The 99,730-nt window shown below is 30.0% G+C and carries 94 protein-coding genes and 2 tRNA genes (1 of these 96 running past the window's edge); 79 read left to right on the top strand and 17 right to left on the bottom strand.

Annotation, left to right across the window (positions count from 1 at the left end):
• Nucleotides 1–206 (top strand): transposase (locus tag T369_RS09590; protein WP_031551115.1); only part of this gene is annotated, 206 nt, incomplete at its 5' end.
• A gap of 164 nt (nt 207–370) precedes the next feature.
• Here the strand turns inward: T369_RS09590 and T369_RS0102130 are convergent.
• A complete protein-coding gene (locus T369_RS0102130; RefSeq protein ID WP_031551112.1) occupies nt 371–2,809 on the bottom strand; it encodes a transglycosylase domain-containing protein in 2,439 nt (812 codons plus the stop codon).
• A 203-nt stretch (nt 2,810–3,012) separates the two neighbouring features.
• On the opposite strand from T369_RS0102130, the gene tyrS reads away from it, so the two are divergent.
• The 17 genes from tyrS to T369_RS0102045 all read left to right on the top strand — a co-directional run bounded on the left by tyrS (nt 3,013) and on the right by T369_RS0102045 (nt 19,016).
• Nucleotides 3,013–4,266 (top strand): tyrosine--tRNA ligase, encoded by a 1,254-nt coding sequence (tyrS, locus tag T369_RS0102125; RefSeq protein WP_031551109.1) that lies wholly within the window; start codon nt 3,013–3,015, stop codon nt 4,264–4,266.
• A gap of 72 nt (nt 4,267–4,338) precedes the next feature.
• Nucleotides 4,339–5,013 (top strand): ribose-5-phosphate isomerase RpiA, encoded by a 675-nt coding sequence (rpiA, locus tag T369_RS0102120; RefSeq protein ID WP_031551106.1) that lies wholly within the window; start codon nt 4,339–4,341, stop codon nt 5,011–5,013.
• A gap of 11 nt (nt 5,014–5,024) precedes the next feature.
• Complete coding sequence (locus T369_RS0102115; protein WP_031551102.1) at nt 5,025–6,041, top strand: hypothetical protein; 1,017 nt, start codon at nt 5,025–5,027, stop codon at nt 6,039–6,041.
• A 44-nt stretch (nt 6,042–6,085) separates the two neighbouring features.
• Nucleotides 6,086–7,120, top strand: coding sequence for a hypothetical protein (locus tag T369_RS0102110; protein ID WP_031551101.1), 1,035 nt, complete (start codon nt 6,086–6,088; stop codon nt 7,118–7,120).
• A gap of 61 nt (nt 7,121–7,181) precedes the next feature.
• On the top strand, nt 7,182–8,222 hold the full coding sequence (locus T369_RS0102105) for a hypothetical protein (RefSeq protein ID WP_031551098.1): 1,041 nt from the start codon (nt 7,182–7,184) through the stop codon (nt 8,220–8,222).
• A gap of 142 nt (nt 8,223–8,364) precedes the next feature.
• Nucleotides 8,365–9,423, top strand: coding sequence for a hypothetical protein (locus T369_RS0102100; RefSeq protein WP_031551095.1), 1,059 nt, complete (start codon nt 8,365–8,367; stop codon nt 9,421–9,423).
• 6 nt (nt 9,424–9,429) lie between these two features.
• Nucleotides 9,430–9,747 carry a metal-sulfur cluster assembly factor gene (locus T369_RS0102095; RefSeq protein WP_031551092.1) on the top strand — a complete coding sequence of 106 codons (318 nt, stop codon included), beginning with the start codon at nt 9,430–9,432 and terminating at the stop codon, nt 9,745–9,747.
• A gap of 465 nt (nt 9,748–10,212) precedes the next feature.
• Nucleotides 10,213–10,758 carry a DUF402 domain-containing protein gene (locus T369_RS0102090; RefSeq protein WP_006363787.1) on the top strand — a complete coding sequence of 182 codons (546 nt, stop codon included), beginning with the start codon at nt 10,213–10,215 and terminating at the stop codon, nt 10,756–10,758.
• Between the two features lies 1 nt (nt 10,759).
• Entirely contained in the window at nt 10,760–11,572 is an 813-nt protein-coding gene (locus tag T369_RS0102085) for an NAD kinase (RefSeq protein ID WP_031551089.1), read from the top strand.
• Nucleotides 11,565–12,449 carry an RluA family pseudouridine synthase gene (locus T369_RS0102080; RefSeq protein WP_031551086.1) on the top strand — a complete coding sequence of 295 codons (885 nt, stop codon included), beginning with the start codon at nt 11,565–11,567 and terminating at the stop codon, nt 12,447–12,449. Before T369_RS0102085 ends, T369_RS0102080 begins: the two co-directional genes overlap by 8 nt.
• Before the next feature lie 171 nt (nt 12,450–12,620).
• Complete coding sequence (gene cysK / locus T369_RS0102075; RefSeq protein ID WP_031551083.1) at nt 12,621–13,529, top strand: cysteine synthase A; 909 nt, start codon at nt 12,621–12,623, stop codon at nt 13,527–13,529.
• Nucleotides 13,529–14,056, top strand: a complete 528-nt coding sequence (gene cysE / locus T369_RS0102070) for a serine O-acetyltransferase (RefSeq protein ID WP_031551079.1) — start codon at nt 13,529–13,531, stop codon at nt 14,054–14,056. The genes cysK and cysE overlap by 1 nt, the downstream gene beginning before the upstream one ends.
• Before the next feature lie 116 nt (nt 14,057–14,172).
• Nucleotides 14,173–14,886, top strand: a complete 714-nt coding sequence (locus T369_RS0102065; protein ID WP_152667991.1) for an HAD family hydrolase — start codon at nt 14,173–14,175, stop codon at nt 14,884–14,886.
• Nucleotides 14,887–15,113: 227 nt separating this feature from the next.
• Nucleotides 15,114–15,848 (top strand): rhodanese-like domain-containing protein, encoded by a 735-nt coding sequence (locus T369_RS0102060; RefSeq protein WP_031551074.1) that lies wholly within the window; start codon nt 15,114–15,116, stop codon nt 15,846–15,848.
• 139 nt (nt 15,849–15,987) lie between these two features.
• Nucleotides 15,988–16,734, top strand: a complete 747-nt coding sequence (locus T369_RS0102055) for a rhodanese-like domain-containing protein (protein ID WP_031551071.1) — start codon at nt 15,988–15,990, stop codon at nt 16,732–16,734.
• 191 nt (nt 16,735–16,925) lie between these two features.
• On the top strand, nt 16,926–18,419 hold the full coding sequence (locus T369_RS0102050) for a TIGR04282 family arsenosugar biosynthesis glycosyltransferase (RefSeq protein ID WP_031551068.1): 1,494 nt from the start codon (nt 16,926–16,928) through the stop codon (nt 18,417–18,419).
• Between the two features lie 18 nt (nt 18,420–18,437).
• A complete protein-coding gene (locus T369_RS0102045; RefSeq protein ID WP_031551065.1) occupies nt 18,438–19,016 on the top strand; it encodes a TVP38/TMEM64 family protein in 579 nt (192 codons plus the stop codon).
• Between the two features lie 20 nt (nt 19,017–19,036).
• Here the strand turns inward: T369_RS0102045 and T369_RS0102040 are convergent, their stop codons facing one another.
• Complete coding sequence (locus tag T369_RS0102040) at nt 19,037–19,723, bottom strand: LiaF transmembrane domain-containing protein (RefSeq protein WP_031551063.1); 687 nt, start codon at nt 19,721–19,723, stop codon at nt 19,037–19,039.
• A 5-nt stretch (nt 19,724–19,728) separates the two neighbouring features.
• On the bottom strand, nt 19,729–20,181 hold the full coding sequence (locus T369_RS0102035) for a LytTR family DNA-binding domain-containing protein (protein WP_006363777.1): 453 nt from the start codon (nt 20,179–20,181) through the stop codon (nt 19,729–19,731).
• Nucleotides 20,182–20,350: 169 nt separating this feature from the next.
• Here T369_RS0102035 and T369_RS0102030 point away from each other — a divergent pair.
• Nucleotides 20,351–20,447: transfer RNA gene (locus T369_RS0102030), tRNA-Sec, on the top strand.
• 106 nt (nt 20,448–20,553) lie between these two features.
• Here the strand turns inward: T369_RS0102030 and tehB are convergent.
• The gene (tehB, locus tag T369_RS0102025) at nt 20,554–21,417 is read right to left on the bottom strand and encodes an SAM-dependent methyltransferase TehB (RefSeq protein WP_031551060.1); all 864 of its coding nucleotides are present in this window, start codon (nt 21,415–21,417) and stop codon (nt 20,554–20,556) included.
• Nucleotides 21,418–21,522: 105 nt separating this feature from the next.
• Complete coding sequence (locus T369_RS0102020) at nt 21,523–22,371, bottom strand: TehB-like domain-containing protein (RefSeq protein WP_031551057.1); 849 nt, start codon at nt 22,369–22,371, stop codon at nt 21,523–21,525.
• A gap of 190 nt (nt 22,372–22,561) precedes the next feature.
• Here T369_RS0102020 and T369_RS09255 point away from each other — a divergent pair, with 190 nt between their 5' ends.
• The 19 genes from T369_RS09255 to T369_RS0101925 all read left to right on the top strand — a co-directional run bounded on the left by T369_RS09255 (nt 22,562) and on the right by T369_RS0101925 (nt 40,911).
• Nucleotides 22,562–23,020, top strand: coding sequence for a low molecular weight protein-tyrosine-phosphatase (locus T369_RS09255; RefSeq protein ID WP_031551054.1), 459 nt, complete (start codon nt 22,562–22,564; stop codon nt 23,018–23,020).
• A 27-nt stretch (nt 23,021–23,047) separates the two neighbouring features.
• Entirely contained in the window at nt 23,048–23,554 is a 507-nt protein-coding gene (locus T369_RS09250; RefSeq protein WP_031551051.1) for a GNAT family N-acetyltransferase, read from the top strand.
• 64 nt (nt 23,555–23,618) lie between these two features.
• Nucleotides 23,619–24,347 carry a metallophosphoesterase family protein gene (locus tag T369_RS0102005; RefSeq protein ID WP_031551047.1) on the top strand — a complete coding sequence of 243 codons (729 nt, stop codon included), beginning with the start codon at nt 23,619–23,621 and terminating at the stop codon, nt 24,345–24,347.
• 12 nt (nt 24,348–24,359) lie between these two features.
• Nucleotides 24,360–24,704 (top strand): DUF6176 family protein, encoded by a 345-nt coding sequence (locus T369_RS0102000; RefSeq protein WP_031551045.1) that lies wholly within the window; start codon nt 24,360–24,362, stop codon nt 24,702–24,704.
• A 650-nt stretch (nt 24,705–25,354) separates the two neighbouring features.
• Nucleotides 25,355–27,250 (top strand): CAP domain-containing protein, encoded by a 1,896-nt coding sequence (locus tag T369_RS08955; protein ID WP_051618955.1) that lies wholly within the window; start codon nt 25,355–25,357, stop codon nt 27,248–27,250.
• A gap of 195 nt (nt 27,251–27,445) precedes the next feature.
• Nucleotides 27,446–28,420, top strand: coding sequence for a selenide, water dikinase SelD (gene selD / locus T369_RS0101990; RefSeq protein ID WP_411431473.1), 975 nt, complete (start codon nt 27,446–27,448; stop codon nt 28,418–28,420).
• Between the two features lie 41 nt (nt 28,421–28,461).
• Nucleotides 28,462–29,262 carry a sulfurtransferase-like selenium metabolism protein YedF gene (gene yedF / locus T369_RS0101985; RefSeq protein WP_031551039.1) on the top strand — a complete coding sequence of 267 codons (801 nt, stop codon included), beginning with the start codon at nt 28,462–28,464 and terminating at the stop codon, nt 29,260–29,262.
• A gap of 8 nt (nt 29,263–29,270) precedes the next feature.
• Nucleotides 29,271–29,546 (top strand): putative Se/S carrier protein, encoded by a 276-nt coding sequence (locus T369_RS0101980; protein WP_006363767.1) that lies wholly within the window; start codon nt 29,271–29,273, stop codon nt 29,544–29,546.
• An 85-nt stretch (nt 29,547–29,631) separates the two neighbouring features.
• On the top strand, nt 29,632–31,518 hold the full coding sequence (gene selB / locus T369_RS0101975; protein WP_031551034.1) for a selenocysteine-specific translation elongation factor: 1,887 nt from the start codon (nt 29,632–29,634) through the stop codon (nt 31,516–31,518).
• Nucleotides 31,519–31,564: 46 nt separating this feature from the next.
• Entirely contained in the window at nt 31,565–32,716 is a 1,152-nt protein-coding gene (locus T369_RS0101970; protein WP_031551031.1) for an aminotransferase class V-fold PLP-dependent enzyme, read from the top strand.
• A 10-nt stretch (nt 32,717–32,726) separates the two neighbouring features.
• Nucleotides 32,727–34,109 carry an L-seryl-tRNA(Sec) selenium transferase gene (gene selA, locus T369_RS0101965; RefSeq protein ID WP_031551028.1) on the top strand — a complete coding sequence of 461 codons (1,383 nt, stop codon included), beginning with the start codon at nt 32,727–32,729 and terminating at the stop codon, nt 34,107–34,109.
• Between the two features lie 18 nt (nt 34,110–34,127).
• The gene (locus T369_RS0101960) at nt 34,128–34,562 is read left to right on the top strand and encodes a GNAT family N-acetyltransferase (RefSeq protein ID WP_031551026.1); all 435 of its coding nucleotides are present in this window, start codon (nt 34,128–34,130) and stop codon (nt 34,560–34,562) included.
• 182 nt (nt 34,563–34,744) lie between these two features.
• Nucleotides 34,745–35,584, top strand: a complete 840-nt coding sequence (locus T369_RS0101955) for a DNA adenine methylase (protein WP_031551023.1) — start codon at nt 34,745–34,747, stop codon at nt 35,582–35,584.
• Between the two features lie 9 nt (nt 35,585–35,593).
• Nucleotides 35,594–36,349 (top strand): DNA-methyltransferase, encoded by a 756-nt coding sequence (locus T369_RS0101950; RefSeq protein ID WP_031551020.1) that lies wholly within the window; start codon nt 35,594–35,596, stop codon nt 36,347–36,349.
• A gap of 26 nt (nt 36,350–36,375) precedes the next feature.
• Nucleotides 36,376–38,310, top strand: coding sequence for a hypothetical protein (locus T369_RS0101945; protein WP_031551018.1), 1,935 nt, complete (start codon nt 36,376–36,378; stop codon nt 38,308–38,310).
• 13 nt (nt 38,311–38,323) lie between these two features.
• Nucleotides 38,324–39,229 (top strand): type II restriction endonuclease, encoded by a 906-nt coding sequence (locus T369_RS0101940; protein WP_031551015.1) that lies wholly within the window; start codon nt 38,324–38,326, stop codon nt 39,227–39,229.
• An 8-nt stretch (nt 39,230–39,237) separates the two neighbouring features.
• Complete coding sequence (locus T369_RS0101935) at nt 39,238–40,140, top strand: class I SAM-dependent methyltransferase (protein WP_031551012.1); 903 nt, start codon at nt 39,238–39,240, stop codon at nt 40,138–40,140.
• Nucleotides 40,141–40,418: 278 nt separating this feature from the next.
• Entirely contained in the window at nt 40,419–40,592 is a 174-nt protein-coding gene (gene rpsU, locus T369_RS0101930; protein ID WP_031551009.1) for a 30S ribosomal protein S21, read from the top strand.
• Nucleotides 40,593–40,758: 166 nt separating this feature from the next.
• On the top strand, nt 40,759–40,911 hold the full coding sequence (locus T369_RS0101925) for a hypothetical protein (protein ID WP_031551006.1): 153 nt from the start codon (nt 40,759–40,761) through the stop codon (nt 40,909–40,911).
• A gap of 47 nt (nt 40,912–40,958) precedes the next feature.
• Here the strand turns inward: T369_RS0101925 and fni are convergent, their stop codons facing one another.
• The 6 genes from fni to T369_RS0101895 all read right to left on the bottom strand — a co-directional run bounded on the left by fni (nt 40,959) and on the right by T369_RS0101895 (nt 45,950).
• On the bottom strand, nt 40,959–41,912 hold the full coding sequence (gene fni / locus T369_RS0101920) for a type 2 isopentenyl-diphosphate Delta-isomerase (RefSeq protein WP_031551003.1): 954 nt from the start codon (nt 41,910–41,912) through the stop codon (nt 40,959–40,961).
• A gap of 24 nt (nt 41,913–41,936) precedes the next feature.
• The gene (locus T369_RS0101915) at nt 41,937–42,926 is read right to left on the bottom strand and encodes a mevalonate kinase family protein (protein ID WP_031551000.1); all 990 of its coding nucleotides are present in this window, start codon (nt 42,924–42,926) and stop codon (nt 41,937–41,939) included.
• On the bottom strand, nt 42,893–43,804 hold the full coding sequence (gene mvaD / locus T369_RS0101910) for a diphosphomevalonate decarboxylase (RefSeq protein ID WP_031550998.1): 912 nt from the start codon (nt 43,802–43,804) through the stop codon (nt 42,893–42,895). Before mvaD ends, T369_RS0101915 begins: the two co-directional genes overlap by 34 nt.
• On the bottom strand, nt 43,786–44,598 hold the full coding sequence (mvk, locus tag T369_RS0101905) for a mevalonate kinase (RefSeq protein ID WP_031550996.1): 813 nt from the start codon (nt 44,596–44,598) through the stop codon (nt 43,786–43,788). The genes mvaD and mvk overlap by 19 nt, the downstream gene beginning before the upstream one ends.
• Before the next feature lie 224 nt (nt 44,599–44,822).
• Complete coding sequence (locus T369_RS0101900; RefSeq protein ID WP_031550992.1) at nt 44,823–45,716, bottom strand: cation diffusion facilitator family transporter; 894 nt, start codon at nt 45,714–45,716, stop codon at nt 44,823–44,825.
• A gap of 150 nt (nt 45,717–45,866) precedes the next feature.
• Nucleotides 45,867–45,950, bottom strand: a tRNA-Leu gene (locus tag T369_RS0101895).
• A 338-nt stretch (nt 45,951–46,288) separates the two neighbouring features.
• On the opposite strand from T369_RS0101895, the gene spxA reads away from it, so the two are divergent.
• From spxA to tig, 11 genes are all read left to right on the top strand, one after another.
• Nucleotides 46,289–46,687 (top strand): transcriptional regulator SpxA, encoded by a 399-nt coding sequence (gene spxA / locus T369_RS0101890; protein WP_031550989.1) that lies wholly within the window; start codon nt 46,289–46,291, stop codon nt 46,685–46,687.
• Between the two features lie 113 nt (nt 46,688–46,800).
• The gene (locus T369_RS0101885; RefSeq protein WP_006363748.1) at nt 46,801–47,676 is read left to right on the top strand and encodes a CvfB family protein; all 876 of its coding nucleotides are present in this window, start codon (nt 46,801–46,803) and stop codon (nt 47,674–47,676) included.
• 4 nt (nt 47,677–47,680) lie between these two features.
• Entirely contained in the window at nt 47,681–47,962 is a 282-nt protein-coding gene (locus T369_RS0101880) for a hypothetical protein (RefSeq protein WP_031550987.1), read from the top strand.
• Nucleotides 47,963–47,992: 30 nt separating this feature from the next.
• On the top strand, nt 47,993–48,913 hold the full coding sequence (rnz, locus tag T369_RS0101875) for a ribonuclease Z (protein ID WP_031550986.1): 921 nt from the start codon (nt 47,993–47,995) through the stop codon (nt 48,911–48,913).
• Nucleotides 48,914–48,928: 15 nt separating this feature from the next.
• Complete coding sequence (locus tag T369_RS0101870; RefSeq protein WP_031550984.1) at nt 48,929–49,486, top strand: NUDIX hydrolase; 558 nt, start codon at nt 48,929–48,931, stop codon at nt 49,484–49,486.
• Between the two features lie 3 nt (nt 49,487–49,489).
• Nucleotides 49,490–49,936, top strand: a complete 447-nt coding sequence (locus T369_RS0101865; protein ID WP_031550982.1) for a Fur family transcriptional regulator — start codon at nt 49,490–49,492, stop codon at nt 49,934–49,936.
• Between the two features lie 3 nt (nt 49,937–49,939).
• Nucleotides 49,940–50,386 (top strand): hypothetical protein, encoded by a 447-nt coding sequence (locus T369_RS0101860; RefSeq protein WP_006363742.1) that lies wholly within the window; start codon nt 49,940–49,942, stop codon nt 50,384–50,386.
• Nucleotides 50,387–50,706: 320 nt separating this feature from the next.
• Nucleotides 50,707–53,061 (top strand): penicillin acylase family protein, encoded by a 2,355-nt coding sequence (locus T369_RS0101855; RefSeq protein ID WP_031550980.1) that lies wholly within the window; start codon nt 50,707–50,709, stop codon nt 53,059–53,061.
• Nucleotides 53,062–53,250: 189 nt separating this feature from the next.
• Complete coding sequence (locus tag T369_RS0101850; protein WP_031550979.1) at nt 53,251–53,928, top strand: YggS family pyridoxal phosphate-dependent enzyme; 678 nt, start codon at nt 53,251–53,253, stop codon at nt 53,926–53,928.
• Nucleotides 53,929–53,948: 20 nt separating this feature from the next.
• Complete coding sequence (locus T369_RS0101845) at nt 53,949–54,647, top strand: M48 family metallopeptidase (protein WP_031550977.1); 699 nt, start codon at nt 53,949–53,951, stop codon at nt 54,645–54,647.
• Nucleotides 54,648–54,857: 210 nt separating this feature from the next.
• A complete protein-coding gene (tig, locus tag T369_RS0101840) occupies nt 54,858–56,126 on the top strand; it encodes a trigger factor (protein WP_031550974.1) in 1,269 nt (422 codons plus the stop codon).
• 192 nt (nt 56,127–56,318) lie between these two features.
• Here the strand turns inward: tig and T369_RS0101835 are convergent, their stop codons facing one another.
• Together T369_RS0101835 and recU are read right to left on the bottom strand one after the other, a co-directional pair.
• Nucleotides 56,319–58,466: a transglycosylase domain-containing protein gene (locus T369_RS0101835; RefSeq protein WP_031550972.1), complete on the bottom strand. Its 2,148-nt coding sequence runs from the start codon at nt 58,464–58,466 to the stop codon at nt 56,319–56,321.
• A gap of 2 nt (nt 58,467–58,468) precedes the next feature.
• Nucleotides 58,469–59,047, bottom strand: coding sequence for a Holliday junction resolvase RecU (gene recU / locus T369_RS0101830; RefSeq protein ID WP_006363735.1), 579 nt, complete (start codon nt 59,045–59,047; stop codon nt 58,469–58,471).
• Nucleotides 59,048–59,287: 240 nt separating this feature from the next.
• Between recU and T369_RS0101825 the strand changes: the two genes are divergently transcribed.
• The 14 genes from T369_RS0101825 to T369_RS0101760 all read left to right on the top strand — a co-directional run bounded on the left by T369_RS0101825 (nt 59,288) and on the right by T369_RS0101760 (nt 75,379).
• The gene (locus T369_RS0101825) at nt 59,288–60,988 is read left to right on the top strand and encodes a proline--tRNA ligase (RefSeq protein WP_031550969.1); all 1,701 of its coding nucleotides are present in this window, start codon (nt 59,288–59,290) and stop codon (nt 60,986–60,988) included.
• 186 nt (nt 60,989–61,174) lie between these two features.
• The gene (locus T369_RS0101820; RefSeq protein ID WP_031550966.1) at nt 61,175–65,524 is read left to right on the top strand and encodes a PolC-type DNA polymerase III; all 4,350 of its coding nucleotides are present in this window, start codon (nt 61,175–61,177) and stop codon (nt 65,522–65,524) included.
• 178 nt (nt 65,525–65,702) lie between these two features.
• Nucleotides 65,703–66,971, top strand: a complete 1,269-nt coding sequence (gene murA / locus T369_RS0101815) for a UDP-N-acetylglucosamine 1-carboxyvinyltransferase (RefSeq protein ID WP_006363732.1) — start codon at nt 65,703–65,705, stop codon at nt 66,969–66,971.
• A gap of 9 nt (nt 66,972–66,980) precedes the next feature.
• Nucleotides 66,981–67,151, top strand: a complete 171-nt coding sequence (locus T369_RS09065; protein WP_006363731.1) for a DNA-directed RNA polymerase subunit beta — start codon at nt 66,981–66,983, stop codon at nt 67,149–67,151.
• Nucleotides 67,152–67,163: 12 nt separating this feature from the next.
• Nucleotides 67,164–68,144, top strand: a complete 981-nt coding sequence (pta, locus tag T369_RS0101805) for a phosphate acetyltransferase (RefSeq protein ID WP_031550963.1) — start codon at nt 67,164–67,166, stop codon at nt 68,142–68,144.
• A 116-nt stretch (nt 68,145–68,260) separates the two neighbouring features.
• Nucleotides 68,261–68,908: an O-methyltransferase gene (locus tag T369_RS0101800; RefSeq protein ID WP_031550960.1), complete on the top strand. Its 648-nt coding sequence runs from the start codon at nt 68,261–68,263 to the stop codon at nt 68,906–68,908.
• A gap of 14 nt (nt 68,909–68,922) precedes the next feature.
• On the top strand, nt 68,923–69,399 hold the full coding sequence (locus tag T369_RS0101795) for a hypothetical protein (protein WP_031550958.1): 477 nt from the start codon (nt 68,923–68,925) through the stop codon (nt 69,397–69,399).
• An 18-nt stretch (nt 69,400–69,417) separates the two neighbouring features.
• Nucleotides 69,418–70,344, top strand: a complete 927-nt coding sequence (locus T369_RS0101790) for a peptidase U32 family protein (RefSeq protein ID WP_031550955.1) — start codon at nt 69,418–69,420, stop codon at nt 70,342–70,344.
• 76 nt (nt 70,345–70,420) lie between these two features.
• On the top strand, nt 70,421–71,692 hold the full coding sequence (locus T369_RS0101785) for a peptidase U32 family protein (RefSeq protein ID WP_031550953.1): 1,272 nt from the start codon (nt 70,421–70,423) through the stop codon (nt 71,690–71,692).
• Entirely contained in the window at nt 71,692–72,318 is a 627-nt protein-coding gene (gene udk, locus T369_RS0101780; RefSeq protein WP_031550950.1) for a uridine kinase, read from the top strand. The genes T369_RS0101785 and udk overlap by 1 nt, the downstream gene beginning before the upstream one ends.
• Nucleotides 72,319–72,366: 48 nt before the next feature.
• On the top strand, nt 72,367–72,855 hold the full coding sequence (gene greA, locus T369_RS0101775; protein WP_006363723.1) for a transcription elongation factor GreA: 489 nt from the start codon (nt 72,367–72,369) through the stop codon (nt 72,853–72,855).
• 4 nt (nt 72,856–72,859) lie between these two features.
• Nucleotides 72,860–73,543 carry a 5'-methylthioadenosine/S-adenosylhomocysteine nucleosidase gene (gene mtnN, locus T369_RS0101770; RefSeq protein ID WP_031550947.1) on the top strand — a complete coding sequence of 228 codons (684 nt, stop codon included), beginning with the start codon at nt 72,860–72,862 and terminating at the stop codon, nt 73,541–73,543.
• A 251-nt stretch (nt 73,544–73,794) separates the two neighbouring features.
• A complete protein-coding gene (locus T369_RS0101765) occupies nt 73,795–74,772 on the top strand; it encodes a lysylphosphatidylglycerol synthase domain-containing protein (protein ID WP_031550944.1) in 978 nt (325 codons plus the stop codon).
• Nucleotides 74,762–75,379, top strand: coding sequence for a glycerol-3-phosphate acyltransferase (locus T369_RS0101760; RefSeq protein WP_031550941.1), 618 nt, complete (start codon nt 74,762–74,764; stop codon nt 75,377–75,379). The genes T369_RS0101765 and T369_RS0101760 overlap by 11 nt, the downstream gene beginning before the upstream one ends.
• Nucleotides 75,380–75,395: 16 nt before the next feature.
• Here T369_RS0101760 and T369_RS0101755 read toward each other — a convergent pair whose 3' ends face one another.
• Nucleotides 75,396–75,788, bottom strand: a complete 393-nt coding sequence (locus T369_RS0101755; RefSeq protein WP_031550938.1) for a hypothetical protein — start codon at nt 75,786–75,788, stop codon at nt 75,396–75,398.
• A 210-nt stretch (nt 75,789–75,998) separates the two neighbouring features.
• Here T369_RS0101755 and T369_RS0101750 point away from each other — a divergent pair, with 210 nt between their 5' ends.
• The 6 genes from T369_RS0101750 to T369_RS0101725 all read left to right on the top strand — a co-directional run bounded on the left by T369_RS0101750 (nt 75,999) and on the right by T369_RS0101725 (nt 83,285).
• Nucleotides 75,999–77,432 (top strand): PTS mannitol transporter subunit IIBC, encoded by a 1,434-nt coding sequence (locus T369_RS0101750; protein ID WP_031550934.1) that lies wholly within the window; start codon nt 75,999–76,001, stop codon nt 77,430–77,432.
• Between the two features lie 125 nt (nt 77,433–77,557).
• Nucleotides 77,558–79,537: a BglG family transcription antiterminator gene (locus T369_RS0101745; protein WP_031550930.1), complete on the top strand. Its 1,980-nt coding sequence runs from the start codon at nt 77,558–77,560 to the stop codon at nt 79,535–79,537.
• Nucleotides 79,538–79,723: 186 nt separating this feature from the next.
• A complete protein-coding gene (locus T369_RS0101740; RefSeq protein ID WP_006363714.1) occupies nt 79,724–80,167 on the top strand; it encodes a PTS mannitol transporter subunit IIA in 444 nt (147 codons plus the stop codon).
• A gap of 27 nt (nt 80,168–80,194) precedes the next feature.
• The gene (locus tag T369_RS0101735; protein WP_031550927.1) at nt 80,195–81,343 is read left to right on the top strand and encodes a mannitol-1-phosphate 5-dehydrogenase; all 1,149 of its coding nucleotides are present in this window, start codon (nt 80,195–80,197) and stop codon (nt 81,341–81,343) included.
• A 463-nt stretch (nt 81,344–81,806) separates the two neighbouring features.
• Nucleotides 81,807–82,379: a C40 family peptidase gene (locus T369_RS0101730; protein ID WP_031550924.1), complete on the top strand. Its 573-nt coding sequence runs from the start codon at nt 81,807–81,809 to the stop codon at nt 82,377–82,379.
• A gap of 333 nt (nt 82,380–82,712) precedes the next feature.
• Complete coding sequence (locus T369_RS0101725; protein ID WP_051618954.1) at nt 82,713–83,285, top strand: hypothetical protein; 573 nt, start codon at nt 82,713–82,715, stop codon at nt 83,283–83,285.
• 421 nt (nt 83,286–83,706) lie between these two features.
• Here the strand turns inward: T369_RS0101725 and T369_RS0101715 are convergent, their stop codons facing one another.
• Nucleotides 83,707–85,353, bottom strand: coding sequence for an L-lactate permease (locus T369_RS0101715; protein WP_031550918.1), 1,647 nt, complete (start codon nt 85,351–85,353; stop codon nt 83,707–83,709).
• A gap of 878 nt (nt 85,354–86,231) precedes the next feature.
• Between T369_RS0101715 and T369_RS0101710 the strand changes: the two genes are divergently transcribed.
• From T369_RS0101710 to lpdA, 4 genes are read left to right on the top strand one after another with little or no spacing between them, the layout of a single operon-like run.
• A complete protein-coding gene (locus T369_RS0101710; protein WP_006363709.1) occupies nt 86,232–87,212 on the top strand; it encodes a thiamine pyrophosphate-dependent dehydrogenase E1 component subunit alpha in 981 nt (326 codons plus the stop codon).
• A gap of 47 nt (nt 87,213–87,259) precedes the next feature.
• On the top strand, nt 87,260–88,252 hold the full coding sequence (locus T369_RS0101705) for an alpha-ketoacid dehydrogenase subunit beta (RefSeq protein ID WP_031550915.1): 993 nt from the start codon (nt 87,260–87,262) through the stop codon (nt 88,250–88,252).
• Between the two features lie 29 nt (nt 88,253–88,281).
• A complete protein-coding gene (locus T369_RS0101700; protein ID WP_031550912.1) occupies nt 88,282–89,670 on the top strand; it encodes a dihydrolipoamide acetyltransferase in 1,389 nt (462 codons plus the stop codon).
• Between the two features lie 59 nt (nt 89,671–89,729).
• Nucleotides 89,730–91,478: a dihydrolipoyl dehydrogenase gene (lpdA, locus tag T369_RS0101695; protein ID WP_031550909.1), complete on the top strand. Its 1,749-nt coding sequence runs from the start codon at nt 89,730–89,732 to the stop codon at nt 91,476–91,478.
• Between the two features lie 50 nt (nt 91,479–91,528).
• Here the strand turns inward: lpdA and budA are convergent, their stop codons facing one another.
• A complete protein-coding gene (gene budA, locus T369_RS0101690) occupies nt 91,529–92,227 on the bottom strand; it encodes an acetolactate decarboxylase (protein WP_031550906.1) in 699 nt (232 codons plus the stop codon).
• Between the two features lie 16 nt (nt 92,228–92,243).
• On the bottom strand, nt 92,244–92,774 hold the full coding sequence (locus T369_RS0101685) for a GNAT family N-acetyltransferase (protein WP_006363704.1): 531 nt from the start codon (nt 92,772–92,774) through the stop codon (nt 92,244–92,246).
• Nucleotides 92,775–92,905: 131 nt separating this feature from the next.
• On the opposite strand from T369_RS0101685, the gene psiE reads away from it, so the two are divergent.
• The 6 genes from psiE to T369_RS0101655 all read left to right on the top strand — a co-directional run.
• Nucleotides 92,906–93,307: a phosphate-starvation-inducible protein PsiE gene (gene psiE / locus T369_RS0101680; RefSeq protein ID WP_031550902.1), complete on the top strand. Its 402-nt coding sequence runs from the start codon at nt 92,906–92,908 to the stop codon at nt 93,305–93,307.
• A gap of 206 nt (nt 93,308–93,513) precedes the next feature.
• The gene (locus tag T369_RS0101675; RefSeq protein ID WP_031550899.1) at nt 93,514–94,680 is read left to right on the top strand and encodes a MalY/PatB family protein; all 1,167 of its coding nucleotides are present in this window, start codon (nt 93,514–93,516) and stop codon (nt 94,678–94,680) included.
• A gap of 224 nt (nt 94,681–94,904) precedes the next feature.
• On the top strand, nt 94,905–97,448 hold the full coding sequence (locus T369_RS0101670; protein ID WP_031550896.1) for a transglycosylase domain-containing protein: 2,544 nt from the start codon (nt 94,905–94,907) through the stop codon (nt 97,446–97,448).
• A gap of 166 nt (nt 97,449–97,614) precedes the next feature.
• Nucleotides 97,615–98,475: an RNase adapter RapZ gene (gene rapZ / locus T369_RS0101665; RefSeq protein WP_031550893.1), complete on the top strand. Its 861-nt coding sequence runs from the start codon at nt 97,615–97,617 to the stop codon at nt 98,473–98,475.
• A 6-nt stretch (nt 98,476–98,481) separates the two neighbouring features.
• Nucleotides 98,482–99,465 carry a gluconeogenesis factor YvcK family protein gene (locus tag T369_RS0101660; protein ID WP_006363698.1) on the top strand — a complete coding sequence of 328 codons (984 nt, stop codon included), beginning with the start codon at nt 98,482–98,484 and terminating at the stop codon, nt 99,463–99,465.
• Between the two features lie 25 nt (nt 99,466–99,490).
• Nucleotides 99,491–99,730 carry the start of a glucose-6-phosphate isomerase gene (locus T369_RS0101655; protein WP_006363697.1) on the top strand. It continues 1,110 nt past the right edge of the window, so 240 of the gene's 1,350 nt are visible here — the first part of the coding sequence; its start codon is at nt 99,491–99,493; its stop codon lies off the right edge, out of view.

Here is a 99,730-nt window from a genome sequence, read left to right as displayed (position 1 = left end):
ATGAAGCTAGGTTAAGACGTATATCAAAAGAAGGAAAACTATTGTATAAGAGAAGAAAAGAAACAATAGAACGTAGCTTTGCGGATTCTAAACAAAATCACGGATACAGGTATGCACAATATAGAGGAAAAGCCAAAGTACAGTCGTACGCTTGGCTGTCTTGTTGCGTTCAAAATATGAAAACAATAGCATTAAGAGAGGTATAAAACCTCTTAATACTACTGGATTTTTGCCTTAAGGCTTATTTTTTTTGAAAAAAAATACCATAACATCAATACTAGCTTGATATTTCGGTATTTTTGTCAACAATCTGAAAAAAGTGTCTACATTTATTGTAGACACTTTTTTGTTGACTTACTAATTAGAATTTCTAATTCCGTCTATTGGAATTGGCGTTTTGCTTACGTTGTCTTTCTAATTCTTTCTGTCTTTCTATTTCTCTTTGTCTTTCTTTTTCTAAACGCTCTTTTTCTTTCTTCTGCCTATCTAACTCTTGTTGTTTTGCAGCTTCTTGTTTAGCGGCGGCGTCTTGTTTTTCTTTCTCTTGCCTCTCTTTTTCTTGCTTTTCTTTTTCCTGTTTTTCTTTATCAGTAGTAGTTGTTGTTGAAGTTGTTGGTTTTTTAACTACTGCTTTTGTAACTTCACCATAGATAACAGTTTTATCGATATTTGATCCAAATTTAAGATTAACTTTATCTTTTGATAATTCTTGGAAATCGCTTGGTACTATATCAGGTGTACCACCTTTACCGTTATTTTGTGGGTTTATATAAGCATCTACTACCGAACTTGGTCTTTCAAAGGCAGTATCAGGAGAGATTAAACTACTATCATAGGCATAAATTGCATTCATTAAATGTGACCACATCTTGTGTCCGTAAGAATAGTCCGGAACTGTAGCAGGTTTATCATAACCTGTCCAAGTACCAAGTGTAATCTTAGTAGAACCACCTACAACCCATAAGTCTTTATAGTACTCTGAAGTACCAGTTTTTACAAATAGGTTCTTAGTATTAAAGCTTAGTGCAGCAGCGATATCTGGTGCTGTACCGTAACCTGTGTTAATAACATCATTAAGCATATTTAACATTAAATAACTAGTTGAGTCTTTGTACACTTGAGTAGGTTTTACCTCAGCAGAGAAGACAACTTTGTTATTGTGATCACGAATTTCTTGGATTATGTATGCTTTATTATATTTACCATTATTAGCAAAAGTAGAAAATGCAGCTGTATTTTCCGCTACAGACACCCCATAGTTCATACCACCTAGGGCAGTAGCTAAGTTTTTCTGGTCAGCTTCAGTAAGACGTTTGAAGTCCATTTTTTCTAAATATTCTTTTGCAGGATTTTCATTTACAAATGCAGAATATAGACGTACTGTTGCAAGGTTAAGAGATCTTGCTAATGCTTGTCTAGCTGGTAAGTATTTATATTCTGTTTGTGAGAAGTTTTCAGGTTTCCAACCTTCAAAGTTAAATCTCTTATCTAGTAATGTTGAGTTAGGAGTAATATATCCTTTATCCATTGCTGGTCCATATACTAGAAGTGGTTTAATAGTAGAACCTGGAGAACGGTGAGTTCTTGTAGCGTGGTTAAGTTGTTGTTTATTATAATCCATACCACCTACGAACGCTAGAATCTTACCTGTTCCATTTTCTACAACAGTTGCCCCGATATCAAGAGGGTAAGTAACTCCATCTTGAGTTGAAGTAGGGTAAGAAGCGAATTGTTTTTTAGCTTCTTGAAGTTTATCATATAAGTTTTTAATTAATGTTGTTTTAACTGTGTAACCACCAGTTATAAATTTAGTTTTATGTTTTTCAACAAGATCATCTCTATATGAGCTATCTTCTTTAAATTGTTGTTCTTTGTTATTCTTTTTAGCAGTTTGTTCAGCTAAAATTTCTGCAGCAGCAGTTACAACTTCATCACGAATATATGGGTAATCAGTATATTCAGTAGCTTTTTCTTTTATAAAAGCACCTTTAATATTAAATTTTAGAGCTTCATTATATTGATCTCTTGTAATAAATCCATTATCTTTCATTTGCTCTAGTACGTATTTTTGACGATCAAAACCAACTTGTAGTTCCTCATCGCTTTTCACGTTACCTGAACCATCGAAAGGTGTATATTTATATGGGGATTGAACAAATCCAGCTAAGTAAGCAGCTTGTGCAATATTTAAATCTTTTGAGTGAACTCCAAAGATACTTTGTGCAGCTGTTTCAATACCACTAATATTTTGACCTAAACTATTTTTCCCGAAAGGAGCAACGTTTAAGTATGTTTCCAGAATTTCTTCTTTAGAAAAGTTATTATCAACTCTTAGTGCTAATAAAATTTCTTTTGCTTTTCTTTCATAAGATCTAGAGTTATCTAATAATTGGTTTTTTACTAATTGCTGAGTTATTGTACTACCTCCAGTATTACCAGATTTAGTTACTTCACTAAAACTAGCGCGAACGATAGCTAAAGGCTCAACTCCACTGTTAGAATAGAAGTTAGAGTCCTCACTCGCAATTATTGCATTTTTTGCATTTTCACCAATGTCGTTATAACTTACTACTTTTCTAATTAATTCTGAGTTAATAGTTCCTAATTTTTCTCCACTTCCAAAGTAAACATCACTACTTTTTGAAATGTTGTTAACTTGTTCTAGCATTTCTTCATGATTCATAAGTGGCTGATCTTTAACAAGTCCACCTACAAAACCTAAAGCTACTCCTGAACCAAGACTTAAGCATACGGCCGTAGGAAGTAGTAATTTCTTTAGAATAGAAGAACGATTCTTTTTCTTTTCCATTAAAATCTCCTTGTTTTAACTTCTGTTTATTACTTCTTTAAATTTTAATAATTATATTATAACATAAAACTTTAAAAAATTATAAAATAAAGTGAGAAAAAAGAGAACTTTTGTAATTAAAATAATGAAAAAGATGAAAGTTATATAAAAAATGTGATATAATTGTGTTAAATGTATGAAAATTTGACTACGGAGGAGTATTGATGAGTAAATTATTAGACGATTTAAAATTTAGAGACTTAGTTTACCAACAAACAGATGAAGAAGGAATAGCAAAATTATTAGAAAGTGAAAGTGTATCTATTTACTGTGGAACAGACCCTACTGGGGACTCTCTACACGTAGGTCACTTACTACCATTTTTAACATTACGCAGATTTGCTCAACATGGACACAAACCAGTTGTCTTAGTAGGTGGTGGAACAGGAATAATAGGTGACCCATCAGGAAGAAGTGAAGAAAGACAACTTCAAAGTTTAGAGACAGTTGCAGAAAATGCTAAAAAATTAGAAAATCAACTTAGAAATATTTTCCGTGGACATGATAATATTGAATTTGTTAACAATGGAGATTGGTTAGGAAAACTTTCTATGATTGAGTTTTTACGTGATTATGGTAAATTAATCAATGTAAACTACTTATTAGCAAAAGATTCAGTATCAAGTCGTTTGGAAAATGGATTATCTTTTACAGAGTTTAGTTATGCCTTGCTACAAGGAATTGACTATGCTCATTTAAATGAACACCACAATGTTAAGATACAACTAGGTGGTTCTGACCAATGGGGTAATATTACTACTGGATTAGAAATTATGAGAAAACTTCGTGGAGATGTTGAAGCATACGGATTTACTATTCCATTAATGTTAAAATCTGATGGAACTAAATTTGGAAAATCAACTGGAGGAGCTGTTTGGCTAGATCCAGAAAAAACAACTCCATATGAATTTTACCAATTCTGGTTCAACACAGCAGATAGCGATGTAATCTCTGCAATTAAGAAATTTACATTCTTAGAAAGAGAAGAAATCGAAAAATTAGAAGAAAGTGTAGAAAAAGAACCACACCTACGATTAGCACAAAAAGCATTAGCTGAAGAATTAGTTAAAATTGTACATGGTGAAAAAGCATTAGAGAGTGCACTAAATATTACAAAAGCATTATTCTCAGGAAATGTTAAAGAATTAACTCACGATGAGCTTCAAGAGGCAGTTAAGGGAATGCCAAAATCAGAAGCTGAGAAAAAAGAATATAATATTGTTGATTTCTTAGTGGAAACAAAACTAGTACAATCTAAACGCCAAGCTAGAGAAGATGTTAATAATGGAGCTATTTATGTAAATGGTGATAGAATCACAGATTTAGATTATATAGTAGGAGCTGAATCACGTTTAGAAGATGCATTTACTGTGTTAAGACGTGGTAAGAAAAAATATCAATTAGTAGAGTACAAATAATAAAAAATAAAGGAGCAGTTTGCTCCTTTATTAAAATAGAAATATCTATATAAATAAAAGAGGAGAATAAAAATGAATTTAAAAGAAGTTGTTGGGAAAGAAGCTGTAAAATATGTAGAGGATGGAATGATTGTTGGTCTTGGAACTGGTTCAACTGTATTTTATTTTGTTCATGCTTTAGCTGATAAAGTAAAAGAAGGTTTGAATATCCAAATGGTATCTACATCAATCCAAACTGTAGAACTAGCAAAAAGTCTAGGTCTTAACATAAAAGAATTAGAAGAAATTGATCATATTGATTTAGCGGTTGATGGTGTAGATGAAATCGATAAAAACTTCAATGCTATAAAAGGTGGGGGAGCAGCGCTGTTTAGAGAAAAAATAGTTGCAGATATAGCAAAAGAAGTTATTTGGATTTATGACGAAAGTAAGGATGTTGAAAAACTAGGTAAGTTTAATTTGCCGGTTGAGATTCTTCCTTTCGGATACAGCCACACTGTTAGAAAATTGATAGAAGCGGGATTAAATCCTGTAATAAGAAAAAAAGATGGAGAAATTTTAATTACAGATAACCACAATTATATTGTAGATTTACACCTTGGATATGGATTTGACATAGAAGAGGTAAAAGAAAAATTAGCTAATATAGTAGGTGTAGTTGAACATGGATTATTCTTAAATATGTGTAAACTATGTATTAAAGGAACACCTGAAGGAGCCGTAATTATAAATAATCCTAATAAATAAAAGGATAATATATGAGAAAAAGTTATTTAAAAGGAACACGTATTTTACTCTTATTTACACTAGTTGCATGGCTGTTTACTATTTCCGTAGCAGCAATCACAATTAAACCATACTTTGGAAATTTTGGAGATAAAACACAAAATACTGAAAAGTACACTACAGGTCTTGACGGTAATACATATATAAAATTATTAGCCATAGAAGAAACTAATATTACTGATGATAAAGTATTATCTGAAGGGGAAAAATTTTACCTTGTTCAGTATGAAGATGGTTATATAATGATGAAATCAACTCCAGAGAAAATTCGAGAGATATTAGGAAAGTATGGCTTAGATGACTTGCCAGATGGGAAGCTAGTTTTTGCTGATTCTTATGATATATATGTAGATATTGATGGGGTTAGAGAAATGAGTAGTGGTGGAAAACGTAGAACTTCGAAACCGAATGTCCCAAATGAATTGAGAGAGAAATTCAAAAAGGCCTATAAAGAAAGTGATTTACCAATAGTGAAATCTCCACTTAATAATAGTGCTTGGAAAAATGAATTTAATGAAAAGATATATATCCGAACACTGACTACAGCAGATACAGTTTATTCATTTATAGGATTAGGTTTCTTTATTATGATAACGCTTGTTATGACATCTAACGTTATTAAAAGAATTAGAATTAATATTAGCAGCTATAATACCCTATTTTATAAATATCCAGAAACAAGATATGATATGGATTTAATAGTTAGAGATGCAAATTTTATAAATAAAGAATTAAAGATAATAGTTTATAAAGATTTGTTAATTATCTATAAAACTACATTTATTGTGGAAGAAATCAATGATATAGAAAAAATGTTGTTTAGAAAGAATAGCGCTAAAGGAAAAAATGAGCATACTATAATTTACAGTACACACTTCGATAACAAAAATCGTGAGATTAAGTTAAAAAGAATTAGTACAGAAGATTTTATTGCTACAGCTAAAAGATTAAGAGAAAACTATAAAATAAAAATAAAAATAAATGTTTAAGTAGATATTAAAAGCATATTAAAGGTAAATAAGAAGGAGTCTGCGTGAGAAAAAATTATTTCAAAGGTCAGTTGAATTTTATAATTTTGACTTTAGCCGTATGGTTTGCAGCAATTTATATTGCAAAAGATAATATCTTACAATTATCAAGAGGAATAGAAACACAGTATTCAAACGAAGGAGCCTATGAACCGGGGGAGGCTGGTTATGCTATTGTAAAAATTATAAACATTGAAGAAACTAATATAGAAGATGAGGATTTATCAGGAGATGAGAAATTCTATTTAGTAGAATTCGAAAAAGGTTTTACGATGCTAAAAGCAACACCCGAAAAAGTTAAAGAAATGTTGGGAGACTCTGTTACTAAGGATAAAAAACTATATAATATAGGAGATAAACCTATATATGTAAAAATTGATGGGGTTCCAGAAAGAACTGGGAGAAGAAATAGAACTATAACAGTACCGGAAGAATTACAGAAAAAATTTGAAGCTGCATATCGAAGCAGTGAGATTTTTTCTAAGAGATTAAAGAAAGTTACGGATGACTATAAAAAAGGTGTAGATATAACAACTATTAAAAATAGAGAAAAAGAAAGACCTTTTTATGCTGATACCTATATAAAACCTTTAGGCAGTTCTTTTCATTTATTTCAAATAGTAGGAAATGCTATGATACTCTGGGTTGCGGTATGGATGACAAAAATTGTATATAGAAGAATGTTAGTAAGCAAAGCAAGGTATGAAAAATTATTTGTAGTTTATTCTGAGACAGAACGCGATCTAGATGTTATTCGAAGAGAAGCAACGTTTTTTAATGAAGAATTCAAGGTACTGATATATAAGGACATGTTTATTAGCTATTATTCCGAATTTATAGCGTTGTATATAACTGATATTCAAAGTATTGAAGTTATTAGAATACGTGGTGATAAGACTTTCTATCATATGGAAATAAAATCAACTAATGCTAATGTAGAGGAAGCATACTTTCCAAATGATACAGAAGAAGAAAAATTAAAAACATTTGTTGATATGCTTAGGGATAGGTTCGGAATAAATGCAAAATTAACATTTTAGATATGTTATAAAAATTTATAGTTATTTGATAAGTATAAAAAGTAAATAAGAAGGAGTCTACATGAGAAAAAATTATTTAAAGGGTGCTTTGGTACCCTTAATTATGACTATAGTTATATGTTCTTTGACGATTTTATTTACTAAAGATAGTATACAAAAACTTTCAGAGGGATTGGAAACACAGTATGCTAAAGGAAGATCATACGAACCGAAGAGAGCTGGGTATGCTATTGTAAAAATTATAAATATTGAAGAAACTGATATAAAAGATGAGAAATTATCAGATGGCGAGAAATTCTACTTGGTAGAGCATGATAAGGGTACTACAATGTTGAAAGCTACGCCTGATGATGCAAAAAGAATGTTGGGTGAATCTTTTACTAAAGATAAAAAGTTATATAATATTGGAGATAATCCTATATATGCAAAGATTGATGGAGTTCCATCAAAGACAGGGAAGGGGAATAAGAAAATATCAGTACCTGATGAATTGCAGAAAAAATTCGAAGAGGCGTATAGTACTAGTGATATAAATTCAAAGAGACTAAAAAGAATCGCAGTTGATTATGAAAAAGGTGTGGATACGACAACTATAAAAAATAGAGAAAAAGAAAGGCCGCTTTTTCTTGATGTTTATATAGAGCCTTTGAGTAGATATTATCATTTATCCCAATTAATAGGAAGTACTATAGCAATTTTAATTTCTCTTTGGATGATAAAAGTAGTCTATAGAAGAATACGAATAAACAAAGAAAGCTATAAAAGATTATTTGTAAGTTATCCAGAAACTAAACGTGATTTAGATATTATTTTAAGAGAAGCGAAGTTTTTTAATAAAGAATTTAAGGTATTGATATATAAAGATATGTTTATAAGCTATGGAGCTGAATTTATAGCGTTGTATATAAGTGATATTAAAAGCATTAAAGTAAATAGCGCTTATGGTAGAGGGCGTAGAAAATTCTACCATATGATAATAAAATCAACTAAAGATGGGGTACATAAAGTCCCATTCCCAGAAAATGCAACAAAAGAACAATTAAAAATATTTATTAATACACTTAGAGATAGTTTTGGAATAAATGTAAAATTAACATTTTAGGTAGATGAAGAAGTAATATAATGGTATAATTTAAAGTATACAATTCAATAACAAGATTAAAAGTTTAAATTAATAGTAAAATTAAACGTTAAGGATATTGTTATTTGATAAGCATATAAAAAGTAAATAAGAAGGAGTCTACGTGAGAAAAAATTATTTAAAAGGCGTTTTGTTATTTATAATTATGACGATAGGTGTATGCTTGGCTACAACTATGTTTACTAAAGATAATATAGAGAAACTTTCAGAAGGATTAGAAGCTCAGTATTCTAATGGTAGGGCTTATGAACCAGGAGAGGCTGGATATGCTATTGTAAAGATTATAAATATCGAAGAAACAAATATAGAGGATGATAAATTATCAGATGGTGAAAAATTCTATTTGGTAGAGCATGATAAAGGTACTACAATGTTAAAAGCAACCCCTGATGAAGTAAAAAAAATGCTGGGGGACTCTGTTACTAAGGATGCAAAGTTATTCAACATAGAAAATCCTATCTATGCAAAAATTGAAGGTTATGGACCAAAGAGAGGAAGAAAAAATAGAACGACAACAGTACCTGTTGAATTAAGAGAAAAATTCGAAGATGCGTATAAGTCTAGTTATATTAGATCAAAGAAATTAGGAAGAATATTAGCTGATTATAAAAAAGGTGACGATCAAACTACTATAGAAAATAAAGCAAAAGAAAGACCGTTTTATGTTGATATTTATATGGAGACTTTAGGAAGTACATATAATTTATTAACTATAGGCGGAAATTTGATAGCGATCCTAGTTTCTTTATGGATGCTAAAAACAATTTATAGAAGAGTGCGTGGGAACAAAGAAAGTTATGAAAGATTATTTGTAGCTTATCCCGAAACTGAACATGATTTAGATATTATTTTAAGAGAAGCGACGTTTGCAGATGAAAAGTTGGATATATTAATATATAAAGACATGTTTATTAGCTATCGAACCGTATTTATAGTAGAATATATAGCAGATATACAAAGTATTGAAATTAATAAAACAACGGGTAAAAATAATAGGAAATTTTATCATATGAGAATAAACACGTATCATAGTAAACCGCAAGTAGTTAATTTTAATAAAAGAGTAGTAGAAAAACATTTGAAAAAGCTGGTAGATACATTAAGGTTTGATTATGAAATACCAGCAAGATTAACATTTTATATGGATGAAGGAGAAAGGTAGAAGAAAATGGAAGATTTAAAAGATAGAGTAATAGAAGCATTAGAGAACGTAATTGACCCTGAGTTAGGTATTGATATTATGAACTTAGGTTTAGTTTATGATGTTAAAATGAGTGACGACAATAAACATGCTATTGTTGACATGACTCTTACATCAATGGGATGTCCTTTAGCACCAGTAATTATTGAGCAAGTGGAGACTGCAATGCTAGGTGTTGATGAAATAGAAAAAGTTGATGTAAATATTGTTTGGGAACCAGCATGGACAAAAGACAAGATGTCACGCTATGCAAAAATTGCATTAGGTGTTATTGATTACGAATAAAATAAAAAATAGGTGATTATTAATTTAAAATAATCACCTATTTTTTCTATTCCAAAAGGAACACCTACTAAAAATCTGTAGTAGGTGTCTATGCAGATTATATCAGTTTTGTTATACTTCAATTGTGTATTTCCAGGAGAAGATTTTTATATCCCTAAAATCCTTTGCCGGAAATTCTTCTCATAATTACTCCTAAATAAAACTGAATATAAAGAGCCCTAGTATATACACTTATATAATAACAGTAAATGTTGTATTTGTCAATAGAAATTCTGTAAAAAGATAATAAAAATACATAAAAATAGTAAAAACGAAGTAAGTAAAATTACTAAAAAATAGTAAACTAAAGATTTATTCTATTTATTAATAAAATTAAAAAAAGTAATAATCTAGAGTAGTCTATAATAGGTAAATTATGTTATAATAAAAAAGATAAAAATTAGAAAAATTATGAAAGGAGGATATATGTACAGAGGAGAAAAACCTAAAAAAGGTGATGTGGTTAAGATAATAGCCTATAAACATGATGGTTCAATACATAGAATTTGGCATAAAAATATTGTTCTAGAAGCGGATGAACAAGTTTTGATTCTGGCAAATAATAGGACTCTAGTTACTGAAAGCGATGGCCGAACATGGGTTACTAAAGAAGTGGCATTAGTGTATTTCCATAATGAATGTTGGTTTAATATAATTTGTATGTTTAGAGAAGATGGTGTGCATTATTACTCTAATTTGAGTAGTCCTTTTGCATGTGATGTTGATGGTGTTAAATATATTGATTATGACTTAGATATAAAAAAATATCCTGATGGGAAGTACTTTTTATTAGACGAAGATGAATATAATCAAAATAAAGAACGTTATCACTATGGGGAAAAAATTGATAAAATATTAAAATATAATGTAAGTAAATTACAGGAGTGGATAGATAACAAACAGGGAGCACTTGCTCCAGACTTTGCTCATGTTTGGTTAGAGAATTATGAAAAAATAAAAGATGAGGGATAGGATGTTAAAAGGTAAATTTAGTATAGAAGTAAGAGATGATGAAACTTCTTGTAAAATAGGTTTGAAATTACGAGATTTTTTATTAGCTAATGAAATGGTTGAGGATAAAAAAACTCCAGACTATGTATTTGCGATAGGCGGAGATGGTACGGTGCTACGAACATTTAGTAAGTATATTGGTATTATTGATAGTGTGAAGTTTTTATCAATTCACACAGGACATTTAGGTTTTTATACAGATTATTCTGCAAAAGATTTTGAAAAGATATTTTTTGACATGTTAGCCTTAGAACCAAAGGTAGAACAATACCCACTATTGAGATTAAAAGCGTACTGTAAAGATGGAAAATTAATTGCGGATTGTTATTCTTTGAATGAAATAACTGTAAACAGTCATAGTGGATCTACCTATGCAGCAAAAGTTTTTATAAATGGGGAACACTTTGAGAACTTTAGAGGAGATGGACTTTGCATTAGTACTCCAACAGGTTCAACTGCCTATAATAAAAGTTTAGGTGGTGCTGTAATCCATCCTCAAATGGACCTATATCAAATTACAGAGATAGCTGCATTAAATAACCTTGTCTATAGAACACTAGGCAATTCTATTATATTATCGAAGGAAGATGAGCTAATTATTAAACCATTAAAATTAGATAACCACCGTATAAGTGTTGACTTTAGGACATTTAATTATGATACGGTATCAAAACTGTATATAACATTAGCAAAAGATAAAAAAATATCATTTATTAGATATAATGATGTAAGTTTCTGGAAAAGAGTGAAGAGATCGTTTATAGAAAATGAATAAATTAAAATTGAAGTATTTAATAGAAAACGAACAGTTATTACGAGAGTTTCTATTAGAAAATAATATATCTAGAAAGACATTGACTCGTATAAAGTTTGATAATGATGGTAGTATTAAAGTTAATGGAAAAGAGGAAAATGTTCGATATGTATTAAAGAAAAATGATGTTGTGGAAATAACTTTACCTAGTGAAGAATTTAGTGAACATGTTAGATTTTTTGAAGATAAGTTGGATATTATTTATGAAGATGAGTACTTGCTTATAGTAAATAAACCTGCCAATTTACCTTCAATTCCATCGCGAAATAATGAAGATTCATCATTATTAGAAATTGTTAATGGTTATTTCAAAAAAAATCACTATAATACAATTCCTCATATAGTAACTAGACTTGATAAGAATACAACAGGACTAGTTTTAATAGCGAAGCATAGACATATTCACGCATTGTTTAGTAAAGAAGAAATCGATAAGTTCTATTTAGCTTTAGTTATAGGGGAAGTTAAAGATAGAATAATAGAAGCTAATATTAAAAGAACAGCTGACAGTATTATCACTAGATGTGTTGCAGATGATGGAGATTATGCTAAAACACAAGTTTGGAGTGAAAAGTATAATTCTAAAAATAATATAAGCTTGATTAAGTTAAAACTCTTTACCGGTAGAACGCATCAAATACGTGTACACATGAGTTTTAGTGGGAATCCTCTTTTAGGGGATGAACTTTATGGTGGTAATAAAAAAGTTATTGATAGACAGGCGCTTCATTGTTACAATCTGAAATTTAAACACCCAATAACGAGAAAGAATATTGATATAGTTACACAATTACCAGAAGATATGAATAATATAGTTAGAAATTTAGTAGAATCATAATACTGCTAAATTTCCTTTTTTTATACAAATACTATATTTTAAGAGAATTATACATATAAGTTTGGATAAAAATGATTGTTTTCTGAAAATTCAGTACTAAATCTTTTTCAATTTTAAAAATAGTGTGATATAATTACTGTAAATTAAACTTAATTAACAAGGAGCGATATTATGTTAGCATCATCATTAAAATTTGTAGGAGATACTCCTATTTACCAATTAGACGACACAAATATTTTTGTGAAATTAGAAAAATATAATCTAGGTGGAAGTGTTAAGGACCGTGCTGTTCTTGGAATGTTAGAAGAAGCTAAACGCCAAGGTAAAGTAAACGAAGACACAATAATTGTAGAGCCAACTAGTGGAAACACAGGTATTGCTGTAGCAATCCTAGCCTCTATATTAGGGTTAAAAGCAGTTATTATAATGCCAGAGAGCATGAGCTTAGAACGTCGTACTCTAATTAAAGCATATGGAGCTCAATTAATATTAACTCCGAAAGAATTAGGTATAAAAGGTTCAATCGAATTAGCTGAAAAATTAAGAGGAAAATATCCTAACGCTATTTCTTTAAGTCAATTTGATAACCCAGCAAACCCAGCATATCACCACAAAACTACTGGTAAAGAAATATTAGAACAAGTACCAGATATCGATATTTTTGTTGCTGGAGTAGGTACAGGTGGAACTTTCTCAGGAGTAGCAAAATACTTAAAAGAAAATAAACCAGGAGTACTTGCAGTTGCTTTAGAACCAGAAGAATCACCAGCTATTAGTAAAGGTCATGGTGGGGTTCACAAAATCCAAGGTATTGGAACAGGATTTGTTCCAGAAAACTTCGATAAAGAACTAATGGACGAAGTATACACAGTATCTAGTGAAGAAGCAATAGAAGCAACTAAAGAATTCGTTAGAACAACAGGTATAGGAGTTGGAATTTCATCAGGAGCAGCAATAGCTGGAGCTAAAAAGGTTGCTGCGAAGTATCCAGATAAAAAAATTGTAACTATTCTTCCAGATGGAGTGGATAAATATTTATCAATGCTTGATTTTGAAGAAGTTACATATGTAGAAGTATAATGAAATTCTTTGAGAATTTACGTTATAATCTAGATAGAGTATTAAGAGAAGATCCTGCTGCAGAATCAAAGTTAATGATTTATTTAACATATCCTCATATTAAAGCGCTGAATTATCATTATGTGGCACATAAGCTGTATAAAAGAAAAAAACATACACTAGCAAGAATGTTAGCAAAGCGTGCTAGGAGGATAACAGGAATAGAAATACACCCTGGAGCTCAAATAGGCAAAGGATTATTTATTGATCATGGTATGGGTGTTGTTATAGGAGAAACATCTATAGTAGGCGATAATGTGACAATGTATCACGGCACTACACTTGGAGGAACAACTCTAGATCCAGTAAAAAGACATCCAACAATAGGAAATAATGTCGTAATAGGTGCAGGAGCTAAAGTCTTAGGAAATATAGAAATAGGGAATAATGTGAAAATAGGAGCAAATGCAGTGGTAAAGCATAGTGTACCTGATGACGCTATTGTCTACGAACCGCGCCCTTCAGTAAAGTATTTCGATAAAAAGTAGCTATCTATATTTAAAAATGTAAAATAAAAGGAAAATCTGAGAGGTAATTCTTGGATTTTTCTTTTTTTAATTGTAAAATAAGAATATTAAAGTAGAGGACCTTAGGAGGTGAAATAGTGGAAAATATAAAAAATCTGATTTTTGATTTAGATAATACTTTATATGACTTTAGTAGTGTCTGGAAACTATCGAATAAACTGGTGTTTGAATATTTAGGATATGATAAATTAACTACATATGAGGAGTTCTTTAAAAGATATAAAAGAATTAACAATGAACTAGTAGAAAAAATACATAATGGAGAGCTTAAAATAATTGATTTAAGAAATGAGAGATTAATAGCAACGTTAGCAGATTATAATGTAAAACTAACGAAAGAAGATTGTGATTATTATTATAAAAAGCAATTCGAGTTTATTTTGGACGCTATTTCTCCTAATGAAAAATTAAATAGTATTTTAGAAGAATTGTCACGTAATTACAAGTTAATAATCTTAACAAATGGAAAATCACATGAACAAAGAAAAAAATTAAAAAAACTTCAGTTAGAAGATTTATTTAAGGTTTATATTTCTGAAGAAGTGCACATTAGTAAACCAAAACCTCAGGCGTTTTTAAATGTATTAGAAAAAGAGGGAATAAAGGCGGAAGAAACTGTTATGATAGGAGACTCTCTATTCCACGATATAGAACCGGCGAAAAAATTAGGAATGGCTACATGTTTAGTAAATAGAAAGTGGCATTTTGATGATAAAAGAAAAGAATATAACGGTTATAAGGTGAATAATGTTGAAATATTTTTAGAAAAACTATTGGAAAACCAAAAATAATAAAAATATTATTATTTTTCTAAACATAATGAAAAAATAAATATATTTATATGAGTATTACATTGAACAACCTCATTGTAGAGGTGTTCAATGTATTTTTTATTTAATTTAATAATAGAAAATATAAAAATAATTATTGAACGCAGTTGCATCAAGGGTTGAAAGGGTTTTTTATATTTGTTATAATGTTCGAGAAAATACAATACAAAATGGGAGAGAAAAAAATTATGAAACATAACAAATTATTGGCAGTAAGTATGGCTGCAATTTTATCATTAACATTAGCAGGATGTTCTTCAACATCAACTTCTACAACTTCATCAGATAGTAATGGAAATGCAGTTGTAAAAGCTATGTCAGGAGAAGATTTAAACAAAATTGAAAAAGATGATAAAGAAAAAGAGAAATACCTTGTTATTGATGTTCGTGATGAAAAAGAGTATAAAGAAGGTCATGTAAAACACGCTATTAATATTCCTCATACAGATATCGAAAAAGCAGTAGAGAGAATTAGTGCATGGAAAGAAAAACCAGTAGTAGTTTATTGCAATACTGGTAAGAAGAGCAAAGAAGCTGCTGAGAAATTAACAAAAGCTGGATTTAAAGACGTGAGTGATGCTAAAGGAGTTAAAGAATATAAAGACTATGAACTAGTTAAATTCACTACTTTATTAGCTGATCAATTCCAAGCGGCTATCGATAAAAAAGAAGGAACATTTATCGATGTCCGAGAGGCAAAAGACTATGATAAAGGGCATGTAGAAGGTGCTAAAAATATTGATGTTAAAAATATAGATAGTGAGCTTGCGGCACTATTACCAGCTGATAAAAATGCACCTGTGTACACATATTGTTACAGTGGAAATCGTTCTGCTAAAGCGGCACAAAAAGCTGTGGAACTTGGCTATATAAATGTTTATAATGCGTGGGATGGAGCGAAGGAACACGAATACAAATTTTAATATTATACAATAAAAAAAAACCATTTATTTGCTAAAAAGTATTTTTTAGATTACAATATAGATATTATGTAGACTAATTCATAAAAAAACAATATATTATCTATTTTTATTAAAATAAGTGTTGAAAGGAACAAACTATATGAAAAAAAATAAATTTTTAGCTGTAAGCATGGCAGCAGTGTTATCATTAACTTTAGCAGGATGCTCAGGAGCGACTGGGGCATCAGATAATTCTAAAATATTAAAAGGTGAAGAATTAGTTAAAATAGAAAAAGATGATAAGGAAAAAGAGAATTATCTTGTTATAGATGTAAGAGATGAGGCTGCATATAAAGAAGGTCATTTAAAACATGCTATTAACATACCTACATCAGAAATAGACAAAAGTATAGAGCAAATAAGAACATGGCGTGATAAAAAGGTTGTTGTGTACAGTGATGATGCTAATAAAACAAAAGAAGCTGTTGAAAAACTAACAAAACAAGGATTTAAAGATGTTACTTCAGCTCAAAGTACTAAAGAATATAGCTATGAATTTGTAAAATCTACAACTTTAAATAGTTCTAAATTCCAGGATGCATTACTAGATACAAATTCTAATAAAGTATTTTTAGATGCTAGAGATAAAAAAGATTACGATGAGAAGCATGCAGCAGGAGCTAAAAATGTAGATTCAAAAAATCTAGACAATTTACAGTCAATATTACCTGAAGATAAAGAGACTCCTATCTACGTATATTGTTATAATGGGAATCGCTCTTCAGTTGTATCTCAAAAATTAATAGATTTAGGGTATAAGAATGTTTATAACGCATTAGATGGAACAAAAGAGTGCAATTATAAATTTGAGATTGCAGATTGCTGTACAGAACCTGGTACAAAATAAGATTCAAACCATGACCACTCAAGTCATAATCATGAATCAAATTCAAATAGTACTGAAAAGAAAGACGATCACTCAAGTCATAATCATGGATCGACTTCAAATAGCAGTGACAAGAAAGATGACCATTCAGGGCATAATCACTAATCAAAAAGATGAAAGGAAGGGGAGGAATACTCCCCTTTTTATATAAAATGAAAGAAAAAATAATATTATTTACAAGAGTTCCCAAAGAAGGAACTACAAAAACAAGATTATATAATTTTATTCAACCTAAACAAGCTGTGGAAATACAAACAAAATTATTAAAGAAAAACTATAAATTATTATCTGGTTTAAATAAAGAACTATTTGTATTTCATGATGGAAATGAACGAGATAATGAGTTTATGAATAGTATAATTCCAGCAGATAAGTTTTTTTATCAACGTGGTGAAAATCTAGGAGATAAGATGTATAACGCTATTAAAGATGTAATAGAAGATGGTGACAAAGTTATACTTCTGGGTTCTGACATAGCAAATTTATCTCAAAATATAATAGATATGGCTTTTAAGAATTTAAATACTGTTGATATAGTGATAAATCCTAGTGAAGATGGGGGCTATTTCTTAATAGGGATGAAAAAGCCTATTAAAGAAGTATTTGATTTACCTAGCTATGGAGATAATACGGTACTAGAGAATTTAATAACAGTAATTAAAAATAAGAACTTAAGTTATTATATTGGTGAAGTAGGATTAGATATTGATACTAGAGAAGATTTGTTACAAGCCGAAACAGGATATCGTGATATTGAACTTCTTGGAGCGGGAGAATATAATATTAATTTTACTTTTTCAGATGATGAAGGCATAAAAAAAGTTTTAAGAATTAATGTTAAAAGTCAAATGGACTTAGAAAATCAAATAGAGTATGAGTATGAAACTTTGCAACTTCTAAAAAATAGTAGTGTAACGCCTAAACCATATGATTTAGTTACAAATACTACATTACTTCCATACAAATATTTAACTATGGAGTTTTTAAACGGTAGAGCGTTAGACTATCGTGCTGATATGGATATTGCCGCTTATTTACTAAGTAAAGTTCATAATACTAAATTTGGAGAGAATAATTTAATTCATGCATCTAATCCATTTGCTCTTATGTATGAAGAGTGCGAGAATATGTCGGATAAATACCTATCTTGGGATAAAGCAGACAAGAAGGTAAGTGAATATATTCGTAAGTTCTTTTCAAAATGTAAAGAGTTAATACCAAATGAATATGAAATAGCTAGCCCATGTATAATAAATACAGAGCTTAACTCAGGAAATTTCTTAATAGGAAAAAGTAAGGAAGATAGTTTTGTTATTGATTGGGAAAAAGCTTTGATTGGGGAGTGTGAGCAAGACTTAGCACACTTCTTAGCTCCAACAACGACATTTTGGAAAACAGATATTATTTTAACTAAAGAAGAAATAGAAGATTTCTTGAAGAAATACAGCCAGTACAGAGATTATGATAAAGAGCGTTTTGAAAGATATCTAATTTTCAATTGTTTAAGAGGGGTAACATGGTGCTCAATGGCTTATCGTGAATATAGCGAAAGCACTAAGTTATTAATGGATGAATTTACATTTAATAAGATTTCATCATATGTTAGTTATGAGTTTTTAGAAAATATATCAAAATATTTTGAGTAGTAGATTAAGGAGAATATTATGACGGAGTTTATTCAGAGTTTTGGTGTTTTTGCGCCAATTATATATGTACTAATGTTTGCTTTACTACCTGTATTTTTCTTTCCAGTACCTATTTTGGCGGTTGCAGGAGGAGTTGCATTTGGGTTTGTTGAGGGGAGCTTATTAACATTTTTAGGAGCTTCAATAAATTGTTATATTATGTTTATTATTTCACGACGCTTTGGACGTGAATGGGTAAGAAATTATCTAGCAAGAAAAATGAAACCAGAGCAACACGAGCGTATATTTGGAGTTAGTGATGAAAAGCTTATGATGAGTTTGGTTATACTGAGACTTATCCCATTAGTTCCTTATAATATGATTAACTATGCATATGGTCTAACTAATATTAGTTTAACTAAGTATATGATTGCCAGTGTATTAGGTATTGTTCCTGGAACAATTGTATTTTTAAACTTTGGAGCAACAGCTACAAACATATATAGTAAAGAATTTTTAATTGCATCAGCACTAGTAATATTACTAACAGTAGGATCAATTTATCTATCAAAACTAGTAGAAAAAAGAGAACAACAAAAAAAATCTGAAAACAATTAGTTTTCAGATTTTTTTATAAATTATATACTAATAATTTCTACTTCACCAAATATGGCTGTTCCTGTAATAATTATTCTCGTATCATTATTTCTTTGTAATTTCATTGGAGCAGAGACTTTACCTAAGATTGTTTGAACATCATTTTCAACAGCCCATTCTTTAGGTATATATAATCTTAACTCACCAAATATAATAGATGCATCAAGAACAAAGTCTTTTATTGGATAAGTATCCAATCTGTCGAAATAGATAGTTGTTGTACTAAATGTTGTGTTTGAAGAAAATGCATCTATTTTACTAATATCAATATATTGAACATTTTCCCCGAAAACTACATTAGCATAATCAACTCCATTAGTAGTCTTTTTATATTTAGACCATTTGCTTGGATTTTTTAATTCTTTGTATTTAATTTTCCTAGGAATTAACATTGATATACCTATACTTAATAATGTAGCTACAAAAAAAATTTTCCAACTAGAAATATTTGCAAAGTGGTAGTGTCTATTATAGAAGTAGAATAAAACTGCTAAAGGGAAAATAGTTCCGAAACTATCAAAATCTTTTAAACCTTTTATAGCAAGATATCCAAAAAATAGAGTACATACTACTAAAAATACTGAACCATGTGGGAAAATATTAGATTCTCCTATAATCGTCATACAAGCTAGTAGGATAAAAAATAATCCTATAAATGTTCTTTTCATAAAAGTTACCTCATCTCTCTAAGTTTTTCTTTTAAAATTTTATAATAAAGTCGTGATATATGAACTTCTTTTTTACTATTTAAGAAAGAAGCAGTACCCGAACCTGAAAAAGATTTTTCTAATGCATAAATAGCACGAATATTAATTATTGCACTTTTAGAAATTCGACAATAATGATGTGGAATAATATCTTCAAGTTCATAAAGTTTGAACTTGACTTCAAAGAAATTATCTTTTGTATGTGCATAAACTTTATTGTCATCAGTTTCAAAAAATAATATATTATTTAATGGAATAAAATATTCGGTATCTTCTTTGTAAAATACAATTTTTTGATTCTTTGTTAAAGCTTTTTCTACCAAATCCTTAATGAGGGCAACATCGTTATTTAAATCAGGTGTTTTTATAACGAGCTCTATTTCATTAAGTGTAGAATCTAATTCGATATTAATTTTCATATTGTCTCCTTTCTTTGATTTATAAATATATTATACGCTATTTAACAGCAAAAATTAATAGTTTTTAAGTAAGTGGTATTAGAAAAGAAGCAAGTGGTTAAGATTTTAACTGTAAATCTGATTACTATTGCTTTTTTTTGATATTTATTGTATAATAAATCTTGTTCATGGGAGTGGATGAGTTCTGGTGTGCTCTCTAGTCTTCAAAACTAGTATGAGGGGTTAAGAGCCTCTTGGGTGGGTTCGATTCCCACACATTCCCGCCAATTTTTTTGAACAACAATAAATTAAATATAGTTTTTGAGTATAGATAAAACAGAAGTAGTTTTAATTTTAACTACTTCTGTTTTTTGTTTTATCATAATAAAAGTGTTACTTTACTTTTCTAGCTAACATTGTAGCAAACCTAAGTTTGATTCTATTTCCATTCGCATCTGTTTTGTGTAAGTGTCCAAAATCTTCATTATATTTTATTAATTCCCAGTCTTTATAATATTCTTTTAATTCATTTTCTTTTAGTGTAAATGGAAATGGTAATGGACAAGGGGCATCTTCTGTTGACATTGCTGAAACAATAAGATTATAACCACCAATATTAGTTTGATTTTGCATATTTGTTATTACATTATCGATACATTCTGGATTTAAAAACATTAAAACAACTGTTGAAGAAATGAAGTCATATGTATTACGTATTGCAGCGGTATTAATATCATAGTGAGCAACCTTTATATCCAGATTTTCAGCTTCTGCAACATTTTTTAAATATTGAAGACCAGGTATATTTTGATCCACAGCAGTAATGTCAAAGCCTAATGAAGATAAGAAGAGTGCATTTCTACCTTGGCCACATCCTAGATCGAGAGCTTTACATGGCTGTATAGTTTCTACGGCTTCAACAACTTCTGAATGTGCAGGATTTAATTCATATTTATTTGAAAAGTAATTTTTTGGTTCACAATAAAATTCTAGATAACATTCTAAATCATCGGTTAGTGGAGTAACACGATGCCAAGCTCTTGGTTCAACAAATGGAATATTACTCTCCGGTGTGAAAGTAAATTCTTCAATAATTTGATTATCTTCAGTTAGAGAAGTAAATAACAATTCTCCTTTTAAAATAGTAAGTTTCGCCCATACTCCGGCGCGAGTATTATGCTTATTTCTAAAACCTTTAGGTAATGTACTAGCAGTCCAATTATGCATACGTTTATAACAAACAAGGTTATTTTGCATGTAATTCTCCTTAAATATAAAGTTTTTCTATAATTATAACATGTGTATAATAAAAACTTCAAAGATAATTAAACCTTTGAAGTTTTATTTATATGCTTTCTATTTTTAATCCGATATTTTTTTTGCCAAAAGAACTACATGCGGGTATGAATAATATTTTGTTGGTTTAGTATGTTCAGAGTACTGGATTATCTTCCAATCATCATAATATTCCCTAAGTTCATTTTGTATAAAAGAAAAAGGGAATGGTGTGGCTAATGTATGCCCGGGAACCAAAAGAGAACTTACAATAAGATTATACCCTCCTATAGTAGTGCGACTTTGCATATTTCGTATAATGCTAGAAATTCTAGTAGGGTTTAGATACATAAATACATCGGTAGCAAAAATAAAATCAAAGTCACTCTTTATATTAGCCTGATTAATATCATGTTTATAGACGTTCAAATTAAGATTTTCTTCTAAAGATATATTTGATAACTCTTGAAGAAAAAGTGCATTGTTATCAACCGCACTTACTTCGAACCCTATAGAAGATAAGTATAACGTATTCCTTCCTTGACCAGCCCCTAAATCCAATGCCTTGCACGGGGGTATATGTTTCACAGCTGAAACTACTTCTTCATGTGCAGGAGAAAGATTGTATTTATTTGAAAAATAATCCTGAGCTTCACAATAGTATTCCAATATAAATTCTAAATCATTAGATTTTGGAGTTATTCTAAATGTAGAATTAGGATTAACTAAGTATGTATTATTATTTGTAGAATTGCACTTAACTTCTTGTTCAACTTCTAAATGTTTATTAAGAAATATAAGTTTTAATTCTCCCGACAAAGTGATTAGCTTTATCCATACATCTTCTTTATTAGTATAACCATCGCGATACTCTCTTGGAATAGATAACGCTGTGATTTTAGGGGTATTTTTAAAACAAAGCAAATTATTTTCCATAAATATCTCCTTAACACAAACTTTTCCTATATTATATCATGTGAATTGAATAAATAGAATAAGATTTTATAAAATATATTATAATCTTTTTTTATAATAATATAACAGTATATATTTATTTTAATATTTTCAACTTGTGGCAAGCTATGATATAATTATTTTGTATATTTTTTTGGAAAAGAGGATGAGTATGGTAAAAGTGTTATTTGTTTGTTTAGGTAATATTTGTCGTTCTCCTATGGCGGAAGCTGTTTTTCGTGATATGGTAGAAAAAGAAGGTCTTACAGATAAAATAGAAATTGACTCAGCTGCAACAAGTAGTTGGGAACATGGGAATCCTGTACACTATGGAACCAGGGATAAACTAGCGGAAGTAGGGATTAGTGTTGATGGAATGTATTCAAGAATTCTAAAAAATAGTGATTTGGAAGCTGACTATATTGTTGGAATGGATAATAGTAATATAGAAAATATAATTAAATTTGTAGATGGTAGACCATCAGGAGAGATAAAAAAACTATTGGAATATGCTGGTGAAGATAGAATAATAGATGATCCGTGGTATACAGGAGACTTTGAGAAAACATATAAAGATGTTGTAAAAGGTTGCGAAGCCTTATTAGAAAAAATAAAAAAAGAACACTTATAAAATATCGTAAAGTAGTAGGTGGTAAAAATGATAAAGGTAAGAAGTGTAGCATTAGAAGATGCGAAAAACTTAGTTGAAATTTATAAGCCATATGTTGAAGAAACAGCTATAACTTTCGATTATAGTGTACCAAGTATATATGAATTTGAAGAGAAAATAACTAAAATAATTCAAAATTATCCATTTTTAGTAGCTGAGGAACAAGATAAAATTTTAGGTTATGCATATGCCGGTGAATTTTACCCTAAAGATGCGTATAAGTGGACTGCAGAAATAACTATTTATTTAGCTAAAGATGCTAGAGGTAAAGGGGTAGGAGAAGTTTTATACTCTAGTTTAGAAAGAGAACTAGTAGATAGAGGAATTTATCATCTAACTTCTTGTATAGCCTATCCTGATGAAGGCAGCATTTCTTTTCATGAAAAAAGAGGATTTAGAAAAGTTGCACATTTTGAAAAAGTTGGTTATAAATTTGAACGCTGGTGGGATGTAGTCTGGTATCAAAAAGATATCGGAGATATAGATAAGTCATAACATAAATAGTGTTCTTTGAAATTAAAAAAAATACAAATATGATTCCAGTTAAGAAGGTGTTTTTATGAGAAATATTATTATTTCTGACATACATGGTAGTTTTTATACTATGAAAAAATTATTAGACAAAGTTAATTTTAATCCTGAACTTGATAAACTAATATGTCTTGGTGACATGTGTGATAGAGGAAAAAATACAAAGTTGGTTTGGGAGTATTTTTACAATTTACAAAAAAATTACTCACAACATATTGTTTTACTAGGTAACCATGAAGATATGTTCAATCTAGCTATAAAAGAGGCGAGATATACAGAACAAGAAGAGGTTCGACAAGATCACTATTTTAGAAATAGTGGGTTAACAACATTACAATCATTTTATCCAGAGGCTACTAAAGAAAGTAGAAGAAAGTATTTTAAACAATTTGCCCAAGACTATAAAGCATTAAGAGTTTGGTTGAAAAATTTACCAACAAGATATGAAGGTAAGGATTATTATTTTGTTCATGCAGGTGTAGATTTTTCTAAGGGATTCTGGAATCAAATACATCGTGATTTAGTATGGATGAGAGAACCGTATTTAAGTAGCACAGAAAAATATAATAAGAGAATTTTTCATGGACATACTCCAGTTTTAAAAGAACCTTATTATGATATTAGAGATAATAGAATAAATATCGATGGAGGGTGTGTTTATGGAGGAAAATTAAATATTGTTGTTATAAATGACGAAGGAAAAATTAATATTGAACAAAGTAAAATTCTAGAAGAAGATATTTATGAGAATAAATAGAGGATATAAAATATGCAAGTTGAGTTAACAAGATTTAAAGTGAAACCAGGGATGAGCTCAGTTGTTGATGAGTGGTTAAAGTTTTTAAATGATAATATGGAAGGTGTTTTACTTACTTTAGAGCGAGAGAAGATGTATGTCGAAACAATTTTTAGAGAGAAACAGGGTGAAGATGAGTACCTGTATTGGTATTCAATACAGGGGGAAGGTGCTGAGAGTGTTGAGACATCAGAACATGACATTGATAAGAAACACATTGAATATTGGAGAAAATGTATTGATCCTAGTTATCAGCCTGAAGACTTATTACCAGAGGTAATTATGATTCCAAATAGCATTAAAAAAATAATGGAATAATATTTACAGAATAAATCAATTTATAATTAAAAATTATAGATTGATTTTTTATTTTTAATGGTATTTTTAATAAAAATGTTAATCAAAAAGTACTTTTATTAATTTAAAAAAATAATTTTGAGGTAATAAATTTTTAAAATAATATAATGTAGTACTAGAGGTTTATATCTTGGAATGTTCGTGAAATCCCCCAAGAAAAAGTTGATTGTAAAGGGATTTTGTTGCTTATACAAAAAAAGAACCGAGAACATTCGTCTCGGCCTTTTATAGAAAAGGAAAGTTTATGAAGTTTATAACTATTTACTAGTTATGCTTACATTATATTTAGTGAAACTTAAATTTACTTTAAATATAAATTTAAATTTATTTTTTTTATAATAGTTAATAAATATTTAAGAGAAAATTAATGTCCAATAAATAATAATAAATTTAGGGAAAAGGTGATTTGTTAACATTTATCGACTTAAATTAAATAATTAAAAGTAGAAATTTGACATATATATTTCAAAATTAAGCCGTATATTTCAAATATATTACAAAGTTTAATTTGTATTACAAAGTAGGAGATTCTATTGAATTGAGGAAAAATACACCTTATAATAAAGAGGAAGTTCAAGAAAAATTTAGAAAGAGTAGGAGAAAATAGTAAGATGAATAAAGATGCATTAAAAGTTACTAGTAAAGTGCTAACTGGTTTAGTTCTTTTAACAGGTGTTACATCTGTACCAGCAAATGCAGTAGAAGTAAAAAATGCTGCAGTAGATGTAAATGCGAAAGAAGTTAAAGTTAGTGTTTATGAAAAAGATGGTCATTACTTTGCAAAATTAGTTTCTGATAAGGACGTATCAAATGTAGTGGCAAGAATAGTAGTAGATGGAAAATCAGAATTTACTGTAAAAAGAGATTTAATAAAAGCAGGAGAAGTGGTTGAATTAGAATTAGATATTAATAGACCAAATGAAACTGTAAAAAAATTACCAAATACAACTGTAAAAAAACAATCTATTAAAACAACAACAACAGTTAATGGACATAAGTTTGAAATCACAGTTAAATATGATGTGGATACAGAAGAAGTAACTGCACGTCAAGAAGATAATAAAGAAATTAAAGATAAATTAGAAGACGCTGCAAAAGAAACTGAAGCTAAGAAAGAAGAAGCTAGAAAAGCAGAAGAGGCTAAAAAAGCAGAAGAAGCTAAAAAAGCAGAAGAAGCTAAAAAGGCAGAAGAAGCTAAAAAGGCAGAAGAAGCTAAAAAAGCAGAAGAAGCTAAAAGAGCAGAAGAAGAGGCAGCAGCGGCAGCCGCAGCTGCAGCAGCAAATGCAGCAGCGAACGCAGCAGCTAATACAACGACAAGATCGGTTGTAGAAGCGCCAGCAACACAAGTTGTACCAGCTCCAGCAGCAAATGCAGCAGTAACAACAGCTCCAACAACTGCAGTAACAACTAATACTCAAGCAACAACAGCTCCAGCAGTAGCGAACTCTAAAAAAGCTACAGGGACAACTGGGTTTAGAAGTGCAGGAACAGCAGCTCAAAAAACAAATGTAGCTAAAGCAGTAACGACAACTCAAAAAGCAAATGTGGTAAACACAGTAGCAACAACACAAAAAACAAATGTAGCTAATACAGCAGTAACTGCACAAAAATCAGTAGCTAAAGCAAATACAGCTACTTCAAAACAAGCTACAGGAACAACTGGATTTAGAAGTGCGGGAACAGCAACACAAAAAACAAATGTAGCTAAAGCAGCAACAACAAGTAATCAAGCAACAACAAAAGCAGTGGCAACAGCAGTAGCTAAAAAACAAGCGGCGGCTTCAACACAAACAGCTGCAACTAAAAACCAAGCTACAACAAAAGCAGTAGCAACAGCAGTAGCTAAAAAACAAGCGGCAGCTGCAACACCAGTAGCTACAACAGCAACTAAATCAGCAGCTAAAGTTGCGGAAAAACAAGCTTCAGTAGCAAAAGCAACTTCAGTTCAAAAACAAGTAGCAACAACTGCTAAAAAACAAACTACAACAGTAGCAACTCCAACATCTGGATCACGTGAAGAACAAATTAGATTAGCTTATTTAGCTAAAGTAAATAAATTACGTGCAATGAATAATTTAGCACCTTTAAGCCAAAATTCAGCATTAAATGCTTCAACAAAATATCGTAGTGCGGAAGTACTAAGATTACCAATCGATGGAAACATCCACGGAGCTAAAGGTTCTCGTGAAAGAAGTGCAGCAGCAAGAGCAGGATATTCAACTCCTAACAAGATCTTATACAATGTTGCAGTAAGTAATAATAATGGAACTCCAGACCAAGTAGCTCAAAGATTATTAGATATCTTATATAAAGAAATCAATAACGTAGTAAAAGCATACCCATATGGTCACAGAAATACTTTATTGTCTAAATCGGCATCAGAAGTTGGTGTGGGTGTAACTATTTCAAATGGAGTAGTATCTGTTGTTCAACACCAAAATCACAGTGGTTCATTCCAAGGAGTAACACCAATTCCTTCAGTTTATATTGATGGAAAAAGATATTAATAAAAAATTAATATAGATAATTGAAAAGACTAGCATATAAATAATATGTTAGTCTTTTTTATTTATATTAAATAACTAAATAATACTTTTAAAATTGGCTATAAGATAGTATAATTATATTATATATTAGTTTAGGAGGTAAGTATGTCAGAAAAGAAAATGAACATGATAGTATGTGGAGGATGAAACTCTAAAATTGGGCCGGGGGCCTTATCTGATATTTTGAAAGATCTTCCAAAAAAAGAAGATAAAAATTTAATAGTAGGCTATGAATCGTCTGATGATGCAGCAGTGTATAAAATTACAGATGATAAAGCGATTATACAAACATTAGACTTTTTTACAACAATGATAAATGATCCGTATCTTTACGGACAAATAGCTGCAACAAATGCTTTAAGTGATGTTTATGCAATGGGTGGAGAAGTTATTTCTGCTTTAAATATTGTAGCTTTTCCAGAAAATATGGATTTAGAAATTTTACATCAAATACTTAAAGGTGGGGCAGAAAAAGTGCACGAAGCTGGAGGAGTTCTTGCCGGAGGACACTCTATACATGACGCTACCCCTAAATATGGTTTATCAGTAACAGGAATAGTTCATCCTGATAAAATTTTACAAAATAACAATTGTAAAGAAGGAGATTTATTAATAGTTACAAAACCACTTGGAGTAAGTATTATAAATACCGCACACATGGTAAAAGAATGCTCAGAAGAAGCTTTTTCTCAAAGTGTAAAACAAATGACAACATTAAACAAATATTCAGCTGAAATAATGAAAGATTTTAATGTAAACAGCTGTACTGATATTACAGGTTTTGGCTTCCTAGGACATTTAGTAGAAATGCTTGATGGAAAAAGTTCTGCTGAAGTATGGGCTAAAGATATCCCATATATAGAAGAAGCTTATAAATGTGCTAATGAATTTATTATTACTGCTGGTGGGCAATTAAATAGAACTCATGTTGAACCTAATGTTGAATATCAGATAAAAGATTTCGCACTAGAAGAAATAATGTATGATCCACAAACTTCAGGTGGACTATTAATTAGTGTTCCAGAAAGTGAAGCACCTGAATTATTAGAAAGATTAAATACATTAGAAATAAAAAGTGCTATTGTAGGTAAAGTAATACCTAAGCAAGAAAAAGCAGTTATAGTAAAATAAAATATAATAAATAAGGTATAAATCAAAGGAGAGATTTAAGTATGAAAAAAGAAACATTGGATGCACAAGGTTTAGCTTGTCCATTACCAGTTATTCAAACAAAAAAATTATTAGTAGATAATGATGTTGTAGAAACAATAGTTGACAACTTTATTGCTACACAAAATCTAGAAAAAATGGCTAACCAATTAGGTTATGAGTTTTCAGTTGTGGAGGAATCAAAAACTAAATACATTGTTACAATTAAAAAAGGTAATGTAGAAGACGGTGCTGTAATTGATACGCTTAGTGATAAATGTGTTGTTCCAGTTACTCAAGCTAAAAGAACTTTAGAAGAGGAAACAAAAGTTACTATTCTGGTAAGAACAGAGGAAAGTGTAGAAAGTTTAAGAAAATTTGCTGAAAAAAATAATTATACTTTTGAAGCTTCAGACTTAGAAGAAGGATTTAAAGTAGTAATTACTAGAGAAGAAACTGAAAAAGAAGAATCAGTTGTAGCTGTTAAAGATGATAGCTATATAGTAGTTATTAATAAAAAACAAATGGGACATGGTAGCGAAGAACTAGGAAAAAGATTAATAAAAGGTTACCTTTATGCTTTAAGTGAACAAGAAGTTTTACCTAAAAAAATAATATTCTTCAATGATGGAGCTATCCTAGTAGATAAAGAACGTAGCCATGTATTAAATGAATTAAAAGAATTAGAAAATAATGGTGTAGAAATAGTTTGTTGTGGTGCTTGTATAGATTACAATAAAATAGATTTAGCTGTTGGTAACCCAACTAATATGTACTTTATTGTTGAAGATATGAGAAAAGCTAACAAAATTATTCAACCATAGGAGGTAATATGATAGAAGAAGGTTTAGTAGTATTTAATAGTACACATGATTCTATAAAGGCGGATAATATCTGTGCTGAACGCAAGATAGATGCATCACTTATCCCAACACATCCATCTATATCAGCGGGTTGTGGATTTATGCTGAAAATTGCTTGGGAAAAATTTGACACTCTTGTTAAAATGTTAGTGGATGAGCAGATAGAATATAAAGGATTGTACTATTCGAGAAAAGCCGGAATAAAGAGAATAGTTACGGAACTAGAAGATTATAAATTGAAATAGTTTTTTGAGAGTAGAGATTTGAAAATAAAATTAGAAAAAACTAATATCAAATTCTCTGCTCTTTAAAAAATAAAGGTGGAATTGTATGAATAATAACGTAATAATAGGAACAGCTGGTCACATAGACCATGGGAAAACAACGTTAATAAAAGCGTTAAGTGGTATAGAAACTGATACTACACTTGAAGAAAAGGAAAGAGGGATGTCTATAAATCTTGGATTTGCTTATTTTGATCTTCCAAGTGGAAAAAGATGTGGAGTTGTTGACGTTCCTGGGCATGAGAAGTTTATAAAAAATATGCTTGCAGGTGTTAGCGGTATAAATCTAGTGTTATTACTAGTTGATTCAAGAGAAGGGATAATGCCACAAACAAAAGAACATATTGATATTCTTACTTTACTGGGTATAGAAAATTATATAATTGTAATGACTAAAATAGACCTAGTAGAAGAGGAATATAGAGAGCTAGTAAAAGAGGATATCAGAGAATTTACAAAAGGAAGTGCATTAGAAAATGCACCGATAATAGAAGTTGACTCAATAAGCAGAAAAGGAATAGATGTACTACTAGATACTATTGATAAAAAAACAAATGATATTGAAGCAAAAAATATCGAAAAAAATGCTCGTCTTAATGTCGACCGCTCATTCCAAGTTAAAGGCTTTGGTACTGTTGTAACAGGAACATTAACAGAAGGTAGTATTAGTGTTGGGGATGAATTAGTTATTTATCCAAAAGAAGTAAAAGCAAAAGTTAGAAATATTCAAGTTCACTCTCAAGATGTAGATAAAGCCTATGCAGGGCAGAGAACAGCGATTAATTTATCTAATATTAAATTTGATGATGTAAAACGTGGTGATACTTTAGCAACTGCAGGTAGTCTAGTCAAAACTTATATGTTAGACAGTGAAATTAAACTAATTAATGACGACAGAGCTAATCTTGAACTTTGGGATAGAGTTAGAATATATGTAGGTACTGTAGAAGTTATGGCTAGGGTTGTACCTCTAGGAACTGAATCAATTAAACCTGGTGAAAATGGTTTTGTTCAACTTCGTTTAGAAGAAGAAATAGCTGTAAAAAATTATGATAAATTTATAATACGTACTTATTCTCCTATGGTAACAATAGGTGGTGGTGTAATTTTAGATGCCAGTCCTAGAAAACATAGTAGATTTAATGAAGAAATATTAGAGAAATTAAAAGTTCAGCTAGAAGGTAACTCTGGAGATTTAATTCAAAATTATTTATTATCACACTCAAATTATATAGTATCTAAAAAAGATATTATTAAAGACCTGCAACTTTCTGAAGGAGAAGCAGCGACAGAACTAGATGAACTAGTAACTAGTGGCAATATTTTTGAAACAAACCTAGGATATATTCATAAGAAAAAATATGATGAAGTACTTGAAAAACTTAAAAAATTACTTGTAGATTATCATAAACGTTACAAATTAAAAGTAGGAATACCTAAGGTAGAAATAATTTCTAAATTTAAACTTTCTCAAAAAGAAGTATTAGAGTTGATAGAATTATTTATAAAAAATAATGAAGTACGCTTAGAAGGTAACTTAGTTGCCGAAAAAGATTTTGTCGTTAATTATGATAAAAAACAATTAGCTGAGAAAGCAAGAATAGAAAAAGAATTATTAAATGGTGAATTCACACCACCTACAATAAAAGAATTAACTAATGGTGTAAAAGCTAGTGTAGAGTTATTAGATTCATTGGTAGATAATACAATTATCAGACTCGATGCTGATTTAGTTTTACATCGTGATGTGCTAACAAAAGCTATAGAGAAAGTAAATGAACACTTTAAAAATGCTGAGAAAATGACACTTGCAGAGTTCCGTGATATGACAGGATCAAGTAGAAAATATTCTATGGCAATTTTAGAATATATAGATAAACTAGGGATAACTCGAAGAGTAGAAAATTACAGAGTTTTAGTTAAGAATAAATAAAAGGAGGGAGAGTTGGATTAATAAGTTTAATTCAACAAAGTAGAATATGAGTTATTATTTTGATTATGGAGCAACATCTCTAAAAAAACCAAAAGAAGTAGCTGACAAGGTATATGAAGTGCTAGCTTCGGCTAAGTATGCGAATGCTTCTCGTGGTAGTTATTATGAAGCGAACAATGCGTTTAGAGAAGTATTTATGGCAAGAAGTGAAATAGCTAAATTCTTTGGTTTAAAAGAAGAAGATAGATTAGTATTTACAAATAATTCAACAGAAAGTTTAAATATTGCTATATTAGGGCTTTTAAATAAAGGCGATCATGTTATTACTACATCTATGGAACATAATTCTGTCTTAAGACCAATTTACCTTGCTCATGAGACTATTGGTTGTGAGTATACTGTCGTAGTAGGTGATAAAACAGGAATGATTGATTATGCAGATTTAGAAAAAGCTATTCAACCAAATACAAAGATGATTGCAATAACACACAGTTCTAATGTTACTGGTAATATAGTAGATTTAGAAAAAGTTGTAGCTATTTGTAAAAAACATAATCTTATTTCGGTAGTAGATGCTTCGCAAACAGCAGGAGTAGTGCCTATTGATGTAGATAAACTAGGTGTTGATGTTTTATGCTTCACAGGACATAAAAGTTTATATGGACCTCAAGGAATAGGTGGACTTTGTGTAAGATTAAAAGAGCCTGAGATTAGAAGATATAAAGTTGGAGGTAGCGGGGTAAGAACTTTTGATAAAGTTCATCCTGGAGAATATCCGCTACGTTTAGAAGCGGGAACACTTAATACTTCTGGAATTTTAGGATTACATGAAGGTGTAAAATATATTAATAAGCATGGCATAGATAATCTTTATAAAAAACAAATAGATTTTGCGAATAAGTTTTATAATGAACTAAAAGACTTAGATTGTTTAGAATTTTATGGTGATTTTACAAAAGATAGAACCGCGGTAGTAGCATTAAACTTCAAAGGGATATCAGCATCGGATGTAGCGGATGTTCTTGCAGAAGAGTATGATATTGCTGTTAGACCAGGTGCTCATTGTGCACCGTTAATGCATGAAGTATTGGGGACAAAAGAACAAGGTATTGTTAGATTTTCTTTTTCAAGTATGAATACAGAAGAAGAAGTAGATTATGCTATTAAGGCAATTAAATCAATTGCTGAGGAAATTTAGGAGAAACGATATGACAAGACAATTATTATCAAAAATTCCAGCGATTAATAAAATATTATTATTAGATGAAATTCAAGATCTTATAGAGGCATATAATGAAGTAGCTGTTAAATCAGCAATTAAAAGTCATATAGAAGAAGTTAAGCAAGCTATCTTAAATGAAGAGTTAACTGAAGTACCAAGTTTAGAAATTATTGTAAGTGAAGTTTCTAAAAAAGTAGAAAAAGAAGATAAAAATTCTCTACGAAGAGTAATTAATGCAACAGGAACTATACTACATACTAACCTTGGTCGTAGTTTATTAAGTCAAAAAATTAAAGAAAACATTGAAAGTGTAGCTTTTAACTATTCAAATCTTGAGTTTGATATTGATAATAAAAAACGTGGTAGTAGATATGTTCACCTAATCGATATTATTAAAAAATTAACAGGTGCAGAAGATGTGCTTGTAGTTAATAACAATGCTGCAGCAGTACTTTTAACTTTAAATACATTAGTTAAAGATAAAGAAATTGTCGTATCTCGTGGTGAATTAGTAGAAATCGGTGGAGCATTTAGAATACCTGAAATTATTAAGTTAAGTGGTGGAACACCTGTTGAAGTAGGTACAACTAATAAAACTCACTTAAAAGACTACGAGAATGCTATTAATGATAATACTGGAGCATTATTAAAAGTTCATACTAGTAACTATAAAATCTTAGGATTTACTAAAGAAGTTTCTAATGAAGAAATATCTTATCTTGCTCGTGAAAATGAATTAGTATCGATAAATGATTTAGGAAGCGGACAGTTTATAGATTTCACCAAGTATGGATTGCCTTATGAACCTACAGTTAAAGAAGTACTAGACAGTGGAATAGATATCGTAACATTTAGTGGTGATAAACTACTAGGTGGGCCTCAGGCAGGAATAATAGTTGGTAAAAAAGAATATATTAAAAAAATGAAAGAAAACCAACTTACTCGTACTTTACGTGTTGATAAGATGACATTAGCAGCTCTAGAAGCAACATTGAAATTATATCTAGATGAAAAAGAAGCATTAGAGCACATTCCAACATTACATATGATTTCATTATCAAAAGAGCGACTATTTGGAAAAGCTGATGTATTAAAAACTAAACTTAGTGATTTAGATTTCAAAATTACTATAGCTGAAGATAAAGCTGAAGTAGGTGGAGGAAGCTATCCAGCAAGCTATTTAGAAAGTGTTGTAGTAAAATTAGAACACCCTAGACTAAGTGCGACAGATTTAGAACGTCGTTTATTAGAAGTTGAGATTCCAATAATTACACGAATTAAAGATAATGAATTAATTCTTGATATGAGAACACTTCGTACACGCGAATTTGATTTAGTAAAACAAGCGTTAATAGAAGTATCTAAGTAATTGTTTTAGGTAAGAAAAATGCTAAGGAATATTACTATATTTGATGCCAAAGAAATTCAAAGTATTAGTAACTTTGAATTAGGATATGATGTCAATTTAGATATTGTAAAAAAACAAATAAGAAAATTGACTAATGACAATAAACATAATATTATAATAGGCTTTGAAAATGAACAAACAAGAAAAATTATTGGTTTTGTTCATGCTGAACTCTATGAAAGTTTGTATATGGATACTGGTCTAAATATACTTGGATTAGCAGTGGATTCTAATTTTCAAGGGCAAGGAATAGGAAAAAAACTTATGAGCTCTATAGAGGATTATGCTTTGAAGAATAATATTAGTTATATTAGACTTAATTCAAATGTTCGACGCATAGATGCGCATAAGTTTTATGAAAGTATTGGCTATGTATGCGATAAAACTCAAAAGCGATTAATTAAGAAATTATAAAATCAAAGAAGGCGATAGAAGTATCGTCTTTTTTACATGTTTGTTATTTCTTTAAAATTAGAAATAAATAGATAGAATTATAAAGAATTAATATTCACCTTTTTACAATATTGAGTTATAATGGTAAAATGTTAGAGGATAGTAAATTATTTAGATAAAGAAAGATGTGTTATAATTATATTATGAGTATTGAAATAGAAAAATTACAACCATTCACAAAATGGACTGGGGGAAAGAGGAAATTAATTCCAAAGTTGAAAGAATTAATGCCAGAAATTTATGGAAATTATTATGAGCCGTTTATAGGAGGAGGAGCTTTATTCTTTGAGTTAAGTCCTCGAGTGGCAGTTATTAATGATTTTAATGAAGAGTTAATAAATTGTTATATCCAAATAAAGGAAAATCCAATAAAATTAATTGAAATCTTAAAAATTCATAAAGAAAAAAATAGTAAGGAATATTACCTGGAAATTAGAGGGTTAGATAGAACGGATAAATTTAAAGAATTATCTAAAGTTGAGAGAGCAGCTAGGATAATGTATATGTTAAGGGTTGATTTTAATGGGTTATATAGGGTTAATTCAAAAAATCAGTTTAATGTTCCTTATGGGAATTATGCTAATCCTAAAATAGTTGATGAAGAACTAATTAATAATATTAGCAACTACTTAAATACAAATGATATTACTATAACTAGTGGAGATTTTGAAAAAAGTGTGAGTACTGTAAAAGAGGGGGATTTTGTGTATTTTGACCCACCATATATACCATTAACTGAGACAAGTTCGTTTACATCTTATACACATGAAGGATTTTCTTATGAAGATCAGGTGAGGTTACGTAATACAGTAAGAAGACTAACAGAAAAAGGAGTAAAAGTAATGGTTTCAAATTCCTCTAGTAAATTGACGATAGATTTGTATGAAGATTTTAATATACATTACGTAGATGTAAGTAGGACAAATGGGGCAAAATCAAGCAGTAGAGGAATAATAAAGGAAGTAATAATTACGAATTATTAGGGAGGAAATATGGATATTTATTATAAAAAGGATAATTGTACATTAGCGTTAGGTGATACTTTTGAAGTAATTGAGAAGATTAAAGGAGAAAGTATTGATATGATTTTTGCTGATCCTCCATATTTTTTAAGTAATGATGGCTTTTCAAATTCAGGAGGTAAAGTAGTTTCAGTAAATAAGGGAGATTGGGATAAAATTTCATCTCTAGAAGAAAAGCATAATTTCAATCGTAAATGGATAAGAAAAGCTAAGAGGGTATTAAAACCGAATGGAACGATATGGATTTCTGGAACTCTGCACAATATATATTCAGTAGGTATGGCTTTAGAGCAAGAAGGTTTTAAAATTTTAAATAATATAACATGGCAAAAAACTAATCCAGCACCAAACTTATCGTGTAGATATTTTACTCATTCAACAGAAACCATACTATGGGCAAGAAAAGTTGATAAGAATGCTAGACATTATTATAATTATGAATTGATGAAAAATATAAATAATGGAAAGCAAATGAAAGATGTTTGGACAGGGCCTCTGACAAAAATTAGTGAAAAATGGGCAGGCAAACACCCTACTCAAAAACCTGAGTATTTATTGGAAAGAATTATTTTGGCTAGTACAGAAAAAGGGGATTACGTTTTAGATCCTTTTGTAGGAAGTGGAACAACAGGTGTTGTAGCAAAAAGACTAGGGAGAAAATTTGTAGGGATTGATTTTAAAGAGGAATATTTAGAAGTTGCAAAAAAAAGAATAGAAAGGGAGTAAATTTAATTTATACTAAAAAAAATTTTATGAAAAATAGGATAAAGTTTTATAGTGAGAATGATTTATCTATAGGATTTTTCAAGCCAAGAATAGATTCTATATTGCAAAGTTATGAAGAAAAAACTATTCAAGAAAAAACTATTGAGGATATTATTGAATTAAAAATAGTAACCGTATTTATAGAAAAGCAGATTTTCTTCAATGATTGGAGCGAAGAAAACAAGTCTAAGTATATATCATATGTACCATTAATGAAAAAAGAAGTTAATATATTTTTTAATAGAAAAACAAAAAAAGAGTTAATGTGTATTATGGAGAAATTTTTTAAAGAAAAGAATTTATATACGGAAGAACTATTAGATATAATGATTGTATGTAAATGTTTTAATGAAATCAAGGAAGATGAATTTTTTCGTATATGTGAAAAAACTAATATTCATGTTAGTGTCTTGTTGAAAAAAGAAATGTTAGTAAAAAAATATCCTAATTCGATAAAAAAACTATTTTTATTGTCTGAGAAAAGTATTGAATTACTGTTGGATAATGCTTTTAAAAAAGGAAATAATATTTACTATATCCCTAGTAATATTACTAAAAAAGAATGGAACATGCTTCTGTTAGAATATATAAATTCTAAAAAAGCAAATTTATATTACTTAAAAAGACTGCTTCATAGATTAGGGAATTTTAGTGGTTCAGAGTACATATGTGTCACTGAAGATATAAAACTAAAAATCTTAAAGAGGATAAATCAGATAACTCAAGAGTTTGATATAAAAGAAAATGGATTTAAACAAGAAATAGTTATCTGTAGCGATAAAAAAACGTATTTTCAACTTAAAAATGATGATAGTATTTTATGTGATTTAGTTGATTCAGACTATTTTAAAGTTAATAAGAGTTATAAGGATTTATTAGACTATGTTATATATAGGTTCTCTTTGATTAATCATGTAGGGTTATTGAGCACTATCTGTTTTGAAAATATAGATATATGTTCTTTGGAAAAATCAATAAATATCCAATCACAATACGAATATAAGACAGGTAGCTTCTTTTTTATAAAAGAAAAACTTTATTTATTAAAAACAGAATTATTAATTAGAATTGTCAATCAAAATAAATTAAATATTGAAAGATTTATAAAATGGTTTTTTGAAGAGTTTAGTTTGGAAAATTATGCAATACAATGGCTTAGAATAAGCATTCCTTATGAAAATGAGGAGTTAGATAACAAAACATCAATATTATTTAAAATTGAAGAAAACATTAGAAAACAATATTATCTATTTAGCAAATATGGTGAAATAGATAAAGGAATGTATAATGCTTTATCAAACGTTCCATCTTTAGATTCTTTACAAAGTAATTTGAAAAGAAAATATATTAAGATTAATCCACGTAATAGAGAAATTAACTATATAATACAGCTTCTTTTCTCCACAGGAGTAAAGATTAGTTATATAACTGAATATTGTTCGGCAGATACTTTTTATGATTTGTTAAAAGAAGAAGATGTATATTATACAGCATATACAGGGTGTGAGAAGAGTGCTATTGATATCCTTATTAATACTAAATTATTAAAGAATGAGAGTAATAGATTATCTTTTGTAAATGAAAAGAAAATAGAGATCTTAAAATCATTATATTATTATTCAGAAGTCAATTATCTTTTTTTATCGGATTTAGAAGTAACTATAATAGAAGAGTTTTTAAGTTTAAATTGGGTGGTCTTTAGTAATAAATTATTTTCAGAGAATGAATCAAATTATTTGAATTATATACTTAATGAGAAACAGTTTATTAATAGTCGAGGATTAAGAAATACATATCAACATGGTGGTCCTATATATGATGAAGAAAATAAATATAAAGAGGATTATTTGATGAGTATTATAATCTTAATTTCATATATTGTGAAAATATATGAAGAATTAGAATGGAGAAAACTGAAATAAAAGGAGAGAAGAAATGATATTAAAAGATTATTTAGACAGTACAATAGAGGAGAAATTAAATTATTTCTTTTCTACATTATCAGTTACCAATAGAACACCAGAATATTATGTTAATTGGGATAAAGTAAGAAGAGAAACAAAAGTATATGAATTAGAGTTACATACTTTAAATTATTTAATAGGAAAAGAAGATATTTATAATGAGGCTTTAGTTCTATTTCAGAAGCAACCGCAGCTCTTGAAGGCTATTCCTAGCTTAATAGCTAGTAGAGAAAAAGTTTTAGATATATTGTTCTTTGATGAAGATGATATAATGAATTTTTATCAGTTAGATTTTAAAAATATTGATACTGAACAATTAGATAAATATGTGGATTTTATGAAAGAAGCAGGACTTCTAGAGTTTTTACAGAAAGATGCTAACCGTTCTTTGGTTGATTATGTATATGGGGTAGAGGCTGGATTAGATAGTAATGCACGAAAAAATCGTAGTGGCACAACTATGGAAAGTATATTAGAACGTAATGTAAAAATAGTATGCGAGGAATATGGATTATCCTATAAAGCTCAAGCCACAGCGAAATTTATAAAAAACTCTTGGGGTATAGAAGTCCCAGTAGATAAATCTGAACGACGTTTTGATATTGCAGTATATTCAGGGGAAAAACATAAAGTATGGCTTGTTGAAACAAACTATTATGGTGGTGGTGGAAGTAAATTAAAGTCTGTATCAGGTGAGTTTGCAGAATTAAATAAATTAATACAAACTGCAAATGATAATGTTATTTTTTCTTGGGTAACTGATGGACAAGGATGGCATACAGCAAGACTTCCGTTGTCAGAAGCATTTAGCCAAATTGATAATATTTTCAACTTGGAGATGTTAAAAAAGGGATATTTATTTGAATTATTTAAATAGGAGGAACTATGTCAGATTTAGAGAAATTATTTTTTAAAATAGATAAAGAAGTAGAAAAAATAAAAGGTGAAGGTTTATATTTCGAAGGATTAATAAAGTATTTAACATTAGAAAACGATGATGATTATTTTGATATAGTAGATAACTATGATAAAGAAACAATTAGAAAAGTTTATCAATTCCTGCTGTTGAAAGCTTTAAAAGAATTAAATAATCCAAGCTATGATATTACTCCTGAAGTGATTACAATGTATATAAGTCACTTAATAGAATGTATCTATGGAGATAAGAAAGTTTCTATAACTGATTTAGCTAGTGGAAGTGGTAGTTTATTAATTAATATTGCTGCATTAGTAAAAGGTGAAAAAGAGATAACTTCTGTTGATGTCGATAGCAATTATGTGAGATTACAACAAAATATTTTTAATTTATTAGAAACAAATGTTGGAATAATTAACCAAGATGCTCTTAAGCCATTAAATATTAAAAAACAAGATATAGTAATTAGTGATGTTCCTTTTGGGTATTATGCTGATGAAGATAATAGTTTAAACTACAAACTATGCAGTACGGATGGATATAGTTTAAATGCATTGTTATTTATTGAGCAAGCAGCAAATTATCTTGATGAGAATGGGGTAGGAATATTAGTAATACCTAAAAAAGTACTTGAGTTAGAAGATAACTTTAAGAAGTATTTAGAAGAAGATATTAATCTAAATGCGGTCATTACTTTACCTGATGAGATGTTTAAAAATGCATCTCAACAAAAGGCTATTATATTAATTACTAAAAAAGGTCAAACTAGATTACCAAATCAAGTATTTTTAGCGCAAATACCAAGTTTCCAAAATAAAGCTAGTTATGCTAAATTTATAGAAGAATTTAATGAATGGTTAGAAAATAATTAATTTTCAAACAATAATTTATACTTAATGTAAAAAGTTGTTTACTATAACTTTAAACGTTCTATAGTATTATCAAATAAAGAGAATACTTTAATAAAATCCCAAAAAGTAATAATAAATTATTTATATAGGTTGACAAGTACTAGATAATATAATACAATATGTAAGTAGATTGTTCACAGGACAATTTAAACAGTATTAAATGTTTTGTATTTATTTTGTTTATAAGCATTTAATCAATATTAATTTAGATTTTGTAGTATCGGAGGGAGGGAAATCCAATGTCAAAAACTGTAGTTCGTAAAAATGAAACATTAGAAGATGCACTACGTCGTTTCAAACGTGCTGTTTCTAAAAATGGAACTATCCAAGAAGTTCGTAAACGCGAATTTTATGAAAAACCAAGCGTTCGTCGTAAGAAAAAATCTGAAGCGGCTAGAAAACGTAAATATTAATAATTGGTAATTAATACACAATTGATTAATAAAATCTAAAATTTTCCCTCTTTTTAGATTTATTTAAGAAAATTAAAACCTCGTCACTTGATGAGGTTTTTTTTATGGTTGTAATATTAATTTAAATATGATATTCTTATTTAAATAAAATCTATTAGGAGAGACTATGTTTGCGATAATCTGTTTAAATGTAATGTTATTAATTTCTTGTTGGTATTTAATTGCGGAAAATCAAAAAAATAAAACTCAAATTAATGAGATGAAAGATGATTTGAAAAAAGCAATTGAAAGAATAGCGACATTAGAGGAAAATAAATAAACCAGAATTAGTTCTATACTAACTATAGAACCGATTCTGGTTTTATTTTATATATTATCTATTTTTCTTATTTTTCCATATAGTTCATCTATGTTTTTAGCATTCATAAGAATCATTAAAAATTTTAATTCTTTTTTCCATTTTTCTATTTCATCTATTAATGCTTCTTTACCATCATTAACAAGAATTTCTAAGAAGGTCTTAGAAACTCCAACTGCTTTTGCACCTAATGCTAAGCATTTTACTACATCAAGTGGATTACGAATTCCTCCACTTGCGATAATATCTATTTTATCTCTATATGGTGCGGCGAATTCTAAACTTTCTGCTGTAGTATAGCCGATATTTTCTAGATATGTAGATTTATCTTCTCTTCTACCATTTTCTATACGGGCAAAATTAGTTCCACCCATACCGCTGACATCAACGGCAGCTAGATTTAGGTCGATGGCTAATTTAATTGTTTCTTCATTCATCCCAAATCCAGTTTCTTTTAGAATAACTGGAATAGGAGACTTTTTACTAACTTCAGTCAGTGTAGAAAGCCATGATTCAAAATTATGGTCACCTTCAGGCATTACAATCTCTTGAAGTGGATTTGTATGAAGTTGAATGTATTGAGCTTTTGTCTTTTCAATAGCATCTAAAATAAGATTAGGATCTTTATCAAGACCAAGATTTATTGAATATCCTTTTGGATATTCCGCTTCATCATTTTTATCTTTTAAAGCAGGAGAGTATGAACCTGGGAAAAATTCTATTCCACAAGCTTTACTAACTTCCATAAAATCCTGATTTATTTTATTACATTCTTCACCACCGGCAGTTATCGCGTTGATAAAGAAAGGAAATTGCCATTTTTTATTGCAAATAGTAGTAGATGTATCTAGATTATCCAGTCCAAAACGTGGCACACTATTGTAGTCAATAGCGTATGCATCTAAACTTGTTAAAGTCGTTTTGTCAGCAAGAGCTAGACGTATATGATCTTTTTTTCTCATGTCTATCCTTTCATGTTTTCTAAGTTATAATTGTTCTAAATTAAGTTGTAGTTGGAAGTTATCGTTACTTCTATTGAAACCTAAAACAATATCTCCACTACCAGAGCCGCTTTGTTTTCCAGCAGGGTAGCTAGCTATATAATTTTTCATAGTTGCTGTTTCCATTGGTATATTAGAGAAACTTTCTAAATAGTGAAGATTTTCACGAAGTTTGTTTATCGTATTTAATACAAACGATTCATTTCCACTTTCAAGTTCATCTACTAGTTGTTCAACTAGTTTATTAGAAGTGTTAACGAAGGTAACGTACTCGGTAGAATAATTTTCTTTATTCTCTTTCCAAAGCTTAACATGTTCTTTGGTATCTACAACTTCTCCAGTCCATCTTGCAAAAATAGTAATCTTTGCTTTAGGATAAATAGGTTTAATTGTTAATCCGTCCCAAGGAGAGTTTATTATTTCTTTAATATCGTCTTTACTTCCGATAATATGATTAAGTTTACTAGCATTAAACTTTTGATAGAAAGTAAGTCCTTCATTTAAAGAAGCTGCAACATCACCCATTGATCCACTAATATTATGAGTTAAATTGTATAATGTAACAAGTTTAAAAATAGTTTCGTTATCGAAAGGAATTTTTTTAAAAGTTAAAATAGCTTTGGCGATTGAAACTAAAACTGCTCCAGAAGAACCTAAGCCATATTTTTTATTATTACTATGTAATTCATTATATATTTTTATAGAATAAGTTTTTTTACTATTTGTATACTTATTTAAAAATATAATAAATTGTTGAATCATAGTAAAGTTCTTATTATCTTCATAAAGATCAACAGTAATATTGTGTAGTGTATCAAAAATAGTAGTTTTCTCACTAGGTTCTACGGTAGTAACTATTTTTTGTGGAACGCTAGTAAGAAGTGCTTTAGAATAGTCTTCTAATATAGCATATTCACCTGCAAGGTATAACTTTCCAAAAGCTACTCCATGCACAATATTATTTTTTTGTTCCATAGTTTTGAAATTTCCTCATATAGTTTTTCTTGATCTTCTTTTAAATATAATACTTTAACATTTGGTCCGGCATCCATAGTGAAGTAGCATTTATAACCTTGTGAACGAAGTTGTTTAACTATGTCCATTGCACGGTGACTTTCTTCAGTTAAAAATGTAAAACTTGGAGAAGATGTAGTTGTTGTTTCATGCATAGCTAATGCATTACTTTCTGTTATTTCTCCTATTTTCTCAAAGTCCGCTTCTTTAAGTGCTTCTTTCATTAAAACAAAATCTTTCTTTGCTTTTTCTACCCAAGAAGCGAATGTTGTTGATGTTTGTACACATTGTTCCATTGCTACACGACTTGAAATTTTCTTTCTATCTTCGTTTACTACAAGAACCATCATACCAAAATCTAGTTTGCAAGAAAGTTCTTCTACGCTACCATCTTCTAGCCATGCAGCAAGTTTATAAAAACTTCTACAAGAAGAACCAGAACCTTCTTTTGCGATTTCTACCATTTCTTGAGTTGATTTATTTAATTTAAAATATTCATTACAGGCTAAAACTAATGCCATTGTACCGCTAGAACTAGATGAAAGTCCGGCTGCAGTTGGCACAGTATTATAGCTTTTAATGCAAATTTTTTCTCTATCAACAGGAGTAAATTTAGAAATAAATTTAATCATTTTGTTTACTTCTTCAGGTCCTTGTTTTTCATCGTTAATATAGAATTCATCTTCATTTGATAAGCTTTTTTCAATTTTTGTTTTTGATAATAAATTATCTAATCTTAAAGAAATATTAGGGTTATACGGTAGAACAGGGTCTTTAGACTTCTTTCCCCAATACTTAACTAAGGCTATATTAGCATAACCTAAACTGTAACCATCCATGATAAATATCCTTTCTCTTTTAGTTCATCTTGAATTTTTAATGCATTTTCTTTAGTATCACATAGGCAAATGCAACATCCACCAGCGCCACCACCAGTTAGCTTAGCGCCTTTAGCATTGTTATTTTTACACAACTCTACAACTTCGTCATTTTTCTCATGGCTAACACCAATTTTTTTAAGTAGCGAATGTGCTTTGTACATATATTCTCCAATAAGGTCTATATTTTTCTCTTTTAAAGGTTTGATTACTTTTTTAGTAATACTTCCTAGTTCATCAATATATGGTTTGTAAGTTTTTAAATTATCTTTTACGTGTTCTAAAGTATGTTTTGTAATACCTACAACCCCAGTATCAATAATTAATAAGTAACTATTGAGAGAAAAAGGTAGTTTTTTTGCTCCGTGTTCTTTAGAAAAAAGAAGGGGAGTATCGCTAAGTACTTGATTTACATCTATTCCACTAGGGTTCCCGTGAATAAACTTTTCACATTTATCAGCGATTTTTCTTATTTTTGCTTTTGTTATACCTTTAGCACGAGCAATAGCTATGCTAAGAGCAGCTGATGAACCTAATCCTCTTCCAACTGGAATGGTACTATTAATATTAATTTTTGTCTTACTATCAATTTCACAGGTATCTGCGATATACGCTAAAATATCATCTCTGTGCTGAATTTCATTAGTATTTTCAAGTGTAACATCTATTTTCATCTCTGGTAAAGGAATAGTAATTCCCTCATGTCCATAGACTACTGCATGTTCACCAAAAAATATTGCTTTAGCATGTGTCATAATAATCCTCTTATTTTAGAATTTCAACTTTATTTTTAATCAAATTTTCAAATTATTTTACGCTTGATACTATATAATTAGTATCTTTTTATATGTACAATAATTATACTTTTAGCATTATTATTTGTCAAACAAATGCTGTCGTTATAGTTTTTTATTAAACATAATAAAAAACAATCTTAAATATCTTGCTATTAAAATAGGAAAGAATAAAAAGATTGTTTTTAATGATTTGGATGACAATTAATGCCATGTGGTTCTAAATGAACTAAAGTTTCACAGTAATAAAACTCACGAGCGAGTGCTTTTTCTATTTTTATAGTTATATCGTGACTTTGTTTAACATTTAATTCCGGATTAACTGTTATTGTAATATCAATAAAGTATAATAAACCATGAGTTCGTCCTTTTATATCAACGATAGAAATAACACCCTCTAAGTCTTTAACGATAGACTCAACCTTCTCAATAACTTCAGCATCAACACCATCTGTTAGTATATGAGTAGATTCTTTAAAAATACTTATTGCTGTATAGATAATTAAGCAACCTACTAATATAGCGACTATTGAGTCAGCGATAGGTATACCTATATATGTTGCGATAATACCAACTAGTGTACCAATTGATACATAAGCATCACTTAGGTTATCTAAAGCAGCTGCTTTTAAAGACTTGCTTCCAAGCTTATTTGCCAGTCTAATATTATAAAAGTACACAGAAAACATAATTATACTAGCAACAACAGCTGTAACTGCAGATAACATACTAGGTTGTTCATAGCTTTTAGTTATAATTTTTTTTACTGCATATATTACTACTTCAATACCAGCATAAAGCATAATAAATGAAGCTATTAATGTTGAAATTAATTCTGCGCGGAAATGTCCGTAAAGATGGTCTTCATCCGCAGGCTTTCTTGAAATTTTTAATCCAATAAGAACACAAATGGATGAAATAACGTCAGTTGCGTTATTTATTCCATCTGCGACTAATGCAGAAGAACGGAAGAAAAAACCAGCCCCCAATTTTAAAAGTGTAAGCAGTAGGTATGAGAATATACTAAGTCTTGCACCGTGTTCAGCTTTTTTTAACTTTTCAAAAATAGAGTTATTCATATAAGTAGCTTCCTTTCAAAATGTATTTTACAATTATAACAACTTTAAAAAAATTATTCAAGAATAAAATTCTTATTTATAAAATAAAATTATTTGCCGATGGTGAACTTTTTCCAAAAAAATAAACCTCAAACATATTGAGGTTATAAATACCAGCAGCCGGGGTCGAACCGGCACGATGTTGCCATCGCTGGATTTTGAGTCCAGTGCGTCTGCCAATTCCGCCATGCTGGCATAAGATTATGATAACATAATAATGCATATTTTGTCAATTTTTAGTGAAGTACAAAGTAGATAATTAGGATGGGTAAGTTATAGAAAAAATATACATTATAATCGAAAAACATGTAATATAATAAAAACTGCATGTGTTTAAAAAATATTGATAATTTCTATTTTATTAACGTTTTTTATTGGGATAGAATATAAAAAAGATATAGAGGTCCTTGGTTTTTAATTTAAAATATTTCTTCAATATGATATTGCCAAAGGAGGATATATGTAGTATAATAAAGTAGTATATAGAATTATAAAAATATTAATGTTATTTTTATAGAGGAGTGTGAGTGCTGGTGGTTGTTACATTGTTTACATCGCCTAGTTGTACTTCTTGTAGGAAAGCAAAAGCTTGGCTAATTGAAAATGATATAGAATTTGTTGAAAGAAATATTTTCTCAGAAGCTCTAACAACAGACGAGATTAAAAACATCTTATCTATTACAGAGCACGGAACAGAAGACATTATTTCTTTTAGATCGAAAACTTTTCAAAAATTGAATCTTGATATAGAGAGTATGTCAATACAACAACTGTATAAAGTTATTCAAGATAACCCAGGAATGCTGAGAAGACCTATCATCGTAGATGATAAGAGATTGCAAGTAGGATATAATGAAGACGAAATAAGAAGGTTTCTTCCTAAAGAAATAAGAGTAAATCAATTAAAACAAATAAAGAATATGGTTAAGTAAGTATGTCCTGATACTGCTTTTACCGAGGCTTAAAGGTTGATATTAGGTTATCAACCTTTTTTTATGAGAATTAATAATAGCGAAAGCTAAATTAATAGAAAAAGAGGTATTACATGGAAAAAGAAAATATATTTATTACTGGAGAGATTCATTTTTTAGAATTAATAGAGAAAAAGAGTTCTTCTCTTGTATTTAAAGGACCAAATGACGAAGAGATAAGTTGTAATGAATCAGACGTAGATAGTTTGGATGACTTTGAAATTGGTGAAGAATACTCGATGTTTGTTTATCCATCGAGAAGTGGAAAGTTATTTGCTACACCTAATATTCCAGAAGTTACATACGGTGAATATGCATTTAGCAAGGTTGTTAAAGTAGAAGAAGATAGAGTAGGATTAGATATAGGTTTCTCACGAGAAATTCCGTTATTAGGTGAAGACTTACCAAAAGTAAGAAGTGTTTGGCCAAAAGAAGGTGATGAGCTATTTATTACATTACGTCGTGATTATAGTGGTCAATTATTTGCGCGTCTAGCTACCGAAACAGTAGTTGCATCCCTTTATTCTAAAGCTGAAAAGAATATGAAAAATAAAGATATAGAAGCATATCCTTATAGATTAATGAGAGTTGGAACTTTTCTACTTTCAAAAGATGGGTATAAGATTTTCGTTCATGAGAGTGAAAGAAATACTGAACCTCGTTTAGGAGAAAAAGTTACATTAAGAGTTATTGGTATAAAAGATAATGGAGAAATTAACGGTTCATTTTTACCGCGTGCTCATGAAAGAATGGATGCGGATGGACAGGCTATACTAGACTATATCGAAAATAATGGTTACTGTGAATTTACAGATAAATCATCTCCAGAAGATATTAAAGCAGTTTTTGGAATGAGTAAAGGTAGCTTCAAACGTGCTGTAGGAAGACTATTTAAAAATAAAATAATTATGATTGAAGAAGATGGATTATATAAACGTAAAGGAAGATAATGACATGAAAAAAATTAAATTAGATAAAGATACTTTATTAGGTGGAATCGTATTAGAAAATGAGAAATATCAAGTAGTACATATGAATTTAAAAACAGGGAATCAAACTGATTCATATAGCAATGATAGAACTATTTTATTATTAAATATAAGTGGGAAAATCACAGTTGCATATGAGGAACAAGTTGAAATAGTAAATGAATTTGAGTTGCTTGAAATTCCTGCGGGAGTAGCACATGTGATAACTTGCTTGCAAGATGCACAAATTTTTGTAGTTAAGTTATAAAAGATAGAATAATGATGTAGAGGACTATAAATGGAAGTACAATTTTTAGGTACAGGAGCTGGGCTTCCTGCAAAATTTAGAAATACCCAAAGCTTTGTTTTTGATTTTATGCAAGAATTAAAAGAATGCTGGATGTTCGACTGCGGTGAAGCAACGCAACATCAGATTTTAAAAACAAATATAAAACCTACAAAAATAAAAAGAATATTTATAAGTCATCTTCATGCTGATCATGTTTTGGGGCTTATAGGATTTTTATCATCTAGAAGTTTTTTATTAGATAAGAAAGAATCTGAAGTTATTATATATGGTCCAAAAGGAATAAAAGAATTTATAGAACAAAATTTGAAGTTCACATTTTGTTCACTTACTTACAGCATTAAATACATTGAAATTTCTGAGGAAGCGTGTATAATAGATAGTAAAACTGTTGGGGTTTATGCGTATCCATTAAGGCATAATATTGAGTGTTTTGGATATAAAATAGTTTTTAAAAAACAAAAAGGTAGTCTAAATGCTGAAAAATTAATGGAGTTAGGGATAAAACCAGGTCCATTTTATAAAAAAATAAAAGAAGAAGATCAGTTTGAGTATAACGGGAATATATATAATTCAAGTGATTTTCTATCTGAAGATAAACCAGGTAAAGAAATAGCTGTTATACCTGATACTAAGTACTTTAGCGAATTAGATGATATTGTAAAAAATAGTGATATAATTATTACAGAGTGTACTTACTTGAGTGCTACTGATGAGAGTCACGCTAGAAAAAACTATCATTTATGTATCACAGATATACATAAAATGTTAAGTAATAGTAAGACACAAAAAGTATTTTTAACACATATAAGTGCTAGATATGATAAAAGTACAGAAGATGAAGTTATAGAAAATATACACTCATCGTCTGAGGTATATATAGCACATGATTTTGATAAATATAAATTTTAATTTGGAGAGCTGATTATGAGAAGAGATTTAGAAGAAAAAACAATAGAAGTTAAAGAAATATTTAAAGGGAAAGTTCTTGATGTAGAAATGCATACGGTTAGTTTGCCAGATGGTGGAACATCAACTCGTGAACTAATTAATCATCGTGGAGCAGTAGCTGTATTAGCTATTACTAAAGAAAATGAAGTTATTTTAGTTGAACAATATAGAAAAGCGATAGAGCAAGTAACTTTAGAAATACCTGCAGGTAAGTTAGAACCAGGTGAAGATAATAAAAAATTATCAGCAATAAGAGAATTAAAAGAAGAAACTGGATATGAGACTACAGAAGATCAACTAACAAAACTTTTTGATGTTCATGTTGCATTAGGATATAGTTCTGAAGTTATTACTATCTTCTATGTTGATGGCTTAGAATATGCTGGTGAACAAAACCCAGATGAAGATGAGTTTATTAATTTGAAAAAATATAAAGTAGAAGATGCATTGAAACTATTAGATGATAATACTATTACTGATAGTAAAACAATGTTAGCGTTAATGTATTTAAAAATAAGGAAAGGCACGAAATAGTATATGAGTATATATAATGATATAATAGAAATTATTCAGAAATCTACATATAAATTAACACCTCAAAGGGAAAAAATTGTAGAAATATTAGTGGAAAACAGTGAGTTACACCTTAGTGCAGAGGAGTTATACTTTATTTTAAAAGAAAAAACTCCTGATATAGGTATTGCAACAGTATATAGAACATTAGATATTTTCTATGAGTTGAAAATTTTAGAAAAAATATCATTTAGTAATGGTGTTTCTAAATATCATTTAAGACAATCATTAGATGGTAGTTTACATCATCACTTAATTTGTACTAAGTGTAATACTATTGAGAAAGTTTCTAATTCTTTATTTAATAAATTAATAGAATATATGAAAAAAGAGTATTCATTTGAAGTTCAAGATAACTCATTATCATTTTATGGAACTTGTTCAAAATGTAGAGAAAAAGGTGAAAAGTAGAAGATGAAGTTTGATAAGGTAGAGAGAACACTTATTGTTATTTCTAGCATAGTTTATATCGCATATATAGTATTTATAGGTGGAATGATTAATAGTTTTAAAAACTATGTGGGAAACGAATATTTAAGAACTCGTATAGTTGATCAAATCCGTGAACAGACAAAATTAACACAAGATAGTGCAAATGTATCTACAAAAGATTTACATTATATTTTCCAAGTTATGGGGCAATTATCTTGGTTATACTTTGCTATGTTAGTATTACTATTTTTATTGTTAATGTTTGTTATTTTAAAAAAGGGAATACACCACAACGTAGTAGCTTTTCTGTTCTTAGTATATAGTATTCTATTATTAATTTTCAGCTTAGGAATATTGTTTATTAGTTGTATTATCTACTTCTATCTTGGAATTAGAATAATATTAATAAGAAATAGAGAAATAAAATAATTGATAAAAAAAGATTTAAAGGACGAGTGCCTTTAGATCTTTTTTTGTAAAAATTTTTATAAAAATATAAAATTTATTAAAGAAAAGCTATATGATTATAATTATATTCTTATTAATTTAGTAAGTTTTAAAAATGATAAGGTAATATACTTTAGGGTGTGAATAGGGATTTCTATACTCTACTTTGTACGATTAAACAGAGTTTAGTTATAAATAAGAGAGATAAATACAAAGTTTTTTAAGTAAAAGTAGATTTGCAAATTTTTTATAATACTAATATAATTTTAGATACACTAATTATAAAAAATTAAGGAGAACCTATGAAAAATAAAGTATTTAAATTTGTAAAAAGATTAACTATAATTATTTTGTCTTTATTAGTAATTGTAGGTGGATATGGGTATTATTTTGTACATAAGTCTTTACCAACCGTTGAAGGGAAAGTAGAAGTTGCTATGTTAGATAATGATGTAAAAGTACATCGTGATCAAAATGGAATACCTACGATTGAAGCCAAAAATGAAGCGGATTTATATAGAGCTCAAGGATATGTTCATGCTCAAGATAGATTATTCCAAATGGATTTAGCAAGAAGACAAGCAAGTGGAAGATTATCAGAGGTTGTTGGAAAAGCAGCGATAGAAACTGATAAGAAGTATTTAGTATTTTCTCTTAGAAAAGCTGCAGAAAAGTCATATGATGGATATTCAGAATCAGCTAAAAAAATTCTGAATTATTATGCAGAAGGTGTAAATGCATATATAGAAGAAGCTAAAAGAGATAAAAAACTTTCATATGAATTTTCTTTATTAGGATACGAGCCAGAAAAATGGACTGCTATCGATTCGTTAACTATCGGTAAATATATGGCTTATGACTTAGGTGGGCACTGGGATCATCAAAGTTTCAATAATTGGATCCTGAATAATTTAGGAGAAGATAATTTAAAACAACTTCTGCCTGAGAGTTTTTCTAAAAATCCAGATTCAGAAGAGATTATTAAGGCTAACTTAGCTGCTAATGCTAATATAAACAAAGATACAGCAAAAGTAGAAAGACCACCTATGGAAAATGGTAGTAATGATTGGGTTGTATCAGGTAAGAAAACTAAATCAGGTAAGCCTTTGTTAGCTGATGATCCGCATCTAGGATTATCAACTCCATCTGTTTGGTATCAAATGACTCTATCTACACCAGATCATAAGGTATCAGGTGTTATTTTCCCTGGTATTCCGGGTATTATATTAGGTCATAATGAAAATATTGCTTGGGGTGTAACTAACTTTGGTCCAGATGTTCAAGACTTATATATTGAGAGAAGACAATCAGACAACCCATATAAGTTTGAATATGATGGAAAATATTACGATGCACAAGTAGATAAATATTCAATAAAAGTAAAAGGTCAAGATGATGAACAATTTGAGGTTGTTAATACAAAACATGGTCCAATAATAGACTTTTTATTAAAACCATTAGGTAATGAAAATACAAGTTTTTCTATGCAATGGACCGCTCTTGAGTCAACTCAAGAATTAGAAGCAATTTTAAATATTGACAGGGCTAAAAACTGGGATGAGTTCGAAAAAGCTTTAGAGAATTTTAAAGCTCCTGCTCAAAACTTTGTTTTTGCGGATAATCAAGGAAATATTGCGTATAAATCAAATGGTAATGTTCCAATTCGAAAAAAAGGTAATGGTAATTTACCGGTTCCAGGATACAGCAGTGAATATGGTTGGACAGGATATATCTCGTATGATAAACTTCCGAAAATTGTAAATCCAGAACAAGGGTTTATAGCGACAGCTAATACTGAAACGGTAAAAACTGATTATCATACGTCAAATGTTTGGGCACAGCCATATAGAAAAGCCCGTATTGATGAAGTTCTATCTGAAAAGAATGATTTAACTGCAGACGATATGAAAAAATTACAGATGGATACAAAAAATCTTTATGCTAAAGAATTTTTAACTAATCTTTTAAAAAATGTAAATAAAGATAAAGTTTCTAAAAATGAAGTATATGATAAATTAAGTTCTTGGGATAATATTGATAATAAAGATGAAGCAGCTCCGTTAATTTTTGATGCATGGATGAAGAAAATTCAAGCTCATATTTTGAAAGATAAAATGAGCGAAGAAGCATATAAATTTATGCCTCATAAGGAGAGTTACGTAGATAAAATTTTAAGGGATAGTTTAAATGGCAAGAAAATAAATTTAATAGAGGAAAAAGGAGGTTTAAACACTGTTCTTACAGAAAGTTTAAATGAAACTATTAGTGAATTAGAAGGGAAATATGGTAAAGACGTTAATAAATGGAAATGGGGTAATGGACACATATTAGGTTTTAGACACCCATTATCTAAATCTTCGGCGTTACTTGCATATTTCTTAAATCCAAAAGAATATCCAATTTCAGGATCTAAGGTAACAGTTCAGGCTGCAAAACAAAACGAAGAAGGATTGGTTAATCATGGTGCTTCTTGGAGATTTGTTTATGACTTTGATACAAAAACTGGATATCATGTAGTTGGTCCAGGACAAAGTGGTCATGTTTTAAGTGATAACTATGATGACCAAATAACAAAATGGGTTAACGGGGAATATACTAGTGAATCTATTGGTAATATACCTAAAGGAAAAACATTAGAATTGGTTCCTAAAAAATAATATAAAAAAGAGTAGTATTATTAAAAAAAAGATAATATTACTCTTTTTACATCAAATCAATAATATTATTAATCAATTTGTTAAATTATATAACATTTATAAACAAAAGATAGGTTATCGTGATATAATTAAGATAACTAAAAAATATTTATTTTAATCAAAGAAGAAATTTGCAAATAAGGAGCTAAAATGGATATTAGAGAAAATTTTGACAATGTAAAAAGAGAGATTGCAGAAGCTTGTGGTAAAGTTGATAGAAATCCAGAAGATATAAAAGTAATTGCAGTAACAAAGTATGTAACTGATGCAAGGGTGGAACAAGCAATAGAAGCAGGGGTTGATGCTTTTGCGGAAAATAGACCGCAAAACTATCTAGAAAGGAAGCAAAAATATTCTGGTAAAGAATGGCATTTAATTGGTAGCTTGCAAACTAGAAAAGTTAGAGATGTGATTAATCATGTCGATTATTTTCATGCTTTAGATAGAGAAAGTTTAGCTAAAGAAATAGAAAAAAGAGCAGAAGATAAGATTAATTGTTTTGTACAAGTTAATGTTTCAGGAGAAGAGAGTAAGCATGGCTTAACTTCGTATGAAACAATAGAGTTTATTAAAGGTTTGGAAAAATATTCTAAGATTAATGTTATTGGACTTATGACCATGGCACCATTTGTAGAAGATGAGGATGTTCTACGTAATTGCTTTAAAAAATTAAGACAACTCCGTGATGAAGTAAGAGAATTAAATCTAGATTATGCACCATGTGAGTATTTATCAATGGGGATGAGCAATGATTATAAAATAGCAATTGAAGAAGGTGCGACTCATGTCAGAATTGGGACATCACTAGTAGGTAACGAACTGAAATAGAATATTCTGGGAGGTACAATATGAAAAAGAAATTAGAAGTAGGGAATTTAGATGTAACTGTAAGGTATAGACGCGGAATGAAGCATATATATTTAAGAGTTGAAAAAAATGCTGATATAGTAGTTAGTGCACCTCCTAGAACACCTAACTATATTATTAGAAAATTAGTTTATGACAATTTAGAAGAATTGGCGAAAAGACGAGAAAATATACTATCAGTAGCAGGATTAAATAGGGAATATAAAACAGGTGAGAAGTATTTTATTTTTGGTCAAGAGTATGAACTAAATGTAGAAGAAAGACTAAAAAATAAAGTTTTTATTGAAAATAATAAAATAAATATATATGTAAAAGATGAACAACAAAATAGGGAGAAGATTTTCAACTCTGCAATTAGGAAGCTATTATTAGATAAATGTAAGTTATTTGTAGAAAAGTATGAGCCGATAATGAACGTAAAAGTTAAAGAACTACGTATAAAAAAAATGAAAACAAGATGGGGAACATGTAATTTAGAAGCGCAGAGAGTATGGATAAATCAAGAGTTAATTAAGTATCCTATTGAGTGCTTAGAACATATAATTGTTCATGAGATGACCCACCTTCTAGAAATTAATCATACACCACGTTTTTACAGCTTGTTAGAAACATATTATCCAACATATAAAGAAAATGATAAAGTTATAAAAGAATTTAATAAATTTTTAAATGGAAGATAGGTGTAAAAAATAATAGAGAAATAGTTTTCTATTTATAGTTATTTTAAGTAATTAGGTATATAATATTTACTTGTATTGAGTTTTAAAAGTATAATTTTATATGCCTAATTATTGACTTTTTAAAGCATTTACTATATAATTAATCAAGAGTTTTTAGTATTTATTACTAATATTTAGATAGTACTTATAAGTATTTTGGAGGAAGAATAAATGTCACAAATTTTAAATAAAGAAGATGGAAAAGTAGTTATTTCTTTTTCAGCATCAAAAGAAGAGTTTGCGAAAGGATTAGATAAAGCATTTAAAAGTGCTGTTAAACGTGTAAATGCACCTGGATTCAGAAAAGGTAAATTACCAAGAGCCGTATTCAACAAAATGTACGGTGAAGAAGCTTTATACCAAGAAGCAATTGATTTCGTATTACCAGCAGCTTATACAAAAGCTATTGATGAATTAGAGTTATCACCACTAGCTATGCCAGATATCGATGTTAAAGAAATCAGTAAAGAAAATGGTGTAACATTTGAAGCTGTTGTTACAGTTAAACCAGACGTTGAACTAGGTGAATACAAAAACTTAGGAATCGAAAAAGAAGCTGTAGAAGTTACAGATGCAGACGTTGAAGAAAGACTAGAAAGCGTACTTAGCCGTGAAGCGGAATGGCAAGTAAAAGAAACAGAAGCTAAAAAAGGTGATATCGTAGTTATCGACTTCAAAGGATTTATCGGAGATGAAGCATTTGAAGGTGGAGAAGCTAAAGGATACGAATTAGAATTAGGATCAGGAGCATTCATCCCTGGATTTGAAGAACAATTAGAAGGAAAAGTTGCACCAGTTGATACTGAAGTAAATGTAACATTCCCAGAAAACTACCAAGTAGCTGATTTAGCTGGTAAAGATGCTAGATTCGAAGTTACAATACATGATGTAAAAGAAAAAGTTTTACCAGAATTAACTGATGAATTCATTAAAGAATTCTCTAAAGAATCAGCTTCAACTGTAGCTGAATACAAAGAAAAATTAAAACAAGAACTTACTTTAGAAAGAACAGAACTAGCTGAAAAAGAATATTCAGATAAAGTTATTTCTACAGTAGTAGAAAATGCTAAAGTTTCAGTTCCTGAAAAATTAGTTGATCAAGAAGTTGAATCAATGTTTGAACAATTTGCAGGAAACTTATCTCGTCAAGGATTATCATTTGATCTATATGAACAATTTACAGGTAAAACTGCTGATGAGTTAAAATCTGAAATGAGATCAGATGCAGAAAACAAAATTAAAACTTCATTTGTATTAGCTGACATTGCTACAGCTGAAAAAATTGAAGTTACAGATGCAGATATAGATGCTGAAGTTAAAAAATTAGCTGAAATGTACTCTATGACTGATGAAGGTGTTCGTTCACGTATTAGTGTAGAAGACTTACGTGGAGAATTATCTATTCAAAAAACTGTTGAGTTCTTAAAAGAAAATAACTAATTTAATTAAAAAAAGCATGGATATAAATCCATGCTTTTTTATGGTTATATAGAGTCGAATTTGTGATGAGAAGAGCTTATTCTAAATTGCTACAGGAAAAAGGTATAAGTAAAAATAATATTTACTATGAAGGATTTAACTTCTAATGTAAAAAGCAACTCTTAATTAATTTTAAGAGTTGCTTTTTTAGTGTTACCTTCGATTTCTAGAAGATCTATTTGATTTATTAGATGATGAGTTCGATGATGAACCACTTCTAGAAGAGCTTGTTATACTAGAGAATGAATTGAATGCACTAGTTACTGCTGATCGACTATCTCTTTGCTTTTCAGCTATTGATGCTTGGTAAGATGCATCTCTATCAGTACCAGCGTACATATAATCCGTTTCTGTATTTCTATGAGTTGAATATTCGACTCCATTTTTTGTGCTAATTCCTGCTGGCTTTTCAAATGCCGCAGGAGCTTTGTTATCTGCAGCTTTTGCCATGACATTAGCCATTATTGCTTGTGTAGTTTGTGCTTGAGAAGAAGATAATGCTTTTGATGCAGAATTTAATACATCTGCCCCTTGCCAAACAGAAACTGTATATTCGGTTGAGTAGCCGACCATCCAACTATCTTTAGTAGAGTTTACTATATCAATTCCGAATCTTAGACGAGCATTTTCATCAAAAGTACTTGAACCAGATTTACCTGCCATATCAAATCCAGCAACTTTACCATTTGGAGATGTACCGTTACTTGTTAAAACATTCTTAAGCATATTAGTCATTAAATATGCAGTTTCTTCTGACATAGCTTTTACGGATTCAGATCGCATAGATGGTAGTTCTTTACCATTGGCATTGAATACTTTTACTATAGTCGATGGTTTATTGTAATAACCTTTATTACCAAATGATGCGAATGCACCAGCTACTTGTAGCGGAGAAACTCCATCTACATTACCACCGATAGCAATTGTAGGTTCATCTTTAGTAACAGGAATACCTAATCTTTCTGAGAAGAATTTAGATCGTTCATATCCGACAGTTTCAAAGGCGCGCACAGCGGGAATATTGTATGACCATGCTAGTGCTTTTTCCATTGAAACAGTTCCGTGATATGCTCTATCCCAGTTTTGGATATAGAAGTCTGTTCCTTCAATTTTATAAGGTGTGTCTGAGAAAGTAGTTTGAGAATCCCAACCATAGTATTCTATACCTGGGGCATAATCTATAATAGGTTTTATTACAGAACCAGGTTGTACTTTAGCATCGACTGCATAGTTGTAGCCACCAGTTTTATAATTTTTACCCCCACCAATAGCTTCTACAAGTCCAGTTTTTGTATCCAGAACTGTAATTGCCGCTTGAGAACTATGGGGTTTCATAGGAGATGATTGGTTATCCAACATATCTTGAACATATATTTGTAAATCTGAGTTTAGATTTGTATAAATTTTTAATCCCATAGAAAGTGGATCGCTGACATTTTCAAAGTTTTTATTTTGTTTTAGCTCTTTAGATATTTGATCGATATAAGCTGCGTATTTAGGGTTATAAGTATGTTGTTCAGCTCTATCTTCAGAAGATTTTTCTACTAAGCCCTCTGTTATAGGAGTATTAGTGTACTCATCGTATTCTTTTTGACTAATTTTATTATTAGTAAGCATTGCATACAATACAGTATCACGACGATTTTTAGCCTCTTCAGGATAATCGTAAGGGTTGTATTGATTTGGTTGTTGAGGAAGCCCAGCTAAAAATGCTATCTGAGGGACAGAAAGTTCATTAAGTTCTTTATTATAAAAGTACTTAGCTGCAGTTTTTATACCGTATTGCCCATCAGAATAATATATTTTATTTAAATACATTTCAAGGATATCATCTTTAGAATATTTACTTTCTAATTTAAATGATAGATACGCTTCTTGAATTTTTCTTTCCATTGTTTTTTCAGAAGTAAGAAGAGAATGTTTTATAACCTGTTGAGTTATAGTACTTGCTCCTTCTTTCGCAGAATTAGATTTTATATTTACTAACATAGCTTTTGCTAGACGTTTAGGGTCTACACCAATATGAGAGTAAAATCTTGAATCTTCAACAGAAAGTACAGCATCTTTTACGTTTTGTGGAATGTCAGAAATAGAGACATACTCTCTTTTTTCTGCTCCAACCGTTGCTATTAAATTAAGGTTTTTATCGTATATTTCAGACGATAATGGATCTTGTAAGTTAGCTTTTGTAATGTTTGGTACATCTTTTAACTGAAAAGCTAAAAAGCCAAGTACTACAAAAAATAAAATAAAGCATATCGTGAAGAATATAGAACTAATATATTTGAATAAATGTTTCATTACTAGTAAAACTCACTTTCATTATTTTTTATAATATTTAAATAATCTAATCTAACTTTATAGTGAAATGATATTTCAAAAGCAGTTTCTTCGAATTCACTTAATTTTATAGATTTTCGGCCACCGTTTATGGCTCGTTCATTAAAAAATAGAAATTTTTTAAATGGCATAACAAATGTTCTATCGATTTTTTTGAAACGAACTATAATAAATGAAATTCCTCCTTGATTTAATATCTTTGTCATATGATCAATTTGGTGATCATGAATATTACTAAGAGAAAAAGACGTTGCTGAGTTAGTTTCTTTAGCCTCGAAATCTATATATTTTCCATTCCACAACCCATTGTAGTCTGTAGTAGAAGGTGTTTGATAAAAAGCTTTAGTAATCATAGCGCTCGCTCGATTTGGATAGTTAACCTCTACTACCTGAATAGGTATAGGTTTTTTATGAATGACTGCAATATCATTATTTAAGTAGTATTTGTTCGCAAAATTAATATCAGCTTCTAATTCCATTCCACGATTAGAATAATTTGTTTTTTGAACAAAAGTATTTTTTTTATTAGGATAATTAAACATACAATCCTCCGTTAAGAGTTTTCTAACATATTATACTATATTCTAAGTAAAAATTAAAATAGTAGAATTAAAATAACAGTAGATATTTACTAAAAAAATATGATAATTTTTGTAAATAATTTTAGATAAATATTACTGTAAAGTACTAAAATTTCAGAATTCATTTAAAGTTCTTTAGTAAAATAATGTGTTTTATGGTATAATAATAAAAGTAAATTTAAAATGAGAGGTGGTATTGTTATGAGACAATCAAGAACATTTATTCCAACAACAAGAGAAGTACCATCCTCTGCAGAAGCAATTAGTCATAAGTTGCTTATTAAAGCGGGGATGGTGAAGCAGGTATCTGCAGGGGTTTATACTTACCTTCCGCTAGCAACTAAAGTAATTCAAAATATAGAAAAAGTAATTAGAGACGAACACGCTAAAATTGGTGCATCAGAATTACTTATGCCAATTTTACAATCAGAAGACTATTGGAAACAATCAGGACGTTGGTACAAAATGGGAGATGAACTAATTCGTGTTACTGATAGAAAAAATGCAGGATACGCACTTAGTCCAACGGCTGAAGAAATTATTTGTCAAACAGTTAGTAACATGGTAACTTCATATAAACAATTACCTGTTAACTTATATCAAATTCAAACAAAATTCCGTGATGAAATTCGTCCTCGTTTAGGACTATTACGTGGGAAAGAATTTATTATGAAAGATGGTTATTCATTCCATGATTCTCCAGAGTCATTAAGAGAAACATATAATGACTATTATCAAGCTTATAGCAATATATTCGACAGATTTGAGTTAAAATATAGAGCGGTAAAAGCTGATTCAGGAAACATTGGAGGTAGTTATACTCATGAATTCCAAGCTTTAGCAGAAGTTGGGGAAGATACAATTGTGTACACTGAAGAGAGTGATTACGCAGCAAATATTGAAACTGCAGCAGTAGTTGAACAAAACTACACAATGCCAACTGACTATGAGAAAAAAGAACGTAGTTTATTAGAAACTCCAAATCAACAAACTATCGATGATATTGCAGCATACTGTGGTGTTGAAGTTAACCGCGCTATGAAAGCATTAGCTTTAAAAGCTGATGGAGAGTTCTACTTAGTACTTATGCGTGGTAATGACCAACTTAACGATATTAAATTTATGAAAGCTACAGGGACTTCTGAAGTTGAGATGGCTACTGAACAAGAAATTGAAGAAGTAATGGGAAGTGTTGTAGGGTACATGGGACCATTTGGCATTAAAAACTGTAAAGTTATCGGGGATAATGCGATTAAATATATGTACAACCACAGTTGCGGAGCAAATAAAAAAGGATACCACTATATTAATGTAAATCCTGGTGATTATGAAGTTGATGCTTATTATGACCTTCGTATGATTGAAGAAGGAGACTTAGCAGAAGACTTATCAGGACCAGTTAAATTTGCTAAAGGTATAGAAGTTGGACAAGTTTTCGAACTTGGAAAAGGTTACTCAGAGTCAATGGATATTACATACTTAGATGCTAATGGGCGCGCTAATCACTTCTATATGGGATGTTATGGTATTGGAGTAAGTCGTGTTATTTCTGCAATAATAGAACAACATAATGATGAAAATGGTATTATTTGGCCAAAAGAAGTAACTCCATATCAAGTACACTTAGTATGTGTTGATATCAAAAAAGAAGAACAAGTAAAACAAAGTGAAGAGTTATACAAACAATTAACAGAAGCAGGATATGAAGTTCTTTATGATGATAGAGCTGAACGAGCAGGAGTTAAATTCAATGATGCTGATCTAATTGGTATCCCATTACAAGTAGTTGTAGGTAAAAAAGTTGGAGATGGCATAGTAGAAGTTAAAGAAAGAAAAACTTTAGAAAAAGTTGATACTAAAGTAGAAGATGTACTATCAAAAGTAGAAGCTTTCTATAAATAATAAATAAAAATTAATATACTAACCGGAAATAAATTTTTCATCAAAATGGATGAACAACAATTTGTTTTTGGTTAGTTTTTTTAGTATAATAGAGTGGATATTCTAAATTCATATTTACTTAGAATGTAATAAAAAGAAGAGTATAAATTGTATATGAATTTATAAAAATAGAAAGTAGGAGGAAGCATGGGCAATAAGCATTTTTCTCTGTTAATAGAAACGTTAGAATTAGAAGAGGAATTATCAAATACAAGTCTAATAGATTTTTCTTTAAACAATATAGAAAAAGACAATATTAACAAAATATGGACTTTTAATTTCAGCGGTAAAAACTTACCAAATTCGGAAACATTAACATTATTTATTCAAAAATTACGAGATAGTTTTTCTGATGAATACATAATAAACTATCGTTTTAAATTAGAAGACTCGGTCTCAGAAGATCAAATAAAAGAATATTGGAAGTACGTAATTTTAGAAAATTTTTCTGAAGTTTCTCCTGGTTTACTACAAAGTTTAATATTTACTGAACTAACTTTAGAGAATAATATAATCAACTTAGATATTAAAGTACCAACAGTTTGGAATAATTTTATTAATGATAGAAAAGATAAGATACTAACTAGTTATTCTAATATCGGGGTAGAGGTTAAAGATATAGTTCCGATATTTACGCAACAAGATGTAGAGTCTGTTATAGAAAATCAAGAAGAAAAGATTTCTAAAGAGATAGAAAAACTTGAAGAATTTGAGAAAAAAGAAGCGGAACGCCGACCTAAAGAACCAGAAAAGAAATTTAGTGGATTTGGTGCTGGTGGGGGTAATCGCTACGCAAAAGAAATCAAAGATGAAGATATAGTAGAAATCAAAGATGTTATAGGATACGCTGGTGATGTTACAATAATGGCACAGGTTTTTGGCACTGAAGAGATTTCGCATAGAAATGGTACAAGCCAGTTTCGTTTGAAACTAACAGATTATAGCGACTCAATTATTTTAAGACTATTTGGTAATGGACCAAATGCGAAATTCCAAAATAAAAGAAGAACAGAACTTATAGAATCAGTAAAAGGAATTAAAAAAGGTCAGTGGCTTAAAGTACAAGGTACGGTTAGTAATGATCCATATTTAAGAGATACAATTATTGAACCAAAACTTCTTGAATTAGTTAGTAAAGAAGAGAAAAAAGATAACTATAAGGGAAGAAAAAGAATTGAGTTAAATACTCATACGAAAATGAGTCAATTAGAAGGTGTCTCATCAGCTAAAGATTACTTAGCAAGAGCTAAAAGTTGGGGGCATGAAGCAATCGCATTTACTGATACTTATGGTGTACAAGCCTATCCAGAAATTTGCTTGAGTTCAAAAGGTAAAGAACTAAAACCTATATATGGACTTAATGCTTTTATAATGGATGACAGCATTACAGCAACAACTAACAAAAAGAAGTTACGTTTAAAAGATGCTACATATGTAGTATTTGACGTAGAAACAACAGGTCTTTCAGCTGAGAGAGATAGATTAATAGAAATTGCGGCAATTAAAGTGAAAAATGGTGCTGAAATAGATAGTTTTGAAAGTTATATTAATCCAAGACGACCAATTTCAGAATTAATTACTAGATTAACAAGTATTACAGATGACGACGTTAAAGATGCGCCATTTGAAGAAGAAGTAATGACTAATTTTTATAATTGGTTGGATGAAGATGACATTCTTGTTGCACATAATGCAAAATTTGATTTAGGATTCTTAGATAAGAGCTTTGAAAGACTAGGATTAAAAAATAAAAACAATGCTAGTATAGATACTTTATTTATTTCACGTGCAGAAAATAAAGAAGCTAAAAGACATGGTCTTAGTAATTTAGCTAAACTATATAAAGTTCGTTTAGTGCAACACCACAGAGCCATTTATGATACAAAAGCTACAGCTGAAATCTTTTTGAAAATGTTAGATCAACTTTATAAACTTGGTATTGAATATCATAATGAAATTGATGAGAAGATAGATTTAAAACTTGCACATAAAAGATCAAGAACTTTTCCATGTTCTATCTTAGTTAAAAATGCTAAAGGATTAAAAGATTTATTTAGACTAGTTTCATATAGCTGTACAGATTATCTTTCATCAGGTAAACCTACTATTCCGAGAAGTTTATTGGAGCAATATAGAGAAGATTTATTAATTGGTAGTGGAAATAGTGAAAATGAGGTTTTTGAAGAATTACTAAATTCAAAAGAGGATAAGGTAGAAGGAATAATCGATTTTTATGATTATATTGAGATACAACCTAAAAATCACTATCACAGCTTTATAAGAAGTGAACGCATAACTGATGAAGCAGAGTTAGAAGAATTACTAAAAAAATTAATAGATATAGCTAAGAAAAAAGATAAGATAGTTGTAGCAACAGGGGATTGTTATTACTTAGATGAATATCAACATGTCTATCGACAAATACTACGATTAACTGTAAAAAGTAACCCTGGAGCTCGAGACATTAAACCTATGGCAACATTTTTAACTACAGAAGAAATGTTAAATGAATTTTCATTTTTAGATGAAAAACTTCGTGAAGAAATAGTTATTGATAATACTCATAAAATTTCTGATTTAATTGAATTAGTAGTCCCACTAAAAAATAAATTGTATACACCGAATATAGAAGGTGCTGCAGATGAAGTACGTGATTTAAGCTATAGCATGGCGCATAAAATATACGGTGATAAACTACCTGAAATAGTTGAAAAAAGATTAGAAAAAGAACTTGCTTCTATTATTGGTAATGGATTTTCAGTAGTATATCTTATCTCACATAAATTAGTTAAGAAATCTCTAGATGATGGATATCTGGTTGGATCTAGGGGTTCTGTTGGATCATCATTAGTTGCTACAATGATGGAGATAACAGAGGTTAATCCATTAGCTCCTCACTATGTTTGTCCAAAGTGTAAGCACAGTGAATTTTTCTTAAATGCAGAATATGCATCAGGATTTGACTTACCTAATAAAAATTGCCCTCACTGTGATGTAAAAATGATAAAAGATGGCCAGGATATTCCTTTCGAAACTTTCTTAGGATTTAACGGAGATAAGGTACCCGATATAGATTTAAACTTCTCAGGAGAATATCAAGCTACAGCACATAATTTCACTAAAGAAATCTTTGGAGAAGACTATGTATATCGTGCAGGGACTATATCAACAGTAGCAGAAAAAACAGCTTACTCATTTACTAGAGATTATTATGAGAAGAATGAGATAGAAAAAAGAAGTATAGATATTGAGAGAATAGCATCAGGATGCGAAGGTTCTAAGAGAACTACTGGTCAACACCCAGGAGGGATACTAGTAGTGCCAAATGATATGGATATTTTCGACTTTACTCCATATCAATATCCTGCAGATGATGAAACAAGTTCTTGGAGAACTACTCACTTTGACTTCCATTCTATTCACGATAATATTCTTAAGTTTGATATACTTGGACACGATGATCCAACTATGATAAGAAAACTTCAAGATTTATCTGGTATTGAACCAAAAACAATCGATGTATCAGATCCGGAAGTGATGGGTATATTCTCAACTGTTGAAGCATTAGGTGTTACAAGAGAACAAGTAGACTCTGCAAGTGGAACATTTGGTATTCCAGAGTTTGGGACAAACTTTGTTATTCAAATGTTAGATGATACAAAACCAACTACATATTCAGAGTTAGTTCAGATTTCAGGATTATCACATGGTACAGATGTGTGGTTAGGAAATGCTCAAGAACTAATTAAAAATGGAACATGTGAACTTAAAGATGTAATTGGATGTCGTGACGATATAATGGTTTACTTAATACATGCTGGATTAGAAGAAGGATTATCGTTTAAGATAATGGAAAGTGTAAGGAAAGGGAAAGGACTTACAGAAGATTTTGAGAAGGCTATGAGAGATAATGATGTACCGGAATGGTATATAGACTCATGTAAAAAAATTAAGTATATGTTCCCTAAAGCTCACGCATGCGCTTATGTACTTATGGCACTTAGAATAGCATGGTTTAAGGTGCATCAGCCTTTAACTTATTATTGTGCTTATTATTCAGTAAGGGCAAGTGACTTTGATATTATTACCGTAGTAAAAGGTGAGAAATCATTAAAGGCAAAAATTCAAGAAATTAAAACAAAAGACAAAAATGAAGTAACTGCTAAAGATAAAGACGCACTCGTAAGTTATGAGATTGCTAATGAAATGTTAGAACGTGGTTTTGCATTTTCAAAAGTAGATTTAGAAAAATCAGAAAGCCATGACTATATTATTGATGGAAATACACTTATCCCTCCATTTTCAATTGTTCCTGGACTTGGAGATAATGTTGCTAATAAAATAGTTCAAGCTAGAAAAGAAAAACCATTCTTATCAATAGAAGATTTTTCTAAACGTGGAAGTGTTTCGTCTACGGTAGTCGAGTATTTAAGAGAAATGGGGACCTTAAAAGGTCTTCCTGAAAAAGCTCAATTATCATTTTTTGATGAATTATAATTAAATAAAATTATATAAATTAAATTTATAAATAAGTATAAATTTTAAAATACTACTTTATTAAGTATTATAGTTAAAAAAAGAATTGAAAATAAAAATTCAAACTTTATTTATTTTTTAATTTGTGGTACTATAATAAGTGGTATGAAATGCTAAAAAAAGAGATGGAGGAAATAACTTGGAAAAGATTTTAGTTAAAGGTGGATCGCCTTTAATAGGAGAAGTACAAGTTTCTGGTGCTAAAAATGCTGCACTCCCAATATTAGCAGCAGGTTTATTGGCAACAGAGGGTACAAGTAAATTTTATAATGTTCCAAAACTTTCAGATATTAAAACAATTAGTTTATTATTTGAATCATTAGGAGTAAAAGTAAATTATAAACCAGAAGAAAATACAATAGAGATGGATGCGAGAAATCCATTAGTAACTGAAGCATCGTTTGAATTTGTAAGTAAAATGCGTGCATCGTTCCTAGTATTAGGACCAATGTTAGCACGTGAAGGAAGAGCTAAAGTAGCGATGCCTGGAGGTTGTTCTATAGGAAGTAGACCAATTGATCAACACCTAAAAGGATTTGAAATCTTAGGTGCAGAAGTTATTCAAGATGCTGGATTTGTTGAAGCAAGATCAAGCAAACAACTTGAAGGTAACACTATATTTTTTGACTTCCCAAGTGTTGGGGGGACTCAAAACGTAATTATGGCTAGTTGTTTAGCAAAAGGAAAAACAACAATAGTAAATGCGGCACAAGAACCAGAGATAGAAGATATGATTAACTTCTTAATAAAAATGGGAGCAAAAATTTCTGGTAAAGGAACTTCTGTTTTAGAAATAGAAGGAGTTGAAAAATTAGTAGGAGCAGAATACACTATAATGTCTGATAGAGTTGAAGCGGCAACTTACATGATTGCAGCAGCAGCTACAAGAGGAGATGTATTAGTAAAAGGTGCTCCTTATAAAGATAATGTTGCATTAGTTAGTAAAATGCGTGAAATGGGTGTAGAAATCGAAGTGTTTGAAGATGCTATGAGAGTTAGAAATAACTTAGAAACTCTTAAACCAGTTGATGTAAAAACATTACCACACCCAGGATTCTTAACTGATATGCAATCAATTATGTGTGTATTAACACTTTTAGGTAATGGTACAAGCACAATAACTGAAACTGTTTTTGAAAACAGATTTATGCACGTTGAAGAATTAAGAAGAATGAATGCTAAAATCAGAATCGAAGGAAGAAGTTCATTAATAGAAGGACCAGCTCATTTAGAAGGGACTACTGTTAGAGCTACAGACTTACGTTCTGGTGCAGCACTTATTATAGCGGGACTTATGGCTAAGGGTTCTACAAAAATCATCGATATTTATCACATAGACAGAGGATATGTAGATATCGAAGAAAAAATGAGAAAACTTGGTGCAGATGTTAGAAGAATTGAAGAGTAGGGGATGCCTATGAAGATAATAAATGATGTAATATTACGATATATTCGTATTATAGTAATAATCATACTAGTATTTTATATTGGTACAATTATAGGTTATGTTGCATTAGGTAAAGGTAGCTTTGTGGATGCACTGACATTAAAATCAATAAGACACATTAAACATATTATATACAATTAGGAGGATATGAAGATGGCAAATGATTTATTTGTAGAACTTCAAGAAAAATTAGAAGGGAAAAAAGTACGTATTGTATTTCCAGAAGCATACGATGAGCGTGTACTAGAAGCAGCAGTTAAACTAAGTGCTACTAGCTATGTTCAACCAGTATTAGTAGGGAAAAAAGAAAAAGTAGAAGAGCTTGCTAAACCATTATCTTTAGATGTTTCTAGTATCGAATTCGTGGACCACGAAAACTATGAACAATACGATGAAATGGTAGCGAAGTTTGTAGAGCGCCGTGCTGGAAAAGCTACAGAAGAAAAAGCTCGTGAATTACTAAAAGATGTTAACTATTTTGGAACTATGTTAGTTTATACTGGTAAAGTAGAAGGATTAGTATCTGGAGCTATTCACTCAACTGGAGATACAGTTCGTCCTGCATTACAAATCATTAAAACTAAACCAGGTACAAAACGTACTAGTGGTGCATTTATTATGAGTAAAGATGACAAACGTTATGTCTTTGCTGACTGTGCTATTAATCCGACATTAGATTCTGAAGGATTAGCTGAAATCGCAATTGAAAGTGCTAAAACAGCAAAAAGCTTCAATGTCGATCCTAAAGTAGCAATGTTAAGTTTCTCAACATTAGGTTCAGCAGTAACTGAAGATACTACAAAAGTAGCAGAAGCTACTAAATTAGTTAAAGAAAATGCACCTGAGTTAGCTGTAGAAGGAGAATTACAATTTGACGCAGCTGTAGTGCCATCTGTCGCTAAATTAAAAGCCCCTAATTCAAAAGTTCAAGGTGATGCTAATGTATTTGTATTCCCAAGCTTAGAAGCAGGAAATATTGGTTATAAAATTGCTCAACGTCTTGGTGGATTTGAAGCAGTTGGGCCAATCTTACAAGGTCTAAATGCACCAGTTAACGATTTATCTCGTGGATGTAACGCAGAAGATGTTTATAAACTTGCGTTAATTACTGCAGTTCAATCATTAGAAAAATAATTAATATTGAAATTTTTAAAGAGAGTTGATTTTTATCAACTCTCTTTGTCCTTTATAATTGCAATAATAATAAAGTTTATGTTATCATAATATGATGTATAAATATGGAGGTAAACATGGTTGCAATAGAGTCAAAAGATGATTTATATGTCATAAATTTACTAGAAGATTTTGATGATTTTTATCTAGATTTAGAAAAATTTGCTGAAGAAAATAGAGTACCAATAATCGATAAAATAGGAATAAGATTTTTAATTCAAATGTTAAAAATAAAAAAGGCAAAGAATCTATTGGAAATTGGTACAGCAATTGGATATACATCTATTAAACTTGCTGAAACAATAGGATGTAATGTTACTACTATTGAACGTGATGATAAGATGTATAATATTGCTAAAAGTAATGTAGAAAAACGAAATCTTACTGATAAAATAACACTTCTTCATGCGGATGCCTTAGAACTACAAGATGAAGTAGTAAGAAATGCACCGTACGACATTGTTTTTATTGATGGTGCTAAAAGTCAAAGTAGAAAGTTTTTTGAACTGTATGAACCATATTTTGCTGAAGATGTTGTAGTCTTAACTGATAATGTTCTATTTAAAGGAATGGTAGCAGATCCTAGTATTATTAGACATAGTAGAGATTTAAAACAACTTTCAAGAAAGATAAATAACTATAATGAGTGGTTGTTAAAGCATGAAAATTATGAGAGTGTTATTTTACCATTTGGAGATGGGATAGCAATAACAACTAGAAAATAGAGGAGTATATGCTAATGAAAAAATTTAATATTTTTATAGCTGCATACTTTATCTTCTTATTTTTATTATTTATTATAAATGCTATATTAGAAGCTAGTACGGATTATGCGTTAATAATTGTATATTATCCATACTTATACTATATAGCCGTATTATTAATTATTATAAAAGGCTGGGAAATGCTCATTAGGATAATGAACACTTTTGGTAGTAATTCTTTAGCTTCATTATTTGGTAAATTTATTATTATAGGTATAGGTTTATTTGCTACTCTTTGGATTTTTGTAATGGTTTTATTTTTCGGAGGTTTTGCTTCATCTAAAAAATATGAGGATTTAAACTTGCTAGCATATGATTCACCTAATAAGTTAAATAAAACTGAGTATATAGTAATAGAAAGAGGCGCTTTTGCAGCAACAACATTTTTTTATCATGAAAGACATAATTTATTTTTAATGAAGAAAAAAGAGAGTTATTCTCATAAAATTTAATTAACGAGAGGATTTAAAATGACTGTAGAGTTAGTAGTAACTCCGAAGAGTGTAGACCATATTTATGAACTTATCAATGTTGGGGCTGATAGCTTCGTCATCGGTGAAGAAAAATATGGTTTGAGACTTGCAGGAGAATTTAAAAGAGATGAATTAAAAAAAGCGGTAGAAATCATTCACCAAGCTGGGAAAAAAGCATATGTTAGTGTAAATGCAATTTTTCACAACGAGCATCTTGATGATTTAGTAGATTATCTTCATTATCTAGCAACACTAGATGTAGATGCTTTAATCTTTGGAGAACCGACTATTATTACGATTTTAAGAGAAGAAGGATTGAACTTTAAGCTTCAATGGGATCCACATACATTAGCAACAAACTCGTTCTCATGTAATTATTGGGGTAAACGAGGAGCATATAGAACATGTCTTTCAAAAGAACTAACTATTGAGGAAATTGTAGAAATTGCTGGGAAAAGTGATTATGAGATAGAAGTTCAAGTACAAGGAATGCTATGCATGTTCCAATCTGTACGAAAATTAGTAGACAATTATTTTATGTACAGTAAAAAAGAAAGCTATATAGAAGAATATAGTAATTCTAAAAAATTATTTTTATATAGCCAAGATAGAAATGAACGTTATCCAATTTTTGAAGATTCAAACGGTACACATATAATGAGTGCTAATGATATTTGTGCAATTGAAGAACTAGATCGTTTAATTGAAGCAGGAGTTAGTGCATTCAAAATAGATGGTGTTCTAAAAGATGAAGACTATATTACAGAAGTAGTAACAATTTATCGCGATGCTATAGATCTTTATTATGAAGATAAAGAAGCATACGAAGATGAAAAACAAGATTTCTATAATGATATAGAAAAAATTAAACCAAAATATAGAGAAGTTGACTTAGGATTTTTCTATAAGAAAACTATGTATTAGTAGGTGGAGGTTACCTATAAAAACCTAAATTTATATGACAAGGAGGATAGGTCATACTTGAATGTGACTTAAACTTATGGCGATACCAAATATATCAGAAATTAGAGATGGGAAGAGAGTTATTGTAAAGAAACCAGAACTTTTACTTCCTGCAGGAAACTTAGAAAAATTAAAAATAGCAATTCATTATGGAGCAGATGCTGTATTCCTTGGGGGACAAGAATTTGGGCTTCGTAGTAATGCGGATAACTTCACTATAGAAGAAATCAAAGAAGGATGTGACTTCGCTAAAAAGTACGGAGCAGATATATATGTAACAGCAAATATAATTGCTCATGATGAAAATTTTGAAGGATTAGATGAATTTTTAATTGCGCTCCAAGAAGCTGGAGTTCGAGGTATAATAGTAGCGGATCCATTCATTATTGAAAGATGTAAAGCTGTTGCTCCAAATGTAGAAGTACATATTAGTACGCAACAATCTATTTCGAACTACAAAGAAGTACAATACTGGGAAAGTGAAGGAGTGCATCGTGTTGTTCTTGCACGAGAAACAGGTTATGAAGAAATAAAAGAAATACGTGAAAAAACAGATGTCGAAATAGAGATGTTTGTTCATGGAGCTATGTGTATAGCGTACTCAGGACGTTGTACGCTAAGTAATTATATGACTGCAAGAGATAGTAACCGTGGTGGATGCTGTCAATCATGTCGTTGGAACTATGACCTTTATGAAGAAGGACAAGAAGAAGATACAAAACTATTTGATGAAGGTGCAAATCCTTATGCAATGAGTCCTAAAGATTTAACTTTAATAGAAGCTGTACCTGAAATTATAGAATTAGGTATTGACTCACTAAAAGTTGAAGGTCGTATGAAATCTATTCACTATGTTGCCACAGTAGCTAGTGTATATAGAAAATTAATTGATGATTACTGTGCAGATCCTGATAATTTTGAAATGACACCTGAATACAAGTTAGAACTTTATAAATGTGCTAATCGTGATACAGCAATGTCATTCTTCTATGAAATTCCACAATATACTGAACAAATGTTTGGTAATGAGGGAAGTAAAAAAACTAATTATGATTTTGTTGGTCAAGTTCTACATTATGATGAAGAAACAGGTATTGCGACAATACAGCAACGTAATTTCTTTAAAACGGGACAAGAAGTTGAATTCTTTGGACCAGAAATTGATACATTTAGACAAGTTATTGGAGAAATTTATGATGAAGATGGGGAATTACTTGATGCAGCAAGACATCCACTTCAAATTATAAGAACTAAGTTAGATTCTAGAGTATTTAAGAGTAACATGATGAGAAAGGAAATGGGACGCTAATGACAACTAAAAAGCCTAAAATTATTGGTATTGTTGGGGGTAGTGGTAGTGGAAAAACTACTGTCACTAAAAGAATTATTGATGAATTAACAATAGATAAAGTAGCGTTAATCGAGCAAGATTATTATTATAAAGATCAAAGTCATATGACTATGGATGAAAGAGTAAAAACAAACTATGACCATCCAAGTGCATTTGATAATGAACTTTTATACACTCATTTAACAGAGCTTATGGAAGGAAATGCGGTAGAATTACCTGTGTATGACTATGTAAATCATACACGTAGTTCTGAAAAAAAACATCAAGAACCTAAAGATGTAATTATTATCGAAGGTATGTTTGGTTTACATTCAGAAAAACTACGTGAATTAATGGATATAAAAATTTTCGTTGATACACCGAGTGATTTACGTATTTTAAGACGTTTATTACGTGATATTAATGAACGTGGAAGAACGGTAGAGTCAGTTATTAATCAATATTTAGTGTCAGTTAGACCAATGCATGAGAAGTATATTAAACCAACTAAACAATATGCAGACATAATTGTTCCAGATGGTGGCTACAATGATATTGCAGTAGATATTTTAATAACAAAAATTAAATCACTACTAGCAAAATAGTAAAAAAAACGATATAATAGAGAGTAGACAAAAAAAAGGAGTATTACTATGGCATTAGAAGAAAAATTAGAATATCAAATGACCCAAGAAGGTTATGATCAACTTGTAGAAGAACTAGAACATTATAAAAAAGTTAAACGTCCAGAAGTAATTGAAAAAATTAAAGTAGCACGTAGTTTTGGGGACTTATCTGAGAACTCAGAGTACGATGCAGCAAAAGATGAACAAGGGTTTATCGAACAAAGAATCTTAGAAATGGAACAAATGATTCGATATGCAGTAATTATCGAATTAGATGAAAAATCAAGTGCAATCCGCCTTGGTAACACTGTAACTTATCAAGAATTACCTAATGGAGCTACAGAAACTTATAAAATTGTAGGTAGTGCGGAAGCTAATCCATTTGAATACAAAATTTCAAATGAGAGTCCAGTTGCTCAAGCATTACTTGGGAAAGAAGTTGGGGATGTAGCAAAAGTATCTCTTCCAACTGGTCCTGAAGATTCAATGGAAATAAAAATTCTAGAGGTTGAATAATATTATGATAGCTTTAATAGGTGCAATGCCGGAAGAAGTTGCTATTATAAAAGAAAAGATTGAAAATCTTAAAGAAAGAAAAATAGCTCATGTAACTTTTTACGAGGGAATATACGAACAGCGTAGTATGGTATTAATGTTAAGTCTTCCTGGGAAAGTTAATGCGGCAATAGCAACAACACTTTTATTAGATCACTATAAACCAGAGTACGTTATTAATATAGGTACTTGTGGTGCATTACAAGGAAGTATGGAAATAGGAGATATGATTGTGGCTACAGAAGTTCGCCACTTTGATGTTGATGCAACAGAATTTGGCTATGAATTAGGTCAAGTTCCTCAAATGCCAGCTGTATATAAGAGCGATGAAAAATTACAAAAATTAGCTGCTGAAATTGACTTACCAAATCATAATATTCATTTTGGTTTAGTTGGAACATCAGATTCATTTATTTCTAATAAAGAACTTAAAAATAATATTTTGGCTAATTTTCCTACTATGCAAGTAGTAGAAATGGAAGCAGCTGCAATTGCTCAAACTTGCTATCAATTTGGGACTAAATTTATAGTTTGTCGAAGTGTGAGTGATAAAGCAGAAGAAGGTACTCGTGTTACATTTGATGAATTTCTAAAAATAGCAGCAGTAAATTCATCTATATTAACAACAGAGTTAATTAAGAAACTTTAATAATTATAGAACAGCAAAGGGAAGTGAAGGCTTTTCTTTGCTGTTAATTTTTTGAGATATGATAAAAATAAAAATAAATTTTGGTAATGGAGAAAGTATCTGCAATATTTTGAAAGCGTTGAATTATTACTTGATATAAGTAATTTTACCATTAAAAGCAACTGTAAAAATTTATTTAGAATAATTATTATTGAAAAAATTAGTATAAAATGTTATGATAAAGTAGAAAAAAATATATAAGGAAAATAAAAATGAAAAATTTTAATAGTAAACGATCTTTTAACTATTTGAAAAATATAACTCAAACAGTTATTGGATTACTAATATTTTATTTGATTTTTTCCTATTTTAAAAAAGAAATTACTAGTTTAGATTTTAAAAAAATATATCTCTTAACATTACAATTAGGTAATGTTAAATTTTTCTTTGTTATATTTTGTGGTTTACTAGGTATAACAATATTGTGTTTATATGATTATTTTGTTTTAAAAGCAATTAATTTAACAAAGAGTATGCCTTCATTCCGTATTTTTAAAATTAGTTTTATGACTAACACATTAAATATGGTATTAGGTTTTGGTGGATTTATTGGTGCGGGGCTAAGATATTATATGTATAAACCTTATACAAAAAATGGTAAAAGTTTAGCTACCGCTATAGGAATGATACTCGTTTCAATGCTGTCAGGAATCAGCTTGCTATCTATTTGCGTAGTTTTAAATATTTTCCCAGGACAAGCTTTGTATGCACATAATAAAGTGTTTTATTATTGCTTATTACTAATGTCATTGTTTTTACCTTTATATTTATTTTTTAATTTAAAAAAACCAAGTATACGTAGTGATAGATATTTAAGTATAAAACTTACTGTTATTTCTTTCTTAGAATGGGTATTCGCAGCTTTAATTATACTGATTATTCTTTATTTTTATACAGGAAGTATAGTTGCAAATAAGGAACTTCAAATAATGGGTGTAATTATAGTAGCTTCAATAGTAGGATTACTATCTATGATTCCTGGAGGTATGGGGACTTTTGATGCTTTAGTATTAATAGGCTTAATGAATCTTGGTATCGATAAAGAAGTAATAGGAGCTACGATAATAATCTATAGAATTTCATATTATCTTGTTCCGTTTACTATAGGTTGCTTAATGTTTTTAAGTGAAGGAATAACCGCTGTAAAAGATAAATTTATTAAAAGAGAGGAGAAAAACTATGATAACTAGTATTATATATGCTATTATAGCCTACTTCCTAGGTAATATAATGGGAGGTAAGTTATTAGAGAAAATTTATAAAGAAGATTTGTCTAAAGCTGGTTCAGGAAATGTAGGAGCCAGGAATGCTGGTCGTGTCTTAGGAACAAGATCATTTGTTTTTGTTCTGGCAGTAGACTTTTTCAAAGGATTTTTAATTGTTATTTTATTGAAAATATTAAATGTAGATGCAATTACTATATATGTATGTATACTATTTGTGATTTTAGGACATATCAAACCATTATTATTTAATTTTAAAGGTGGAAAAGGTGTAGCAACGTTTTTCGGAACTATGGCTGCATTATCACTTCATTTATTTTTAGTCTTAATACTTTGTACAGTAGTTATTGCGGTAATTATTAAGAGTTTAACAATTGGATTCTACTCAAGTTTACCATTAATTACATTTTTAAATTACATAGAAACTCGATCATTTATTATTTTAATAATATTTATTTTAATAGTATCGTTAGTATCAGTAGTAGGGGTTAAAGATATAGAACAAGCATATGAAAAATACTTTAGAACACCCGTTAAAAAAAGACCAACAGTTAAAAAGAAACCAGCTCGTTAATGAGCTGATTTCTTTTTTATTTTTTTCTGTATTTTTCAATTAATAAATCTTGCGCCAATTTTTTACGTTTAATGCTAATAACAAAGGCAATAGAAAATAGGAAGATAGCTATACCAAAAAAGTATTTAACATTAAAAGGTAATTCAATATTGTTAACTGTAAAATATGTTGTAACATATAAAGTCATAAATCCAATTGCATAAATAGTAGTATCTAATTTTAATAGACGCAATAATTTATCATCAAAAACATCTAATTTTTCTTTTTGTTTAAAATACTGAGAAAAAGATGTTCCAACATAAAAGGGAAGTGAAACAAAGAAAATTGCAGAATTCTTTGTTAATAGAAATCCAAGTAAAGATAAAATAAATAATGTATCAAAAATGGCTAAAAAAGACGTGTTTTTCATGATTTAATAACTCCTTTCGATAAATAAAAACTATACTTTATATTATAACATATCATGTATTATTTTTATTAATTTATTTTGGCAAAAAATAGGTAACCCCATTTTGGCAAAAACTACTTCGCCTTTTTTGATATTGTCTAGTCAAAAAGAAAGCGATATAATTAACTCATAAGTAAAAAAGAAAAAATAATTTAAAGGAGATTTATACTTATGAGCGAAAATAAAAGCGGATTAAAAGTTTTAGTTCAAAAAGTAGGTACTGCACTTTCAAGTATGGTAATGCCAAACATTGGTGCATTTATCGCTTGGGGGATTATCACAGCATTCTTTATTGAAAAAGGATTTACACCAAATGCACAATTAGCATCATTGGTTGGACCAATGATATTCTTCCTGTTACCATTATTAATTGCTTATTCAGCAGGTAAAAATATTCACGAAGAACGTGGTGGAGTAGTAGCTGCTATAGCTACTATGGGTGTAATTGTAGGAACAACTACATTTACAGAAAAAGGTATTGGTGGAACACCTATGTTCCTAGGTGCAATGGTTATGGGACCAATTGCAGCATACTTAATGAAAAAATTTGATAAAGCTGTTCAACCAAAAATTAAAACTGGTTTAGAAATGTTAGTTAATAACTTTTCACTTGGTATTTTAGGATTTATTCTTTCAGTTATAGGATACTACGGTATTGGACCAGTAGTTAAAGTTATTACTAATATTTTAAGTGCAGGAGTTGATGTAATTGTTAATGCTCACTTATTGCCATTAGCTAACATCTTTATTGAACCAGCTAAGATTTTATTCTTAAACAATGCTATTAACCACGGTATTTTAACTCCGATAGCTACAGAACAAGCATTAAATACAGGTAAATCTGTGTTATACTTACTAGAAGCTAACCCTGGAGTTGGACTTGGTATCTTATTAGCTTACATGTTCTTTGGAAAAGGTTCAGCAAAAGCATCTGCACCGGGTGCTGCTCTTATCCACTTCATCGGAGGTATTCACGAAATTTACTTCCCATACATTTTAATGAAACCAGCTTTAATCATTGCAGCTATGGCTGGAGGAGTTAGTGGTACAGCTACATTCCAATTATTAGGTGCAGGTCTTCGTGCACCGGCATCTCCAGGTAGTATTATTGCAGTATTAGCACAAACTGCTCAAGGAAGTTACTTTGCAGTAATCGCTGGGGTAGTGGTATCAACAGCAGTAACATTTGTTGTAGCAAGTATAATTTTACGTCGTGATAAAAGTGAAGCTGACTTAGAAGCCGCACAAAGTAAAGTAAGCAGCATGAAAGCTGAGTCTAAAGGTCAAGAAGTAGCAACAGAAGCTGCAAGTGAAACTTCATATGCTGATGTTAAGAAAATTATCTTCGCTTGTGACGCAGGAATGGGAAGCTCAGCTATGGGTGCATCAATTCTACGTAACAAAGTTAAAAAAGCTGGATTAGATTTTGAAGTAACTAATGTAGCTATTAGAAACTTAACAGAAGAAAGTGGATTATTAATCGTTACTCAAAACGAACTAACTCCACGTGCAAAACAAATGAACGGAAAAGCTCTACATGTTTCAGTAGATAATTTCTTAAACAGTCCTAAATATGACGAAATTGTTGAGAATTTGCAAAAATAGTCAAAAAGCTATATAATGTTTTTTAAAAGGAAACAGTAGTGTTTATGACTTCATCTTAATAAGGCGATATGCATTACTAAGATGAAGTCATATTTTGTATTTAAAGCTCTAAATATGGAGGAAATATGTTTAGCGAAAGAGAAAAACTTATATTACAAGTTTTATTAAAAAATAATGAACAATTAAGTATAAAGGAAATAGCGAAAGCTACAAAAATAAAAGAAAGAACACTCTATAGAGAAATTAAAAATCTAGAAAGTTCATTGCAGGCGTTAGATATAGACTTAATAAAGGAAAAATCAAAATACTACTTAAGTGGAAATATTGAATCATTAGATTCTACGCAGTTTGAAACTAGTTTTGAAGATTATGCATACTCTGCGGAAACTAGGTTAAATTTGATTTTATGTTTTATAATTTTAAATGAGGATACATCTATTAAGGATATTTCAGAAAAATTAATGCTTAGTTATAATACTGTTGCCTCAATAGTACCTACGATTGAAAAAATACTTGAAGATTATAAATTATCTCTAGTAAGGAAAAAAGGACAAGGTATTGAGATTGTCGGAAAAGAAATAGATAGAAGAATTTTATTAATTTCACTATTGTGTAATGAAATAAGTGATGAGGAATTTTTCACAAGATTAAATGGTCGAGAAAGTTTATCAAGTAATCCTTTTATGAAGTTTCTAAACTTTGATCTTTTAACTCAAATATTTTATAACAATAAAAATCTAGAAATATTCAATATTTATACAGATTCAAGTATAAAGAAAATTCTAATTAGTTTAAATATAGTATTTTTAAGATTATCTTACGAAACAGAATCTAAAGAAAAATATACTCAAGATGAGTATAGATATATTATAGACTTATTGGAAGCTACAAAAAAAAGTATAGAGTTTGATATTACAGATAGTATAATTAATTTTCTTATAAAAATATTGAAAACTTGTAGGCTTATTGAACAGCTATCATATTTTAATGATAAGTATTCATATACGCTAGTTTATAAAATAAACTTATTAATAAAATATGTATCAGAAAAAATGAATGTAGATTTTACTCAAGACACTAATCTATCAGGTGGTCTTATAGCGCACGTTGAGTCTGCAATAAAAAGATATCAAATGAAACTGACTGAAGAAAATGACGAGCTACAAGAGTTTGTTCTTAAAAATTATAATGAATTATACTTAATAATAAAATCTGAACTACTAGTTGTTTTTGATGAAATTAATTTTAATTCAACTGAACTTAGTTATATAGTTATACACTTTGCTTCAAGTTATGAACAAATTTATCGTAAAAACTTTGTTAGAGCATTGGTTATTTGTGCTAGTGGTATTGGAAGTTCAAAAATTTTAGGAAGTCAGATAAGAAAAAATATTCCAGAGATAAAAAATCTAGAATATACAATACCTAGTAAAGTAAATAGTAATTTTGTTAAAAATTATGATGTTGTAATTTCAACTATAGAATTAGATAAAGATATTGATTATATATTAATACCGACAATACTAAAAGAAAAAGATGTCGAAGTTGTTAGAAACAAGATATTAGAAAGTAGAAGTTTTAAAAGAAAAAATTCAGTGGATTCTGATAAAGCTATAAATGTTGAAGAGTTAATGAGAGCTAGTAAGGAAATTCTTGCGAATATAAGATATATAGAAATAGACAATAACAGTGATGAAAGATTAACACTAAAAAATGTATTTGATGAGTCTCGTTTAGAAATTAAAGATAAAGATGAAATAGTTGAAAGCTTAATAGAGCGTCATGAAAAAAGCTCAGTAGTAATACCGGGTACGAACCTAGCGTTGTTTCATACATTAAATGATACTATAGATCAACCATTTATTATTATAAGTAGTCTCAATAATCCTTCTAAAATGGTTAATGTCACTGGAGAAGAAGAAGAGGTTACTGTATTTTTTACAATGGTAAGTCCAGATAATCAAAGTTATACAGAGTTATTAGGTCAAATCAGCATAGCTATTTTAAATGATGAGGTATTAAATTCAGCTTTACATTCAAAAAATAGTGAATTTATAGTAACGAAAATAGATTTAATACTAAAAGATTATATATTACAATTATAAGAGAAAAAGCCAATAGAAATTAAGGTAAATAAATATAGTTTCTATTTAGGCTTTTTTATTTTTTATGGCTAACCACATTTTGGCAAAAATACATTTGCCGACATTGATATTGTTTAAAGAATAAAATCATAATATAATAAAATCATAAGATACGGAATAAAAAAATAAAATGATAGGAGAAATAAGATGAATTTAAAAAAACAAGATATACTATTAGGTCAAGAGATTGGAAGCAAAGAAGAAGCAATTAGAAAAGCAGGAGAAGTATTAGTAGAGAATGGTTATGTAGATGCAGATTATATCCCAGCGATGTTAGAACGTGAAGAAATAGTATCTACTTATATGGGAAATTTTATAGCAATTCCTCATGGTACAGATGATGCTAAAAAATCAATTAAAAATACAGGTATATCTATTATTCAAGTTCCAGGTGGTGTATCATTTGCTAAACCTGAAGATACTGAAGACAAAATGGTGTTTGTAGTATTTGGTATTGCAGGTAAAGATGGTGAGCATTTAGAATTATTATCAAAAATTGCAATTTTCTGTTCAGAACAAGAAAATGTAATTAAACTAGTAAATGCTTCTACAGAAGAAGAAGTAATCGAACTATTATCAGAAGTTGAATAATAAATTATAAAAAAGAAGGTATTAAAAATGAAAGATTTACATTTTGGAGCAGGTAATATAGGTAGAGGATTTATTGGTGAATTATTAAGTAAATCAGGATATCATGTTACATTTGTTGATATTAATGAAGCGATAGTTAATGATTTGAAAAAAAGAGATACATACACTATAAAAGTGTTAGATCAAGAAATAGAAGAAGTAGAAATTTCTTATTTTGATGCACTTAACATTGCTAGTGAAAAAGAAGAAATATACAATAAAATAGGTGAAGTTGAATTAATTACAACATCAATCGGACCAAATGTATTACCTATAATAGCTAAAGATATTGCTGAAGGGTTAAAAAGAAAAGTTGCAGAAGGTAACACAAAATTATTAGATATTATTGCTTGTGAAAATATGATAGAAGGATCTGATTTTCTAAAACAAGAAATATTCAAATATCTTTCAGAAGAAGAGCAAGAGTTTGTGAATAAATATGTTGGATTCCCAAATTCAGCTGTAGATAGAATAGTACCAGCACAAAAACATGATGATGTATTATTAGTAGAAGTTGAAAAATTCTGTGAGTGGGTTGTAGAAGCGGAAAAAATCAAAGTTGAAGACAATAAAAATATTGAAGATGTCCATTATGTAGAAGATTTAAATCCATTTATTGAAAGAAAATTATTCACAGTAAATACAGGTCATGCTGCATTAAGTTATATAGCAAACTATTTAGGTATTGAATATGTATCAGATGGTGCTAAAGATCCAAAAGTACGTGAAGACTTTATTGCAGTTTTAGAGGAAACTAGTGCTTTACTTGTGAAAAAATGGGGATTTGATAAAGAGGATATGACTGCATATAGAAATAAAACTATTAAACGATTTGAAAACCCTAGAATTGTAGATAATGTTTCTAGAATATGCCGTACACCAATTAGGAAATTAGGTTATAATGAGAGATTTATTAAACCAATTAGAGAAACAGCAGAACTTGGTTTAGCTAACGCTGCTCTTTTAAAAGCTTGTTCATATATACTAACTTTTAGATCAGAAGAGGATGAACAATCAATCCAATTAGAAAAATTAATTTCTGATAAAGGAATAATAGAAGCGTTAAAAGAAGTAACACAATTAACTGATGAAAATATACTAAATAGTATAAAAGAAGGTTATGAAAAATTAGTTTAATATATAGAAGAGAACTTAGAACTTAAAGAGAAAAAATCTTTAAGTTCTTTTTTTTCTTAGAATAATGAGACTTATTCTTTAAAAAATATAAGGTGAATATTAAGTTATGTAGAGAGTAATTTAGTATTAATAACTTCTAAAATATTTTATTTGTAAGAGATTGTATTGAGTAGAATAATGTAGTATAAAGAGGGTGTAAATAATGATTTTATACTCTTGTTGTACTTTAAATATAATTAAATTTGAGTTTTAATTATAGTTTTAGGTTGATTTAAGTGGGTTTTAGTTTGTTAGTATATAATATTATTTATCAAGTGCGAGATTGGTGCTTGATAGTAGCTTTAGTTAAAGATTTATATGTCGTTTGAATAAAACTAAAAATTACAAAACTAAAGTACTTGAAAATTAATAAATCGATACATGTATGCACAAGTAGAAAAAAGAAATTTTGGAGGTAATTAAAATGAAGAATAGTAAATTACTTATAGGAACAAGTTTAATAACAATGTTAACGACGGGAGCAATTGGTACAGTAGCTACAACGCAAAATGCTTCAGCTTATGATGCAACAGCTAATCAAGCGACAGCACAATATTCTGGAACATATGGACCAACACAATCGACACAGACAACTCAATCAGGAGTGACAGCTACTACTGGGACGCAGGCTAATACACAGTCAACGACAACTGCTCAGGCATCTTCTTCAAGTAAAGGTGCAGCAATTTATCAAGCGGCATTAAGTCAAGTAGGTACAACACAAGATTGTACAATGCTTGTTACAAACGCACTTAAATCTGCAGGAATCAGTTACCATGACTGGCCAGCAGGATATATGAGTTTAGGAACTACAGTATCAGCATCTGAAGCTCAACCAGGAGACTTAATTTATTATGCAGATGGTGGTACAGGAGTAGCGCATATCGCAGTTTATGCAGGTAACGGACAAGCTGTTCATGGTGGTTGGTTAGGAAATCAAACGGTTGTTAACTCAGCAGATGTAGGTAGTGGAGCGGTATATATCCGTGTAAACTAATTAGTATAATATGAAAGACGTCTTGAAATAATTTCAAGGCGTTTTTTATATAATATGAAGTTATAAAGAGAAATATGTCAATTATTAGTCGAAATTTGAACTTTAAATTTAATTAATATTACTTTAAATATGATTAAATTTGACTTTTAATTATAATATACTGTAAATGTAGATGGAGGAGACTATGTTTCAGCAGGTTATAATTCTCCAGCTGTATATTCTACTGCTGATATAACTGTTAAGAATGCTAATTTAAAAGCTGAAAATTCAGAAGCACTAGTTATCGAAGGACAAAACTCAATCACACTTGAAAACACAAATGTAGAAGGAAATATGAGTGATGATAAAGGAAGTAGTTCAGATACAAATGTGCATAACGTTATGATTTACCAATCTATGTCAGGTGATGCTGAAGTAGGTAAATCTACATTCAATATGAAACAAGGTACATTAATTAATAATAATGGTGATTTAATATATGTAACGAATACAACTAGTGATATAACCCTTGAGAATGTAAATATTGTTAATAATGATAGTGATGGAAGACTTTTAGCAGTATTAGGGAATGATGCTTCACATGGTTGGGGGACAGTTGGATCTAATGGAGGAAATGTGACTTTCACAGCAAAAGATCAAAAGCTAGATGGTAAAATTGAAATTGATACGGTGTCTACATTAAAATTAACATTATCAGGTTCAACAGAATTTAATGGAACTATAAATATTGTTGATAATGCTGAAAATGGAACAGCTGTTGATAATAATGCAGAGGTAACTGTAGAAGAAGGTGCAACATGGAATCTTACAGGAGATGTTAAAATTTCAAAACTAACTAATAATGGAAAAATTAACTTTAATGGTTATAAAATCACATTAGCTGATGGTACAGTAGTTAGTAAATAAATAATTTAACATATAAGCGGAGATGCTATATAATAATAGCATCTCCGTTTATTTATTTCATGATAAGGAGTAACTATTACGATTTATGCATCGTAAATCGTAATAGTTACTTAAGACGAAAATCTATTGACTATGTACCTGAAAAAATATAAAATTAAGTTAACTAATAAAAGATATAGGGGTGATAATAATGGAAAAATGTACATGTGAACATCACTGTCATTGTCATGATGCTGAAGAAAATTGTAAGTGTGGGAACTGTAAAGAAGGTACTTGCAATTGTAAAGAAGGTTGTGAATGTGGCTGTCATAATGCTAAAGAAGATTGTGTATGCGGAAACTGCAAAACAGGTGAATGTCATTGCAATCACAAAGTAGCATAATAGAAAAGACCTAAAGTCGATTGACTTTAGGTCTTTTTTTTATAATGTGAATAAGAAGTTTAATATTCCAGCGAATACTAAGAAAATTACACTCCATTTAATTGTTTTAGAAAAGATTTCGCTATCTTTATTAACTAATCCAACCGCTGCTGCTGCTACGGCAATAGATTGTGGTGAAATCATTTTAGCTATTGCTCCACCGATAATGTTAGATGCAACAAGAAGCGAAGGATCTACCCCAATTTGAGTTGCTGTAACATATTGTAATCCAGCGAATAGTGATCCACTATTTACAACAGAACCAGTTAAGAATACTCCAATCCAACCTAAAATAGGTGAAACTAATGGGAATATTTTTCCTGTATTGGCTAGGGCTAATCCTAATGTTGAAGACATTCCAGAATAAGTAGAAATGTATGCAAAGGCTAGTACAGAACAAATAGTTAAAATAGGTGCCCATAGTTCTAAGATAGTTTCTTTCAATACAATTGCTACTATTCTCGCTTTTACTTTAAATATTACAATTGTTAATATAGCTGCTAACACAATTGCAGTAGTAGTTGAAGTGAAAGGTTCAAAACTGAATATAGCCTTCATCGGAGTTGGTTTTTCAGCAATAGGTGCTACTTTTACTACTGTACTATCAATGTAATAAGGGATCTTAAACACTAAAGAATTAAGAATTCCACGTTTTTGACCAGTTTGTGGATTTGCTGCTTGAACTAATGATTTAAAGAAACTAGTATTTAATATAGTAACAAATACTGTTAATAAAATAAATGGAAGCCAAGCTTTAAAAACTACCTTACCTGATAAATCATGTTTTGTATCAGTAATTTTGCTTTCTGCAGAAAGTATATTTTTTGGACTCCAGAATCTAAGGAATATTATTAAAGCTATTAAACTTACTATAGATGATGCGATATCAACTAATTCTGGACCTATAAATTCTAATAAAATAAATTCTGTAGCGGCAAAAGAACCACCAGAAACTAGAATTGCTGGAAATACTTCTTTTATACCTTTAAACCCATCAACCATAAATACAATTAAAAATGTAACTAGAATAGTTATTAGACATAGTATTATAGCTGTATTTTGACCAACTTTTACAGGGTTAAGCTCTGTAAGTGCTGCTGGAACAGTTACTGGAATTCCCATTGCTCCATATGCTCCACCTGCAATGTTAGAAACTAAACAAATTGCTGCAGCACTAAGTGGATTAAAACCTAAACCTACAAGAATTGCAGCGGTAATAGCTACAGGTGCTCCAAATCCTGCAGCACCTTCTAAAAAGGCATTAAAAGAAAATCCAATTAATAGTACTTGTATTCTTTTATCTGGAGAAATTGAAGCGATACTTTCTTTCATAATATCAAAGCATCCAATTTTCACCGTTAGTTTATAAAGAAAAATTGCAGCTAATACTATACTTGCAACAGGCCATAAACCAGATACAATACCTTGTTCTGCTGCCCCTGCGACTTTATCTACCGGCATTTTGTAAACAAAAATAGAAATAATAGCTGAAGTAACTATACTTAATGCACCAGCTGTATAACCTTTCAATTTGAAAAAGACAAGTGAAATAAGAAAAATAACAATAGGAATAACTGCAATTAGCGCAGATAACCAAATATTATTCATTGGGTTATATTGTTGTTGCCACACTGTGTTTAATGTCATTATTATGAAAAACCTCCTAATATTTTAATAATGCTAATATAGTATAACGCAAAAATTATAACTAATCAAGCATTATTTATTAAAAAATTTAAGTGGTTTAATATTTAATATTATATAGTAACAATAAAAATATAAAATAAAATTTATACACTGACAATGAAAATATTTTCATAAAGACTATAAAAATACAAATAATTAATAGGTAATTGAAAAGGGATATTAAAATAATATTATAATAATAAAGATGCGATTATAATTTATATACAAAAAAATTTATCATGAAGAGTTATTATTAAGGAAGGATAGAGAGAGTACTTATGCTGACAGGGCTAGTTAGAGATACGGTAGCTGGAAGTAGGGGGTGATACTCTAATAAAACACTATTAAAAGTTTTCTGAAATTAGTTTATTTTCATACCTATATTCACTATAATATATAAAAGGAGAATGTAATATATCGCTAAATATGATTTAATACAAGAATATAATAATTATATTTTAAACAAGAAAACGCTTAACGGTTTGCAGAAAAATGCAATATTCTTAATATTAAAATAACAAATATATTCATTATAATCTAATATATTAAAATTATTTTTTTAATTTCTTAAAGGCTGTATCTATAATTTTAATTTTTGGGTTACAGTGTAATGGTGTTGAAAAAAGCATACTATAGGAAGATTCCGCCATAATAGAGGAACTGTATGAGTACAAAAGGCTAATCCGACTGAAACAATTTAGTTATTTTATTTGTAACAAATATTCTTATTTATTTCGGTTCAGTAATTTGACTTTTATAAATAAAAGATGTATATTATAAAAGTAATATGTGATTAACATATTTTACTAAATATATATATACAAATTTTGGAGGTTATTATGGTAAAAACATCAAAAGATTTAACTAAACAAGAGCATTTAGAAATGTATGAACTAATGCAACTTATTAGAGATTTTGATATGGAGTTAAGTAAACTATACTCACGTGGTTTAGTTCACGGTATGACTCACTATTCAGTAGGAGAGGAAGCTGCAAACGTAGGTGCGATTTATCCATTAAGAAAAGAAGACTTAATGTATTCTAATCACCGTGGTCACGGACAAACAATTGCTAAAGGAATTGAAATTGACCGTATGATGGCTGAAATCCTTGGTAAAGAAACAGGTCAATGTAAAGGACGTGGAGGAAGTATGCACGTTTATGACCTAGAACAAGGTAACATGGGATGTAACGGTATCGTTGGTGGTGGACACGGTTTAAGTACTGGTGCAGCGCTTGCTCAAAAAATGAAAAAAACTGGTAATGTTGTAATTTGTTGTATGGGAGACGGTGCTACAAACGAAGGAAGTTTCCACGAATGTTTAAATATGGCATCTAACTGGGATTTACCACTTATTTTCTATGTAATTAACAATAAATATGGTATCTCAATGGCTCAAGAAAGATGTATGCGTGTTAAAGACATTACTGAACGTGCTGCTTCTTATAGAATAAAAGGAATTCACGTAGAAGACGGAAACGATGTATTAGCGGTTTACGACGCAATGCAAGAAGCTATCGATCACGCTAGAAGTGGAAAAGGTCCTGTATTAGTAGAAGCTGTATCTTACAGATGGTTCGGACACTCTGCATCAGACGCTGGTAAATACCGTAGCCGCGAAGAAGTTGCTGAATGGAAATTAAAAGATCCTAATGTAAAATATAGAAATTACTTATTAGAAAACGGAATTGCTACAGAAGCAGAATTAAAAGAAATTGAAGATAGATCAAAAGCTACTATCGATGATGCTGTAGAGTTTGCTAAAGAATCAAAAGTTGCTGATGGTTCAATTGCATTCCAAGATAACTACGCTGACTAATATTTAAAGTTTAAATAATATTTTATAAAAATAGGAGATTAATAGTTATGACTAAAGAAACAAAAATTATGACAGTTCGTGAAGCTATAAAAGAAGCTATGACTCACGAAATGCGTGAAGATGAAAATGTATTTTTAATGGGTGAAGATGTTGGTATATTTGGTGGAGACTTCGGTACTACAGTTGGTATGTTAGAAGAGTTCGGACCAGAACGTGTAATTGATACACCTATTAGTGAAGCTGCGATTTGTGGTTCTGCTGCAGGGGCAGCATCAGTAGGCATGCGTCCAATCGTTGACGTAACATTTATGGATTTCGTAACAATTGGTATGGATGCTATTGTTAACCAAGCAGCTCCAATGCGTTATATGTTAGGTGGAGAAGTACAAGTACCAGTAACTTATCGTTGTGCATCAGGAGCTGGAACAGGTGCTGCGGCTCAACATACAAAAGCACTAGAAGCTTGGTTCTGCCACATTCCTGGACTTAAAGTTGTTGCTCCAGGTACTGCAGGAGATGTTTACTCTATCTTAAGAGCTGCTATCAGAGATAATAACCCAGTTATCTACATTGAACCAAAAGCGTTATTTGGGCGTAAAGGTGAAGTAGAAGTAGGAAAAATCGGTGTTATTGGTAAAGGTGATGTTAAAGTAGAAGGTAATGATGTAACATTAGTATCTTGGGGAAGAATGCTAGAACGTAGTTTGCAAGCTGCTGAAGAATTAAAAGAAGAAGGTATCTCAGTAGAAGTAGTAGACCCAATTACATTAGTACCATTAGATACTGATTTAATCGTGAAATCAGTTCAAAAAACTGGAAAATTAGTAGTATGCCATGATTCATTCAAAACTGGTGGATTTGGTGGAGAAATCGTTGCTAGAATCGCAGAAAGTGATGCATTTGATTTCTTAGATAGCCCAATTTACCGTGTGGCTGGAGCAGATACTAACATTCCATCTGCTAAAGACTTAGAAAAATTAGTTGTTCCAGATGTAGAAGACATCAAAGCAACAATTAAAAAAGCCGTAAATAAAAAATAAAATGTAATTAGCGAAGGATGTGAAAAATAATGGCAGTAGAGGTAATAATGCCAAAAGCCGGAAGTGAGATGGAAGAAGGCGAAATCGTACAATGGTTTAAAAATGAAGGAGACCATGTCGAAGAAGGTGAAGTCTTACTTGAAATTGTAACAGACAAAGTAAATATGGAAGTTGAAGCTGAAGCTACAGGGACTTTATTAAAAATTCTTGCTCAAGCAGGAGATGTAGTACCAGTAGTACAAACAATCGCATGGATTGGTGAACCTGGTGAAAAAATTCCAGGAGCAAGCGAATCAGGAGAAGTAGCTCCAGCAGAAACAATAATTGAGAAAAAAGTTGACTATACTCCAGTAAAAGAAGTAGAAAAAGTAGATTATTCTGGATTACGTGCAACACCAGCTGCAAGAGCTTATGCGCGTAAAAAAGGAATAGACTTATCTAAAGTAAAAGGATCTGGACCAAAAGGAAGAATCCATAAAGATGATGTATTAGACTACAAACTTAACTCTAAAGTTAAAATTTCTCCACTTGCAGAACGTATTGCAAAAATCGAAGGAATTAACACAGAAAGTATTGTAGGTACAGGACCTAACGGTAAAATTATGAAAGCCGATATTATGGCAGTTCTTCACGGTGCTACGAAAGTTGAAGCAGCTCCAAAAGCGGAAGTTGCACCAAAAGCACCAAAAACACCGAAAGCTCCAAATGAAAATCAATGGGGTGTTGTTGAAACAGTACCAATGTCACCAATGCGTAAAGTTATTTCTAAACGTATGAGTGAATCATACTTCAGTGCTCCTACATTCGTAGTAAACGTAGAAGTAGATATGACTGAATTACTAGCATTACGTAAAAAAGTTGTTGACGCTATTATTGAAGAAACTGGTAAAAAAGCAACAGTTACTGACTTTATTTCATTAGCTGTAATTAAATCATTAATGAAACACCCATATGTAAATGCTTCATTATCAAGTGATGAAAAAGAAATGTACTTACACCACTATGTTAACTTATCTATTGCAGTAGGTATGGACAGTGGTTTAGTAGTACCTGTAATTAAAGGTGCAGACAAAATGAGCCTTAAAGAGCTTGTTGTAGCATCTAAAGAAATTACAACTAAAGCTTTAAATGGTAAATTAAAACCAGATGAAATGGCTGATTCAACATTTACAATTAGTAACTTAGGTATGTACGGAGTTAAAAGTTTCGTACCAATTATTAACCAACCTAACACAGCAATTTTAGGTGTAAGTGCTACTGTACCAAAACCAGTAGTATATAATGGTGAAGTGACTGTAAGACCTATTATGACATTAACATTAACAGCTGACCACCGTGTGGTAGATGGATTAGAAGGAGCTAAATTCATGAAGACTCTGAAAGAAGCAATAGAAAATCCATTGTCATTACTAATATAATAGTGATATAATATATTAAGAAAAAACATAAGAAAAGTGTATTAAGGAGTGATTATAAGATGGCAGTAGAAGTTATTATGCCAAAAGCCGGAAGTGAAATGGAAGAAGGCGAAATCGTACAATGGTTTAAGCAAGAAGGTGACGAGGTAAAAGAAGGTGAAGTCCTTCTTGAAATCGTAACAGATAAAGTAAATATGGAAGTTGAAGCTGAAGCAAGCGGAACATTATTAAAAATCGTTCATCCTGCAGGATCTACAGTACCTGTAGTTCAAACAATTGCATGGATTGGACAACCAGGTGAAGAAATTCCTGGAGAAAGTGGTTCTACAGCAGCTGCAGCAGAGGTTGTAAAAGAAGTAGCAGCAGATGTAAAAGTTCCTGAAACAAAACAAGAAGAGGTTGCACCTAAACGTGAACGTCGTGGAGAGTACGATGTAGCAGTAGTAGGTGGTGGTCCTGCTGGTTATGTAGCAGCTATTAAAGCAGCTCAATTAGGTGGAAAAGTAGCGTTAGTAGAAAACCGCGAATTAGGTGGTACATGTCTAAACCGTGGATGTATTCCAACTAAAACTTTCTTACACAATGCAGAAATTATCAACCACATTCGTTCAGCTAAAGATCGTGGTATCAAACTTGTAAATGATGCATTTTCAGTTGATATGGAACAAACTGTAGCTGTTAAAAATAAAGTTGCTAAAACTTTATCAGGTGGTGTAGCAGGATTACTTAAATCTTACGGTGTTAAAGTATTTAACGGAGTAGGTCAATTAACTGCAGATAAAAAAGTTGTTGTTGATGATAAAACTACAATTGATGCTGATAGCGTAATTTTAGCTGGTGGATCAAAAGTAAGTAGAATCAATATTCCAGGAATGGATAGTGATAAAGTTCTTACAAGTGATGAGTTCTTAGATATTAAAGAAGTACCATCTCGTTTAGCAGTAATCGGTGGTGGAGTAATCGGATCTGAGTTAGGTCAAGCATTTGCTACTTTCGGATCTAAAGTTACTATCGTTGAAATGGCAGATCGTTTAATAGCTGCTATGGATAAAGATGCTTCTGTAGCATTAGAAAAACAATTTAGAAAACAAGGAATTAATGTTCTTACATCAACTAAATTACTAGAAATCGTTGATAAAGGTCACGAAGTAGTAGTTAAAGTTGAAGGTAAAGAAGATATCGTTGCAGATAAAGTATTATTATCAATTGGACGTGTTCCAGATAACACTTGTCTTGGTGAATTAGCTGAGAAATTCGAAATGGAACGTGGACGTGTTAAAGTTGATGAATACATGGAAACTTCAATTAAAGGAATTTACGCTCCTGGAGATATCAACGGAACTAAGATGTTAGCTCACGCAGCATTCAAGATGGGAGAAGTTGCAGCTGAAAATGCAATGGGTCACCATAAAAAAGTTGATCTAAAAGCTACTCCAGCAGCAATCTACACTCACCCTGAAATTGCAATGGTTGGTTTAACTGAAGAACAAGCTCGTGAACAATATGATGTTAAAGTTGGAAGATTTAACTTTGCAGCTAACGGACGTTCATTAGCATCAAACCAAGGTGAAGGATTTGTTAAAGTAATTATGGATACTAAATACAGAGAAATCTTAGGTATCCACATTGTAGGACCAGTTGCAGCTGAATTAATTAATGAAGGTTCAACACTTCTACAAACAGAAATGACAATTGATGATGTTATGGATATTATTCACGGTCACCCAACATACTCTGAAGCTTTATATGAAGCAATGGCAGACTGTATCGACATGTGTATCCATGCACCTAAGAAAAAAAATAAATAATTTTTTATAAAAGAAAGATGACTAGCAATTATTATTGCTAGCCATCTTTTTTATTCTATATTCACTTCAGCTTTATGTATTTGCTCGCCAAGAGTCTCGGTATCGATATTAAGATTCCTATATTCATTCGTTTGAGGAAATTTCAAAAAGTAATCTAAAGGTTTCGAAATTTCTATTTGTGCATTTTCTATTTCAAAATCAAATACATGCCCACCGTTTTTTAGGTTATCACTTATATAATGCAAATGAAGACCTCCCACACCAATACCGTGAGCACAATCGGGAGAATAGAAACCTACTACAACTCCTGTAGAATCTTTATATTTAAATATATTTTGACTTTCTAATACTTTTAGAAGTGGTGGATAGGGTTTTTCTTGCTTTTCAGGAGAACGAGTATGTATTTTCTTAAAAGTACCAGTTATTTTTATTGCGTAAAAATAATTTGGGTTTAAATAATCATTTACTTTAGAAATTAAATTGTTAAAAGTATAATTATCAATTTTTTTATATTCAGCTTTGAAAGTTGTAGTACTAGCAAATGGGGTAGTGGTAGATGTAGGTTGAATTGTAGAGTTACCATAATAATCAGTTTTATAGACTTTCCCATCGACTATTATCATTTCTCCATCTAACCCATCAAAGGTACCTATACCAAAGTTACCATGTTTTAAAAGTTCTTCCAGGGTAATTGATCCACTAAATGCTCCCTCCATTATTCCTGCCATTGTACCATATTGAAATAACATAAAAAGACCTCCAAAATTATTTTAATTTATAATATTCTTCTCTTAAAATACCATATTTTACAGAATCATAGTAGACATCTTTATAGTATCTAACTTTACGAATTCTACCTTCAAGTTTTAATCCTAACTTTTCTGAAAGTTTCATCATTCCTATATTACCACTCCAAGTTGTTAAACCTAGTCTGGCAATTTCTGGATGTTCTTTAAAGCAAATGTCAAACCATTCCTTCAAAGCTTTTTCTCCGATCCCTTTAGACCAATATTCTTCATTATAAATAACAATACCGACTTCTAGCCATCTTGTAATAAAACTTTCCCAATGTTTAGTAACAATGCCTACTAAGTTATTATTTACAAATATACCAAGTACTCTATCACTCAAGAAAAATTCATTGTGATTTTTCAGTAAAAATGTATCTAAGTCTAAAAATTTAAATTCATTGAAGTAAGGTGCGTTAAGTTTCGTCCATTCAGGCTCTTTAGAGTTATACATAATATTATAAAGTTCTGTTAAGTTATCGGGTAATATTTTTTTTAGTTCTATCATAAAAACCTCCATATATACATATAATAAGTATAACATATTGAATGCTAAGATACTATGAGCAAGATTATATGAATAAAAAAATTGTTGTGTTAAAATTAATTTTTAAATAAATAAATAAAAAAGGAGTCTTAATGGAAAATTTTAGTAAAAAAATATCAAACTTATTTTTGTGGATAATGAATATTGGATTATTAACAGTAGGTATTTTATTATCATTTGGATTGTTAATTGAATTAAAAGAAATTGTTGTTGAAGGAATGAAATTTATAACAGATACTGGTAGTTACCAACATTTTATTGAAGAAATTTTAGTTTTCTTTTTATACTTTGAGTTTGTAGCGCTTATTGTAAAATATTTTAAAAATAATTATCACTTTCCTCTTAGATATTTTATATATATTGGTATAACAGCGATTGTAAGGTTAATAATAGTTGAGCACGATGATCCGAAAAGTGTCTTAATATGGTCAGGAGCTATTTTACTATTAGTAATTAGTTTAGCTATAGCAGAAAAATTTATTAAAAAAAATTAAAAAATAAATATAATTATCGCTATAGAGCTTCATTATGTAAATTAGTAAAAGGTTTTCAAAAATATGTATTTTTGAGCTGAAATGTCTAGGAAAATATTTGAGTTTATGTTAAAATATAGCTGTAAAACGCTTTTATAAATTATTAATTTTTTTCAAAATTAACTTTAATATAACACTAAATAATAAATGACAAGGAGATCATTAATATGAAATACAATTTTTCTGAAGTTATAGATAGAGTTGGAAAAAACTCAAAAAAATGGGATGTAGGAGAAGGGTTTATCTCTATGACAGTAGCAGATATGGACTTTCCTGTTGCCCCAGAAATAACTGAGGAGATTTTAAGGCGAGTCGCCCATGGGATATATGGCTATGATGTTTTAGATGATGCATACTATGATTCTGTGGTAAACTGGTATAAAAAAGTACATAAAGTTAATTTAGAGAAAGAATGGTTGTTGTATGCGACAGGGGTTCGACCAGCGATAAATGCTACTATAGAAGCTTTAACAGAAAAAGGGGATTCGATTTTACTTTTTACACCTGTGTACGCTTATTTCTTTACGAACATTAATGAATGTGAAAGAAACTTTGTCCAATGTGAACTAGATTATTCAGATGACTATTATATTAACTATGAAAGACTAGAAAACCAATTATCAAATAGTAATGTGAAAATGATGATATTATGTAGCCCTCATAATCCACTAGGAAGAGTTTGGAGTAAAGAAGAGATATTAAAAGTAACTAAATTATGTGAAAAATACAATGTAATTTTAATTTCTGATGAAATTCATTGTGATTTAACGTTTAAAGAAAAAACACATGTAATGTCACATTCTCTATCAGATTGGGCAATAAATAATACTATTACTTATATAGCACCTACAAAAACATTTAATATTGCTGGAGCAAGAACATCAAATATAATAGTTCCAAATGAACAATACCGTGAAAAAATTAGAAAAGTACTAATTAAGAATAAAACAAATACTAATAACTTTTTATCAGGGCCAGTAACAACTGCTGCATATAATAAAGGTGGAGAATGGTTTGATGAACTAATGGGAGTATTAGAAGAAAATAGAGAATATGTGAAAGAGTTCTTTGCTAGAGAGATACCAGAAATTAAATTAACACCAACATATGCAACTTATCTAGAATGGATAGACTTTTCTGCTATTTCAACAGATTCTGATGAATTTTGTAATTTTTTATATGATAATGTAAAATTAAAACTTAATCCAGGTAGTGAATTTGGAAAAGGTGGAGAAGGAAAAACAAGATTGAATTTTGCATGTACTAGAGAAGTTCTGGAAGATGCTCTATTAAGATTTAAAAAAGGTGTAGAGTTATATAAAAAAGAAAAATAATAATTTACAGTTATAGATATATAATGGGGATAACTTATAAAAAAAAAGTTATCCCATTTTTATTTGAAATTAGTAATTTATATTACAAAAATATTAAAAAATAAAGATAAGTTGAAATATTATACTAATAAAATTGATTTTTTTTTTAATTTAAATTAAAATTAATATAGTAAACTTATATTTTGCGAAGGAAAGTAAATAATTCGATAAAGAGAGGATATACAATGGCGGAAAATAATAATAATCGTCTTTCAAGGAGGAATAGAATTTCCCAAGGTAAGAAAAGTGTTATGCCAGGTGGATATATATCTAGAGGAAATAATTCTCAGTCAAGCGGTCAACAAAGAAGACCTTTAAATGGCGAAGAAATGAGAAGAAGTGGAACTAGGTCTAGTGGGAATAATCAAAGACCAATTGGAGCTAATCAAAGATCAAGTTCTCAACAAAGATCAAATTCCCAACAAAGACAAAATCCTTTAAGACAGCAACAAATGGGAAGACCAGGTGGTGGTGGGAAAGGGCCTAATCCAAATAATAAGAAACCAAATAGAATAAGCAATCCAAATACTAAAAAAATTAAAAATAGTAAATGGATGAAAGCTTTAAAATATGGTTTATATGCAGCAAGTGCAGCGATAATAGCTATATTTTTCCAATGCGTATTTTGGATATACCAAGCACCTGCATTTGATTCAAAAATATTAGATAATAATTCTAGAACAATAGTTTATGATGTTAATAATAACGAAATTGCTAAACTAGGAAATCAAGTGGGAGAAAACTTAGAGACGGCTGATATACCGCAACAAATGCAAGATGCAATACTTGCTACAGAGGATAATAGATTCTTTGAACACGGTGCAGTAGACTATAGACGTTTAGTAGGGGCGGTAGTATCTAACCTTACAAGTGGATTTGGTTCACAAGGTGGATCAACTATTTCTCAACAGCTTATTAAAAGAACATTTTTAGATGATAATAAGAGTGTTAAACGTAAAGTTCAAGAAGCATATTTAGCTTATAAACTTGAGCAAAATTATGATAAAGAAAGTATTTTTACTATGTACGTTAATAGAATTTATTATTCTGATGGTGTATATGGTTTAAAAACGGCTGCGAAATATTATTATAATAAAGATTTAGATCAATTATCTTTACCACAAAAAGCATTGCTTGCTGGTATTCCACAGCATCCAAATACTTATAATCCATATGACAATCCTGAAGCTGCAAAAGCACGACGTGATACAGTTCTTTACTTAATGCAATACCATGGTAAAATAACAGAAGCAGAGGCAGAAGCAGCTAAGAAAACTAATATTATGGATGGTATAGTATCTAGAAGCTCAGATGAACGAGTAATTATGTCAAGTGAATTTGATAGTAGATACACTGGTTATATGAACCAAATTGTTAATGAATTGAAAAATAGTAAAGAGTATAAAGATTATGAAGGTGACGTATTAAACCTAGGTCTAAAAATTTATACAAATCTAGATCCTGATATTCAAAAATCAGTAACTGATAGTGTAACAAATAATTCTGCTGGCATTAAGCAAGCAAGTGATGTTGCTATGGTTGTACTGAAAAATGACAATAGTGGAATAGCAGCTATATATGGTGGTAAAAATCAAAAATTCAATGGATATAATATTGCTACTCAGTCAAAATTACAACCAGGATCAGCTATTAAACCAATACTGGCTTATGGACCAGCTATTGAGTATCTAAATTGGGGTTCTGATCACACTATTAATGATAGTAAAATTCAAGGGACACAAATTCAAAACTGGGATAGACAGTTCCATGGAAATATTACTATTAATAATGCTTTGATGATGTCGTATAATATACCTGCTATAAAAGCTTATCAAGAAGTTGGGTTTAATAGAGTTAAAGAATACGCAAGTAAAGTAGGTATGAGTGTAACAGATGACTCTCTAACTACACCTATTGGAGGAAGTAGCGATGGATATTCTCCACTTCAAATGGCGGCAGCCTATGTACCATTTAGTAATAATGGATATTACGCTACTCCAAAAGCAATTAAAAAAGTATATGATAATGAAGGAAAAGAAGTTAAAAGCTTTAGTACTGATGATAGAAAACAAGTCATAAAAGACTCTACTGCTTATATAATGACTTCTATGTTAAGAAATGTTGTAAATGGAATTGCAAAAAATGCTAGAATTAGTGGTGCTGATATGGCGGTTAAAACAGGGACAACAACATTTGGTCAAGCAGAAATAGATAAATATAAATTTGATGCTGACAACTACTCTAAGGACTCTTGGGTAGTAGGTTATACGAGTAACTATACACTAGCAGTATGGCAAGGATTTGATTCTATAGATGGTCCTACTAAGTATATGACAGAGTCGGATACACAAAAGACACAAATTCTATATAGAATAAACATGCAAAATATTGTTAGTATACATAGACCGGGTGGATTCTCTGTTCCTAAGAATGTGGGATCTATAAATGGTGGAGTTAAAATTATTACTGAAAGTGAAAGACGTCAAATAGAAGAACAACAAAAACGTCAACAAGAAGAAAATTCTAAGAAAAATCAGAATAATGATAACAATAATGACAATAATGACAACGACAATAATGATAATAATAGTAATAGTAGCAATAATAACAATAATAATAGCAACAATACTAACTCAAATAATAGTCGAAGTAACAATAACGCCAATAGTTCTCGAAATCAGAATAGTAGGAATAACCAGCCAAGCACACGGAGCGGCAATAATAACTAATAATTAATTAAACTACAAAGAAGAGGATATAGAAAAATATTCTCTTCTTTGTAGTTTTTTATTCTTTAATATTTCACAAAATTAAGTATTTAGTGTAAAATAAGAAATAGAATTTTGCATTTTATTTTGCAAAATAACTAATTATTAATCAAATGGATGTGTAGTTATGAAAAAGAAATTAGTAATAATCACAGGAATGAGTGGGGCAGGTAAAAATACAGCATTGAATATTTTTGAAAATCAAGGATATTTTTGTACTGATAATTTACCTGGACTTGTAGTTGAAGATTTTTTAAGAATTATTGAGGAAAAAGAATTAGATAAAACAGCTATAAGTATTGATATAAGAAGTAAACATCTTTTTGTAGATTTAAAAGATGTACTTAAGAAGATTCAGCAAAATGAGTACTTTGATACAAAAATTATCTTTTTAGATTGTGATGATCAAGTAATTGTAAATAGATATAAAGAAACAAGAAAAAATCATCCACTTTCATCAGAGTTTGGGTTACTTGAAGGTATAAAACAAGAAAGAAAGGATATGGAAGATATAAAAGGTTTAGCAAATTATATCTACAACACAACTGCATTAAGTGTCAAGGATCTTCAAAGTAAAATTTTAGGTGATTTTGGTATTGAGAAAAAAGACAGTTATCATATTACGGTTTCAAGTTTCGGATATAAATATGGAGTACCGATAGATGCTGATAATATTGTTGACGTTCGCTTTTTAAAAAATCCATTTTATATAAATGAACTTAGAGAAAAAACAGGACAAGATGCGGATGTGTTTAACTATGTTTTTGATGATGAAGTAACAAAAGAATTTTATGAGAAATATAAAGAATTAATATTCTTTATGATAGATAAATACCAATATGAAGGACGAGATAAAGTGGCTATAGCAGTAGGTTGTACTGGTGGGAAACACCGCTCTGTAAGTGTAGCAAGAAAACTACATGAAGATATAGCGAAATTAGGCTATAGAGTTTATCTTGAACATAGAGATATAGATAAGGGTAGGTAGTAAGTAATGAGAGCAAAAGTAAAAGTAGTAACTATAGGAGGGGGAACAGGATTATCTGTTCTTCTTAGAGGATTAAAAAAGTATCCCCTTGATTTAACAGCGATAGTTACTGTAGCAGATGATGGAGGAAGTTCTGGTAAAATCAGAAGTGACATGAACATTCCATCTCCAGGAGATATAAGAAATGTAATAGCTGCATTATCAGATGTGGAACCATATTTGGAAAAAATGTTCCAGTATAGATTTGACAGTGGTGAAGTAAAAGGGCATCCAGTAGGAAATCTTATGCTAGCAGCCATGACAGATATACATGGTGATTTTTCAACTGCGGTCAAGGTTATGAGTAAGATATTAAATGTAAGAGGTACTGTATTACCTACAACTAATGATATAGCAACTTTAAATGCGGTTCTATCAACTGGAGAGATAATAAGGGGGGAGTCATCTATAACTAAAGCTGGAGGGGTTATTGATCATGTATATATAACACCATCTAGAGTTAAAGCGAATGAAGACGTACTAAAAGCTATAGAAAATGCTGATTATATAGTTATGGGACCAGGTAGCTTATATACCTCGATAATACCAAACTTAGTTATTTCGCAAGTTTCTGAAAAAATAAGAGAAAGTGCTGCAAAAAAAATATATATTAGTAATGTAATGACTCAACATGGTGAAACTGATAATTTTAAAGTCTCAGACCACATTGAAGCAATCAATAAACATGTAGGAGAGAATATTTTTGATATAGTTATAGCTAATTCAAGAGTATTTGATGAAGATGTTTTAGCAAGATATCGCAAAGAAAAACAAGAAGCGGTTGAAATAGATTATGAAAAAATAGCTGAATTAGGAATTAAATTAATAGAAAATTATGATGTTGGAATCGTTGAGAATAATACGATTAGACATAATGCAGAAAAAGTTTCTGAATTAATTTATAATTATATTATAGACGACAAGCCAACAATGATTTATAATAAAAAGTAAAAGTTATAAAAAAAGGAGAAGGAACATGCATTTAAATTTTGATTATTCAAAAGCATTAAATTTCTTTAATGAACAAGAAGTTAAAAATATGGAAGGTTATGTAAAAGTAGCTCATGAGCAATTACATAACAAAACTGGTGTAGGTAACGATTTTTTAGGATGGTTAGAATTACCAACTAATTATGATAAAGAAGAATTTGCTAGAATCAAAGAAGCAAGTAAAAAAATTCAAAACAATTCTGATGTACTTGTAGTTATCGGAATT

Origin of the sequence: Gemella sanguinis ATCC 700632, from assembly GCF_000701685.1 — a bacterium.
Lineage (GTDB): Bacteria > Bacillota > Bacilli > Staphylococcales > Gemellaceae > Gemella > Gemella sanguinis.
Note: the sequence above shows the minus strand (reverse complement) of the source record. Positions and strands in the feature narration are given on the sequence as shown.

Bases quoted from the DNA above. Each gene is read 5' to 3' on its own strand.
- T369_RS0102130 (WP_031551112.1), bottom strand. From the start codon at position 2,809: ATGGAAAAGAAAAAGAATCGTTCTTCTATTCTAAAGAAATTACTACTT.
- tyrS (WP_031551109.1), top strand. From the start codon at position 3,013: ATGAGTAAATTATTAGACGATTTAAAATTTAGAGACTTAGTTTACCAA.
- rpiA (WP_031551106.1), top strand. From the start codon at position 4,339: ATGAATTTAAAAGAAGTTGTTGGGAAAGAAGCTGTAAAATATGTAGAG.
- T369_RS0102115 (WP_031551102.1), top strand. From the start codon at position 5,025: ATGAGAAAAAGTTATTTAAAAGGAACACGTATTTTACTCTTATTTACA.
- T369_RS0102105 (WP_031551098.1), top strand. From the start codon at position 7,182: ATGAGAAAAAATTATTTAAAGGGTGCTTTGGTACCCTTAATTATGACT.
- T369_RS0102095 (WP_031551092.1), top strand. From the start codon at position 9,430: ATGGAAGATTTAAAAGATAGAGTAATAGAAGCATTAGAGAACGTAATT.
- T369_RS0102090 (WP_006363787.1), top strand. From the start codon at position 10,213: ATGTACAGAGGAGAAAAACCTAAAAAAGGTGATGTGGTTAAGATAATA.
- T369_RS0102085 (WP_031551089.1), top strand. From the start codon at position 10,760: ATGTTAAAAGGTAAATTTAGTATAGAAGTAAGAGATGATGAAACTTCT.
- T369_RS0102080 (WP_031551086.1), top strand. From the start codon at position 11,565: ATGAATAAATTAAAATTGAAGTATTTAATAGAAAACGAACAGTTATTA.
- cysK (WP_031551083.1), top strand. From the start codon at position 12,621: ATGTTAGCATCATCATTAAAATTTGTAGGAGATACTCCTATTTACCAA.
- cysE (WP_031551079.1), top strand. From the start codon at position 13,529: ATGAAATTCTTTGAGAATTTACGTTATAATCTAGATAGAGTATTAAGA.
- T369_RS0102060 (WP_031551074.1), top strand. From the start codon at position 15,114: ATGAAACATAACAAATTATTGGCAGTAAGTATGGCTGCAATTTTATCA.
- T369_RS0102055 (WP_031551071.1), top strand. From the start codon at position 15,988: ATGAAAAAAAATAAATTTTTAGCTGTAAGCATGGCAGCAGTGTTATCA.
- T369_RS0102050 (WP_031551068.1), top strand. From the start codon at position 16,926: ATGAAAGAAAAAATAATATTATTTACAAGAGTTCCCAAAGAAGGAACT.
- T369_RS0102045 (WP_031551065.1), top strand. From the start codon at position 18,438: ATGACGGAGTTTATTCAGAGTTTTGGTGTTTTTGCGCCAATTATATAT.
- T369_RS0102040 (WP_031551063.1), bottom strand. From the start codon at position 19,723: ATGAAAAGAACATTTATAGGATTATTTTTTATCCTACTAGCTTGTATG.
- T369_RS0102035 (WP_006363777.1), bottom strand. From the start codon at position 20,181: ATGAAAATTAATATCGAATTAGATTCTACACTTAATGAAATAGAGCTC.
- tehB (WP_031551060.1), bottom strand. From the start codon at position 21,417: ATGCAAAATAACCTTGTTTGTTATAAACGTATGCATAATTGGACTGCT.
- T369_RS0102020 (WP_031551057.1), bottom strand. From the start codon at position 22,371: ATGGAAAATAATTTGCTTTGTTTTAAAAATACCCCTAAAATCACAGCG.
- T369_RS09255 (WP_031551054.1), top strand. From the start codon at position 22,562: ATGGTAAAAGTGTTATTTGTTTGTTTAGGTAATATTTGTCGTTCTCCT.
- T369_RS09250 (WP_031551051.1), top strand. From the start codon at position 23,048: ATGATAAAGGTAAGAAGTGTAGCATTAGAAGATGCGAAAAACTTAGTT.
- T369_RS0102005 (WP_031551047.1), top strand. From the start codon at position 23,619: ATGAGAAATATTATTATTTCTGACATACATGGTAGTTTTTATACTATG.
- T369_RS0102000 (WP_031551045.1), top strand. From the start codon at position 24,360: ATGCAAGTTGAGTTAACAAGATTTAAAGTGAAACCAGGGATGAGCTCA.
- T369_RS08955 (WP_051618955.1), top strand. From the start codon at position 25,355: ATGAATAAAGATGCATTAAAAGTTACTAGTAAAGTGCTAACTGGTTTA.
- yedF (WP_031551039.1), top strand. From the start codon at position 28,462: ATGAAAAAAGAAACATTGGATGCACAAGGTTTAGCTTGTCCATTACCA.
- T369_RS0101980 (WP_006363767.1), top strand. From the start codon at position 29,271: ATGATAGAAGAAGGTTTAGTAGTATTTAATAGTACACATGATTCTATA.
- selB (WP_031551034.1), top strand. From the start codon at position 29,632: ATGAATAATAACGTAATAATAGGAACAGCTGGTCACATAGACCATGGG.
- T369_RS0101970 (WP_031551031.1), top strand. From the start codon at position 31,565: ATGAGTTATTATTTTGATTATGGAGCAACATCTCTAAAAAAACCAAAA.
- selA (WP_031551028.1), top strand. From the start codon at position 32,727: ATGACAAGACAATTATTATCAAAAATTCCAGCGATTAATAAAATATTA.
- T369_RS0101960 (WP_031551026.1), top strand. From the start codon at position 34,128: ATGCTAAGGAATATTACTATATTTGATGCCAAAGAAATTCAAAGTATT.
- T369_RS0101955 (WP_031551023.1), top strand. From the start codon at position 34,745: ATGAGTATTGAAATAGAAAAATTACAACCATTCACAAAATGGACTGGG.
- T369_RS0101950 (WP_031551020.1), top strand. From the start codon at position 35,594: ATGGATATTTATTATAAAAAGGATAATTGTACATTAGCGTTAGGTGAT.
- T369_RS0101945 (WP_031551018.1), top strand. From the start codon at position 36,376: ATGAAAAATAGGATAAAGTTTTATAGTGAGAATGATTTATCTATAGGA.
- T369_RS0101940 (WP_031551015.1), top strand. From the start codon at position 38,324: ATGATATTAAAAGATTATTTAGACAGTACAATAGAGGAGAAATTAAAT.
- T369_RS0101935 (WP_031551012.1), top strand. From the start codon at position 39,238: ATGTCAGATTTAGAGAAATTATTTTTTAAAATAGATAAAGAAGTAGAA.
- rpsU (WP_031551009.1), top strand. From the start codon at position 40,419: ATGTCAAAAACTGTAGTTCGTAAAAATGAAACATTAGAAGATGCACTA.
- T369_RS0101925 (WP_031551006.1), top strand. From the start codon at position 40,759: ATGTTTGCGATAATCTGTTTAAATGTAATGTTATTAATTTCTTGTTGG.
- fni (WP_031551003.1), bottom strand. From the start codon at position 41,912: ATGAGAAAAAAAGATCATATACGTCTAGCTCTTGCTGACAAAACGACT.
- T369_RS0101915 (WP_031551000.1), bottom strand. From the start codon at position 42,926: ATGGAACAAAAAAATAATATTGTGCATGGAGTAGCTTTTGGAAAGTTA.
- mvaD (WP_031550998.1), bottom strand. From the start codon at position 43,804: ATGGATGGTTACAGTTTAGGTTATGCTAATATAGCCTTAGTTAAGTAT.
- mvk (WP_031550996.1), bottom strand. From the start codon at position 44,598: ATGACACATGCTAAAGCAATATTTTTTGGTGAACATGCAGTAGTCTAT.
- T369_RS0101900 (WP_031550992.1), bottom strand. From the start codon at position 45,716: ATGAATAACTCTATTTTTGAAAAGTTAAAAAAAGCTGAACACGGTGCA.
- T369_RS0101885 (WP_006363748.1), top strand. From the start codon at position 46,801: ATGGAAAAAGAAAATATATTTATTACTGGAGAGATTCATTTTTTAGAA.
- T369_RS0101880 (WP_031550987.1), top strand. From the start codon at position 47,681: ATGAAAAAAATTAAATTAGATAAAGATACTTTATTAGGTGGAATCGTA.
- rnz (WP_031550986.1), top strand. From the start codon at position 47,993: ATGGAAGTACAATTTTTAGGTACAGGAGCTGGGCTTCCTGCAAAATTT.
- T369_RS0101870 (WP_031550984.1), top strand. From the start codon at position 48,929: ATGAGAAGAGATTTAGAAGAAAAAACAATAGAAGTTAAAGAAATATTT.
- T369_RS0101865 (WP_031550982.1), top strand. From the start codon at position 49,490: ATGAGTATATATAATGATATAATAGAAATTATTCAGAAATCTACATAT.
- T369_RS0101860 (WP_006363742.1), top strand. From the start codon at position 49,940: ATGAAGTTTGATAAGGTAGAGAGAACACTTATTGTTATTTCTAGCATA.
- T369_RS0101855 (WP_031550980.1), top strand. From the start codon at position 50,707: ATGAAAAATAAAGTATTTAAATTTGTAAAAAGATTAACTATAATTATT.
- T369_RS0101850 (WP_031550979.1), top strand. From the start codon at position 53,251: ATGGATATTAGAGAAAATTTTGACAATGTAAAAAGAGAGATTGCAGAA.
- T369_RS0101845 (WP_031550977.1), top strand. From the start codon at position 53,949: ATGAAAAAGAAATTAGAAGTAGGGAATTTAGATGTAACTGTAAGGTAT.
- tig (WP_031550974.1), top strand. From the start codon at position 54,858: ATGTCACAAATTTTAAATAAAGAAGATGGAAAAGTAGTTATTTCTTTT.
- T369_RS0101835 (WP_031550972.1), bottom strand. From the start codon at position 58,466: ATGAAACATTTATTCAAATATATTAGTTCTATATTCTTCACGATATGC.
- recU (WP_006363735.1), bottom strand. From the start codon at position 59,047: ATGTTTAATTATCCTAATAAAAAAAATACTTTTGTTCAAAAAACAAAT.
- T369_RS0101825 (WP_031550969.1), top strand. From the start codon at position 59,288: ATGAGACAATCAAGAACATTTATTCCAACAACAAGAGAAGTACCATCC.
- T369_RS0101820 (WP_031550966.1), top strand. From the start codon at position 61,175: ATGGGCAATAAGCATTTTTCTCTGTTAATAGAAACGTTAGAATTAGAA.
- T369_RS09065 (WP_006363731.1), top strand. From the start codon at position 66,981: ATGAAGATAATAAATGATGTAATATTACGATATATTCGTATTATAGTA.
- pta (WP_031550963.1), top strand. From the start codon at position 67,164: ATGGCAAATGATTTATTTGTAGAACTTCAAGAAAAATTAGAAGGGAAA.
- T369_RS0101800 (WP_031550960.1), top strand. From the start codon at position 68,261: ATGGTTGCAATAGAGTCAAAAGATGATTTATATGTCATAAATTTACTA.
- T369_RS0101795 (WP_031550958.1), top strand. From the start codon at position 68,923: ATGAAAAAATTTAATATTTTTATAGCTGCATACTTTATCTTCTTATTT.
- T369_RS0101790 (WP_031550955.1), top strand. From the start codon at position 69,418: ATGACTGTAGAGTTAGTAGTAACTCCGAAGAGTGTAGACCATATTTAT.
- T369_RS0101785 (WP_031550953.1), top strand. From the start codon at position 70,421: ATGGCGATACCAAATATATCAGAAATTAGAGATGGGAAGAGAGTTATT.
- udk (WP_031550950.1), top strand. From the start codon at position 71,692: ATGACAACTAAAAAGCCTAAAATTATTGGTATTGTTGGGGGTAGTGGT.
- greA (WP_006363723.1), top strand. From the start codon at position 72,367: ATGGCATTAGAAGAAAAATTAGAATATCAAATGACCCAAGAAGGTTAT.
- mtnN (WP_031550947.1), top strand. From the start codon at position 72,860: ATGATAGCTTTAATAGGTGCAATGCCGGAAGAAGTTGCTATTATAAAA.
- T369_RS0101765 (WP_031550944.1), top strand. From the start codon at position 73,795: ATGAAAAATTTTAATAGTAAACGATCTTTTAACTATTTGAAAAATATA.
- T369_RS0101760 (WP_031550941.1), top strand. From the start codon at position 74,762: ATGATAACTAGTATTATATATGCTATTATAGCCTACTTCCTAGGTAAT.
- T369_RS0101755 (WP_031550938.1), bottom strand. From the start codon at position 75,788: ATGAAAAACACGTCTTTTTTAGCCATTTTTGATACATTATTTATTTTA.
- T369_RS0101750 (WP_031550934.1), top strand. From the start codon at position 75,999: ATGAGCGAAAATAAAAGCGGATTAAAAGTTTTAGTTCAAAAAGTAGGT.
- T369_RS0101745 (WP_031550930.1), top strand. From the start codon at position 77,558: ATGTTTAGCGAAAGAGAAAAACTTATATTACAAGTTTTATTAAAAAAT.
- T369_RS0101740 (WP_006363714.1), top strand. From the start codon at position 79,724: ATGAATTTAAAAAAACAAGATATACTATTAGGTCAAGAGATTGGAAGC.
- T369_RS0101735 (WP_031550927.1), top strand. From the start codon at position 80,195: ATGAAAGATTTACATTTTGGAGCAGGTAATATAGGTAGAGGATTTATT.
- T369_RS0101730 (WP_031550924.1), top strand. From the start codon at position 81,807: ATGAAGAATAGTAAATTACTTATAGGAACAAGTTTAATAACAATGTTA.
- T369_RS0101725 (WP_051618954.1), top strand. From the start codon at position 82,713: ATGAGTGATGATAAAGGAAGTAGTTCAGATACAAATGTGCATAACGTT.
- T369_RS0101715 (WP_031550918.1), bottom strand. From the start codon at position 85,353: ATGACATTAAACACAGTGTGGCAACAACAATATAACCCAATGAATAAT.
- T369_RS0101710 (WP_006363709.1), top strand. From the start codon at position 86,232: ATGGTAAAAACATCAAAAGATTTAACTAAACAAGAGCATTTAGAAATG.
- T369_RS0101705 (WP_031550915.1), top strand. From the start codon at position 87,260: ATGACTAAAGAAACAAAAATTATGACAGTTCGTGAAGCTATAAAAGAA.
- T369_RS0101700 (WP_031550912.1), top strand. From the start codon at position 88,282: ATGGCAGTAGAGGTAATAATGCCAAAAGCCGGAAGTGAGATGGAAGAA.
- lpdA (WP_031550909.1), top strand. From the start codon at position 89,730: ATGGCAGTAGAAGTTATTATGCCAAAAGCCGGAAGTGAAATGGAAGAA.
- budA (WP_031550906.1), bottom strand. From the start codon at position 92,227: ATGTTATTTCAATATGGTACAATGGCAGGAATAATGGAGGGAGCATTT.
- T369_RS0101685 (WP_006363704.1), bottom strand. From the start codon at position 92,774: ATGATAGAACTAAAAAAAATATTACCCGATAACTTAACAGAACTTTAT.
- psiE (WP_031550902.1), top strand. From the start codon at position 92,906: ATGGAAAATTTTAGTAAAAAAATATCAAACTTATTTTTGTGGATAATG.
- T369_RS0101675 (WP_031550899.1), top strand. From the start codon at position 93,514: ATGAAATACAATTTTTCTGAAGTTATAGATAGAGTTGGAAAAAACTCA.
- T369_RS0101670 (WP_031550896.1), top strand. From the start codon at position 94,905: ATGGCGGAAAATAATAATAATCGTCTTTCAAGGAGGAATAGAATTTCC.
- rapZ (WP_031550893.1), top strand. From the start codon at position 97,615: ATGAAAAAGAAATTAGTAATAATCACAGGAATGAGTGGGGCAGGTAAA.
- T369_RS0101660 (WP_006363698.1), top strand. From the start codon at position 98,482: ATGAGAGCAAAAGTAAAAGTAGTAACTATAGGAGGGGGAACAGGATTA.